The sequence below is a fragment of the Pseudomonas sp. S5D5 genome, from assembly GCF_003013355.1.
Lineage (GTDB): Bacteria > Pseudomonadota > Gammaproteobacteria > Pseudomonadales > Pseudomonadaceae > Aquipseudomonas > Aquipseudomonas aylmerensis.
On sequence record NZ_PTEO01000001.1, the window covers coordinates 6,381,955 to 6,497,297 of the forward strand.

Annotated in this window: 95 protein-coding genes and 3 pseudogenes (2 of these 98 only partly in view); 46 read left to right on the forward strand and 52 right to left on the reverse strand. The window is 62.1% G+C overall.

The window, feature by feature from the left end:
• The 11 genes in view from C9990_RS29165 to C9990_RS29215 are tightly spaced (at most 33 nt apart) and all read left to right on the forward strand, a layout consistent with a single transcriptional unit that may run on beyond the window.
• Positions 1-353: the 3' portion of a thioesterase family protein gene (locus C9990_RS29165; protein ID WP_065899971.1), read on the forward strand. It extends 76 nt beyond the left edge of the window; only the last 353 of its 429 coding nucleotides appear in the window; its start codon lies beyond the left edge, outside the window; its stop codon occupies positions 351-353.
• The gene (locus tag C9990_RS29170) at positions 347-1,030 is read left to right on the forward strand and encodes an outer membrane lipoprotein carrier protein LolA (protein WP_065899970.1); all 684 of its coding nucleotides are present in this window, start codon (positions 347-349) and stop codon (positions 1,028-1,030) included. Before C9990_RS29165 ends, C9990_RS29170 begins: the two co-directional genes overlap by 7 nt.
• Complete coding sequence (locus tag C9990_RS29175) at positions 1,020-3,335, forward strand: MMPL family transporter (protein WP_106805726.1); 2,316 nt, start codon at positions 1,020-1,022, stop codon at positions 3,333-3,335. Before C9990_RS29170 ends, C9990_RS29175 begins: the two co-directional genes overlap by 11 nt.
• Before the next feature lie 33 nt (positions 3,336-3,368).
• Positions 3,369-4,616: an NAD(P)/FAD-dependent oxidoreductase gene (locus tag C9990_RS29180; protein ID WP_065899968.1), complete on the forward strand. Its 1,248-nt coding sequence runs from the start codon at positions 3,369-3,371 to the stop codon at positions 4,614-4,616.
• On the forward strand, positions 4,613-5,347 hold the full coding sequence (locus C9990_RS29185) for a class I SAM-dependent methyltransferase (RefSeq protein WP_065899966.1): 735 nt from the start codon (positions 4,613-4,615) through the stop codon (positions 5,345-5,347). Before C9990_RS29180 ends, C9990_RS29185 begins: the two co-directional genes overlap by 4 nt.
• A complete protein-coding gene (locus C9990_RS29190) occupies positions 5,344-5,826 on the forward strand; it encodes a hypothetical protein (RefSeq protein ID WP_106805363.1) in 483 nt (160 codons plus the stop codon). Before C9990_RS29185 ends, C9990_RS29190 begins: the two co-directional genes overlap by 4 nt.
• On the forward strand, positions 5,823-6,989 hold the full coding sequence (locus C9990_RS29195) for a beta-ketoacyl-[acyl-carrier-protein] synthase family protein (protein WP_106805364.1): 1,167 nt from the start codon (positions 5,823-5,825) through the stop codon (positions 6,987-6,989). The genes C9990_RS29190 and C9990_RS29195 overlap by 4 nt, the downstream gene beginning before the upstream one ends.
• Complete coding sequence (locus C9990_RS29200; protein ID WP_106805365.1) at positions 6,986-7,447, forward strand: hotdog family protein; 462 nt, start codon at positions 6,986-6,988, stop codon at positions 7,445-7,447. The genes C9990_RS29195 and C9990_RS29200 overlap by 4 nt, the downstream gene beginning before the upstream one ends.
• Positions 7,444-8,172 carry a 3-oxoacyl-ACP reductase FabG gene (gene fabG, locus C9990_RS29205; RefSeq protein WP_065899959.1) on the forward strand — a complete coding sequence of 243 codons (729 nt, stop codon included), beginning with the start codon at positions 7,444-7,446 and terminating at the stop codon, positions 8,170-8,172. The genes C9990_RS29200 and fabG overlap by 4 nt, the downstream gene beginning before the upstream one ends.
• Positions 8,172-9,398 carry a beta-ketoacyl-ACP synthase gene (locus C9990_RS29210; protein ID WP_065899958.1) on the forward strand — a complete coding sequence of 409 codons (1,227 nt, stop codon included), beginning with the start codon at positions 8,172-8,174 and terminating at the stop codon, positions 9,396-9,398. The genes fabG and C9990_RS29210 overlap by 1 nt, the downstream gene beginning before the upstream one ends.
• Positions 9,399-9,424: 26 nt before the next feature.
• A complete protein-coding gene (locus C9990_RS29215) occupies positions 9,425-9,841 on the forward strand; it encodes a hypothetical protein (protein WP_065899956.1) in 417 nt (138 codons plus the stop codon).
• A gap of 80 nt (positions 9,842-9,921) precedes the next feature.
• Here the strand turns inward: C9990_RS29215 and C9990_RS32385 are convergent, their stop codons facing one another.
• Together C9990_RS32385 and C9990_RS29230 are read right to left on the reverse strand one after the other, a co-directional pair.
• Positions 9,922-10,332, reverse strand: coding sequence for a hypothetical protein (locus tag C9990_RS32385; protein ID WP_157955106.1), 411 nt, complete (start codon positions 10,330-10,332; stop codon positions 9,922-9,924).
• A gap of 1,410 nt (positions 10,333-11,742) precedes the next feature.
• Complete coding sequence (locus C9990_RS29230; RefSeq protein WP_106805368.1) at positions 11,743-12,636, reverse strand: LysR family transcriptional regulator; 894 nt, start codon at positions 12,634-12,636, stop codon at positions 11,743-11,745.
• A 172-nt stretch (positions 12,637-12,808) separates the two neighbouring features.
• On the opposite strand from C9990_RS29230, the gene C9990_RS29235 reads away from it, so the two are divergent.
• Positions 12,809-14,035 (forward strand): MFS transporter, encoded by a 1,227-nt coding sequence (locus C9990_RS29235; protein WP_371920714.1) that lies wholly within the window; start codon positions 12,809-12,811, stop codon positions 14,033-14,035.
• A 119-nt stretch (positions 14,036-14,154) separates the two neighbouring features.
• On the opposite strand, the gene hemE is transcribed toward C9990_RS29235, so the two are convergent.
• From hemE to pilM, 10 genes are all read right to left on the reverse strand, one after another.
• Positions 14,155-15,222 (reverse strand): uroporphyrinogen decarboxylase, encoded by a 1,068-nt coding sequence (gene hemE, locus C9990_RS29240; RefSeq protein ID WP_106805370.1) that lies wholly within the window; start codon positions 15,220-15,222, stop codon positions 14,155-14,157.
• A 187-nt stretch (positions 15,223-15,409) separates the two neighbouring features.
• Positions 15,410-16,828, reverse strand: coding sequence for an FAD-dependent oxidoreductase (locus C9990_RS29245; protein ID WP_065899949.1), 1,419 nt, complete (start codon positions 16,826-16,828; stop codon positions 15,410-15,412).
• A gap of 123 nt (positions 16,829-16,951) precedes the next feature.
• Complete coding sequence (gene gltB / locus C9990_RS29250) at positions 16,952-21,397, reverse strand: glutamate synthase large subunit (protein WP_106805371.1); 4,446 nt, start codon at positions 21,395-21,397, stop codon at positions 16,952-16,954.
• 350 nt (positions 21,398-21,747) lie between these two features.
• On the reverse strand, positions 21,748-23,307 hold the full coding sequence (locus tag C9990_RS29260) for an SPOR domain-containing protein (RefSeq protein WP_065899945.1): 1,560 nt from the start codon (positions 23,305-23,307) through the stop codon (positions 21,748-21,750).
• A gap of 10 nt (positions 23,308-23,317) precedes the next feature.
• Positions 23,318-24,418, reverse strand: a complete 1,101-nt coding sequence (aroB, locus tag C9990_RS29265; protein ID WP_106805372.1) for a 3-dehydroquinate synthase — start codon at positions 24,416-24,418, stop codon at positions 23,318-23,320.
• Between the two features lie 125 nt (positions 24,419-24,543).
• Entirely contained in the window at positions 24,544-25,062 is a 519-nt protein-coding gene (aroK, locus tag C9990_RS29270) for a shikimate kinase AroK (RefSeq protein WP_065899941.1), read from the reverse strand.
• A gap of 4 nt (positions 25,063-25,066) precedes the next feature.
• Positions 25,067-26,392 (reverse strand): type IV pilus secretin PilQ, encoded by a 1,326-nt coding sequence (locus tag C9990_RS29275; protein WP_106805373.1) that lies wholly within the window; start codon positions 26,390-26,392, stop codon positions 25,067-25,069.
• Between the two features lie 69 nt (positions 26,393-26,461).
• A complete protein-coding gene (locus tag C9990_RS29280; protein WP_106805374.1) occupies positions 26,462-27,424 on the reverse strand; it encodes a pilus assembly protein PilP in 963 nt (320 codons plus the stop codon).
• Positions 27,421-27,972, reverse strand: a complete 552-nt coding sequence (locus tag C9990_RS29285; RefSeq protein WP_106805375.1) for a PilN domain-containing protein — start codon at positions 27,970-27,972, stop codon at positions 27,421-27,423. Before C9990_RS29285 ends, C9990_RS29280 begins: the two co-directional genes overlap by 4 nt.
• On the reverse strand, positions 27,972-28,625 hold the full coding sequence (pilM, locus tag C9990_RS29290) for a type IV pilus biogenesis protein PilM (RefSeq protein WP_106805376.1): 654 nt from the start codon (positions 28,623-28,625) through the stop codon (positions 27,972-27,974). Before pilM ends, C9990_RS29285 begins: the two co-directional genes overlap by 1 nt.
• A 221-nt stretch (positions 28,626-28,846) precedes the next feature.
• Between pilM and C9990_RS29295 the strand changes: the two genes are divergently transcribed.
• Positions 28,847-31,309 carry a penicillin-binding protein 1A gene (locus C9990_RS29295; RefSeq protein WP_371920715.1) on the forward strand — a complete coding sequence of 821 codons (2,463 nt, stop codon included), beginning with the start codon at positions 28,847-28,849 and terminating at the stop codon, positions 31,307-31,309.
• Between the two features lie 208 nt (positions 31,310-31,517).
• Here C9990_RS29295 and C9990_RS29300 read toward each other — a convergent pair whose 3' ends face one another.
• From C9990_RS29300 to rpmE, 3 genes are all read right to left on the reverse strand, one after another.
• Positions 31,518-32,786 carry a malic enzyme-like NAD(P)-binding protein gene (locus tag C9990_RS29300; RefSeq protein ID WP_065899913.1) on the reverse strand — a complete coding sequence of 423 codons (1,269 nt, stop codon included), beginning with the start codon at positions 32,784-32,786 and terminating at the stop codon, positions 31,518-31,520.
• Between the two features lie 181 nt (positions 32,787-32,967).
• Positions 32,968-33,774 carry a thermonuclease family protein gene (locus tag C9990_RS29305; protein WP_106805377.1) on the reverse strand — a complete coding sequence of 269 codons (807 nt, stop codon included), beginning with the start codon at positions 33,772-33,774 and terminating at the stop codon, positions 32,968-32,970.
• 14 nt (positions 33,775-33,788) lie between these two features.
• Entirely contained in the window at positions 33,789-34,022 is a 234-nt protein-coding gene (gene rpmE / locus C9990_RS29310) for a 50S ribosomal protein L31 (protein WP_005784030.1), read from the reverse strand.
• A gap of 302 nt (positions 34,023-34,324) precedes the next feature.
• On the opposite strand from rpmE, the gene C9990_RS29315 reads away from it, so the two are divergent.
• The 10 genes from C9990_RS29315 (at position 34,325) to C9990_RS29360 (ending at position 47,282) form a co-directional block, all read left to right on the forward strand.
• Positions 34,325-36,544 carry a primosomal protein N' gene (locus C9990_RS29315; RefSeq protein ID WP_065899909.1) on the forward strand — a complete coding sequence of 740 codons (2,220 nt, stop codon included), beginning with the start codon at positions 34,325-34,327 and terminating at the stop codon, positions 36,542-36,544.
• Between the two features lie 204 nt (positions 36,545-36,748).
• Positions 36,749-38,485 carry an arginine--tRNA ligase gene (argS, locus tag C9990_RS29320; RefSeq protein ID WP_065899907.1) on the forward strand — a complete coding sequence of 579 codons (1,737 nt, stop codon included), beginning with the start codon at positions 36,749-36,751 and terminating at the stop codon, positions 38,483-38,485.
• Position 38,486: 1 nt separating this feature from the next.
• Complete coding sequence (locus tag C9990_RS29325; RefSeq protein ID WP_065899905.1) at positions 38,487-39,188, forward strand: SPOR domain-containing protein; 702 nt, start codon at positions 38,487-38,489, stop codon at positions 39,186-39,188.
• A 258-nt stretch (positions 39,189-39,446) separates the two neighbouring features.
• Positions 39,447-39,977: an ATP-dependent protease subunit HslV gene (hslV, locus tag C9990_RS29330; RefSeq protein ID WP_010563201.1), complete on the forward strand. Its 531-nt coding sequence runs from the start codon at positions 39,447-39,449 to the stop codon at positions 39,975-39,977.
• A 37-nt stretch (positions 39,978-40,014) separates the two neighbouring features.
• The gene (gene hslU, locus C9990_RS29335; RefSeq protein ID WP_106805378.1) at positions 40,015-41,352 is read left to right on the forward strand and encodes an ATP-dependent protease ATPase subunit HslU; all 1,338 of its coding nucleotides are present in this window, start codon (positions 40,015-40,017) and stop codon (positions 41,350-41,352) included.
• A gap of 184 nt (positions 41,353-41,536) precedes the next feature.
• Positions 41,537-41,914 carry a gamma-butyrobetaine hydroxylase-like domain-containing protein gene (locus C9990_RS29340; protein WP_106805379.1) on the forward strand — a complete coding sequence of 126 codons (378 nt, stop codon included), beginning with the start codon at positions 41,537-41,539 and terminating at the stop codon, positions 41,912-41,914.
• A gap of 249 nt (positions 41,915-42,163) precedes the next feature.
• A complete protein-coding gene (phaC, locus tag C9990_RS29345) occupies positions 42,164-43,843 on the forward strand; it encodes a class II poly(R)-hydroxyalkanoic acid synthase (RefSeq protein WP_106805380.1) in 1,680 nt (559 codons plus the stop codon).
• Between the two features lie 174 nt (positions 43,844-44,017).
• Positions 44,018-44,863 carry a poly(3-hydroxyalkanoate) depolymerase gene (gene phaZ, locus C9990_RS29350; protein WP_065899897.1) on the forward strand — a complete coding sequence of 282 codons (846 nt, stop codon included), beginning with the start codon at positions 44,018-44,020 and terminating at the stop codon, positions 44,861-44,863.
• Positions 44,864-44,951: 88 nt separating this feature from the next.
• Complete coding sequence (gene phaC / locus C9990_RS29355) at positions 44,952-46,634, forward strand: class II poly(R)-hydroxyalkanoic acid synthase (RefSeq protein ID WP_065899895.1); 1,683 nt, start codon at positions 44,952-44,954, stop codon at positions 46,632-46,634.
• Between the two features lie 27 nt (positions 46,635-46,661).
• Positions 46,662-47,282: a TetR/AcrR family transcriptional regulator gene (locus C9990_RS29360; RefSeq protein ID WP_065899893.1), complete on the forward strand. Its 621-nt coding sequence runs from the start codon at positions 46,662-46,664 to the stop codon at positions 47,280-47,282.
• A 57-nt stretch (positions 47,283-47,339) separates the two neighbouring features.
• Here C9990_RS29360 and C9990_RS29365 read toward each other — a convergent pair whose 3' ends face one another.
• The 3 genes from C9990_RS29365 to C9990_RS29375 form a co-directional block, all read right to left on the reverse strand.
• Positions 47,340-48,365 carry a phasin family protein gene (locus C9990_RS29365; protein WP_106805381.1) on the reverse strand — a complete coding sequence of 342 codons (1,026 nt, stop codon included), beginning with the start codon at positions 48,363-48,365 and terminating at the stop codon, positions 47,340-47,342.
• A gap of 12 nt (positions 48,366-48,377) precedes the next feature.
• Positions 48,378-48,800: a phasin family protein gene (locus C9990_RS29370; protein ID WP_106805382.1), complete on the reverse strand. Its 423-nt coding sequence runs from the start codon at positions 48,798-48,800 to the stop codon at positions 48,378-48,380.
• 105 nt (positions 48,801-48,905) lie between these two features.
• A complete protein-coding gene (locus C9990_RS29375) occupies positions 48,906-49,181 on the reverse strand; it encodes a polyhydroxyalkanoic acid system family protein (protein ID WP_065899890.1) in 276 nt (91 codons plus the stop codon).
• Positions 49,182-49,325: 144 nt separating this feature from the next.
• Between C9990_RS29375 and ubiE the strand changes: the two genes are divergently transcribed.
• From ubiE to C9990_RS29430, 12 genes and pseudogenes are all read left to right on the forward strand, one after another.
• Complete coding sequence (ubiE, locus tag C9990_RS29380; RefSeq protein ID WP_003171186.1) at positions 49,326-50,096, forward strand: bifunctional demethylmenaquinone methyltransferase/2-methoxy-6-polyprenyl-1,4-benzoquinol methylase UbiE; 771 nt, start codon at positions 49,326-49,328, stop codon at positions 50,094-50,096.
• A complete protein-coding gene (locus tag C9990_RS29385) occupies positions 50,096-50,719 on the forward strand; it encodes an SCP2 domain-containing protein (RefSeq protein ID WP_065899889.1) in 624 nt (207 codons plus the stop codon). The genes ubiE and C9990_RS29385 overlap by 1 nt, the downstream gene beginning before the upstream one ends.
• Positions 50,716-52,320 (forward strand): ubiquinone biosynthesis regulatory protein kinase UbiB, encoded by a 1,605-nt coding sequence (gene ubiB / locus C9990_RS29390; RefSeq protein WP_065899888.1) that lies wholly within the window; start codon positions 50,716-50,718, stop codon positions 52,318-52,320. Before C9990_RS29385 ends, ubiB begins: the two co-directional genes overlap by 4 nt.
• Positions 52,321-52,361: 41 nt before the next feature.
• Positions 52,362-52,754, forward strand: coding sequence for a phosphoribosyl-AMP cyclohydrolase (gene hisI / locus C9990_RS29395; RefSeq protein ID WP_065899886.1), 393 nt, complete (start codon positions 52,362-52,364; stop codon positions 52,752-52,754).
• A 2-nt stretch (positions 52,755-52,756) separates the two neighbouring features.
• A complete protein-coding gene (locus tag C9990_RS29400; protein WP_065899885.1) occupies positions 52,757-53,089 on the forward strand; it encodes a phosphoribosyl-ATP diphosphatase in 333 nt (110 codons plus the stop codon).
• 25 nt (positions 53,090-53,114) lie between these two features.
• The gene (locus C9990_RS29405) at positions 53,115-53,393 is read left to right on the forward strand and encodes a twin-arginine translocase TatA/TatE family subunit (RefSeq protein ID WP_012721795.1); all 279 of its coding nucleotides are present in this window, start codon (positions 53,115-53,117) and stop codon (positions 53,391-53,393) included.
• Between the two features lie 10 nt (positions 53,394-53,403).
• Complete coding sequence (gene tatB / locus C9990_RS29410) at positions 53,404-53,835, forward strand: Sec-independent protein translocase protein TatB (protein ID WP_106805383.1); 432 nt, start codon at positions 53,404-53,406, stop codon at positions 53,833-53,835.
• Positions 53,832-54,623 (forward strand): twin-arginine translocase subunit TatC, encoded by a 792-nt coding sequence (gene tatC / locus C9990_RS29415; protein ID WP_065899881.1) that lies wholly within the window; start codon positions 53,832-53,834, stop codon positions 54,621-54,623. Before tatB ends, tatC begins: the two co-directional genes overlap by 4 nt.
• Positions 54,620-55,327, forward strand: a complete 708-nt coding sequence (locus C9990_RS29420; protein WP_106805384.1) for a 16S rRNA (uracil(1498)-N(3))-methyltransferase — start codon at positions 54,620-54,622, stop codon at positions 55,325-55,327. Before tatC ends, C9990_RS29420 begins: the two co-directional genes overlap by 4 nt.
• A 294-nt stretch (positions 55,328-55,621) precedes the next feature.
• Positions 55,622-56,632, forward strand: a pseudogene (locus C9990_RS33215) (methyl-accepting chemotaxis protein); the annotation flags it as partial.
• A 201-nt stretch (positions 56,633-56,833) separates the two neighbouring features.
• Complete coding sequence (locus tag C9990_RS33220) at positions 56,834-57,538, forward strand: methyl-accepting chemotaxis protein (RefSeq protein ID WP_371920716.1); 705 nt, start codon at positions 56,834-56,836, stop codon at positions 57,536-57,538.
• A 165-nt stretch (positions 57,539-57,703) separates the two neighbouring features.
• The gene (locus C9990_RS29430; RefSeq protein WP_177410360.1) at positions 57,704-59,611 is read left to right on the forward strand and encodes a methyl-accepting chemotaxis protein; all 1,908 of its coding nucleotides are present in this window, start codon (positions 57,704-57,706) and stop codon (positions 59,609-59,611) included.
• A gap of 13 nt (positions 59,612-59,624) precedes the next feature.
• Here the strand turns inward: C9990_RS29430 and C9990_RS29435 are convergent, their stop codons facing one another.
• The 22 genes and pseudogenes from C9990_RS29435 to hutC all read right to left on the reverse strand — a co-directional run bounded on the left by C9990_RS29435 (position 59,625) and on the right by hutC (position 86,354).
• Positions 59,625-60,359, reverse strand: a complete 735-nt coding sequence (locus C9990_RS29435; protein WP_058423697.1) for an amino acid ABC transporter ATP-binding protein — start codon at positions 60,357-60,359, stop codon at positions 59,625-59,627.
• A complete protein-coding gene (locus tag C9990_RS29440; protein WP_065899870.1) occupies positions 60,352-61,311 on the reverse strand; it encodes an amino acid ABC transporter permease in 960 nt (319 codons plus the stop codon). The genes C9990_RS29435 and C9990_RS29440 overlap by 8 nt, the downstream gene beginning before the upstream one ends.
• A gap of 147 nt (positions 61,312-61,458) precedes the next feature.
• Positions 61,459-62,256, reverse strand: a complete 798-nt coding sequence (locus C9990_RS29445) for a transporter substrate-binding domain-containing protein (protein ID WP_065899930.1) — start codon at positions 62,254-62,256, stop codon at positions 61,459-61,461.
• Positions 62,257-62,475: 219 nt separating this feature from the next.
• Positions 62,476-63,276: pseudogene (locus C9990_RS29450) on the reverse strand (transporter substrate-binding domain-containing protein).
• 183 nt (positions 63,277-63,459) lie between these two features.
• Positions 63,460-66,032: pseudogene (gene mdoH / locus C9990_RS29455) on the reverse strand (glucans biosynthesis glucosyltransferase MdoH); the annotation flags it as partial.
• Entirely contained in the window at positions 66,025-67,704 is a 1,680-nt protein-coding gene (locus tag C9990_RS29460; RefSeq protein WP_207200698.1) for a glucan biosynthesis protein G, read from the reverse strand. The gene C9990_RS29460 and the pseudogene mdoH, both read right to left, overlap by 8 nt.
• Positions 67,705-68,027: 323 nt before the next feature.
• Positions 68,028-68,465, reverse strand: coding sequence for a D-aminoacyl-tRNA deacylase (gene dtd, locus C9990_RS29465; protein WP_106805386.1), 438 nt, complete (start codon positions 68,463-68,465; stop codon positions 68,028-68,030).
• The gene (pip, locus tag C9990_RS29470) at positions 68,462-69,433 is read right to left on the reverse strand and encodes a prolyl aminopeptidase (RefSeq protein ID WP_065899862.1); all 972 of its coding nucleotides are present in this window, start codon (positions 69,431-69,433) and stop codon (positions 68,462-68,464) included. The genes dtd and pip overlap by 4 nt, the downstream gene beginning before the upstream one ends.
• 103 nt (positions 69,434-69,536) lie before the next feature.
• Positions 69,537-70,466, reverse strand: a complete 930-nt coding sequence (locus C9990_RS29475; protein WP_106805387.1) for an alpha/beta hydrolase — start codon at positions 70,464-70,466, stop codon at positions 69,537-69,539.
• Positions 70,467-70,621: 155 nt separating this feature from the next.
• Positions 70,622-71,569, reverse strand: a complete 948-nt coding sequence (choX, locus tag C9990_RS29480) for a choline ABC transporter substrate-binding protein (RefSeq protein WP_065899857.1) — start codon at positions 71,567-71,569, stop codon at positions 70,622-70,624.
• Positions 71,570-71,811: 242 nt separating this feature from the next.
• The gene (gene hutG, locus C9990_RS29485; RefSeq protein WP_065899855.1) at positions 71,812-72,612 is read right to left on the reverse strand and encodes an N-formylglutamate deformylase; all 801 of its coding nucleotides are present in this window, start codon (positions 72,610-72,612) and stop codon (positions 71,812-71,814) included.
• A gap of 11 nt (positions 72,613-72,623) precedes the next feature.
• On the reverse strand, positions 72,624-73,829 hold the full coding sequence (gene hutI / locus C9990_RS29490) for an imidazolonepropionase (RefSeq protein WP_106805388.1): 1,206 nt from the start codon (positions 73,827-73,829) through the stop codon (positions 72,624-72,626).
• A gap of 15 nt (positions 73,830-73,844) precedes the next feature.
• A complete protein-coding gene (locus C9990_RS29495) occupies positions 73,845-75,254 on the reverse strand; it encodes an amino acid permease (RefSeq protein ID WP_065899851.1) in 1,410 nt (469 codons plus the stop codon).
• A gap of 146 nt (positions 75,255-75,400) precedes the next feature.
• The gene (gene hutH, locus C9990_RS29500; RefSeq protein WP_106805389.1) at positions 75,401-76,939 is read right to left on the reverse strand and encodes a histidine ammonia-lyase; all 1,539 of its coding nucleotides are present in this window, start codon (positions 76,937-76,939) and stop codon (positions 75,401-75,403) included.
• A gap of 18 nt (positions 76,940-76,957) precedes the next feature.
• Positions 76,958-78,481, reverse strand: coding sequence for a histidine ammonia-lyase (gene hutH, locus C9990_RS29505; RefSeq protein ID WP_106805390.1), 1,524 nt, complete (start codon positions 78,479-78,481; stop codon positions 76,958-76,960).
• Positions 78,482-78,613: 132 nt separating this feature from the next.
• Positions 78,614-79,438, reverse strand: coding sequence for a glycine betaine/L-proline ABC transporter ATP-binding protein (locus C9990_RS29510; protein WP_065899844.1), 825 nt, complete (start codon positions 79,436-79,438; stop codon positions 78,614-78,616).
• A complete protein-coding gene (locus C9990_RS29515; protein WP_012721776.1) occupies positions 79,435-80,286 on the reverse strand; it encodes a proline/glycine betaine ABC transporter permease in 852 nt (283 codons plus the stop codon). The genes C9990_RS29510 and C9990_RS29515 overlap by 4 nt, the downstream gene beginning before the upstream one ends.
• A gap of 71 nt (positions 80,287-80,357) precedes the next feature.
• Entirely contained in the window at positions 80,358-81,323 is a 966-nt protein-coding gene (locus C9990_RS29520) for an ABC transporter substrate-binding protein (protein ID WP_065899842.1), read from the reverse strand.
• A gap of 69 nt (positions 81,324-81,392) precedes the next feature.
• Entirely contained in the window at positions 81,393-82,853 is a 1,461-nt protein-coding gene (locus C9990_RS29525; protein ID WP_106805391.1) for a cytosine permease, read from the reverse strand.
• 144 nt (positions 82,854-82,997) lie between these two features.
• Entirely contained in the window at positions 82,998-84,683 is a 1,686-nt protein-coding gene (gene hutU / locus C9990_RS29530) for a urocanate hydratase (RefSeq protein WP_226940009.1), read from the reverse strand.
• Positions 84,684-85,086: 403 nt separating this feature from the next.
• Positions 85,087-85,647 (reverse strand): HutD family protein, encoded by a 561-nt coding sequence (locus C9990_RS29535; protein ID WP_106805392.1) that lies wholly within the window; start codon positions 85,645-85,647, stop codon positions 85,087-85,089.
• Complete coding sequence (hutC, locus tag C9990_RS29540) at positions 85,644-86,354, reverse strand: histidine utilization repressor (RefSeq protein WP_017738808.1); 711 nt, start codon at positions 86,352-86,354, stop codon at positions 85,644-85,646. The genes C9990_RS29535 and hutC overlap by 4 nt, the downstream gene beginning before the upstream one ends.
• A 147-nt stretch (positions 86,355-86,501) precedes the next feature.
• On the opposite strand from hutC, the gene C9990_RS29545 reads away from it, so the two are divergent.
• A complete protein-coding gene (locus C9990_RS29545; protein WP_106805727.1) occupies positions 86,502-87,866 on the forward strand; it encodes a formimidoylglutamate deiminase in 1,365 nt (454 codons plus the stop codon).
• A 67-nt stretch (positions 87,867-87,933) separates the two neighbouring features.
• Here C9990_RS29545 and C9990_RS29550 read toward each other — a convergent pair whose 3' ends face one another.
• The 6 genes from C9990_RS29550 to C9990_RS29580 all read right to left on the reverse strand — a co-directional run bounded on the left by C9990_RS29550 (position 87,934) and on the right by C9990_RS29580 (position 97,612).
• On the reverse strand, positions 87,934-88,503 hold the full coding sequence (locus C9990_RS29550; RefSeq protein ID WP_106805393.1) for a lipocalin family protein: 570 nt from the start codon (positions 88,501-88,503) through the stop codon (positions 87,934-87,936).
• A gap of 30 nt (positions 88,504-88,533) precedes the next feature.
• The gene (locus C9990_RS29555) at positions 88,534-88,788 is read right to left on the reverse strand and encodes a hypothetical protein (RefSeq protein WP_017849914.1); all 255 of its coding nucleotides are present in this window, start codon (positions 88,786-88,788) and stop codon (positions 88,534-88,536) included.
• Positions 88,789-88,964: 176 nt separating this feature from the next.
• Complete coding sequence (locus C9990_RS29560; protein WP_065899834.1) at positions 88,965-89,975, reverse strand: class 1 fructose-bisphosphatase; 1,011 nt, start codon at positions 89,973-89,975, stop codon at positions 88,965-88,967.
• A gap of 109 nt (positions 89,976-90,084) precedes the next feature.
• Positions 90,085-91,437, reverse strand: coding sequence for a DUF3999 domain-containing protein (locus tag C9990_RS29565; RefSeq protein ID WP_106805728.1), 1,353 nt, complete (start codon positions 91,435-91,437; stop codon positions 90,085-90,087).
• Positions 91,437-94,961, reverse strand: a complete 3,525-nt coding sequence (locus tag C9990_RS29570; RefSeq protein WP_106805394.1) for a DUF2339 domain-containing protein — start codon at positions 94,959-94,961, stop codon at positions 91,437-91,439. Before C9990_RS29570 ends, C9990_RS29565 begins: the two co-directional genes overlap by 1 nt.
• 200 nt (positions 94,962-95,161) lie before the next feature.
• A complete protein-coding gene (locus tag C9990_RS29580; protein WP_106805396.1) occupies positions 95,162-97,612 on the reverse strand; it encodes a glycogen/starch/alpha-glucan phosphorylase in 2,451 nt (816 codons plus the stop codon).
• Between the two features lie 237 nt (positions 97,613-97,849).
• Between C9990_RS29580 and C9990_RS29585 the strand changes: the two genes are divergently transcribed.
• A complete protein-coding gene (locus tag C9990_RS29585; protein WP_017529542.1) occupies positions 97,850-98,284 on the forward strand; it encodes a YkgJ family cysteine cluster protein in 435 nt (144 codons plus the stop codon).
• 325 nt (positions 98,285-98,609) lie between these two features.
• Here C9990_RS29585 and typA read toward each other — a convergent pair whose 3' ends face one another.
• Together typA and thiI are read right to left on the reverse strand one after the other, a co-directional pair.
• A complete protein-coding gene (gene typA / locus C9990_RS29590) occupies positions 98,610-100,430 on the reverse strand; it encodes a translational GTPase TypA (RefSeq protein WP_058423717.1) in 1,821 nt (606 codons plus the stop codon).
• 139 nt (positions 100,431-100,569) lie between these two features.
• The gene (gene thiI / locus C9990_RS29595) at positions 100,570-102,024 is read right to left on the reverse strand and encodes a tRNA uracil 4-sulfurtransferase ThiI (RefSeq protein WP_106805397.1); all 1,455 of its coding nucleotides are present in this window, start codon (positions 102,022-102,024) and stop codon (positions 100,570-100,572) included.
• Between the two features lie 334 nt (positions 102,025-102,358).
• Here thiI and glnA point away from each other — a divergent pair, with 334 nt between their 5' ends.
• The 4 genes from glnA (at position 102,359) to ntrC (ending at position 107,338) form a co-directional block, all read left to right on the forward strand.
• Positions 102,359-103,765 carry a type I glutamate--ammonia ligase gene (gene glnA / locus C9990_RS29605; RefSeq protein ID WP_065899824.1) on the forward strand — a complete coding sequence of 469 codons (1,407 nt, stop codon included), beginning with the start codon at positions 102,359-102,361 and terminating at the stop codon, positions 103,763-103,765.
• A gap of 179 nt (positions 103,766-103,944) precedes the next feature.
• A complete protein-coding gene (locus C9990_RS29610; protein WP_106805398.1) occupies positions 103,945-104,481 on the forward strand; it encodes a chorismate mutase in 537 nt (178 codons plus the stop codon).
• Between the two features lie 338 nt (positions 104,482-104,819).
• A complete protein-coding gene (gene glnL, locus C9990_RS29615; protein WP_016979130.1) occupies positions 104,820-105,905 on the forward strand; it encodes a nitrogen regulation protein NR(II) in 1,086 nt (361 codons plus the stop codon).
• Positions 105,902-107,338 (forward strand): nitrogen regulation protein NR(I), encoded by a 1,437-nt coding sequence (gene ntrC / locus C9990_RS29620; RefSeq protein ID WP_008435682.1) that lies wholly within the window; start codon positions 105,902-105,904, stop codon positions 107,336-107,338. Before glnL ends, ntrC begins: the two co-directional genes overlap by 4 nt.
• A 625-nt stretch (positions 107,339-107,963) precedes the next feature.
• Here ntrC and C9990_RS29630 read toward each other — a convergent pair.
• A complete protein-coding gene (locus C9990_RS29630) occupies positions 107,964-108,404 on the reverse strand; it encodes a hypothetical protein (protein WP_065899819.1) in 441 nt (146 codons plus the stop codon).
• On the opposite strand from C9990_RS29630, the gene C9990_RS29635 reads away from it, so the two are divergent.
• Entirely contained in the window at positions 108,403-108,858 is a 456-nt protein-coding gene (locus C9990_RS29635; RefSeq protein ID WP_058413147.1) for a tRNA (cytidine(34)-2'-O)-methyltransferase, read from the forward strand. The genes C9990_RS29630 and C9990_RS29635 overlap by 2 nt on opposite strands.
• A 132-nt stretch (positions 108,859-108,990) precedes the next feature.
• Here the strand turns inward: C9990_RS29635 and secB are convergent, their stop codons facing one another.
• The 3 genes from secB to C9990_RS29655 are packed head-to-tail and all read right to left on the reverse strand — an operon-like array spanning position 108,991 to position 110,179.
• Positions 108,991-109,470, reverse strand: a complete 480-nt coding sequence (gene secB, locus C9990_RS29645; protein WP_065899817.1) for a protein-export chaperone SecB — start codon at positions 109,468-109,470, stop codon at positions 108,991-108,993.
• A gap of 39 nt (positions 109,471-109,509) precedes the next feature.
• Positions 109,510-109,764 (reverse strand): glutaredoxin 3, encoded by a 255-nt coding sequence (gene grxC, locus C9990_RS29650; protein WP_065899814.1) that lies wholly within the window; start codon positions 109,762-109,764, stop codon positions 109,510-109,512.
• A 1-nt stretch (position 109,765) separates the two neighbouring features.
• Complete coding sequence (locus C9990_RS29655; RefSeq protein ID WP_065899812.1) at positions 109,766-110,179, reverse strand: rhodanese-like domain-containing protein; 414 nt, start codon at positions 110,177-110,179, stop codon at positions 109,766-109,768.
• Between the two features lie 151 nt (positions 110,180-110,330).
• Here C9990_RS29655 and gpmI point away from each other — a divergent pair, with 151 nt between their 5' ends.
• The 4 genes from gpmI to C9990_RS29680 all read left to right on the forward strand — a co-directional run.
• Positions 110,331-111,857: a 2,3-bisphosphoglycerate-independent phosphoglycerate mutase gene (gene gpmI / locus C9990_RS29660; protein WP_106805400.1), complete on the forward strand. Its 1,527-nt coding sequence runs from the start codon at positions 110,331-110,333 to the stop codon at positions 111,855-111,857.
• A 259-nt stretch (positions 111,858-112,116) separates the two neighbouring features.
• Positions 112,117-113,412: a murein hydrolase activator EnvC gene (locus C9990_RS29670; protein WP_065899809.1), complete on the forward strand. Its 1,296-nt coding sequence runs from the start codon at positions 112,117-112,119 to the stop codon at positions 113,410-113,412.
• Positions 113,413-113,443: 31 nt separating this feature from the next.
• A complete protein-coding gene (locus C9990_RS29675) occupies positions 113,444-114,760 on the forward strand; it encodes a S41 family peptidase (RefSeq protein WP_106805402.1) in 1,317 nt (438 codons plus the stop codon).
• 1 nt (position 114,761) lies between these two features.
• Positions 114,762-115,343, forward strand: the 5' portion of a protein-coding gene (locus C9990_RS29680; protein WP_106805403.1) for a divergent polysaccharide deacetylase family protein. The gene runs 192 nt beyond the window's last position; 582 of the gene's 774 nt are visible here — the first part of the coding sequence; the start codon lies at positions 114,762-114,764; its stop codon lies off the right edge, out of view.

A 115,343-nucleotide genomic window follows, 5' to 3' on the forward strand; every position in this document is an offset into this window, starting at 1 on the left:
TGTGGCACGGGCACTACGTCAAGTACCTGGAAGTGGCGCGTTGCGCGCTGCTGGACAAGATCGGCCATAACTACACGGCGATGCTCGAATCCGGCTACGCCTGGCCGGTGATCGATATGCAGCTGCGCTACGTGCGCGGCGCGACCTTTGGGCAGACCATCAATGTGCGCGCGAGCCTGGTGGAATGGGAGAACCGCTTGAAGGTCAATTACCTGATCACCGACCTTGCCAGCGGCGAGCGCCTGACCCGCGCCAGCACGGTGCAAGTCGCCGTTGAAATCGCCAGCCGCGAGATGCAATTGGCCTCACCCAGAATATTCACCGATGCCGTCGAAAGGGCCCTCAAATGCTGACCCCTGTGGGAGCGGGCTTGCCCGCGAAGGACGTTAACGATAATGCGATCCGCCTGACACTGCGCAGTGCCCTCAGGTTTTTCGCGAGCAAGCTTGCTCCTACAGGGCTCGGGTTGTTGCTGAGCCTGAGTGCCCATGCTTTCGACTTGCAACAACTCAGCGCTCAACTGGCAAAGCCCTCGGTGATCCACGGCAGCTTCATCCAGGAAAAACACCTGCGCGCCCTGCCGCAGCCGCTGGTGAGCAAAGGCACCTTCGTGCTCGCCAAGGACCACGGCCTGCTGTGGCTGCTGAAAACCCCGCTGCAACAGGACTACCGCATCAGCGCCCAGGGCATCGCCCGGCGTGATGCCAACGGCTGGCAACTGCTGCCGAACAAGAGCGCCGGCGCCGAGCAGAATCGCCTGTTCCTCGCCGTGCTGCAGGGTGACAGCAGCGGCTTGCAACGCGACTTCGAGCTGCAGCTGCAAGGCGAAGCCCGGCAATGGAAGCTGACGCTGATTCCACGCTCGCTGCTGTTAAAACAAGTATTCACCCAGATCAATATCGACGGCGGCGAGCTGGTGCAAACCATCGAGCTGCTGGAAACCCAGGGCGACAGCACCGTGCTGCGCATGCAGGACAGCACCGCCAGCCAGCCGTTGAGCGATGCGGAGCAACACGACTTTGCCCAGTGAACGCTTGCTGCCCCGCCTGTTCCTGATCCTGCTGGTGGCCGTGCTGGCCCTGGCCGGCTGGCAGTGGCGCCACGGCGCCCCGCTGTCGGCCAACCTGATGGAACTGGTGCCGGGCAACACGCCGGATGCCCTGGAACTGCAGGCCGAACAGCGCATGCAGGAGCCGCTGAACCGCGAGATGCTGGTGCTGGTGGGCCATGCTGATCGGCAGACAGCCGTTGCGGTCGCGCAGCAATTGGGCGAGCACTGGCAGGCCAGCGGCCTGTTCGAGAAAGTGCAATGGAACCTGCAAGCCGACTTGCCCGCGCTGCGCGAGCAACTGCTGCGCGGTCGGCTGGCGATGCTCTCGGCCAAAGACCGCGCGCAACTTATCGAACAGCCCGGCGCGTTTATCCAGCAGCGTGTGCAGGCGCTGTTCGACCCCTTCACCGGCTTCAGCCTGGTGCCGAGCCAGGACGACTGGCTGGGCCTGACCGGGCGTATCCAGAGCAGCCAGCCGCAACACGGTTCGGTGCAACTGGATATCGGCAGCGGCGCGTTGATCGCCGATGCCGACGGCAAAAGCTGGGTGCTGCTGCGTGCGCGCACCACCGGCAATGCCTTTGACATGAAACTGCCGCTGCAAGTGGCAGCGCTGCTCCAGGCCAGTCGCGAACAGGCCAGCGGGCAAGGCGCGCAATTGCTCGCGGCCAGCGGCCTGCTCTACGCGGCCAACGGTCAGCAGCAGGCCACACGGGAAATCACCTGGGTCGGCGGCGGCGCGACCGTCGGTATTCTGTTGCTGCTGTTGCTGGCGTTCCGTCGTTGGCGCGTGCTGCTGGCCTTTGTGCCGGTGCTGGTGGGCATGCTGTTTGGCGCGGTGGCCTGTGTGGCGCTGTTCGGCCATATGCATGTGATGACCCTGGTACTGGGCTCCAGCTTGATCGGCGTGGCGGTGGATTACCCGCTGCATTACCTGTCCAAGAGCTGGAGCATGAACCCCTGGCGCAGTTGGCCGGCGTTGCGGCTCACCCTGCCGGGGCTGAGCCTGAGCCTCGCCACCAGTTGCATCGGCTACCTGGCGCTGGCCTGGACGCCGTTCCCGGCACTGACCCAGATCGCCGTGTTCTCCGCCGCCGGGCTGATCGGCGCTTACCTGTCGGCCGTGTGCCTGTTGCCCGCGCTGCTCAAGGGTGTGGAATTGCGCCCGGCGCAATGGCCGCTGCGCATCGCCGAATGCCTGTGGCTGGTGCGGGCTTCCTTGCTCAAGCGCGTGCCGAGCCCGGTGTTGCTGGTACTGGTGCTGCTGTTCTGCGCAGGTGGCCTGTGGCACCTGAACAGCAAGAACGATATCCGCCAATGGATTGGTGCGCCGCCGCAATTGCTGCAAGAGGCGCAGGCCGTCGCGCGGATTACCGGGTTCCAGCCCACCAGCCAGTTTTTCCTGGTACGCGCGGACGACCAGCAGCAGTTGCTGGAACGCCAGGCCGCCCTGAGCCAGCGCCTGGATCAACTGGTGAACATGGACAAGCTCCAGGGGTACCTGGCGCTCAACCAATTGGTCAACCTGCCGGCCGAGCAGCAACAACTGCGCGAGGCCTTGAACCAACTCCCGCAACATTGGCAGCCACTGCTGGACCTCGGTGTGCCCGCCACTGCCCTGCAAGCCGAAGTTGCGCAGTTGCAAGCGTTGCCCACCGAAGACATCGACGCCGCACTCGTCGGCCCCCTGGCCGAGCCTTGGCGCACGTTGTGGCTTGGCCAGGTCGACGGCGGCGGCGTGGCGGCGATGGTCAGCCTGCAAGGCTTGAACAACCCGGCGCTGCTGCGGGTGCAAGCGCTGGATCTGCCGGGTGTGCAACTGGTGGATCGCCTGGGCGACTTGAACCGCGTGTTTGCCGATACGCAGATCAGCGCGGCCGAATTGAAGTTGATGTCCTGCGTGCTGATCGTGCTGCTGCTGATCCTGCCATTCGGCTTTGCCGGCGCCTTGCGTATCGTCGCCCTGCCCTTGCTGGCGGCGCTGTGCAGCCTGGCCAGCCTGGGTTGGCTGGGCCAGCCGCTGACCCTGTTCAGCCTGTTCGGCCTGCTGCTGGTCACGGCCATCAGCGTCGACTACGCGATTTTGATGCGCGAACAGATCGGCGGCCCGGCCGTCAGCCTTTTAGGCACGCTGCTGGCAGCGCTGACGACCTGGTTGTCGTTCGGCCTGCTGGCGGTGTCGAGTACCCCGGCGGTGAGTAATTTCGGCCTGTCGGTCAGCCTGGGCCTGGCGTTCAGCTTTATGCTGGCGCCCTGGGCGGGCCACCAGAAGCACGCCTCATGAATGTGATTATCGCCAATGCGGCAAGGAGCCCTCGTGCCCACAGTTGAAATGGAACGTCGCCAGGTGGTGGTGATCGGTGCCGGTCCATCCGGTGCCATCGCCGCCGCGCTGTTAAAGCGCAAGGGGCATGATGTATTGATCATCGAGCGCCAGCACTTCCCACGGTTCTCGATCGGCGAAAGCCTGCTGTCGCACTGCATCGACTTCATCGAAGAAGCCGGCATGCTCGACGCCGTGCAGGCCGCGGGCTTCCAGGTGAAAACCGGCGCTGCGTTCGCCTGGGGCGAGCGCTACAGCGCATTCGATTTCGGCGACACCTTCAGCAACGGCAAACCGACCACCTTCCAGGTGCAACGCGGCGAGTTCGACAAGTTGCTGGCCGACCAGGCGGCGCTGCAGGGCGTCGATATTCGCTACGGCGAAACCATCGTTGGCGTGGATTTCAAAGGCGAATCGCGCTACCTGCACGTGCGCCGCGAGAACGGCAGCGAATACCATCTCAAGGCCAGGTTCGTGCTCGACGCCAGCGGCTACGGCCGTGTCTTGCCGCGCTTGCTCGACCTTGAGGCACCGTCGAATTTCCCGCTGCGCCAGGCGGTGTTCACCCACGTCGAAGACCGCATCGAACACCCTGGGTTTGATCGCACCAAGATCCTGGTGACCACCCATCCGACACAGCGCGATATCTGGTTCTGGACCATCCCGTTCAGCAATGGCCGCTGCTCGGTCGGCGTGGTCGCGGCGAAGGAACATTTCGACGGCCGCGACGCGGACCTCGACGCCTGCCTGCGCGGTTTTATCGACGAAACCCCAAGCCTGTCCGGCGTACTGCACAACGCCGTGTGGGATACCCCCGCGCGCACCATCGGCGGCTACTCGGCCAACGTCAAAACCTTGCACGGCCCGGGCTTCGCGCTGCTGGGCAACGCCGCAGAATTCCTCGACCCGGTATTTTCGTCCGGCGTGACCATCGCCATGCGCTCGGCGAGCATGGCCGCCGGCCTGTTGCACCGTCAGCTGAGCGGCGAAACGGTGGACTGGCAAAGCGAATTCGCCGAACCGCTCAAGCGGGGTGTCGACACCTTCCGCTGCTACGTCGAAGGTTGGTATGCGGGCACGTTCCAGGATGTGATTTTCCATCCCGGCAGCTCGCCGGAGATTCGCCGGATGATCAGCTCGATCCTCGCCGGCTATGCCTGGGATGAGCGCAACCCGTTTGTCAGCGAGCCCAAGCGGCGGTTGCGGATGTTATCGGAGATTTGTGCAGGGGATGCCGCGTGAGCAGTCAGTACCTGAGTAAGAATTACGTCGAGGAAACCAGGTTCGGTTTCTGGTTCTTGCGCAGCCACACCTGGCAGCACCATGTGCTGCGCGTGGCGATCAACGACCTGCGCGGCCTGTTCAGCGAGGCATTGCCCCAGGCGCCGGTCTTGCTCGACGCCGGTTGCGGCCAGGGCAAATCCTTCAAGCTGCTGCAGCAAGTGTTTGCCCCCTCGCGCCTGATCGGCCTGGATGCCGACCCTCACAGCCTCCAACTGAGCCGCGAGGAAGCCACGCGCCAGGGCCTCGCCGTGGAGCTGATCGGCAGCGACTGCGCCACCCTCGAAGTGCCGGACGCCAGCGTCGATATCCTGTTCTGCCACCAGACTTTCCACCATCTGGTGGAACAACATCGCGCGCTGAAAGAGTTCTACCGCGTGCTCAAGCCGGGTGGCTACCTGCTGTTTGCCGAATCCACCGAAGCGTATATCGACACCTGGGTGATCCGCTGGCTGTTCCGCCACCCGATGCACGTGCAGAAGAGCGCCGAAGAGTACCTGCAGATGCTGCGCGAGCAGGGCTTTGAGTTCGGCGCGCAGAACGTCTCGTACCCCTACCTCTGGTGGAGCCGTTCCAGCGATTTCGGCCTGCTGGAACGCTGGGGCCTGCGCAAGGCGCCGCCGGTGGGCCAGCGCGAAGAAACCCTGGTCAATTGCGTCGCGCGCAAACCCCTGGCGGGTGCAACCGCATGATGCGCCTGCTGCTGATCGGCTGCCTGTTGCTGCTGAGCGCCTGCGCCAGCCAGGCGCCGCTGCCCGAAAAAATGCCCACCCTGACCCTGCCGATGCAATTGCATGTGCAGCGCCAGGAAGGTGCCCAGCGCCAGGATTGGCTGCTGGTGATCCAGCGCGAGGACGGCGGCATTCGCTGGTCGATGATGGATCCCCTGGGCATCCCCCAGGCCCGGCAGATACTGATCAATGGGCAGTGGCAGGCCGATGGCTTGTTGCCGCCCAACCCCCAGGCGCGCGAGCTGTTCGCCGCCCTGCTGTTTGCCCTGGCTTCGGCGGACGACCTGCGCGCGCTGTACCCCGACGCGCAGGCGATGGACCTGACGCGCACCCTGCCGGGCCATTGGCAAATCGTGTATCAGTCGTCCGAGGTATTTCGCGTGAACATCAGCGGGCAGCCGTTGAGCTATCGCATTACGCCGCTGGGAGTCGCGCGATGACCGCCTATCTCAATGCACTCGGTGTGATCTGCGCGCTGGGCCGCGGCCAGGCCGAGGTCAGCCGCAGCCTGTTCGCCGGTGACTGTTCGGGCATGCGCGCCGAAAGCGGCTGGGTCCCGGACCGAGTGCTGCCGGTGGCCGGTGTGCACGGCGAGCTGGCGACCATCCCACCCGAGCTGGGCCAGCAGAGCAGCCGCAACAACCAGCTGCTGCTGGAGGCGGCGCTGCAGATCGAGGGCGAGATTCGCCAGGCGATCCAGCGCTACGGCGCGGCACGTGTCGCCATTGTGCTGGGCACCAGCACCTCGGGGATCGATGAGGCCAGTCGCGGCATTGCCCATTACCTGCGCGATAACCAGTTCCCCGGCGACTATGACTACCAGCAACAGGAGCTCAGCGCGCCGGCAAACTTCCTTGCCGACTGGCTGCAAACGAGCGGCCCGGCCTATGTGATTTCCACTGCGTGCACCTCCAGCGCCCGCGCGCTGATGAGCGCCCAGCGCCTGCTGGACCTGGGCGTGTGCGATGCAGTGATCTGCGGCGGCGTCGACAGCTTGTGCAAGCTCACTCTCAATGGGTTCAGCTCGCTCGAGGCGGTGTCGGACCAGCGCTGCAATCCGTTTTCGCGCAACCGCAACGGCATCAACATCGGCGAGGCGGCGGTGTTGTTTCTGATGAGCAGGCAGCCGTCGCCGATTGCCTTGCTGGGCAGCGGCGCGAGTTGCGACGCGCACCATATCTCGGCGCCGGAGCCCGGCGGCAAAGGCGCTTTGCAAGCGATGCGCAAGGCTTTGGCCAGCGCGAAACTGGCCCCCGAGCAGATCGGCTACTTGAACCTGCACGGCACGGCCACCCAGCATAATGACGCGATGGAAAGCCTGGCCGTCGCCAGCCTGTTCCCCGCCGGCGTGGCGTGCTCGTCGACCAAACCCATGAGCGGCCACACCCTGGGGGCTGCGGGCGCGCTGGAAGCGGCGTTCTGCTGGCTGAGCTTGACCCACAACCAACTGCCACCGCACGTGTGGGACGGCCAGGCCGACCCGGCGCTGCCCGCGTTGCACTGGGTACAGCCCGGTGCCCGCTTGGAAAAACGCTGCCTGATGAGCAACTCGTTTGCCTTCGGCGGCAATAATGTCAGCCTGATTATCGCAGAGGCACCATGATCGATTGGCCACTCGCCGAACTGCTGCCCCACGCGGGCGACATGATCCTGATCGACCAGGTGCTGTCGTTCGATGAAGAGCAGGTTCACACCCGCACGACCGTCAAGCCCGGCGGCCTGTTCAATCGCCCGGACGGCAGCCTGCCGGCCTGGGTCGGCATCGAGCTGATGGCGCAAAGCGTCGCCGCCTATGCCGGTTGCCGCGCGCGCCAGAAAGGCGCCGCCGTGGAGCTGGGCTTTTTGCTTGGCACGCGCAAGTTCGAGTGCAACGTGGAACACTTCCCGGCAGGCGCCGAGCTGACGATCCACGGCCTTCGCTCGCTGGAAGACGACAACGGCATGGGTGTGTTCGAATGCCACCTGACCGGTGACGGTATCCAGGCCAGCGCCCGCCTGAACGTATTTCGACCGCCACAGGCGGCCAACTATTTAGAAGAATCGAAGGACGAAACGCCATGACTGAATCCGTACTGGTCACCGGCTCCAGCCGTGGCATTGGCCGCGCCATCGCGCTGCGCCTGGCCCAGGCCGGGCACGACATCGTGCTGCATTGCCGCAGTGGCCGTGCCGAAGCCGATGCCGTGAAGGCCGAGGTGGAGGCGCTGGGCCGCAACGCACGGGTGCTGCAGTTCGACGTGGCGGACCGCGCGCGCTGCAAGGCAATCCTCGAAGCGGACGTGGAACAACATGGCGCCTATTACGGTGTGGTGCTGAATGCCGGCCTGACCCGCGATGGCGCCTTTCCGGCCCTGTCGGAAGACGATTGGGACGTGGTGATGCGCACCAACCTCGACGGTTTCTATAACGTGCTGCACCCAGTGATGATGCCGATGATTCGGCGCCGTGCGGCCGGGCGCATCGTGTGCATTACTTCGGTGTCCGGGCTGATCGGCAACCGTGGCCAGGTCAACTACAGTGCCTCCAAGGCCGGCCTGATCGGCGCAGCGAAGGCGCTGGCCATCGAGCTGGGCAAGCGCAAGATCACCGTCAACTGCGTCGCCCCCGGCCTGATCGACACGGCCATGCTGGATGAAAACGTACCGGTGGAAGAACTGATGAAGATGATCCCGGCGCAACGCATGGGCACCCCGGAAGAAGTCGCCGGCGCGGTGAATTTCCTCATGTCGGCCGAAGCCGGCTATATCACGCGCCAGGTGTTGGCCGTGAACGGAGGCCTGTGCTGATGAAACGCGTTGTCGTCACCGGCATGGCCGGCATGACCTCCCTGGGCAGCGATTGGGAAACCATCGCGGCCAACTTTCGCGCCAACCGCAGCGGCATCCGGCGCATGGACGAGTGGGACCGCTTTACCGAACTGAACACGCGCCTGGCCGGGCCGATCGACAACTTCGTCGTGCCCAGCCACTGGACGCGCAAGCAACTGCGCAGCATGGGCCGCGTCTCGCGCCTGGCGGTGTGGGCGGCGGAGCAGGCGTTGCAGGATGCCGGCCTGCTCGGCGACGAGTCGATCAAGGACGGGCGCATGGGCGTGGCCTGCGGCTCGTCCACCGGCAGCACCGACGAGATCAAGGCGTTCGGCAATATGCTGCTGAACTCGGTGGCCGAGGGGCTGAATGCCAACTCCTACGTGCGCATGATGCCGCACACCACGGCGGCGAATATCAGCATCTTCTTTGGCCTGACGGGGCGGCTGATCCCTACGTCCAGCGCCTGCACCAGCGGCAGCCAGGGCATCGGCTATGCCTACGAGGCGATCAAGTTCGGGCGCTTGCCGCTGATGCTCGCCGGCGGCGCCGAGGAGTTGTGCCCGACCGAAGCCATGGTGTTTGACGCGCTCTACGCCACCAGCCTGAAAAACGATGCGCCGCAGACCAGCCCGCGCCCTTACGACACTGGCCGCGATGGCCTGGTGATCGGCGAGGGCGGCGGCATGCTGGTACTCGAAGAACTCGAACATGCGTTGGCGCGAGGGGCGCATATCCACGCCGAGATCGTCGGCTTCGGCAGCAACGCCGACGGCCAGCACACCACCCGCCCGGAACAGAAAACCATGCGCCGCGCCATGGAGCTGGCCCTGGAAGATGCCGGGCTCGAGCCTGGCGCTATCGGCTACGTCAACGGTCACGGCACCGCCACCGATCAAGGCGACATCGCCGAGACGCTGGCGACCAGCAGCCTGTTCGGCAGCCGCATGCCCATCAGTTCGCAGAAGAGCTTCCTGGGCCACACGCTGGGCGCCTGTGGTGCGCTGGAATCGTGGTTCAGCATTGAGATGATGAACCGCGACCAGTACGTGCACACCTTCAACCTGGACGCCATCGACCCGCAATGCGGCGAGCTGGATTACCTGCAGGGTGAGTTTCGCGAGATGCATCACGACTACGTGATGAACAACAACTTTGCCTTTGGCGGCGTCAATACATCGCTGATTTTCCGCCGCTGGTCCTGACTTTTTAATCGATTGGAGAAAACGGAATGTCTTCCTTGCTACGCGCTACCCTGATCACCCTGGCCCTGTTGACCACCGCCGGCTGCACCAGCAAGCCGATCCTCAACACCCAGCACGAGCTGCCGGTTGCCAACCAGGTCAGCGAAGAAAAAATGAAAACGGTGATCATCAACGCCCTGCAAAAGCGCGAGTGGACGGTGCAACGCCTGAGCCCGCAACTGGTACAGGCCGAGATCAACGTGCGCAACCAGTACTACGCAGCGATCGACATCCGCTACACCCGCAACAGCTACACCATCACCTACCGCGACAGCCGCGACCTGGGCTACAAGGACGGCAAGATCCATCGCAACTACAACCGCTGGGTGAGCATGCTTGATCGCGACATCATGGCGGCATTGCGCGCCAATGGCATGACCGTGGCAGAACCGGCGACGCCATGAGTGACGTAACCCGCAGAGCGGGTTAATGAGCAGCAAGGCCCTGCCGCCCCCCGGCAGGGTCATTGATAAAGACAGGTCCCTTAATAACTGATATTACCGCCGCCTTCCTGGCTGATCTGAATACTGTTGCCGCTATTGCCGTTGTGCCCGCTATTGACGTAGCGGCTATAAGCGCCGGCATTACCATTATTGCCATAGTTACCGTAATTGCCGTGATCACCGACGGAGTTAATATTTTTATTATTACCGTTATGACCTTGGTTGACATAGGTACTATGATTGCCGCTATTGGCATTATTCCCATAGTTCCCGTAGTTACCACTCCCGCCAATTATCCCACGATTATCATTATTGCCATTGTTGCCGTGATTCTCATACCGTGAGTTCACCCCGATGTTTTCGTTATTCCCATAATTACCATGGTTACCCGACCCCGAAGAGGGACCGTACACCGCATAGGCCGCCTGGGCTGCCCGACCTGTAGAAACCATCTAACACCTCACGCTTGGTAGAAAAATTTATGATGAGCCGGCACGCCGACCCAACCCTTAATCGCAATGAGAAAATAACAGTTCCACAACGCTGAAAAAAAACAAACTATCGGCACACTACGAACACGGCGCACACAGTGACCGACGTGCCTTCGCCATTTAGGCACCTCGTCAGACCCCACACATAACCTGCAACTGAAACAGAACCTTCAAACGGCTATACGACGACCGCTATCACTGCCTGGCAGGAGCGCAGCCAGGCGATTGCCGTTATTGCCGTTGTCGCCCTGATTGTCATAGTGACTATTGCTGCCACTGTTGCCATTGCTCCCATAGTTACCAAAATTACTGCCATTCATACTGTTGCTGCCGGTATTGGTATTGATGCTTAACTGACCAATATTTATATTAACGTTATAGTTAATCGTGACGGCCTGAGGTGTGTTGCCTTGGCCAGCATCCGCCGCGTTCGGGCGAAGGCCTGCACCGGTATTCCCCGCAGGGTTGCCTGGTTGATTCGGGCCTGTCGTAGTTGGCCCCTGACAATGCCGCTGCGCCCCGACGCCATTTTGGACCGGGCCAGTTCCCTGGCGAGCAGGGGCCTGGTTCGGCTGGTTGCCGGGACCCGGATTTCCCCGAACATTGCTCCGCTGCCCTTGGCCTGGCGTATTTTGCGCCTGACGTTGCTGCCCCGCACCGCCACCTTGGCCTGGCACTGCCGCGTTCGGGCGAACGCCTGCACCTGTATTCCCCCGACCGCTTCCTCGTTGCGTCTGGCCTGCCGTATTGGGCCCCTGACAATGCGGCTGCCCCCCAACAGCACCATGGCCTGGGCCGGTTCCTTGGTGTGCGGCCGACGGGTTCGGGCGAACGTCTGCACCCGTATTCCCCCGAGCATTGCCCCGGTGCGCCTGGCCTCCCGTATTGGGCCCCTGGTGCTGCGGCTGCCCCCTAACACCACTTCGGCCTGGGCCGGTTCCTTGGCGTGGAGCCGCCTCGTACGGATGAATGCCTGCGGCCGTGTGCCCCGGTGGCCCATAGCCTATAGGGCGTTGCCCCTCACCATGCGCGTTACCGCCAACGCGCTGCGGGGCCCCGCCACCGCCTTGACCTGAACGGGTTACTGGATTCCCACTCGGCGGACCCGTAATGGTGTCAACGGTTGCACCCGGCATTCCAAGCCGCCACAACAACCAGCCAAGCTCAGCGCTTCGATTCCCAGCGATCATACGAACCTCCCACATCGAACATTTCAATACGAAGCCTTCGGCAGGATCAGTGGCCATTCGCACAAAAACGGTTCCAGCTTTCCCATACGAGAACGACGAATCGCCCCTCTGGAAAAAGCGACTCTGAAACCCTCTTCAAGTCAGGGGTCTGACCCACCAAGCGCCACATTTCAATGCATGCCTAGATCGCCGCCTTACGCGTCAACAACTCCACGAACGCCTTCGCCATCGGCGTCTGTACGCCCTTGCGCTGCACCAGCCACACCGCCGTTACCGCCTCCTGGTCCAGCAGCGTGCGATACACCACCCCATCAATGCGGATGCGCTGGTACGACGCCGGCAACACCGACACGCCCAACCCCGCCGCTACCAGGCCGATGATGGTCATCGCCTCGCCTGCCTCCTGGGCGAAGTGCGGGCTGAAGCCGGCATCACGCGCCAGATTGAGCAGTTGCGCATACAGGCCACTGCCGTAAGTGCGCGGGAAAAACACGAACGGCTCCTGCGCCAGTTGCGCCAGGTGCAATCCTCGTTCGCTGCCCTGCACCAACGGGTGCCCGGCGTTCAATACGGCCACCAGCGGCTCGCGCATCAGCTCGACCACACTCAGTGAATCCGGCAACGGCAGCGGACGCATCAGCCCGACCTGGATCGACTCATCCACCAGCGACTCGGCCACCTCGGTGCTGCTCATTTCCTGCAGGTTCAAGTGCACGGCCGGGAACGCCTGGCGAAAGGCGAAGATCGCCTGGGGAATGCTGGAGTTGAAGGGCGCCGACGAGGTGAAGCCGATCTTCAGTTCCCCCAGCTCACCCAATTGAGCCCGACGCGCGACGTCCGCCGCCTTGTCGACCTGCGCCAGCACCAGGCGCGCCTCCTGCAGGAACAGTCGACCAGCCTCACTCAGCTCGACCCGACGATTGGTACGTTCAAACAAACGCGCGCCCACCTCTTGCTCCAGCGCCTGGATCTGCTGGCTCAAGGGCGGTTGCGAGATGCCCAGCACCTGCGCAGCGCGGCCAAAATGCAGTTCTTCGGCAACGGCGATGAAATACCGCAAGTGACGCAATTCCATGCAAGCCTCATTAGGTCGTTAAAGCTATCAAACAGGTCGAACAATATATTGGAAAGAATCATTAGCCAGCTATATTCTTTTCAGCATTGCCAGTCCTGGCACGCTCTTCCTCCCCGAGGTCCCCGTGAAATCTGCTGTTGCTCCCTTCGCGCAAGAAGTCCCACCCACCGCCTTGGATGAGGTGGTGGCGCAGCTCAACGACGAGTACATCGAAAAAGGCACGCCGATGTTCATGCGCACGGTGCTGGCGCTGTTTTCCGGCGGGTTTGCCACCTTTGCCCTGTTGTATTGCGTGCAGCCGATGATGCCGGCGTTGTCCCACGAGTTTTCCATCAATGCCGCGCAAAGCAGCCTGATCCTCTCGGTGGCGACGGCGATGCTGGCGTGCGGCTTGCTGATCACCGGGCCGATTTCCGACCGGCTGGGACGCAAGCCGGTGATGGTGTCCGCGCTGTTCTGTGCGGCGCTGGCGACCATCGCCAGTGGCCTGATGCCAACCTGGGAGGGCATCCTGCTGATGCGCGCGCTGGTAGGCCTGTCGCTGAGCGGCCTGGCCGCCGTGGCAATGACCTACCTGAGCGAAGAGATCCATCCGCAGCACATCGGCCTGGCAATGGGCCTGTACATCGGTGGCAACGCGATTGGCGGCATGAGCGGGCGCCTGATCATTGGCGTATTGATCGACTTCGTCAGCTGGCACACCGCGATGCTGATCATCGGCGCACTGGCGTTGATCGCCGCCACCGTGTTCTGGAAGATCCTTCCCGAATCGCGCAACTTCCGCGCCAGCAGCCTCAAGCCGCGCAACCTGGTGGATGGTTTTGTCATGCACTTCAAGGACGCGGGCCTGCCGTGGTTGTTCCTTGAGGCGTTCCTGCTGATGGGCGCGTTCGTGACGATGTTCAACTACATCGGCTATCGCTTGCTGGCCTCGCCCTACGAACTGAGCCAGGCCGTGGTCGGCCTGCTGTCGCTGGTGTACCTCTCGGGCATCTACAGCTCGGCGAAAATCGGCTCCCTGGCCGACCGACTCGGCCGCCGTCGCGTGCTGTGGGGCACGATCGTACTGATGCTCACCGGCATGGCGCTGACCCTGTTCACCCCGTTGTGGCTCGTGGTGCCGGGCATGCTGATCTTTACCTTCGGCTTTTTCGGCGCCCACTCGGTGGCCAGCAGCTGGATCGGCCGCCGCGCCGTCAAGGCCAAGGGGCAAGCGTCGTCGCTGTACTTGTTCTGCTATTACGTGGGGTCGAGTATTGCCGGTACGGCGGGCGGGTTCTTCTGGCACTTTGCCGGGTGGAACGGGATTGGGGCGTTTATCGTCGCGCTGTTGATTGGGGCGTTACTGGTGGCGTTGAAGCTGGCGAAGTTGCCACCGCTGGGGAATGTGAAGGCCTGATACGGTCCTGCTTTAAATGTGGGAGCGGGCTTGCTCGCGAATGCGCAGTGTCAGTTGATACATTCATGACTGATACACCGCATTCGCGAGCAAGCCCGCTCCCACAGTTGTTTTGCGTGTTAGTTGTGGTATTGCGCAGACAGTTCGTGCACCGCCTGCAGGAACGCACCAGCGTGCTCCGGGTTCACTTCCGGGGTGATGCCATGACCGAGGTTGAACACGTGACCGGTGCCCTTGCCATAGCTGGCCAGGATGCGCCCGACTTCGGTGCGGATCGCTTCCGGCTTGGCGTACAGCACGGTCGGGTCCATGTTGCCTTGCAGGGCCACCTGGTTGCCGACCCGACGACGGGCATCGCCCAGGTCGCAGGTCCAGTCCAGGCCCAATGCATCGGCACCGGCATCGGCGATGCTTTCGAGCCACAGGCCGCCGCCCTTGGTGAACATGATGACCGGCACTTTACGGCCTTCGTGTTCGCGGATCAGGCCGCTGACGATTTTGCGCATATAGGCCAGGGAAAAATCCTGATACGCCGCGGCCGACAGGTTGCCGCCCCAGGTATCGAAGATCTGCACTGCCTGGGCACCGGCCATGATCTGGCCGTTGAGGTAGGAGGTGACCGACTGCGCCAGCTTGTCCAGCAGCAGGTGCATGGCCTGCGGGTTGTCGTAGAGCATGGCCTTGGTCTTGCGGAAGTCTTTCGACGAGCCGCCTTCGACCATGTAGGTGGCCAGGGTCCATGGGCTGCCGGAGAAGCCGATCAGCGGCACGCGGCCATTCAGCTCGCGGCGGATGGTGCTGACGGCGTCCATCACATAGCCAAGGTCTTTGTGCGGATCAGGGATCGGCAGGGCTTCGATATCGGCCAGGGTGCTGACGACTTTCTTGAAACGCGGGCCTTCGCCGGTTTCAAAATACAGACCTTGGCCCATGGCGTCGGGGATGGTGAGGATGTCGGAAAAGAGGATGGCCGCGTCCAGTTGTGGGTAGCGGTCCAGCGGCTGCATGGTGACTTCGCAGGCGAACGCAGGATTCATGCACAGGCTCATGAAATCGCCGGCGTTGGCGCGACTGGCGCGGTATTCCGGCAAGTAGCGACCGGCCTGGCGCATCATCCACACAGGGGTGACGTCCACGGGTTGCTTGAGCAGGGCACGAAGGAAACGGTCGTTCTTGAGGGCAGTCATGTCGGCATCCGCAAAAAAAGTGCGGGCATTTTCTCAGAGCGCGACGCAAAAGGCACGGAATGCGCCGTGCCTTTTGTCTATCGGGTCAATTTGTCGCATAAAAGCAGCGCCAAGTTTCAAGCTGCAAGCCCCAAGTATCGGGGCTTCCAGCTTGCAGCTCATTGCTTGAAGCTGGCTGCTGGCGTCGTCAGACGCCCAGGTAATCCAGGATCCCTTCAGCGGCATTGCGCCCTTCGAAGATCGCCGTCACGACCAGGTCAGAACCGCGCACCATATCGCCACCGGCGAAGATTTTCGGGTTGCTGGTCTGGTGCTTGTACTGGCCTTGTTCCGGGGCGACGACGCGGCCCTGGCTGTCGGTCTGGATCTGGAACTGTTCGAACCACGGCGCCGGGCTTGGGCGGAAACCGAAAGCGATGACCACGGCATCGGCCGGGATGATCTCTTCGGAACCCGGGATCGGCTCGGGGCTGCGACGGCCACGGGCATCCGGTTCGCCGAGACGGGTCTCGACCACCTTCACGCCCTCGACGCGGTCTTCACCGACGATAGCGATCGGCTGGCGGTTGTAGAGGAATTTCACCCCTTCTTCCTTGGCGTTCTTCACTTCTTTGCGCGAGCCGGGCATGTTCGCTTCGTCACGACGGTACGCACAGGTCACCGACTTGGCGCCCTGGCGGATCGAGGTACGGTTGCAGTCCATCGCAGTGTCGCCACCGCCGAGTACCACGACCTTCTTGCCTTTCATGTCGACGAAATCTTCCGGCGACTTTTCAAAGCCCAGGTTGCGATTGACGTTGGCGATCAGGAAGTCGAGCGCGTCATACACCCCCGGCAGGTCCTCACCGGCAAAGCCGCCTTTCATGTAGGTGTAGGTGCCCATGCCCATGAACACCGCATCGTATTCCTCGAGCAGTTGCTCCATGGTGATGTCTTTGCCGATTTCGGTATTGAGACGGAACTCGATACCCATGCCGGTGAAGACTTCACGGCGATTGCTCAGGACGGTTTTTTCCAGCTTGAACTCGGGGATGCCGAAGGTCAGCAGGCCACCGATTTCCGGGTTCTTGTCGAACACCACCGGGGTCACGCCGCCACGCACCAGCACGTCGGCACAGCCCAGGCCCGCCGGGCCCGCGCCGATGATCGCAACGCGCTTGCCGGTCGGCTTGACCTTGGACATGTCCGGACGCCAGCCCATGGCGAACGCGGTGTCGGTGATGTACTTCTCCACCGAACCGATCGTCACCGCGCCGAAGCCGTCGTTGAGGGTGCACGCACCTTCGCACAGACGATCCTGCGGGCACACCCGGCCACACACTTCCGGCAAGGTGTTGGTCTGGTGCGACAGCTCGGCGGCGGCAAGGATGTTGCCCTCGGCCACCAACTTGAGCCAGTTGGGAATGAAGTTGTGCACCGGGCACTTCCATTCGCAATACGGGTTACCGCAACCCAGGCAGCGGTGGGCCTGGTCGGCCGAGTGCTGGGGCTTGAAGGGTTCGTAGATTTCCACGAACTCCTTCTTGCGTTGACGCAACAGTTTCTTCTTCGGATCTTTGCGCCCGACATCGATGAATTGGAAGTCGTTATTGAGACGTTCGCCCATCTTCAAAACCTCTTACACGACAGCTCCAAGCGGCAAGCTTGAAGCTGCAAGAAAATCACATTAACCGGCATACCGCGCACTGCATTTCACTTGCGGCTTGAAGCTTGCCGCTGGCGACTGCACTTATTGCGGGTTGGCACGGATGCTGGAAAGCAACGACTTCAAGTTGGCAGCCTTGGGCTTGACCAGCCAGAAACGACGCAGGTAATCATCGAGGTTTTCGGCGAGGTTACGACCCCATTCGCTGCCGGTCTCCTCGACGTACTCGTCCAGCACGTGCTGCAAGTGGTTCCGGTAGGATTCCATGGCTTCGCCGCTGATCCGCTGGATCTCGACCAACTCGTGGTTGACCTTGTCGACGAAGGTGTTGTCCTGGTCGAGCACGTAGGCGAAACCGCCGGTCATGCCCGAACCGAAGTTGTAACCAGTCTTGCCCAGTACCGCGACAAAGCCACCGGTCATGTACTCGCAGCAGTGATCGCCGGTACCTTCCACCACGGTGTGGGCACCGGAGTTACGCACGGCGAAACGCTCACCGGCCGTACCGGCGGCGAACAGCTTGCCACCGGTGGCGCCGTACAAGCAGGTGTTGCCGATGATGGCACTGTCCTGGGTCTTGTACACGCTGCCTGCAGGCGGAACGATCACCAGCTTACCGCCGGTCATGCCCTTGCCCACGTAGTCGTTGGCATCGCCTTCCAGGTACATGTGCAGGCCGCCGGCGTTCCACACGCCGAAACTCTGGCCAGCGGTGCCCTTGAAGCGGAAGGTGATCGGTGCTTTCGCCATCCCCTGGTTGCCGTGCTTGCGCGCGATTTCGCCGGAGATCCGTGCGCCGATGGAACGGTCGCAGTTGCAGATATCCAGGGCGAACTCGCCACCGCTGGCATCGTTGATCGACGAAGCAGCCATCTCGACCATCTTCTCGGCCAACAGGCCTTTGTCGAACGGCGGGTTGCGATCCACCTGGCAGAATTGCGGCTTGTCGGCCGGGATGTGATCACTGCCCAACAGCGGTGTCAGGTCGAGGTGGTTCTGCTTGGCGGTCTGGCCTTCGAGGATATCCAGCAGGTCGGTACGCCCGATCAGCTCTTCGAGGGAACGCACACCCAGCTTGGCCAGCCACTCACGGGTCTCTTCGGCGACGTAGGTGAAGAAGTTCACCACCATGTCGACGGTGCCGATGTAGTGATCCTTGCGCAGCTTCTCGTTCTGGGTCGCGACGCCGGTGGCGCAGTTGTTCAGGTGGCAGATGCGCAGGTATTTGCAGCCCAGGGCGATCATTGGCGCAGTACCGAAGCCGAAGCTCTCGGCGCCGAGGATCGCAGCCTTGATCACGTCGAGGCCGGTTTTCAGGCCGCCGTCGGTCTGCACCCGGACCTTGCCGCGCAGGTCGTTGCCGCGCAGGGTCTGGTGGGTTTCGGCCAGGCCGAGTTCCCACGGCGCGCCGGCGTACTTGATCGAGGTCAGCGGCGATGCGCCGGTGCCGCCGTCGTAGCCGGAGATGGTGATCAGGTCGGCATAGGCCTTGGCCACGCCAGCGGCGATGGTGCCCACGCCGGCTTCCGCCACCAGCTTCACCGAGACCAGGGCCTGCGGGTTGACTTGTTTCAAGTCAAAAATCAGCTGCGACAAGTCTTCGATCGAATAGATGTCGTGGTGCGGCGGTGGCGAAATCAGGGTCACGCCGGGTACTGCGTAACGCAGCTTGGCGATCAGGCCGTTGACCTTGCCGCCTGGCAGCTGGCCGCCCTCACCGGGCTTGGCGCCCTGGGCAACCTTGATCTGCAGCACTTCGGCGTTGACCAGGTATTCCGGGGTCACACCAAAACGGCCGGTGGCCACCTGCTTGATTTTCGAACTCTTGATGGTGCCGTAGCGCGCCGGGTCTTCACCGCCTTCACCGGAGTTGGAACGCGCACCCAGGCGGTTCATGGCTTCGGCCAGGGCTTCGTGAGCCTCGGGCGACAAGGCGCCCAGGGAAATACCGGCGGAGTCGAAGCGCTTGAGGATCGATTCCAGCGGCTCGACTTCGTTGATGTCCATCGCGGTGTCCAGGGTCTTCACCTTGAACAGGTCGCGGATCATCGACACCGGGCGGTTATCCACCAGGCTCGTGTATTCCTTGAACTTGGCGTAGTCGCCCTGCTGCACGGCAGCTTGCAGGGTGTTGACCACGTCCGGGTTGTACGCATGATATTCGCCGCCGTGGACGAACTTCAGCAGGCCGCCTTGCTGGATCGGCTTGCGCGCGCTCCAGGCTTCGGCTGCCAGGGCTTTCTGCTCGGCTTCGATATCGACGAAACGCGCGCCCTTGATACGGCTCGGCACACCACGGAAGCTCAGCTCGCAGACTTCTTCGGACAGGCCGATGGCTTCGAACAGTTGCGCGCCACGGTACGAGGTGACGGTGGAGATGCCCATCTTCGACAGGATCTTCAGCAGGCCCTTGGTGATGCCTTTACGGTAGTTCTTGAACACCTCGTAGAGGTCGCCGAGGACTTCGCCGGTACGGATCAGGTCGCCGAGGACTTCGTACGCCAGGAACGGGTACACCGCCGAGGCGCCGAAGCCGATCAGCACCGCAAAGTGATGCGGGTCACGGGCGGTAGCGGTTTCGACGAGGATGTTGGAATCGCAGCGCAGGCCTTTTTCGGTCAGGCGGTGGTGTACCGCGCCGGTGGCCAGGGACGCGTGGATCGGCAGCTTGCCCGGCGCGATGTGGCGGTCGGTCAGCACGATCTGGGTACGACCGGCGCGCACGGCTTCTTCGGCCTGGTCGGCGACATTGCGCACAGCGGCTTCAAGGCCGAGGCTCTCGTCGTAGTTGAGGTCGATGATCTGGCGGTCGAAGCCCGGGCGATCCAGGGTCATCAGCGAGCGCCACTTGGCCGGCGAAATCACTGGCGAGCTGAGGATCACGCGAGAAGCGTGCTCAGGCGATTCCTGGAAGATGTTGCGCTCGGCACCGAGGCAGACTTCCAGGGACATCACGATGGCTTCACGCAGCGGATCGATCGGCGGGTTGGTCACCTGGGCGAACTGCTGGCGGAAATAGTCGTACGGCGTGCGCACGCGCTGGGACAGCACGGCCATCGGCGTGTCGTCGCCCATGGAGCCGACCGCCTCGTAGCCTTGCTCGCCAAGCGGACGCAGCACCTGATCGCGTTCCTCGAAGGTGACCTGGTACATCTTCATGTACTGCTTGAGCTGGTCGACGTCGTAGAAAGCCGAACCGTGGTCGTTGTCTTCCATGGTCGCCTGGATGCGCAGAGCGTTCTTGCGCAGCCATTGCTTGTACGGGTGACGCGACTTCAAGCGGTTGTCGATCGCGTCGGTGTCGAGGATCTGCCCGGTCTCGGTGTCCACGGCCAGGATCTGGCCAGGGCCTACACGGCCCTTCGCGATCACGTCTTCCGGCTGGTAGTTCCACACGCCGATTTCCGACGCCAGGGTGATGAAGCCGTTGGTGGTGGTCACCCAACGCGCCGGGCGCAGGCCGTTACGGTCGAGCAGGCACACGGCGTAGCGACCGTCGGTCATGACCACGCCGGCCGGGCCGTCCCACGGCTCCATGTGCATCGAGTTGTACTCGTAGAATGCACGCAGATCCGGGTCCATGGTTTCGACGTTCTGCCACGCTGGCGGAATGATCATGCGCACGCCACGGAACAGGTCGATGCCGCCGGTGACCATCAGCTCGAGCATGTTGTCCATGCTGGAGGAGTCGGAACCGACGCGGTTGACCAGCGGGCCGAGCTCTTCCAGGTCCATCAAATCGTTGGCGAACTTGGTGCGACGGGCCACGGCCCAGTTGCGGTTGCCGGTGATGGTGTTGATCTCGCCGTTGTGGGCGAGGAAGCGGAATGGCTGGGCCAGCGGCCATTTCGGCAGGGTGTTGGTGGAGAAGCGCTGGTGGAACACGCAGATCGCGGTTTGCAGGCGCTCATCGCTCAGGTCTGGATAGAAGGCGGTCAAGTCCGCCGGCATCATCAGGCCTTTATAAATGATGGTCTTGTGGGAAAAGCTGCAGATGTAGTGGTCGGTGTCGGCGGCGTTGGCCACGGACGAACGACGACGCGAGGTGAACAGCTTGATCGCCATGTCCTGGTCGCTCAGGCCATCACCGGCAATGAACACTTGCTCGATCTGCGGCAGGCGCTCAAGGGCCAGGCGGCCGAGCACGCTGGTGTCGATCGGCACTTTGCGCCAGCCGACGAGTTGCAGGCCGGCAGCCAGGATCTCGCGGTTCATGTTCTCGCGAGCGGCTTCGGCTTTGACCGGGTCCTGATTGAAGAACACCATGCCCACGGCGTACTGCTTGGGCAAATCGGTGCCGAAATGCTCCTTGGCGACAGCACGCAGGAACTGGTCGGGCTTTTGAATCAGCAAGCCACAACCGTCACCGGTCTTGCCGTCGGCGTTGATCCCACCGCGGTGGGTCATGCAGGTCAGGGCCTCGATGGCCGTTTGCAGAAGGGTATGACTGGGCTCGCCCTGCATATGGGCTATCAGGCCGAAACCGCAGTTATCCTTGAATTCATCGGGTTGGTACAGACCTGCTTTCATAGACACTTTCTCACCAGGCTGCCTCTTATATCGAGGCAAATTTCTTTTCAATTCAACCGGTTACCTTCCACGCCGAACGTACGCCGGCTTAGCGGGGGCAAAAGGGAGGTCATTGTACACACCGACACGAACGCTCACAAATTTAGCGACGAAATGTCGCAAATCTATGTCGCATTTATGAAAGGTTTAAAACGATATGCTGTGCTAGTCAAAACTTTTTTAATTCTGACCGCTACGACTCAAAAGCTACTGTGACGCAGACACCACAAAGCGCGCGGCCTTCAGGGCTGCACGCTGTTGTAGTTTTTTTGAGGTGCCGGGAGGGCGGCCTGGGTAAGGCCGCCGGATCTTCAGCGAGTTGTTGCGAGTTCTTGTTGAACGCTGGCAACAGTGCGTGGCCAAGGTTTACCAGCCTGGACCTTCGCTGGCAAGGTTTTGATCGCAGAATCAGCAGCGGCACGGCTGGAGAAACTGCCGTAGGTGATCACGTAGAGAGGCTTGCCGTTGAGCACTTTCTTGAAATAACGGTACTCGCCACCCTGCTCTTTCACGAACGCCTGGGCGTTGGCTTCGGAGCTGGTGCCGAGGATCTGCACCACGAAGTTACCGGTCGGCTGGCTGGTGTACCAGCTGCTGCCGGCGGCGCCAGCCTTGGCAACGGTGGCGGCGGGTTTTTCTGCAGGCTTGGCAGCCGGTGCCGGAGCGGGCTTGGCGGCTGGTGCAGGGGCGACCGGCTTGGTCACTGGCGCAGGCTTGGCCGTGGCGACGGTAGGTGCCGGCGTCGGCTTGGCAGCCGGCTGGCCCGCTGGCACACCCGCAGGTGGTGCAGTGGTGGTGACCGTCGGCGGTGTGGCGCTGGAGCCTTCCACCGGCACGCCGTCGTCGCCTTCGGAGATGCCGCCGGCTTCTTCGGCGAGCGGGCCGCGCATCACCGGCTGGCCGACCATCGGCAGGTTGGTCGGTTGGCCGGAGTTGGCGAACTCGACATTTGGCGTGGGCTTGCCCAGTGGCAACTGCGCCTGTTCGGTTGGCGCGCCGGCAGTCGTCGGTGCCTTGCTGCGACCCGGGATCAGCCAGGCAGCGGCAACGGCGACCACGACAACGGCGGAAATCGCCAATACGTGCTTCTTAGGCATAGTGAACCCCATCTTTGGACGCTTGACCGCAGAGCGGCTGGCAATCATGGCTTCGATCATGGCATCGCGGGCGACCTGGTTGATGGTGCCAGGCCAGCCGTCGGAGCTTTCGTGAATATCAGAGATCTGCGCAGCGGAGAAAAGTTCGATGCCCTGCCCTGCGCCTTCAAGGCGTTGAGCCAGGTATTCGCGGGTTTCTTCCTCTTCGTACGGCTGCAATTCGATGACGTGGAACAGTTCCTGATCGCCACTGATCTGCTCCAGATCGGCGATCAACGACGACTCACCGAACAGGAACACATGGGGGCGACCCTCGGGCGTACCCGCCGCCAGCGCCAGCAGTGCTTCCAGGGCGGATTCGTCGAGTTGTTCGGCGTCATCCACCAGCAGGTAGACTTCCTGGCCGGTCAGGCCCAACTGCACCACCTGCTTGAGGATCGCATTCGGCTCGGCAGTGGACACGTCCAACGCCTGGGCCACTTGGCGCAATACGCCCGCTGCATCACCGGCGCCGCGAGCCGAGACCACCACGCTCTGTACCGACTGCTTGTTGGTGCTGGCCACCAGGGCCTGGCGCAGCAGGGTCTTGCCGCTGCCCAACGGGCCGGTCACCACCAGCAACAGTTGGCTGTAGCGCGCCAGATGGTGCAACTGCCCAAGCACCGGCTTGCGCTGGGCCGGGAAAAATTTGAAGCCAGGCACCCGTGGAGCAAAGGGGTCGTGGCTGAGCTGGTAATGGCCGAGGAACGCCTCGTCGGCATGCAAACTAGTCATCGGGATCTTATTAACCTTTAAGCTGGGCCAGGGCGCGGTAATCCGCTCCCAGCGTGGCCTGTAAAATCTCTTTCGGATAATCGTCGGTCACCACTGCTTCGCCCATGTGGCGCAGCAGCACCAGTCGCAGTCGACCGTCGATCACTTTCTTGTCTATCGCCATATGTTCGAGGAAGTCCGCCTCGGCCATCTCCTCAGGCGGGATGACCGGCAAACCGGCGCGCTGGAACAGGCGGATACCACGATCACGCTCCTGGGCACTGATCCAGCCCAGGCGGTGCGACATATCCAATGCCATCACAGTGCCAGCCGCAACGGCCTCCCCATGCAACCACACACCATAGCCCATGTGGGTTTCGATCGCATGGCCGAAGGTGTGACCCAGGTTCAAGGTGGCCCGTACACCGGACTCCCGTTCGTCGGCATTCACCACCAGCGCCTTGGCGGCGCAGGAGCGGGAAATCGCTTCAGTGAGTGCCGCCTGGTCCAGGTTGCGCAGGGCGTCTACGTGTTCTTCCAGCCAGGTGAGGAACGGCTCGTCACAGATCAGCCCGTACTTGATGACTTCCGCCAACCCGGCCGACAGCTCGCGCGGCGGCAAGGTGTTGAGCGTCGCGGTGTCGATCAGCACGGCTTGGGGCTGGTAGAACGCACCAACCATGTTCTTGCCCAGCGGGTGGTTGATACCGGTCTTGCCACCCACCGAGGAATCGACCTGGGACAGCAAGGTGGTCGGCACCTGGATAAAGTCCACGCCACGCTGATAGCAGGCGGCCGCAAAGCCGGCCATGTCGCCGATCACACCGCCGCCCAGGGCGACCACGGTGGTACGGCGGTCATGACGTGCGGTCAGCAGGCCGTCAAAGATCAGTTGCAGGGTTTCCCAGTTCTTGTGGGCTTCGCCGTCGGGCAAGATCACCGAGATCACGGAATACGCCGACAGGCTGCGGCTCAGACGCTCAAGATACAGCGGCGCGACCGTTTCGTTGGAGATGATCGCCACTTGCCGCCCGGCAATATGCGGTGCGAGCAACTCGGGCTGGTCCAGCAGACCTTCGCCAATATGGATCGGGTAGCTGCGCTCGCCTAGATCGACCTTAAGTGTCTGCATGTGTCCCCGCGTTGAAGATGTATTGACGACCGGTAACGTCCAGATCAGACGTTGCCTGATGGCTCTACGCCACACCCGCAAGGGTGATAGCGCGCCGCCGAGAATAGCGCATTTCGAGCCTGGCTTTAACGGGGTGGCAGCCGTTGCAGGCGCTCAAGAATGTCGAGCACCACCATCCGCGGTGGCCGCTCATCGGTTTCCACCACCAGATCGGCGATCTCCCGATACAGCGGGTCGCGCAGCGTCAGCAGATCCCGCAGGGTCTTGGCCGGGTCGGCGGTGCGCAACAACGGGCGATTGCGATCGCGGGCGGTACGGCCCACTTGCTGTTCCACCGACGCATGCAGATAGACCACGCGACCGCCGGCATGCAGCGCCCGGCGGTTTTCCTCGCGCATCACCGCGCCACCGCCGGTCGCCAATACCACGCCATCGCAGCCGCACAGCTCGGCAATCATCGCCTGCTCGCGGTCGCGAAAGCCCAGTTCGCCTTCCTTATCGAAGATCCATGGGATATTGGCACCCGTGCGCAATTCAATTTCCTTGTCGGAATCTTTGAATGGCAGGCGCAGCTCTTTGGCCAGCAAACGGCCGATGGTGCTTTTTCCAGCCCCCATCGGTCCTACAAGAATCAAATTTCGCACAGAATCAACGACTCACAGCAATCGCCTGGTTATTCATAATACGCGGAGTCAGGAATACCAGCAGCTCGGATTTTTTCTCCGCCAGCACATCGCGCCGGAAAAGGCGGCCAAGATACGGCACATCGCCCAAAAATGGCACTTTATCTACCACTTTGCTTTGGGTATTGGAGAAAACCCCGCCAATCACGATGGTCTCCCCATCCTTGACCAGCACCTTGGCGTTGACCTCGTTTTTCTTGATCGGCGGCACGTCATTGAGCTTGTTCAGGTAGTCGGGCTCATCCTTCGTGACCTTGACCTCCATGATCACCCAGCCGTCCGGGGTGATTTGCGGGGTGACTTCCAGCGACAGCGAAGCCTCCTTGAACGACACCGACGTGGCACCGCTGGAGCTGGATTCCTGGTAGGGAATCTCGGTGCCCTTGAGGATGCGTGCGGTTTCCTTGTCAGAGGTGACCACTTTGGGTTGCGAGACAATTTCCCCGTTACCGGTTTTCTCCATGGCGGTCAGCTCAAGGTCCAGCAGCAAATTATCGGTGATGAAGGCGATGCCCAGGCCGGAGGTACCGGCCAGCGAGCCCATATCGACAAACGGTGCGCTGGCCGGGTTTTCCACAGGCTCCATGCCGTCGGGCAAAGGTTTCTGAATGCCGCCAGCACCCCAACCACCGCGACTGAGTCCACCTCCCCAACGCACGCCCAGGCTTTTGTCGTAATCGACATTGGCCTCGACAATCCTCGCCTCGATCATCACCTGGCGCACCGGGATATCCAGCTGCGCCACGATTCGCCGCAGCTCGTCCAAACGCTCGCGGGTCTGGTAGGCGATGATGTTATTGGTGCGGTCGTCCACCGCCACCGAGCCGCGCTCATCGGTGCTGCCTTCAAGGCCAGCCACCGACTGGAACAGCTTGGCCAAGTCTGCGGCCTTGGCGTAATTGACCTGCAGCAGCTCGCGGCGCAAGGGCGCCAGCTCGGCCATCTGTTTGCGCGACTCCAGCGTCAACAGTTCGCGGGCAGCCAGCTCCTCGGCAGGCGCCACCAGCAATACACCGGCCTTCAGCCGCTTATCCAGGCCCTTGGCCTGCAGCACCAAGTCGAGCGCCTGATCCCACGGCACATCCTTGAGGCGCAGGGTGATCGAACCCTGCACGTCGTCGCTGGCCACCAGGTTGAGGCCCGCGACATCGGCGATTTGCTGCAGCACGGCGCGCAGCTCGATGTTCTGGAAGTTGAGGTTCAGCTTGTCGCCGGTATAGGTGTTCGATGCAGCGCTGCCGGGGGGCGGCAGCTGGATCAGATCCACACGATTGGGCACAGCAGCAGCCATCGGTGCCGTGAACGCTATCCATAGCGCCACACCGAAGGACGAGAAAGTCCTTTTCATTGGTTTATTCCGTTATGAGTTGACGTTTAACGCGAGGGTTCGCGGACGCTCCAGCCATGCGCCCTGTTCATCGGGGAACAATTCCACCAGTTCTATATGCCCCTCATGGATGGCCGTCACCCGGCCGTGGTCCGGCCCCAGGTAATCCCCGACCGCGAGGCGATGCACCTTGGAGGCGGCACGCAGCAAGGCATAGGTCTGCAGCCCGCGAGACAAGGTGCCGACCATTTCGAGCTGATCCACCGCCAGGCTTTCGAGGATGCCTCGCGCCCGGCTGAGGTCCGGCGCATGGGCCGCGCGGCCACGCACATGATCGACCTGGACGGCAAGCGGCTGGAACGGGTCGCGCAGGCCAAAGGCATCGTAGACAAACGGCTGGGCCTGAACGGCTATGCCACGCCCCTGCTGCGCATGCCAATAGGTCCTGGCCAGCAGGTCCAGGCGCAGCAGCTTGCCATCACGGCGCAGGGCGACATCGTGCACCGTGGTGAGTCGTGCCAGGCCGCCCAAGGCACTCACGAACGTGGCCAGGTCGTGGTAAGCGCCCGTCACGCCGATCTGCACCGGCTGCTCGCCGTGCAAAGACCGTGGCTGCTCATCCAGCGGGGCGATGCTTTCGATCAGCAAACCATTGGCCAGCGCCAACCGAGCGGTGTCTTCCAGCAAGGCGGGCATCTGCGATTCGGCGGGCAGCGCCTGCAACAGCTCGTCGAACTTCGCCTGCCTGAGTGCAAGCTCATGGACCCGTGCCTCGAGGCTGGCCGACAAGGTGCTTTTTTGCGCAAGCTGCTGCTGCAAAGCGACGTCCTCGCGCTCCAGCTGCTGCAACCGCTCCCGCGACGGGCCGAGGTACATCCACTCACCCATCACCAGCACCACGCCCACCAGCGCACAGCCCAGCAGGGCCTTGCCAGGTAGGGGCCATTTTGCAGCGTTGTGAGTGAGTGCAGAAATATCGAGCCTGGGCAGGCTCATGGTTGAGCCTCGGTGGACTCTCCCTGGCGCACCATCAGCTGGAATTCATTGTTGCCGCGCATGCCTTCGGTGCGCACATGCTGCAGCCGCGTGGCGTGGGCGCCTTCAGACGCCTCCAGGCGGCGCATCAACTGGGCGATGTCCTGGCTCGATTCAGCACTGCCGCTGATGCTCAGCGTGTCGCCCTTCGCCACGACTTCATGCAGGTGTACCCCTTCAGGCACTGCGCGGGCCAACTGGTCCAGCAGTTGGGCGCCGGATGAGCGGGAGTCGTGCAGGTCCTGTACGACCTTCATGCGCTCCGCCAGTTGCTGGCTTTGCTCCTGCAGGTCATCGATGGTCCTGATGCGCGAATCGAGCACGCCGACTTCCTTGCCGAGGTGGTCATTGCGCGTCACTTGCCGGTCAATCGCCTGGTCGATCACCTGGTCCGCCAGCCACACGGCTGCGAGCGCCACACAGGCGAACGCCAGCAAACACGCGAGGAAGTACTTGCGTCGCCGCTCTGCCAGCGCCTGGCGCCAAGGCAAAAGATTGATTCGTGTCATCAAGCGAAACTCCTCAGGGCCAACCCGCAAGCAATTCCCATCCCTTGGGCATCCAAGGCCCATTGTGCACCATCGACTCGATGGCCCGGCGTGAAGCTGGCGAAATCCTGACTGCAAGCGCGCGCCAATGCAAACGCTTCGACGTCCACCACCTTCGGCACCAGCCCGGCCAGCGCCAAAACCGCCTCGCGCGCCTCCACCTGCGCCTTCAGGCACGCAGCCAGCAGCACCTGCACCCGCGCCGGGTCCTGGGACAATTGCCCTTGCACCTGAAAGTCGATGCTCACGTCATCCAATGGGTAGGGGATGTACTGGTCCGCCTCCATCTGGATCATCCATGTCATCTCGTCGTCGCTGAGGCCTGCTTCCATTTCGATCACCCGCGTGATCACCGAAGGCCCGGACACCGCCACGGCAGCCCCGCGCGCCGAGGTTTGCAGCCGTGCCAATGCAGCCTGCAGGGCACGCCCGATCCCCTCGAGATCCAGCAAGGTACCATCCACCACCGCATGGGCCGGCAGCGCCTGGGTGGCGTAGCCTTGAATGGTGTAACCGGCGGTTGAATGACTCAATTCGACCAGGCTGATGGCCGTGTCATTGATATCGACGCCCAGGAGGGTGTCGGTTTTTCGCCTGAAAAATCCCTTTCGCATAAAACTCCCTAAAGCTTTGCCTGTCATACCGCCTGATTGCCGTCGGGCGCCATGCATTCGGTCGATTTGTTGAACCTGTGCGAATGACGTCCGAAGCCGAAAAATGCTTTAATGCCCAGCGTTTTTTCCCGCTTTTTATCTGCAGCTCGGGTTGATCCATCGTTTGCCATGCATGCCCCGACGCCTAACTCATTCTTTTCTCTGGAAATCCAAAAGCCTTGATTCGTCTGCTGAAGTTTTTCGGGTACTCCATTGTCGCGATCGTCTGCGGGCTGCTGCTCGTGCTCAGCGGGGCCTATCTCTACCTTAGTCCGGGTTTGCCCTCCGTAGAGGCCCTGAGAAGTATCCAGTTGCAGATTCCTTTGCGGGTCTACAGCAGCGATGAAAAACTGATCGCGGAGTTCGGCGAAATGCGCCGCACACCGATCCGTTTTGCCGACATTCCACCCAATTTCATCAGCGCGTTGTTGTCGGCCGAAGACGATAATTTTGCCAACCACTATGGCGTCGACCCCAGCAGCCTGGTGCGCGCAGCCACACAATTGGTAAAAAGCGGACACATTCAATCCGGCGGCAGCACCATCACCATGCAGGTGGCGAAGAACTTCTTCCTCACCAGCGAGCGCAGCTTTTCGCGTAAAGCCACCGAGATCCTCCTGGCGCTGCAGATCGAACGCCAGCTGACCAAGGATGAAATCCTCGAGCTGTACGTCAACAAAATCTATCTGGGCAACCGTGCCTACGGGATCGAGGCGGCTTCGCAGGTGTACTACGGCAAGTCGATCCGTGACGCCAGCCTGGCGCAGATGGCGATGATCGCCGGCCTGCCCAAGGCCCCGTCGCGCTTCAACCCGCTGGCCAACCCGGCGCGCAGCAAGGAGCGTCGCGACTGGATCCTGGGGCGCATGTACAAGCTGGGCAAGATCGACCAGGCCGCTTACGAAAGCGCCGTGGCCGAGCCGCTGAACGCCAGTTATCACGTGCCGACGCCAGAAGTGAACGCGCCGTATATCGCCGAAATGGCGCGCGCCGAGATGGTCGGCCGCTACGGCAGCGAGGCCTACACCGAAGGTTTCCGCGTGACCACTACCGTGCCGAGCGACCTGCAGGAAATCGCCAACACGTCGGTGCATTCCGGCCTGGTCACCTACGACCAGCGCCACGGCTACCGTGGCCCGGAATCGCGCCTGCCGGGCAAGACCCTGAGCGCCTGGACCACCGAGCTGGGCAAGCAACGCCCGATCAGTGGCCTGGAGCCCGCCATCGTCACCCAGGTGAAGAAAGATGGCTTGCAGGTCCTGACCCGCACCGGCGAAGCGCATGTGGCGTGGGACAGCATGAAATGGGCACGCCCGTTCCTGAACACCAACAGCATGGGCCCGATGCCCAAGCAGCCGTCGGACGTCGCGCAAGTCGGTGACCTGATCCGCGTGCAGCGCCAGAAGGACGACAGCCTCAAATTCAGCCAGGTGCCATTGGCCCAGGGCGCGCTGGTTTCGCTGGACCCACAGAACGGTGCGATCCGCGCGCTGGTCGGTGGCTTCGCTTTCGAGCAGAGCAACTACAACCGCGCCACCCAGGCCAAGCGTCAACCAGGGTCGAGCTTCAAGCCGTTCATCTACAGTGCCGCACTGGATAATGGTTATACCGCCGCCAGCCTGGTCAACGATGCACCGATCGTGTTTGTCGACGAGTACCTGGACAAGGTCTGGCGCCCGAAAAACGACACCAACACCTTCCTCGGCCCGATCCGCATCCGCGAGGCGCTGTACAAGTCGCGCAACCTGGTGTCGATCCGACTGCTGCAAGCGATGGGCGTGGGCAAGACCATCGACTACATCACCCGCTTTGGCTTCAACAAGTCGGACCTGCCGCCGAACCTGTCGCTGGCCCTGGGCACCGCGACCCTCACGCCGATGGAGATCGCCACCGGCTGGAGCACCTTTGCCAACGGCGGCTACAAGATCACGCCATACCTGATCGACAAGATCGAAAGCCGCAATGGCGACACCCTGTTCACCGCCAACCCGCCACGCGTGCCGGGTGACGTGGTCAACGGCGTGGCGGCCACCGATGGCGTGGCGGCCCCGGGCAACGGCGGTATCACCATCGAGCCGACCCCAGGTACACAGCCTGCGGCAAATGCCACGGCCCCGACCGAGCCGCAGGCACCTGCCGTGGCCGAGCGCGTGGTGGATGGCCGTACCACCTATATCCTCAACAGCATCCTGGAAGACGTGATCAAGAAAGGCACCGGCCGTCGCGCCCTGGCCCTGGGCCGGGCGGATATCGCGGGCAAGACCGGTACCACCAACGATTCCAAGGACGCCTGGTTCTCCGGCTACAACGCCGACTACGTGACCACCGTGTGGACCGGCTACGACCAGCCGGAAAGCCTCGGCCGTCGCGAGTTCGGCGGCACCGTCGCGCTGCCGATCTGGATGAGCTACATGGGCGCCGCCCTGAAGGACAAGCCGCTGCATACCCAACCCGAGCCGGAAGGCATCCTCAGCCTGCGGATCGATCCGGTCAGTGGCCGCGCGGCCTCGCCAAGCACGCCGAATGCGTACTTCGAACTGTTCAAGAGCGAAGACACCCCGCCGTCGGTCAACGAGCTGGGCAATGGCGTTGCACCGGGCAGCCCGCTGCCGGCGGATGAGGCGGCGCCGATCGACTTGTTCTAATCGGATCTGTGGCTGAGCACAGATCCAATGTGGGAGCGGGCTTGCTCGCGAAGGCGGAGTATCAGGCTCAGATGGGCCGACTGACACACCGCCTTCGCGAGTAAGCCCGCTCCCACCTTTAGCTCACCGCAAGGCTCAAGCTAATTGCCAGCCAACAAAAAGCCCCGACTCTCGCGAGCCGGGGCTTTTTGTTGTGCGCTACAACGGCTTAGCCGTTGAACACATCATCCACGCTTTGCAGCGGGTAGTGCTTCGGATACGGCAGGGTAGCCACACCGGTCTCGATCGCGGCCTTGGCCACGGCATCGGAGATCAGGGTGATCAGGCGCTTATCCATTGGTTTCGGAATGATGTACTCACGGCCGAATTCCAGCTTGATGCCACCGTAGGCGTCGCACACTTCCTGAGGAACCGGCAGCTTGGCCAGTTCGCGCAGGGCGTTGGCGGCAGCGACTTTCATTTCTTCGTTGATGCGCTTGGCGCGAACGTCCAGGGCACCACGGAAGATGAACGGGAAGCCCAGTACGTTGTTGACCTGGTTCGGGTAGTCCGAACGGCCGGTCGCCATGATCACGTCGCTACGGGTGGCGTGCGCCAGTTCCGGAGAGATTTCTGGATCAGGGTTGGAGCAGGCGAACACGATCGGGTTGGCCGCCATGGACTTCAGGCCTTCGGCGCTCAGCAGGTTCGGACCGGACAGGCCGACGAACACGTCGGCACCGTCGAGGGCGTCAGCCAGGGTGCGCTTCTCGGTGGCGTGGGCAAACATCGCCTTGTACTGGTTCAGGTCGGTACGCTCGGACTGGACCACGCCCTTGCTGTCGACCATGAAGATGTTTTCCAGCTTGGCGCCCATGCTCACCAGCAACTTCATGCAGGAGATGGCCGCAGCGCCAGCGCCCAGGCAGACGATCTTGGCGTCAGCCAGGGTTTTGCCAGCGATTTCCAGGGCGTTGATCATGCCGGCCGCGGTAACGATCGCGGTGCCGTGCTGGTCATCGTGGAATACCGGAATGTCGCACTGCTCGATCAGGGCCTTTTCGATCTCGAAGCACTCAGGTGCCTTGATGTCTTCCAGGTTGATGCCACCGAAGGTGATGGAAATGCGCTTGACGGTGTCGATGAAGGCCTGCGGGCTTTCGGAGTCGACTTCGATGTCGAAAACGTCGATGCCGGCGAAGCGCTTGAACAGCACGCCTTTACCTTCCATGACTGGCTTGGAAGCCAATGGGCCGAGGTTACCCAGGCCCAGGATCGCGGTGCCATCGGAAATCACTGCAACCAGGTTGCCTTTGCCGGTGTACTTGTACGCCAGTTCAGGGTCGCGGGCGATTTCACGTACGGGCTCGGCAACGCCAGGGCTGTAGGCCAGCGACAGGTCGCGGGCGGTGGCAGTGGCTTTGGTGAGCTCTACACTCAGCTTTCCTGGACGAGGATGGGCATGATATTCGAGAGCGGCAGTTTTCAAATCAGACATATCGGCATTCCGCTTTTACTGTTGGTCGACGGACCGCCGAGGATACGCGTGTCGCAAAGTCCCTACAAGACTGGGCAGTCACAGGTGTCAAGGGCCCTGCACTAAGACTTTCGGCCAAGAGCCACGGGATACAAGGGCTCAACTGTTCACAATCGACTTAAAAAATGTCTACAATTTTTTCTTAAAGCGTCGATTTAAGCATCCCGGGATCGGTCAGTGGCAGCAGCCAACGCGCCTGGCCGTTTTTCAGGCCGCCGCGTCGCGAACGATCCTGCACCCAACCACGCGCCTCAACAGTGCGCCCTTGCAGACCATTGAGCAGGACACTGTCGAATTGGCTGACCAGAGCCGGGGCGATGCGTAATACCAGTGAACCCTGCAGCTCAATCCAGACGCCGCCCCGATTACGCTCGACCTTGTTGACCCGGCCACTGACCACGGCAAACCCGGAACGCTTGAGTTGCGTGACGGCCTGCACCGGCGATTGCCGCCAAAGACCGAGCCGCGCCTTGCGGGCAGTGTTTTCAGCGGCCTGCTGACAGCTGACGAGGTCAACATTCGGCGCCACCCCCACTTGGAAGCCCAGCCCTTCGGTCAACAGTTGGGCTTCAAGGTTCTTGCCGTCGGCACCATAGAGATGGGCCAGGGTGCGTCCGTAATGATCTTTAGGCTCGCGCCCCACCACCAGGCCGACACGGCCATTGCTGGCCTGGACCAGCGCCTGTAGGCGCTGACGGGCGGCGACGGCGTAGGGTTCGTCCGCACGGCCCTTCTTGCCGGTCTCCGGCGCATTGATACCGATCAGCCGCACGCTGCGGCCATCCTTGAGGCGTACCGTGTCGCCATCCACCACGCGCTGCACTTCCACACGGGCCAGGGACGTCGGTGCCGGGCAGAACGCCTCGGCCTGCGCAGCCGAGAGCCAAATCCCAGGCACAAAAAAGGCGCCCACAAGGGACGCCTTTTTCAACAGCTGGCAAAAGCCCATAAGGCTTTTGAGCCTTACTCTGCTGGAGTAGCAGCAGGCTTCTTGCCGAAAGCACCAAAGCGATCTGCGAAGCGCTGTACACGGCCGCCGGTGTCCAGAGTTTTCTGCTTACCGGTGTAGAACGGGTGGCACTCGTTGCATACGTCAGTACCCAGTGGCTTGCACAGGTTCGAACGAGTTTCGAACTTGTTGCCGCAGCTGCAGGTGACTTCGATGGTTTCGTACGCTGGATGGATATCGGCTTTCATGGTGACTTCCTCGGGCTAGCGTGCCGCCACTCGACACTATTGTCGAATACCGCACGTAATTAGGCCGCGGATTCTACCAGACCTTTTTAATCACGCAAGCAGCGGCGGCGGTCGTTTACACACATAAAAGCCCCTTTCATCAGAAAACTTGCGGCACACCAGAGGGCAAGCCTGCCCACCACAACCCGCCCGGCGCCCACAGAAGTGCTGCCTCCTGTACCAGAGACGGGACACCTCTACCGCAGGTCTGCTAGGCTCCCGCCCCTGCGCCACTGCCTGCCTTTATAGATGAGACCCCTCGCGTGCCCGACGCCATTTTGCGCCTAGCCCTGCCCTCGCCCCTGCGCCGCCTGTTCGACTACCGGGCCCCGGCCGGCGTGCTGCGGGCGCAGTTGCAGCCGGGCATGCGTGTGCGCGTGCCATTCGGGCGGCGGGAGATGATCGGCATCCTGGTGGAAGTCGCCGACCACAGCGAAGTGCCGGCCGAAAAGCTCAAGCCGGCGCTGGCGATCCTTGATGCCACGCCACCGCTGCCGCCGGAGCTGTTCAAGCTGTGTCTGTGGACCGCCCAGTATTACCAGCACAGCCTCGGCGATACCTTGAGCTGGGCACTGCCGGTGCTGTTGCGCCAGGGCGAGTTGGCCGAAGCGCGCCAGGAACGCTTCTGGTCGATGGTGCCCGGTGCGCGCCTCGACGACCCGCGCATCGCCCGCGCGCCGCGCCAGCGTGAAGCCCTGGCCACCCTGGCGCAACATCCTCACGGCGTCGCGCATCAGTTGCTGAGCAAGCTGATGCTGAGCAAGGACAGCCTCGACCTGCTGTTGGCCAAGGGCCTGGTGCAGGTGGAAATCCGCAAGCACGCCCCGGACCCGCGCCACGAACACTGGCTGGCCCAGCCCGAACTACCGCTGAACACCGAACAACGCGCCGCGTACGAAGCCATTCGCGCAGGCTTCGACAGTTTCCACGCGTTCCTGCTGGCGGGTGTCACCGGCAGCGGCAAGACCGAAGTCTATCTGCAACTGATCCGTGAAACCCTGCAGGCCGGCAAACAGGCGCTGGTGTTGATCCCGGAGATCAACCTGGGCCCGCAAACCCTGGCGCGCTTCGAGCAGCGCTTCAATGCGCGCATTGCCCTGGTGCACTCGGCGGTCAACGACCGGGAGCGCCTGGAGTCGTGGCTGGCGGCGCGCGATGGCGAGGCCGACATTATTATCGGCACGCGTTCGGCGCTGTTCACGCCGATGAAGAACCCCGGGCTGATCATCATCGACGAGGAGCACGACGGCTCCTATAAACAGCAGGAAGGCCTGCGTTATCACGCCCGCGACCTGGCGCTGGTGCGCGCGCGCCAGGAAGACATCCCGATTGTGCTGGGCTCGGCCACACCGTCCCTGGAAAGCCTGCATAACGCCTACACCGGCCGGTATGGACTCCTACGCTTGAATGAGCGCGCGGGGGGCGCCAAACAGCCACGTTTCCTGCGCCTGGACGTCAAGAGTCGTCCACTCGACAGCGGCATCTCCGGGCCTATGCAGCAAGCCATCGGCCAGACCCTCGCCGCCGGCCAGCAGGTATTGGTGTTTCTCAATCGCCGCGGCTTTGCGCCGACCCTGCTGTGCCATGACTGCGGCTGGATGTCGGAGTGCGAGCGCTGCGATGCGCGCATGACCGTGCACCAGCGCTACGGCGAATTGCGCTGCCATCACTGCGGCCATGTGGAACGCGTGCCTCGCCACTGCCCGCAGTGCGGCAAGGTCGACCTGCGGCCGGTGGGCGCAGGCACCGAGCGCGCCGAGGAACGCCTGGGCATTCTGTTCCCCGACTACCCGGTGCTGCGGGTCGACCGCGACAGCACCTCGCGCAAAGATGCGATGAATCAGCTGTTTGCCACCATTCAGAAAGGCCAGCCATGCATTCTGGTGGGCACGCAGATGCTCGCCAAAGGGCATCATTTTCCACGGGTGACCCTGGTGTCGATCCTGGATGCCGATGGTGGCCTGTTCTCCGGCGACTTCCGCGCCAGCGAGCGCATGGCGCAGTTGATTGTGCAGGTCGCGGGCCGCGCCGGACGCGCCGAAGAGCCGGGCAAAGTGATTATCCAGACGCATTTGGCTGACCATCCACTGCTGATCCAACTGACAGAACAAGGCTACTTTGCCTTCGCCGAGCAGGCGCTGAGCGAGCGCCGCTCCGCCGGACTGCCACCCTTTGCCCATTTGGCGCTGCTGCGCGCCGAAGCGCATAAACCCGGGCAAGCCGAAGGTTTCCTGGATGAAGCCTGCAGCGCCGCCGAACGTTTGCTCGTCGAACTGGGTCTGACCGGCATCGAATTGCTCGGCCCGGTGCCCGCGCCCATGGAGCGCCGCGCCGGACGCTATCGTGCTCAGCTACTCTTGCAGGCAACCTCCCGTGCACCGCTGCATCGGCTATTAAGTAGCTGGTTGCTTGCCCTGGAGCAAATGCCCAGTGGCAGGCAAGTGCGATGGTCGTTGGACGTAGACCCGGTAGATTTGTACTGATTTCAAAATCGCTATCCCAGGCAAGCCGGCTCCCACGTTTTGAAATGTGAATACCCTTAAATGTGGCAGCGGGCTTACCCGCGATGAGGCCCGCAGGTCTGCCGAAGAACCTGAACGGTTGGCAAGCCCGCCCTCGCCACGGATAATGCCCAGTTTTTCCACCTGCGCATCGCGCGCCGCCGCTTGCGGTCGAAAGAGAACACCATGAAAGACACCATTCGCCAGCTGATCCAACAAGCCCTCACCCAACTCGTCAACGAAGGTGTGTTGCCTGAAGGCCTGACGCCGGCGATCCAGGTGGAAAACACCCGCGACAAGACCCACGGCGACTTCGCCAGCAACATCGCGATGATGCTCGCCAAGCCTGCGGGCATGAAACCGCGCGACCTGGCGGAAAAAATCATCGCCGCCCTGCCCGCCGACCCGCAGGTCACCAAGGCCGAAATCGCCGGCCCGGGCTTTATCAACTTCTTCCAGAACACCCAGGCCCTGGCGTCCCGCCTGGACGCAGCCCTGGCTGACGAAAAAATCGGCGTGCGCAAGGCCGGCCCGCTGGAGCGCGTGGCGATTGACCTGTCGGCGCCCAACCTGGCCAAGGAAATGCACGTCGGCCACCTGCGTTCGACCATCATCGGCGACGGCGTGGCACGCGTGCTGGAGTTCCTCGGCGACACCGTGATCCGCCAGAACCACGTGGGCGACTGGGGCACCCAGTTCGGCATGTTGATGGCGTATCTGCAGGAAAACCCGATCACCAGCAACGAGCTGGCAGACCTGGAGAACTTCTACCGCGCCGCCAAGAAGCGTTTCGACGAATCCGAAGAGTTCGCCGACCGCGCCCGTGGCCTGGTGGTCAAGCTGCAGGCCGGTGACAAGGAATGCCTGGAGCTGTGGGGCCGCTTCCGGGAGATCTCGCTGTCGCACTGCCAGGAAATCTACGAGCTGCTCAACGTCAAGTTGACCCCGGCCGACGTGATGGGCGAAAGCGCCTACAACGATGACCTGATCAACGTGGTCAACGACCTCAAGGCCAAGGGCCTGCTGGTCGAAAGCAACGGTGCCCAGTGCGTGTTCCTCGAAGAATTCAAGACTGCCGACGGCGAGCCGCTGCCGGTAATCATCGTCAAGGCCGACGGCGGCTACCTCTACGCCACCACTGACCTGGCGGCCGTGCGCTACCGCAGCGGCGTGCTGAAAGCCGACCGTGCGCTGTATTTCGTCGACCAGCGCCAGGCCCTGCACTTCCAGCAGGTGTTCGAAGTGGCGCGGCGCGCAGGGTTTGTCACCCACCCGATGCACATGGAACACATGGGTTTCGGCACCATGAACGGCGCCGATGGCCGCCCGTTCAAGACCCGCGACGGCGGCACCGTGAAGCTGATCGACCTGCTGACCGAAGCCCAGGAGCGTGCCTACAACCTGGTGAAGGAAAAGAACCCGGAGCTGGCCGAGGCCGACCTGCGCAACATCGCCCGCGTGGTGGGGATTGGCGCGGTGAAATACGCCGACCTGTCCAAGCACCGCACCAGCGACTACAGCTTCAACTTCGAACTGATGCTCAACTTCGAAGGCAACACCGCGCCGTACCTGCTGTACGCCTACACCCGCGTAGCCGGGGTGTTCCGCAAGCTGGGCAAGGACTTCAGCGCAGTCGAAGGCCAGATCGTGCTCCAGGCCCCGCATGAGCAGGAACTGGCCGCGAAACTGGCGCAATTCGGCGAAGTGCTGAACAGCGTTGGCGAGAAAGGCACGCCGCATATCCTCTGCACCTACTTGTACGAAGTCGCCGGTCTGTTCTCCAGCTTCTACGAGAATTGCCCGATCCTCACCGCCGACGACGAAGCCCAGAAGCAAAGTCGCCTGCGCCTCGCCGCACTGGCTGGACGGACCCTCAAGCAAGGCCTGGAACTGTTAGGCCTGGAAACCCTGGAGCGTATGTAAGTTGGCTGCCAAGAAAAAACCTGCACCCAAGCGCGGCGCGAGCCGCTACCAGGCACCGGCGAAGAAGCCTATTCCAGGCTGGTTGTGGATGGCCATCGGCCTGGCGGTCGGCGCGTTTGTGGTGATTCTGATGAAGCTGGAGCCGGGCAAGGGCGATGACGTCAAACGCGTCAAGCAGGAGCAGCAGAAGGCCACCAAAATCGCCGAAGCCAACAAGACTGCGCCGAGCCCGACTGCACCGGTGAAGCCGAAGTACGACTTCTACACGCTGCTGCCGGAATCGGAAGTGATCGTGCCGCCCGACGCCGTGCCGGAGAAAACCCTGCCGACGCCGCAAGTGCCGACCACCCCGGTAACGCCTGCGGAAGCGGCGAAAATCGACACCGCACGGGCCCAGGCGGCGCTGGCCGGGATCACCCCGCCACCAGCACCGCCGGTTGCAGAGACCAAGGCAGCACCGGTGACCAAGTTCTTCCTGCAGGCGGGCTCGTTCCCGAAACAGGCGGATGCGGATCGTGTGCGTGCGCAGATCATCCTGCTCGGCCAGACGGTGACGGTGGAGTCCGGCACGGTCAAGGACGCGACCTGGTATCGCGTCCTGGTAGGGCCGTTCAGCAACCGCGAACAGCTGACCGTCGCACAGAAACAACTGGCCGGCGCCGGGTTTAGCAACCTGTTGTTACAACAACGCCAGAGCCGCTGAATCTGACAACACAGCAGGGCCCATGTGGGAGCTGGCGTGCCGGCGATGGCGGTATCACAGTCAATATTTCAGTGACTGGCACACCACCATCGCAGGCAAGCCCGCTCCCACATTTGGTTTTGGGGTGAGCTTAAAAAATGTGTCGGACCGATAAACACCACTCGTCCGCCTTAAACCCTTACGGTTGAAATCCCCCCCGCCACCCCCATATGAGTTTCCATCAGGGCATTTTCGCCCCGCTGCGTGGAGACTCTCCCCTTGACCACCATCGTTTCAGTACGTCGCCACGGCAAAGTCGTCATGGGCGGCGACGGCCAGGTTTCCCTTGGCAACACCGTGATGAAAGGCAACGCGAAAAAAGTCCGTCGCCTGTACCACGGCCAGGTTCTCGCGGGCTTTGCCGGCGCTACCGCCGACGCCTTCACCCTCTTTGAACGTTTCGAAGGCCAGCTTGAAAAGCATCAGGGCCACCTCGTGCGCGCCGCTGTCGAGCTTGCCAAAGAATGGCGCACCGACCGCTCCCTCAGCCGCCTGGAAGCCATGCTGGCAGTCGCCAACAAAGACGCGTCCCTGATCATCACCGGTAACGGCGATGTGGTTGAGCCCGAACACGGCCTGATCGCCATGGGCTCCGGCGGTGGCTACGCACAAGCGGCTGCCAGCGCACTGTTGAAGAAAACCGACCTGTCGGCCCGCGAAATCGTCGAGACTGCCCTGGGCATCGCCGGCGACATCTGCGTGTTCACCAACCACAACTTCACCATTGAGGAGCAGGACCTCGCCGAGTAAGCCGTAGGCTTATTCCTGCTTGAGGCCGCCAAACACTATGTCCATGACTCCCCGCGAAATCGTCCATGAACTCAATCGCCATATCATCGGCCAGGACGATGCCAAGCGCGCCGTTGCCATTGCGCTGCGTAATCGCTGGCGCCGGATGCAACTGCCCGAAGAACTGCGCGTTGAAGTAACCCCCAAGAACATCCTGATGATCGGCCCGACCGGCGTGGGCAAGACCGAGATCGCCCGGCGCCTGGCCAAGCTGGCCAACGCGCCATTCATCAAGGTCGAAGCCACCAAGTTCACCGAAGTGGGCTATGTGGGCCGCGACGTCGAATCGATCATTCGTGACCTGGCCGACGCCGCGCTGAAGCTGCTGCGCGAACAGGAAATGACCAAGGTCAGCCACCGCGCCGAAGACGCCGCCGAAGAACGCATCCTCGACGCCCTGCTGCCACCGGCGCGCATGGGCTTCAACGAAGACGCCGCACCGGCCTCGGATTCCAACACCCGCCAGCTGTTCCGCAAGCGCCTGCGTGAAGGCCAGCTGGACGACAAGGAAATCGAGATCGAAGTTGCCGAAGTTTCCGGCGTCGACATCTCCGCACCGCCTGGCATGGAAGAAATGACCAGCCAGTTGCAGAACCTGTTCGCCAACATGGGCAAGGGCAAGAAGAAAAGCCGCAAGCTCAAGGTGAAGGAAGCACTGAAGCTGGTGCGCGACGAAGAAGCCGGGCGCCTGGTGAACGAGGAAGAGCTCAAGGCCAAGGCCCTGGAAGCGGTCGAGCAGCACGGCATCGTGTTTATCGATGAAATCGACAAGGTGGCCAAGCGCGGCAACGCCGGCGGCGTCGATGTGTCCCGTGAAGGCGTGCAGCGCGATCTGCTGCCGCTGATCGAAGGTTGCACCGTGAACACCAAGCTGGGCATGGTCAAGACCGACCACATCCTGTTTATCGCCTCCGGTGCGTTCCACCTGAGCAAGCCCAGCGACCTGGTACCCGAGCTGCAAGGCCGGCTGCCGATTCGCGTCGAGCTCAAGGCGCTGACCCCGGGCGACTTCGAGCGCATCCTCAGCGAGCCGCACGCGTCGCTGACCGAGCAGTACCGTGAGCTGCTGAAAACCGAAGGCCTGGGCATCGAGTTCCTGCCGGACGGCATCAAGCGCCTGGCGGAGATTGCCTGGCAGGTCAACGAGAAGACCGAGAACATCGGTGCCCGTCGCCTGCACACCCTGCTGGAGCGCCTGCTTGAGGAAGTGTCCTTCAGCGCGGGTGACATGGCGGGCGCGCAGAATGGCGAATCGATCAAGATCGACGCGGACTACGTCAACAGCCACTTGGGCGAATTGGCGCAGAACGAAGACCTGTCTCGTTATATCCTGTAAGCCTTACATCGGACCAGCTTGTGTGAGCGCTGGCTTTTGTGGGAGCCGGGCTTGCCCGCGATGGGGTCGCCGCGTAGTGCCAGAAGCACCGCGGTGATGCTATCGCAGGCAAGCCAGCTCCCACACAAGCCCAGCTACCACATTGATCCGGTTCCTTCAGGATCATCTCTGAGCGGTTCCCCAAATGACCAAACTGCCTACCGCCATCAACCTGCACAAAACCTCCAACACCCTCGGCCTCACCTACGGGCCAGACGAGGTCTACCAGTTGCCCGCCGAACTGCTGCGGGTGCACTCGCCGTCTGCCGAGGTCCAGGGCCACGGCAAACCCATCCTGCAATTCGGCAAACTCAATGTCCGCTTGACCAAGATCGAACCCGCCGGCCAATACGCACTGAAATTGACCTTCGACGACGGGCATGACAGCGGTTTGTTCACCTGGGACTACCTCTACCAACTGGCCGTGCGTCAGGACGCGCTGTGGGCCGATTATCTCGCCGAGCTCAAGGCTGCCGGCAAAACCCGCGATCCGAGTGAATCGGTCGTGCGCCTGATGCTCTAGCCCAGGCTTCTTGCTCTTTAGAGGGCATTTTCTAATTTCATCTGCTTGAATGCCCTGTCGCGTGGCCAATGATTGGCCCGCTTGCGAAAAAAATTAAACTCGGGTAACCAATGGAACTGGCAAGTTCCCTGCATTTGACGATGCGGTATCAACGGTCACCCGAGTCGCAGTACCTGGCTTGTGTTGTGTATCGAAACCTGGTGCGCAGCGGTACCCGGTACTCGTCTTTCGGACAATGGAGCGTCGTAGATGAGTAACAAGAATAACGATGACTTGAAACGCCAGGCCTCGGAAAACACCTTGGGGCTCAACCCGATCATCGCGTTACGAAAAAAGGATTTACTCGCCTCGGCGAAGATGGTGCTGACCCAAGCCATCAAGCAACCGTTGCACAGCGTCAAGCATGTGGCCCACTTCGGCGTCGAATTGAAGAACGTGATGTTCGGCAAATCGCAGCTGCAGCCCGAGAGCGACGACCGTCGCTTCAATGATCCGGCCTGGACCCAGAACCCGCTCTATAAACGCTACCTGCAGACCTACCTGGCGTGGCGCAAGGAATTGCACGAGTGGATCGGCGACAGCAACCTGTCGGAACAGGACATCAGCCGCGGCCACTTCGTGATCAACCTGATGACCGAAGCCATGGCCCCCACCAACAGCGCGGCCAACCCGGCGGCGGTCAAGCGCTTCTTTGAAACCGGCGGCAAGAGCCTGCTCGATGGCCTGTCCCACCTGGCCAAGGACATGGTGCACAACGGCGGCATGCCGAGCCAGGTCAACATGGGTGCCTTCGAAGTCGGCAAGACCCTGGGCACCACCGAAGGCGCCGTGGTGTTTCGCAACGACGTGCTGGAGCTGATCCAGTACAAGCCGACCACCGAGCAGGTGCACGAGCGCCCATTGCTGGTGGTACCGCCGCAGATCAACAAATTCTATGTGTTCGACCTGAGCCCGGATAAAAGCCTGGCGCGCTTCTGCCTGCGCAATGGTCAGCAGACGTTCATCGTCAGCTGGCGCAACCCGACCAAGGCGCAGCGCGAGTGGGGTCTGTCGACCTATATCGAAGCACTGAAAGAAGCCGTCGATGTGGTCACCGCGATCACCGGCAGCAAAGACATCAACATGCTCGGCGCCTGTTCCGGCGGCATCACCTGCACCGCGCTGCTGGGCCACTACGCGGCGCTGGGCGAGAAGAAGGTCAACGCCCTGACCCTGCTGGTGAGTGTGCTGGACACCACGCTGGACACCCAGGTGGCGCTATTCGTCGACGAGCAGACCCTTGAAGCCGCCAAGCGTCACTCCTACCAGGCCGGCGTGCTGGAAGGCCGCGACATGGCCAAGGTATTCGCCTGGATGCGCCCCAACGACCTGATCTGGAATTACTGGGTGAACAACTACCTGCTCGGCAACGAGCCGCCGGTGTTCGACATCCTGTTCTGGAACAACGACACCACGCGCTTGCCGGCGGCCTTCCACGGCGACCTGATCGAACTGTTCAAGAACAACCCACTGGTGCGCGCCAATGCACTGGAAGTGTGCGGCACGCCGATCGACCTCAAGCAGGTCACCGCCGATATCTATTCACTGGCCGGTACCAACGACCACATCACGCCCTGGCAGTCCTGCTACAAGTCGGCGCAGCTGTTTGGCGGCAAGGTCGAGTTTGTGTTGTCCAGCAGCGGGCACATCCAGAGCATCCTCAACCCGCCAGGCAACCCCAAGGCGCGCTACCAGACCAGCGATGGCTTGGCAGGCAAGGCGCTGGAATGGCAGGAAAATGCCACCAAGCACACCGATTCCTGGTGGCTGCATTGGCAGGCCTGGCAGGCGGAGCGGGCGGGGAAACTGAAGAAGGCACCGACAACTTTGGGTAATAAAACTTACGCCGCAGCTGAGGCTGCGCCGGGGACATACGTTCACGAACGCTAAACGAACCACCGTTTTGTAGCTGGAATGCGCTCAAATGTGGGAGCGGGCTTGCTCGCGAATGCGCTAGATCAGTCACTATTTACTCGACTGATACACCGCTTTCGCGAGCAAGCCCGCTCCCACACTGACCGAATTCCGACAGGGAAATAGTGCGCCACTTCGCAGGGTAAGCCCATGCCGCAACCGTTCATCTTCCGCACCATCGACCTGGATGGCCAGACCATCCGCACGGCGGTGCGCCCGGGCAAGCCGCACTTGACGCCGTTGCTGATCTTCAACGGCATCGGCGCCAACCTTGAGTTGGTGTTTCCGTTCGTCCAGGCCCTGGACCCGGACTTGGAAGTGATCGCCTTCGACGTGCCCGGCGTGGGCGGTTCCTCGACGCCCAGCCGGCCGTACCGGTTTCCTGGTTTGGCCAAGCTCACGGCGCGCATGCTCGATTACCTGGATTACGGCCAGGTCAACGCGGTGGGCGTGTCCTGGGGCGGCGCGCTGGCGCAGCAATTTGCCTATGACTACCCGGAGCGCTGCAAGAAGCTGATCCTGGCCGCCACCGCCGCCGGCGCCTTTATGGTGCCGGGCAAACCCAAGGTGCTGTGGCTGATGGCGAGCCCACGGCGCTATATCCAGCCCTCTCATGTGGTGCGCATTGCGCCGATGATCTATGGCGGCTCGTTCCGCCGCGACTCGAAACTGGCCGCCGAACACGCCAGCAAAGTGCGCTCGGCCGGCAAGCTCGGCTACTACTGGCAGCTGTTCGCGGGGCTTGGCTGGACCAGCATTCATTGGCTGCACAAGATCCGTCAGCCGACCCTGGTGCTGGCCGGGGACGACGACCCGCTGATCCCGCTGGTCAACATGCGCATGCTGGCCTGGCGCATTCCCAACGCGCAGTTGCACATCATCGATGACGGCCATCTGTTCCTGATCACCCGCGCGGAAGCCGTGGCTCCGATCATCATGAAGTTTCTCGAGGAGGAGCGTCTGCGGGCGGTGATTCACCCGCGACCGGCGGTGTAAGGACTGCGCCGCCGCGCAACTTGCCGAGAACCGGCTATGGTTCTGAATTGGCGTGCCTGTTGATGGCTTGACGAAGGAGTGTTGGCTCATGCGAGAAAGACCCGTGACGAACCCGGCGCCCACCCCCGCTGCGTTCATCAACGCGCAAAATGCGATCACCGGCCTGCGCGGCCGGGATTTGCTGTCGACTCTGCGCAGCGTCGCCGCCCATGGCTTGCGCAACCCGGTGCATACCGCCCGTCACGCGCTCGCGCTGGGCGGTCAACTGGGCCGCGTACTGCTGGGGGAAACGGTGCACGAGCCCAATCCCCGCGACAGCCGCTTTGTCGACCCGACCTGGGCCCTCAACCCCTTCTACCGGCGCAGCCTGCAAGCCTATCTGAGCTGGCAGAAACAGACCCGCCACTGGATCGATGACAGCACCTTGAGCGCCGATGACCGCGCCCGTGCGCATTTCGCCTTCGCCCTGATCAACGACGCCGTCTCGCCGTCCAACACCTTGCTCAACCCGCTGGCCATCAAGGAGCTGCTCAACTCCGGCGGCAACAGCGTGGTGCGCGGCGTGAGCAACCTGTTCGACGACCTGCTGCACAACCACGGCCTGCCACGCCAGGTGAGCAAGCAAGCCTTCGAGGTCGGCAAGACCGTGGCCACCACGCCGGGCTCGGTAGTGTTTCGCAACGAGCTGCTGGAGCTGATCCAGTACAAGCCCATGAGCGAAAAGCAGTACGCCAAGCCGCTGCTGATCGTGCCGCCGCAAATCAACAAGTACTACATTTTCGACCTGAGCCCGGCCAACAGCTTTGTGCAGTACGCGCTGAAGAACGGCCTGCAGACGTTCATCGTCAGTTGGCGCAACCCGGACGTACGCCATCGCGAATGGGGCCTGTCCACCTATGTGGCCGCGCTGGAAGAAGCGCTCAACGTGTGCCGGGCGATCACCGGTGCCCGTGAAGTCAACCTGATGGGCGCCTGCGCCGGCGGCCTGACCATCGCGGCCCTGCAAGGCCATCTGCAAGCCAAGCGCCAGCTGCGGCGCATCTCCAGTGCCAGTTACCTGGTGAGCCTGCTGGACAGCCAGATCGACAGCCCCGCCACGCTGTTTGTCGACGAGCAAACCCTGGAGGCGGCCAAGCGCCGTTCCTACCAGCAAGGCGTGCTCGACGGCCGCGACATGGCGCGCGTGTTCGCCTGGATGCGCCCCAATGACCTGATCTGGAATTACTGGATCAACAATTACCTGCTGGGCAAGGAGCCACCGGCGTTCGACATCCTGTACTGGAACAATGACAACACGCGCCTGCCCGCCGCACTGCATGGCGACCTGCTGGACTTCTTCAAGCACAACCCGTTGAGCCATCCGGGCGGCCTGGAAGTGTGTGGCACGCCCATCGACTTACAGAAGGTCACGGTGGACAGCTTCAGCGTCGCCGGGATCAACGACCACATCACGCCGTGGGACGCGGTGTACCGCTCCACCCAACTGCTGGGCGGCGAGCGGCGCTTCGTGCTGTCCAACAGCGGGCATATCCAGAGCATCCTCAACCCGCCGGGCAACCCCAAGGCCAACTACGTCGAAAACCCCAAGCTGAGCAGCGACCCGCGCGCCTGGTACTACGACGCCGATCACGTCGAAGGCAGTTGGTGGCCACAGTGGCTGACCTGGATCCAGCAACGCTCCGGCGTACAGCGCGAAACCCTCACCGCCCTGGGCAACCAGAACTATCCACCGATGGAAGCGGCGCCAGGCACTTACGTGCGGGTGCGCTGAGCTCAACGATCACATTAAGAAGACTGGATGAAGACCCGCGACCGTATCCTTGAATGTGCCCTGCAGTTGTTCAACCAGAAGGGCGAACCGAACGTGTCGACCATGGAGGTGGCCAATGAAATGGGGATCAGCCCCGGCAACCTCTACTACCACTTCCATGGCAAGGAGCCGCTGGTGCTCGGGCTGTTCGAGCGCTTCCAGAACGAGCTGGCGCCGCTGCTCGACCCACCGGCAGATGCGCAACTGGAGGCGCAGGATTACTGGCTGTTCCTGCACCTGATCGTCGAGCGCATGGCGCACTACCGTTTTTTGTTCCAGGACCTGTCGAACCTGGCCGGCCGCCTGCCGAAGCTGGCCAAGGGGATTCGTGGCCTGTTGACTGCACTCAAGCGCACCCTGGCGTCATTGCTGGCGCGGTTGAAGACGGCGGGGCAACTGGTCAGCGATACCCAGGCACTGGGGCAACTGGTGGAGCAGATCACCCTGACCCTGCTGTTCTCCCTGGACTACCAGCGCATTCTCGACCGCGACGGCGAAGTGCGGGTGGTGGTGTACCAGATCATGATGCTGGTGGCGCCGCACTTGATGTTGCCGGCACGCCAGGCGACCGAGCGATTGGCCCTCAAATACCTGGATCACACCGATTAAAAATGAAAAAAAACGCCCGACCTCTGTAGGCCGAGCGTTTTTTGTGTCCTGTAGAAATCAGGACTGACTGGATGGCGTCGGGGTTACCGGCGTTGCAGTCGGGGTGACAGCAGCGGGCGTCGGTGCGGAAACCGAGTTGGCTGAGGACGCGGTTGGCGTTGGCGCGGTGGCAGGCTTGGCCGCTACGGCGGGTTTGGCCGCTGCGGGTTTTTTCGCTGCAGCGGGCTTCTTCGCGGCGGCGGGTTTTGCCGCAGGCTTGGCGGCGGCCGGTTTGGCAGCAGCGGGCTTGGCAGCCGGTTTCGCGGCAGCAGGCTTGGCAGCTGGCTTGGCGGCAGGTTTGGCTGCTGCGGTTTTCGCGGCCGGCTTGGCGGCCGGTTTTGCTGCTGCTTTGGCGGCAGGCTTGGCAGCCGGTTTGGCCGCTGGCTTGGCTGCAGCTTTAGCCGCTACAGGTTTAGCCGCAGGCTTGGCGGCCGGTTTGGCCGCGGCGGTCTTGGCTGCAGGCTTGGCGGCGGGTTTCGCCGCGGCTTTTGCAGGGGCCTTGGCCGCAGGTTTGGCAGCGGGCTTGGCGGCAGCTTTCACCAGAGGCTTGGCAGCGGTTTTGGCGGCCGGTTTGGCAGCAGCGGTTTTGGCCGCGGGCTTGGCAGCCGGTTTCGCCGCAGCGGTTTTAACCGGAGCCACTTTGGCGCCCGTGAGTTTTTCGATTTGCTTGGTCAGGGTATCGACCTTGGTGTGCAAGGCCTTCACTTCAGTACGGCTAGGCACGCCCAGTCGCGAGATGGCTTTGTTGAGGCGAGTATCCAGTGCCCCTTCAAGCTCGCTCCAAGTACCCAGTACCTGTTTCTTCGCATCACTGATGCGCGAACCGGCAGTCGCCTTGGCGGCATTAACTTGTTTACCGACTGTGCTCTTGGTCAACTTCTCGGCCTTTTCGCCGTCCTTGACCAAAGTCTCGAAGAGTTTACTGCCGTCACTGTCGATCTTCGAGTAAACGCCTAAACCAGCCAGCCAGATCTTGCGGGAATATTCTTCAACTTTCCCGACCCACGAGCTGCCTTCTTTCTGAGTAGTCTTTTTAACAGCCATCCCGATGTCTCCTTAGTGTTTACGCGCGACACGTTCGAGCAATGCCGTCAGCTCTTCGAGCTTAGCAGAGAGTGTCTCCACGTCATGTTTAGACGCAATGCCGATTCGATTCAAGGCACTGGCGACACGAGTATCAAAAGCTTTTTCAACTTTATCCAGCTGAACTTCTACCAGACCTTTGACCACGGAGACATTACTCTTTACTTGATCAATCTGACTGTTGGCAGCATCAAGTTGTTCAACTGCAACTTTTTTGCCTTTACTTTCAACATGTTGACCAGTCTTAACCAGCTCTTTGAAGTAGTCGCTGCCCTCGCTTCCGACCTTGGCGTAGGCACCAAGACCCGCCAGCCAAATCTTGCGGGCATAGGTTTTAACGTCACTCAGGGCAGTGGTCTGGGCGTCGATTTTTTTCTTCAGAATAACTTTGGCCATGGTGCACCTCACGCGAAAAAGGGGGGAGGAACGGCCCACAGGAGTTGAGGGCTTGGGCACAAAGTAGGCTGGAAAATTAGAATCGGCACCCTAAGTACACGCGGATCAGGCCAAGGCTTTATCCAAGGCTTTCTCGATTTCGGATTTGATCGTGCCACTCATGGCCGACATCAACAGCCCCAGTTCCACATCAATACGCAGTGAATCATCAGCGACGACTACCGTGCCTTTAACCCCCGAACGCTTGAGGTTCAAGGTATCGCCGGACCACGACGGCTCCAGGCCATATTGCTCCTGGAGTTTGTGCGCCAACTTGTCGGCCTTTGCCCGTGCGCCTTCTTTACCCAGGGAATGTGCACGTTCAACGGTTATACGGGCCATTGCAATGACTCCTCTTTATAGGGATTTGAATACCTTCGATGCGGCAAAAGGTCTCGGTGACCGCCCATCTTACCTGCAGCCTTGCCAAGACAAAGCAGGCCTTGGGGATTATCATGTCCCGCATTCTCTTTTGGTGACAGCGATATGACTGATCAGCGCAAAGGCAGCGATGCCGAACCCACCACTCACTTCGGCTTCAAGAACGTCCCGGAAAGCCAGAAAGCGGAAAAAGTCGCTGAGGTGTTTCACTCCGTAGCGGCCAAGTACGACCTGATGAACGACGTGCTCTCCGGCGGCATGCACCGCCTGTGGAAACGCTTCACCATCGAGCTGTCGGGTGTTCGCACCGGCAACCGCGTGCTGGATATCGCCGGCGGCACGGGCGACCTGGCAGCCAAGTTCTCCAAGCTGGTTGGCCCGACCGGCCAGGTGGTCCTGGCGGACATCAACGGTTCGATGCTCAAGGTCGGCCGTGACCGCCTGCTCGACAAGGGCGTGGCCGGCAATATCGAATTCGTCCAGGCCGACGCGGAAAAACTGCCGTTCCCCGACAACCATTTCGACTGCGTGACCATCGCCTTCGGCCTGCGCAACGTGACCCACAAGGAAGACGCAATCCGCTCGATGCTGCGCGTCCTCAAGCCGGGCGGCCGCCTGCTGGTCCTGGAGTTCTCCAAGCCGACCAATGCGCTGATGTCCAAGGTCTACGACACCTACTCGTTCGCCTTCATGCCGCTGATGGGCAAGCTGATCACCAATGACGCCGAGAGCTACCGCTACCTGGCCGAATCGATCCGCATGCACCCCGACCAGGAAACCCTGAAGTCGATGATGGTAGAGGCCGGTTTCGACCGCGTGACCTACCACAACATGACCTCGGGCATCGTCGCCCTGCACCGCGGCATCAAGCCCTGATGTTGTTCGCGGGCCTCCTCGCCAGCGTAGAGCACGGCCTCAACCGTGTGCTGCGCCTGGACAGCACCGCCCTGGCGCGGCTGGCGCACTTGAACGGCAAGGTGATTGCCGTCGACTGCCGCAGCCCCGCCTTGCAGCTGTTTATCCTGCCCAGCGATGAAGGCCTGCTGCTCGCGACCCAATGGGCCGCCGAGGCCGACTGCACCCTGCGTGCGCCGGCCTCGAGCCTGTTGCACCTGGCGCTCAGTCGCAACAAGACCGCCATCCTGCACAGCCCCGAAGTGGAGCTGGAAGGCGACAGCGCGGTGCTGATGGACCTGGCCGCCGTGCTGCAGGACCTGGAGCTGGATTGGGAATACGAGCTGTCCCGCTGGATCGGCCCCGTGGCCACCCAACTGATCAGCGGACACCTGCGCAGCCGCTCGCGCTGGTACCAGCAGGGGTTCGCCAGCCTCAATCAGAACCTCGCCGAATACCTGAGCGAAGAATCGCGCACCCTGGTCGGAGAACGGGAAGCGCAAGCGCGCTTTCGTGAACTCGACAAGGCCAAAATCGACCTGGAACGCCTCGAGGCCCGCTTCGAGCGCCTGAGCCGTTCCCTTGATCCAAGCGATAACGCATGAAGCTGCTCGCCGTCCGCCGTTTGTTTCGTATCCAGCGCGTCGTAATCCGCTACCGCCTCGATGACCTGCTGTTCGCCCTGCCCCTGCCCTGGTTCCTGCTCGCGGTGCGCTATGTGCTGCCGTGGCGCTGGTTCCCGCGCAAACAGCTGGAGCTGAGCCGTGGCGCGCGCCTGCGCCTGGCGCTGCAGGACCTGGGGCCGATCTTCATCAAGTTCGGGCAGATTCTGTCGACCCGCCGCGACCTGCTGCCGGAAGACATCGCCGACGAACTGATGCTGTTGCAGGACCGCGTACCGCCGTTTGATTCCCAGCAGTCGATGAAGCTCATCGAAGACCAGCTGGGCAAGAAGATCAGCGAGGTGTTCAGCCGCTTCGACGTCGAGCCCCTGGCTTCGGCCTCGGTGGCGCAGGTGCACGCGGCGCAGCTCAAGACCGGCGAAGAAGTGGTGGTGAAGGTGATTCGTCCGGGCCTTAAGCCGATCATCGGCCAGGACCTGGCGTGGCTGTTCATCCTCGCCCGCGCCGCCGAGCGTTTCTCGGCGGATGCACGCCTGCTGCACCCGGTGGACGTGGTCGCCGACTACGAAAAAACCATCTACGACGAGCTAGACCTGTTGCGCGAGGCGGCCAACGCCAGCCAGCTCAAGCGCAACTTCGAAGGCTCGCCGTTGCTCTATGTGCCACAAGTGTATTGGGACTGGTGCCGCCCGAAAGTGCTGGTGATGGAGCGCATCTACGGCGTGCAGGTCACTGACCTCGCCACCCTCGCCGACCAGCGTACCGACATGAAGATGCTCGCCGAGCGCGGCGTGGAGATCTTCTTCACCCAGGTGTTCCGCGACAGCTTCTTCCACGCCGACATGCACCCGGGCAACATCTTCGTCAGCACCGTCAACCCGTGGAGCCCGCAATACATTGCGATCGACTGCGGCATCGTCGGCAGCCTGACCCCGGAAGACCAGGACTACCTGGCGCGCAACCTGTTCGCATTCTTCAAGCGTGACTACCGCCGTGTGGCGCAGTTGCACATCGACTCAGGCTGGGTGCCGGCAGAAACCAAGCTGAATGAATTCGAAGCAGCGATCCGCACCGTGTGCGAGCCGATCTTCGAAAAACCATTAAAAGATATTTCCTTCGGCCAGGTGCTGATGCGCCTGTTCCAGACCGCGCGCCGCTTCAATATGGAAGTGCAGCCGCAACTGGTGCTGCTGCAGAAGACCTTGCTGAACATCGAAGGCCTGGGCCGCCAGCTCTACCCTGACCTCGACTTGTGGAACACCGCGCAGCCGTTCCTCGAACGCTGGATGCGCGAGCGCGTCAGCCCGAAAACCTTGCTGGGCAACCTGCACAGCCAGATGGAACAGCTGCCGCACCTGGCCAACATGACCCGCGACCTGCTGGAGCGCATGTCCCAGCCCCATGCCAAGGACCCGGCGCCACCATGGCAGAAGCGCAAGGACGACTGGTTCCTGCGCCTGCTCGGCGCGGCGCACCTGGTGGGTGGCGTGATGCTGGCCATCGGCGGGCCGCTGAACCAATTGGGCCACTGGCCGGCCGGCATCATGGTCGCCGTGGGTGTTTATCTGATCGTGCGTCGATAGCCAATCCGGTTATACACTGTCGCAAATTGCCGGAGCCGAACATGAAAGACTGGCTGGACGAGATCAAGTGGGACAGTGACGGCCTGGTGCCGGCCATTGCCCAGGACTACAAGACCGGGCGCGTCCTGATGATGGCCTGGATGAACCGCGAGGCGCTGAGCCTGACTGCCGCTGAGCAGCGTGCCATCTACTGGTCACGCTCACGTGGCAAACTGTGGCGCAAGGGCGAAGAGTCCGGGCATGTGCAGACCCTGCACGAGATGCGCATCGACTGCGACGCCGACGTGGTGATCCTGATGGTCGAGCAGATCGGCGACATCGCCTGCCACACCGGCCGTCACAGCTGCTTCTATCGCGTGTTCGAGAACGGCGAATGGAAGGTTGTCGAGCCGGTGCTCAAAGACCCGCACGCCATCTACTCCGCAGGACACTGAACATGAGCGATACCCTGAACCGTGTGGCCCAGGTGCTGGAAGACCGCAAAGGCGCGGATGCCGACAGCTCCTATGTCGCCAGCCTGTACCACAAGGGCTTGAACAAGATTCTGGAGAAACTCGGCGAAGAATCCATCGAGACCATCATCGCCGCCAAGGACGCCCAGGTCAGCGGCGACTGCAGCGATGTGATCTACGAAACCGCCGACTTGTGGTTCCACAGCCTGGTCATGCTCGCCCAACTGGGGCAGCATCCACAGGCAGTGCTGGATGAACTGGACCGTCGCTTCGGCTTGTCCGGGCATGCCGAAAAGGCCTCGCGCCCGTCCGCCTGAATAACTTTTACAGAGGAATTGCAGCATGGGCATTTTTGACTGGAAACACTGGATCGTCATTCTGGTGGTGGTGGTACTGGTGTTCGGCACCAAGAAACTGAAAAACCTCGGCACCGACGTGGGCGAGTCGATCAAGGGCTTTCGCAAAGCCATGAACGACGATGAGAAGCCGGCCGACCCGGTCGTCAACCCGGTGCCTCCGGCCCAGCCTGTGCACCCACAGGCCACCCAGCCGATCACCGAGCGTCGTACCTTCGACGTGCAGGCTGAAAAAGTCGAAGAGCCGACCCGCAAAGACTCGTGAGCACTGACTAATGTTTGGTATCAGCTTCTCTGAACTGCTCCTCGTCGGCCTGGTTGCCTTGCTGGTACTCGGGCCGGAACGCCTGCCCGGTGCCGCACGCACGGCCGGCCTATGGATCGGGCGCCTGAAACGCAGTTTCAACGCCATCAAACAGGAAGTTGAACGGGAAATCGGCGCTGACGAGATCCGGCGCCAGCTGCACAACGAACATATCCTGTCGTTGGAGCAGGAAGCGCGCAAAATCCTGTCTCCGGTGCAGGAACCCGCCAAACCGGCGGAGCCTGTGGTGGAACACAGTATCGCGCCGCCCGCCGCGGCCGAGCCTGCACCCGTGGTGGAACCGACCCCGGCACCGAGCGTTCCCGCCCCGACAGAGCCAGCGCCGACGCCCGTTGCGTCGCCCGCTCCCCATGACCCTACATTGCCGCCGCGAGCCCCATGAGCGCTGATAAACCGGAAAACGACCAGCACATGCCGCTGGTCTCGCACCTCACCGAGTTGCGTACCCGCCTGCTGCGTTGCGTAGCGGCCATCTTCATCATCTTTGCCGGGCTGTTCGCCTTCACCCAGCAGATCTACACCTTCGTCTCCACGCCCTTGCGCCAGTACCTGCCGGCCGGCGCGACGATGATCGCCACCGACGTATCGTCGCCGTTCCTCACGCCGCTGAAGCTGACCATGATGGTCTCGCTGTTCCTGGCAATCCCGGTGATCCTGCACCAGATCTGGGGCTTTATCGCGCCGGGGCTGTACAAGCATGAGAAACGCATCGCCGTGCCGCTGCTGGTGTCGAGCATCCTGCTGTTCTACACCGGCATGGCGTTCGCCTACTTCCTGGTGTTCCCGCTGATCTTCAAGTTCTTCGCTGCCGCCACCCCGGCCGGGGTGGAGATGATGACCGACATCACCAGCTACCTCGACTTCGTGATGACGCTGTTCTTCGCCTTCGGCGTGGCCTTCGAAATCCCGGTGGCGGTGGTGCTGCTGGTGTGGATCGGCGTGGTCGACGTGAAGTACCTGAAGAAAATCCGCCCGTACGTGATCATCGGCTGCTTCGTGGTCGGCATGATCCTCACGCCGCCGGACATTTTCTCCCAGACCCTGCTCGCCGTGCCGATGTGGATGCTGTTCGAGATCGGCATCCTGTTCAGCGCCTTGATCAGCAAGCGCGGCGAACATCCGGATGACCAACCCGCCGACGACGACCAGCCGCCAGCGACCCAGCCGTGAACCTGCTGCTGCTCGAAGAGGCCGACTTCATCGCGGCCGACCGCGTCATCTTGCGTGATCGGCGCCTGGTGCACATGCAGGACGTCCACCGCGCGGCGGTCGGCGACAACTTGCGTGTCGGCCGCATTGGCGGGCTGATGGGCAATGCGCAACTGCAACGCCTTGAAGCACACGAAGCCGAGCTGCAAGTGAGCTTCGACCTGCCGCCCCCGCCCAAACTGCCGCTTACCCTGCTGCTGGCCCTGCCGCGCCCGAAGATGCTGCGTCGGGTGCTGCAGACCGTAGCGGCCATGGGCGTGCCCAAGGTGGTGCTGGTCAACAGCTATCGGGTCGAAAAGAGTTTCTGGCAAACCCCGTTCCTGGAATCCGAGGCGATCCGCGAGCAACTGATCCTCGGCCTTGAACAGGCGCGCGATACAGTGTTGCCGGAGATCATCATCGAGAAGCGCTTCAAACCCTTCGTCGAAGACCGCCTGCCGGCCATGACCGAGGGCACCCTGGGCCTGATCGGCCATCCGGGCGATTACCCGGCGTGCCCGCGCGGGCTGGATACGCCGGTGACCCTGGCCATTGGCCCGGAAGGTGGCTGGATCCCCTATGAAGTGGACCTGCTGAGCAAGGCCGGAATGCAGCCAGTCCAGCTGGGCGCGCGCATCCTGCGGGTCGAAACCGCCGTCACCGCCCTGCTCGCCCGCTTGTTCTGATCCCCCACTTGTTGCGGATGAAGGTGTTTCAGGGGGCGAGCCGACTAAGGCAGTAAGATTTTGTGGCTAATCTGCTTTTTTGTGGCGAGCGGGCTTGCCCCGCGTTGGGCTGCGAAGCGGCCCCAAACCCACCACTCATGAACACCTGACCCACCGCATTCTGCTGGATTGGGCCTGCTGCACAGTCCAACGCGGGACAAGCCCGCTCGCCACCCCCCTTCCTCCTACAGAATCTTCCCGCTCTGCCGATAACCCCTGGATAAGTCCAAGCCTTGTTCCAGGGGAGATCGCAGCATGTATCGTTGGTTAGCCGAAAAGCTGGGGAATGTGAGCGTCAACCGCAAGCTGGGCATAGGTTTTGGCCTGGTGTTGATCCTGACCCTGTTGATCACGTTCACCGGCTGGACCGGGCTGGGCGAGGTGATCAGCCGTGGTGACAAGCTGGGCTTCATCTCCAGCCTCACCGGGCTGACCAAAGACCTGCGCCTGGCGCGCCTGGACTTCGAAACCCGCCGTGGCGAACAGGGCACCGGCGCGGTCAATGACCTGATCACACAGCTGGAAAACGGCCTGAAAACTGCCGAGTCCCTGATCGAGCAACCCGACGACAAGGCCCTGGTCGAGCAACAACTGGACGCCTTGAACCAATACAAAAAAGCCTTCGGCGCGATGGTCCAGGCCGGTCTAAAGCGTGAAGGCGCTCGCAGCAAACTCGGCGACACCGCCGACAACGCCGTCGCCAAGATCAACGAAGTCGAAAAAACCCTGCTGCAAGGGGACAGCGTCACCCAGTTCAATCGTGTGGTCGACCTGAGCAAGCTGATCCAGCAATCACGCTTCCAGGTGCGCGGCTACACCTACAGCGGAAAAGTCGAGGCCGAACAGCCGGCGCTGGATGCCATCGACAACGCCCTGAAGAAAATCACCGAACTCGAAGGCCAACTGCCGGCCGAGTTCCAGGCCAACCTGCAAGAGGCCAGCGTTTCGCTGCAAGCCTACCGCGCGGCCGTCAGCCAGTACCGCGACTCCCAGGTCGCCAGTGCTGCGGCCCTGGCAATCATGAACACCCAGGGCGATGTGCTGCTGGGTCATAGCGAAAAACTCACGGCTTCCCAGACAGTGGTGCGCGATACCGACGCAGCGCAAGCCAAACAGTTGTTGCTGCTGGCCACCGCACTGGCGCTGATCTTCGGCGTCGTCGCGGCCTGGGCCATCACGCGCCAGATCGTCATTCCGCTGAACCAGACCCTCAAAGTCGCCGAGCGCGTAGCCTCCGGCGACCTGAGCCACAACCTCACTTCCCTGCGCAAGGACGAGCTGGGCCAGCTGCAACGCGCCATGCAAAGCATGAGCGTAGGCCTGCGCGAACTGATCGGCGGCATCAGCGACGGCGTCACCCAGATCGCCAGCGCCGCCGAGCAGTTGTCGGCCGTGACGGAACAGACCAGCGCCGGCGTCAACAGCCAGAAAGTCGAGACCGACCAAGTGGCCACCGCCATGAATGAAATGGCTGCCACGGTGCAGGAAGTGGCGCGCAACGCCGAGGAAGCTTCTGAGGCCGCTGTAGCCGCCGACCAGCAAGCCCGTGAAGGCGACAAGGTCGTCGGCGAAGCCATCGCCCAGATCGAACGCCTGGCCACCGAGGTCGGTAACTCCACCGAGGCCATGGGCCATCTGCAGCGTGAAAGCGACAAGATCGGCAGCGTGCTTGATGTGATCAAGTCCGTGGCCCAGCAAACCAACCTGCTGGCCCTCAACGCGGCGATCGAGGCCGCGCGGGCTGGTGAAGCCGGCCGCGGCTTTGCGGTAGTGGCCGATGAAGTGCGCAGCCTGGCCCAGCGCACCCAGAAGTCCACCGAGGAGATCGAGGAGCTGATTGTCGGCCTGCAAAGCGGCACCCAGCAGGTAGCGAACATCATGGACAACAGCCGTGGCCTCACCGACAGCAGTGTCGAGCTGACCCGCCGTGCCGGCAGCGCCCTGGGCAGCATCACCCGCACGGTGTCGACCATCCAGGCGATGAACTCGCAGATCGCCACCGCCGCCGAGCAGCAAAGCGCCGTGGCCGAAGAGATCAACCGCAGCGTGCTCAATGTGCGCGACATCTCGGAACAGACCGCTGCGGCCAGCGAAGAAACCGCTGCGTCGAGCACCGAACTGGCGCGCCTGGGCACGCACCTGCAAGCGCTGGTCAGCCGCTTCCGCGTCTGACGCCCACCCCACGTGGCGACCTGTCCTGGGTCGCCGCGCATACCCTGTGAAATTTCCTACGCACTTATCAGCCCCGCCTTCGCCCCCCGAGAACTAGCGTTCAGTCAGTTCAATGTGCTTGCGCACCTCAAGAACGCCCGTTGTTCTCTTGTCGGAGGGGTCATCATGTTTGCTCGAATGACGCACCTGTTGGGTGACGCCAGCGTCACCCTCAAGCTGGTCCTGGGATTCTCGCTGGTCCTGGCCCTGAGCCTGGTGATTGCCGTCACCGGCTGGCAGGCCCTGGCCGCCTCGCTCTATCGATCACAAACGCTGACGATACTTGCGCAACTGGCGGTGACTGGCGAGGAACTGCGCGCCGACAGAATTGTTTATCGCACCCTCGACGATACCAACAGCCTGAATAAATTGAGTGTCAGCATGGGCAAAGTCGACGATCTGCTGGTGGAGCTTTCCGGCCGACTGAAAATACCCAAACCTATCGAACACCTGCAGGAAATGACGCGCATTTCAGCGTCGTTCAAAACCACACTCAAGGACGTGCCCCTGCTGGTTGAAAAGCGCGAGGGCGCCCGTGAACAGCTGAAACAAAGCTCGTCGCGAACCGGCGACGTCCTGGCACAACTGGCCAGCGACCTGCCTGACCAGGAGGACGCAAAAGCCCTGGATGCCATCGAAGACCTGCGCCAGGCCATCGAGCAGGCCGAAGATCGCGCGCAAAGCCCCGCGTGGGCCGCCAGTTCGCTGGAGGCCTACGCGCAGGCGATCGCTGACGCAGAGCGCAGCCTGGAAACCGCCCAGGCGGCCGTGGCGAAACTGCCGGTGGACGGCAACCTGCTGAAAAATACCGTGCTCGGCACCCGCACTTACCTCACGCGTCTCAAGGACACCCAACTGACCACGGAAAATACGCAAACCCAACTGGAGCAACAGCTGGATCAACTGCTCGCGCAGAGCGACCTATTGAGCCAGGACCAGACCCACAGGCGCGACAGTGAGGCCGAGCAAGCCCGCACCCAGATGCTGGGGGTTACCGCTGCGGCGTTGCTCCTCGGTGTCCTGGCCGCCTGGGTGATTGCCGGGCAAATCGTCAAGCCGCTGCGCAAGGCACTGGACGTCGCCCATCGCATTGCCGAGGGCGACCTGTGCCACGACATACAGACCAGGCGCCGGGACGAACTGGGCCAGTTGCAACGCAGCATGGCGCAAATGACCCTGAACCTGCGCGGGCTGATTGGCAATATCAGCGATAACGCCCGGCAAATCGCCAGTGCAGCCGAGGAGCTGGCGGCCATCACCGTGCAAACCCGTGCCGGGGTCAGTCATCAGCGCGATGAAACCGAGCAGGTCGCGACAGCCATGAACCAGATGCTGGCCACTGCCCAGGAGGTGGCGCGCCACGCCGAGCAGGCTTCCATCGCCGCAGCCGAAGCCAATCAACAAGCGGAATTGGGCGATCAGGTGGTGACGGATGCCGTCGCGCAGATTGAACACCTGGCCCATGAGATGGCGCGCTCGAGCCAGGCCATGCTGGCGCTGCAACACGAGAGTCAGAAGATCGGCAGCGTGCTGGAGGTGATCAAGTCCGTGTCACAGCAGACCAACCTGCTGGCGCTCAACGCCGCGATAGAAGCCGCACGCGCTGGCGAAGCTGGCCGCGGCTTTGCGGTGGTTGCCGATGAGGTCCGCAGCCTGGCGCAACGGACCCAACAGTCTGCCGAGGAAATCGAGGGGCTGATCGGGGGCTTGCACAGCGGCACGCAACAAGTGGCCGACATCATGGACTACAGCCGCACCCTGACCGACAACAGCGTCACCCTGACGCGCAACGCCGGGGATGCCCTGACCGAGATCGCCCGCACCGTGGCGGTCATTCAGGAGATGAACCCGCAGATCGCCGCAGCCGCCGAAGAGCAAAGTGCAGTCGCCGAGGAGATCAATCGCAGCGTCTTGAAAGTCCGCGACGCCTCGGAACAGACCGCCACCGCCAGTGAGCAGACGGCGGCGGCGAGTCTCGAGCTGGCGCGGCTGGGAACGGATCTGCAACAGTGTGTGGGGCGGTTCAAAGTCTGAGCGCCCCCGCGCGTTACAGGACCTGACGCAAGAATGCCTGGGCCCGTGGGTCTTTCGGCGCGTCGAAGAACTCGGCCGGGGCCGCGTCTTCGAGCAATTTACCGTGATCGAAGAACAGCACCCGGTCCGCCACTTCGCGGGCAAAGCCCATTTCGTGGGTCACGCAGACCATGGTCATGCCTTCCAGGGCCAGGGTCTTCATGACGTCCAGCACTTCGCCGACCATTTCCGGGTCAAGCGCCGAGGTCGGTTCGTCGAACAGCATCACCTTGGGTTCCATCGCCAGCGCCCGGGCAATCGCCACGCGCTGTTGCTGGCCGCCGGAGAGTCGCGACGGGAACTCGTTGGCTTTCTGCGCAATACCGACCTTTTCCAGCAGCGCCAGGGCCTTGGCCTCACGCTCCTGCTTGCCGCGCTTGCGCACGACTTTTTGCGCCAGGCACAGGTTTTCCAGCACGGTCATGTGCGGGAACAGGTTGAAATGCTGGAACACCATGCCGACTTCACGGCGATAGGCGTTCACGTCGGTCTTCGGGTCAGCCAGTTGCAGGCCGTCGATGCTCACCGAACCCGAATCGAATTCCTCCAGGCCGTTGAGGCAGCGCAGGAACGTCGACTTGCCGGAGCCCGACGGGCCAATGACCACCAGCACTTCGCCCTTGGCGACTTGAGTGGTGACGTTATCCACCGCGCGCACCACATGGCCACGGGTGTCGAAGACTTTTACCAGATCGCGGACTTCAATCACTTTGCGCGAGCCTCCGCTCAAGCCGGCTGGCCATTTTCGACAGCGGCAGGTTGATCAGCAGGTACAGGCCTGCCACGCAGAACAGGATTTCAAACGGCGAGAACGAGGTGGTGATCACCTCGCGGCCACTCTTGAGCAGCTCGGTAATCGCGATCACCGACACCAGCGAAGTGTCTTTCACCAGGCTGATAAATTGCCCGGCCAGCGGCGGCAGCACGCGCTTGAATGCCTGCGGCAGCACCACGTGGCGCATCGACTGGCTGGCACTCAGGCCCAGGGAGCGCGCGGCTTCGTTCTGGCCACGGGTGATGGACTGCACGCCGGCGCGCACAATCTCGGCCACATAGGCACCGGTGAACAGCGACAGTGCGGCGATCCCGGCAAACTCGCGGGACAGGTTGAGTACCGTGCCGATAAAGAAATAGAAAATGAAGATCTGCACCAACAGCGGCGTACCGCGCACCAGTTCGACGTAGATCGTCGATAGATCGCGCAAGGTCGGATTAGTGGACAGACGGCACAACCCGGTCGCCAAACCAATCGCCAAACCGAGAATGCCGGACACCACCGACAGCCACAACGTGGTCCACAAGCCCCACATCAGCGGCCCCAACGCCCAATGCCGGGTCACACCGACCACATCGCCCTCGGCCACATCGTCACCGCGCGCCACTTGCAGGCTGTTGTCGGCCACGCTGAGCTTCTGCTCCACGCCGGCATCGTTGCGCAGGGTCACTTCGGCTACATCGCCTTTGCGCACCAACTCGACCACGGTGGAGATATCGGCGGCACGCTGCGACGTTTCGGCCTGATAGGCGAAGTACTGCGGTACGCGGTTCCAGCGCCATTCGTAGGACATCAACGACGTCGCGTAGTACAAGGCGCCGGCCAGGCCGACCAGCACGACCACGGTCAGCAGGTGCCAGGGCCATTGGGCTTTTTTCTGTTTCATTTCAGGTTCCGGGATTGATGTCGCCTGTCAGGCCGCTTTCGCGAGCAAGCCCGCTCCCACACTTGACCGAGTTCCAACTTGAGAATGCGGTCAAAAATGTGGGAGCGGGCTTGCTCGCGAAGGACGCGACTCGGTATTCAGCCGAACTTATTCCATGTCCTTGAGCCACTCGGAGCTCTTGAACCACTTGTCATGGATACGATCGTAGGTGCCGTCGTTGCGGATCTGGTGCAGGAAGTTGTTGATGTAGTTGATGCTGTCGTAGTCACCCTTTTTCAGGCCAAACGCCAACGGCTCGAAGGTGAAGGGTTCTTCCAGGAACACCAGCTTGCCGTTACCGACTTTTTTCTCGGCAACCACGTTGTAGGGGGCGTCATACACAAAGGCGTCGGCCTTGCCGTTGACCACGTCCAGCACACCTTCCTGCTCGTTGTCATAGCCGTGGTACTTGGCCTTGGAGATCAGCTTCTTGGCGACCATCTCACCGGTGGTGCCGAGCTTGGAGGTCAGGCGGTATTTCTCGTCGTTCAAATCCTTGTAGGACTTGATGGTGCCTTCCAGGTCCTTGCGAATCAGCAGGGTCTGGCCGACGACGATGAAGGGTTCGCTGAAGTTCAGGCGCAGGTTGCGCTCCTGGGTCAGGGTCATGCCGCTGCCGATCATGTCGAACTTGCCGGTCAGGAACGCCGGGATGATGCCGTCATAACCGGTGGAGACCAGCTCCAGCTTGACGCCCATGGACTTGGCCAGGGCCTTGAGGATGTCGACTTCGAAGCCGATGATCTCGCCACGCTTGTCGGTCATTTCGAACGGCATGTAGGTCGGGTCCATGCCGACTTTCAGCGTGCCGCGCTTGACCGCATCGTCGATGGCGCCGGCCTGGGCCGCAGTGGCGGCAACCAGCGCCGTGACGCCGAGCAGCAGCATCGAAAGATACTTTTTCATCATCAAGTCCCCTGAACGTTTCTTATGAGGTCGGCGCGCAAACGGGCTGCACCATTTCGGGGTGCGATCCTAACCCACTCGATGCCCGTCACAAAGGTTTCACGGGTAATTGTTATCGGCGTATGTCGCAAAGGCCCCACAACGGTGCAGCCAAGCGCAGGACTAGACGCATGCACACGGCAAAGCGCCAACGGATTGATGTGTAAGAAGTTATGACTTTCAGTGGATTTCCTTCAACCAGGCTGTGTCTTTAAACCACTTGTCGTGCAAGCGATCATAGGTGCCGTCCTGGGCGATCTGATTGAGGAAATGGTTGATCCAGTTGAGGCTGTCGAAATCGCCCTTTTTTACTCCAAACGCCAGTGGCTCGAAGGTGAAGGGCTGCTCCAGGGCCAGCAGCGCGCTGTTTTCCGGACGCCCCAGGGCAATCAGGTTGTAGGGCGCATCATGGATAAAGGCATCGGCCGCACCGGTCACCACCTGATGCACGCCCTCCTCCGGCGTGGCAAAACTGCTTAATCGCGCCGCGCCGAGAAAGCGTTGCGCCGCCGCCTCGCCCGTGGTGCCTTCGGTGGTGGCGATGCGGTAGCTGGCGTCGTCGAGGTCTTCAACGCTGCCGACCTTGCCGAGCAGGCTGGGGTGCAGCAGCACGGACTGGCCGACCACGATGAAAGAGTCGCTGAAATTCAGCTTCAGGTTGCGCTCCTGGGTGACCGTCATGCCGCTGCCGATCAGGTCGAACTTCTTCGCCAGCAACCCCGGCATCAGCTCCGTATAGGGCACGCTGACCAGCTCCAGCTCCACCCCCAGGGCCTGGCTCATCACCCTGAGCAGGTCGATTTCAAAGCCGACGATATGCCCCTATTTGTCGGTCATTTCAAACGGAACGTAAGTGGGCGTGGTACCCACCTTGAGCACGCCGCGCCGAACGGCGTCATCAATCGCCCCGGCCTGGACCAGGCCGATGTGCAGCCACGCGACAGCGACTATCAGCAGTGCCGAACAATACCGTTTATTCATGAATCCCCCTGTGACTACGTCAAATTCGGGGCGATGCTAACCCAGCCGTGCGCACGGCAATACGCCTCGGGCGAGGGTCTTTTGTTTCGAAATAACAAGGAGTTAGAGAGATACGGAAGAGGGTCGAAACGCTGTAGGACACGCGTCTCGAACACCCCCGAGGAGACCCCTCGGGGGCGTCTGAATCAGGCCGGTTGGGCCTGGGACGACAGCGGTTGCAGCGGCAGCAACGGCGCGTGCGGATCGGCCTTGATCGAGTCACGCCAGGCGGCGAGCCACTCGGGATGCCCTTCGCTCCAGACCTGCTCGTGCAGGCGGGCCAGGGCTACCGGATCACTGAGCAAGGCCAGGCGCTCGGCATTGTTGAGGCCGGCAGGGCCGACTTTCAACGCATGACGCACACGCTCGACACGCACATACTCGATCGGCTCCGCTTCACGGTGCCGCGAGGTCGCCAGGGCGCAGGCCAGGGCGTTCTGCTGCGGGTCGACCACCGAACGCACGAAGCCGTCGTTGAGTGCGTGCCAACGGTTTTCGTGGGTGTACTTCTCGGTCGACAGCAGGGCTTGCGGCGGATTGTATTCCTCAGGGATCAGGAACAGGCTCTCGTCACGCGACTTGAGGCCCAGCTTGACCCGGCTGGAAATCACCGACACCGGGATCGACAGCATCAGCGAACCGACGATCGGGATCAGCCACCACAGGAAGCTTGGGTTCAACCACACCACCAGCAGCGCCCACAGGAAGCCGAGCACGGTTTGCGGGCCGTGGCGCTTGACCGCTTCGCTCCAGGGGGTGGAGTCGTCGTCACGCTGCGGCGAATTCCAGGTCGCGGCCCAGCCGAGGAACGCGGCAAGTACGAAACGCGTGTGGAAAATCATCCGCACCGGGGCCAGCAGCATGGAGAACAACATCTCCAGCAGCATCGACAAGGTCACCTTGAACTTGCCGCCGAACTCTTTCGCGCCCTTGGCCCAGATCAGGATGATGCTCAGCAACTTGGGCAGGAACAGCAGCACGATGGTGGTGGAGAACAGCGCCACCGCCTTGTCCGGGTGCCATTGCGGCCACAGTGGGTACAACTGGCGTGGCGCCATGAAGTACTGCGGCTCCATCAGGGTGTTTACCGCCAGCAACGCGGTGGACAACACCAGGAAGAAGAACCACAACGGCGCCGACAGATAAGACATCACACCGGTCAGGAACACCGCGCGGTGCACCGGGTGCATGCCTTTGACGAGGAACAGGCGGAAGTTCATCAGGTTGCCGTGGCACCAGCGACGGTCACGCTTGAGTTCGTCGAGCAGGTTCGGCGGCAACTCTTCGTAGCTGCCCGGCAGGTCGTAGGCAATCCACACGCCCCAGCCGGCACGGCGCATCAGCGCAGCTTCGACGAAGTCGTGGGAGAGAATCGCCCCGGCAAACGCACCCTTGCCCGGCAACGGCGCAAGGGCGCAGTGCTCGATAAACGGCTTCATGCGGATGATTGCGTTGTGACCCCAGTAGTGGGATTCACCCAGCTGCCAGAAGTGCAGGCCGGCAGTGAAAAGCGGGCCGTAGACGCGGGTGGCAAACTGCTGCATGCGTGCATACAGGGTGTCCATGCCCGACGCACGCGGCGCGGTCTGGATAATCCCGGCATCCGGCGTGGCTTCCATCAGGCGGACCAGGCTGGTCAGGCATTCGCCGCTCATCACACTGTCGGCGTCGAGGACCACCATGTACTTGTAGTCACCGCCCCAACGACGGCAGAAGTCGTCGAGGTTACCGCTCTTGCGTTTGACGCGACGGCGACGGCGACGATAGAAGATCTTGCCGAAGCCGCCGGCTTCGCGGCACACGTCGAGCCAGGCTTGCTGCTCGGCGATGCAGATGTCGGCGTCATTACTGTCGCTGAGCACGAAGAAGTCGAAGCGATCCAGGTCACCGGTGGCGGCCACCGACTCGAACGTCGCGCGCAGCCCCGCAAACACACGCGGCACGTCTTCGTTGCAGATCGGCATCACCAGCGCGGTGCGCGCATCTTTCGGGATCGGCTCGTCGCCGGCACTTTTACCGGAGATCCGGTATTTGTCGTGGCCGGTGAGCAACTCCAGGAAGCCCATCAGCGCGGTCCAGAAACCGGCCGAAACCCAGCAGAACAAGATCCCGAACATGATCAGGATGCTGGTTTGCAGGGCGTAAGGCAGTACCTGGGTGGCGGTTTGCAGCAGGGTCTGGTTGCGGATCTCGTCGAAGTCGACCAGCGACCAGCCCTGGTACGGCATGATGCCTTTCATGTACCAGCCGGCGACGATGGTCTGGCCGAGCATCAGCACCAGCAGGATGTAGCGGCGGATCGAACCGACGGTGCGCCAGCGCGCAGCCGGCAACACACGCTCGTCTTTCGGCGGCTTCGGCGGGTTGGTGCGACCGGTCAGGCGCCGCCAGCCACGTACCAGGATATTGGTGCGCCATGGCTCAGGCACGACCTTGGTACGGCGAATCGGCGGCGTGGCCTTGAGGCACACGCGACCGTTGGCGTCGAGCGCGAGCATTTCGGCGTCTTGCAGCTCTTCGGCCGTGTTCAGGGTCAGCCGGCGGCCGACCGACGCCTGGGCGGCATCGACCGGCGCATCGAACGTCGACGACGACAAGCGCTCGTGCAGTTCGGTGAAGGATGTGCAGCCCGCCAGTTCGGCGCGCTGCTCAGCGGTCATCGGGAGATGCGCCAGATACTCGGAGAGAGTCTCTGGCTGGACTTGAGAATTACTCATCGGCAGGCAACTGATAGCTCCAGGTTTCGGTCAGGACTTGCTCGGTCTTGATCGGCTCCGGCGTGGCTGGGGCAGCTTCTGGCTGCTTGGCTTCCTTGTCTTTCGCGTCTTTCTTGGCCTGTTTCTCGTGCTGCTTGGCCAGGACCTTGTCCGCCTTGAGCACTTGCGTCGAAACCTGCTCCGGCTCCGGCTGCACGATGTCTTGCACCAGTGCGGCGCGCATTTCGGTCGGCTTGCCTGCGTCCTTGATCTTCATGCGCAGGGTCAGGCGCCAGCCTTTGGTGTGCTCGTTGTAACGCACGCTGTTTTCCACGATTTCAGCGTTGTCACCCACGCTCACCTGGCTGCGCACCGGGGCATCCGGCAGCAGTTTTTTCAGGGACGGACCTTCGAAGTCGACCAGGTAGGCAACGCTGCCATCCGGCTGACGGATCAGGTTCGATTGCTTCACATCACCGGTTGAACGCAGGGTCTGCTTGACCCAGGCGCTGTCCGGCGAATGGAACGCGGCGTCGTCCAGCGTCCAGTGCAGGCGATAGGCAACATCCAGCGGCTTGCCGACTTCCGGCAATTCGGCCGGGCTCCAGAACGCGACGATGTTGTCGTTGGTCTCGTCGGCGGTCGGGATCTCTACCAGGTCGACGGAACCCTTGCCCCAGTCGCCTTCAGGCTCGATCCAGGCGCTTGGGCGCTTGTCGTAGTTGTCGTCCAGGTCTTCGTAGTGGCTGAAGTTGCGGCCACGCTGCAGCAGGCCGAACCCACGCGGGTTCTCGACGGTGAAGTTGCTGACCGACAGGTGTTTAGGGTTGTTCAGTGGGCGCCAGATCCACTCGCCGTTACCGGCATGGATCGACAGGCCGCTGGAGTCGTGCAGCTCGCGACGGTAGTTGAGGACCTTGGACGGCTGGTTGGCGCCGAACAGGAACATCGAGGTCAACGGGGCAACGCCCAGCTTGCTGACCTTGTCGCGCAGGAACATCTGGGATTTGACGTCGACCACGGTGTCGGTGCCCGGACGCAGGATCAAGCGGTACGCGCCGGTGGCACGTGGCGAGTCCAGCAGGGCGAAGATCACCAGGTGCTTGTCACCCGGCTTCGGGCGCTCGATCCAGAACTCGGTGAAACGCGGGAATTCTTCACCGGACGGCAGCGCGGTATCAATCGCCATGCCACGGGCGGACAGGCCGTAGACCTGGTCCTTGCCCACGACGCGGAAGTAGCTGGCGCCGAGCATGGTCATGATTTCGTCTTGCTTGTCGCCCTTGTTGATCGGGTACAGCACGCGGAAACCGGCATAACCCAGCTGTTCGGTGGCCTTGGGATCAAACTTGACGTCGCCGAAATCGAAGCGCGTCGGGTCGTATTTGATTTCCTGGACGCTGTCGGCAGTGACTTCGTTGATTTTCACCGGTGTATCGAAATGCATACCCTGGTGATAGAAGGACAGCTTGAACGGGGTATTCTGATCGGCCCACTCGGCTTTTTCGTTGCGGAAACGAATCTTTTGGTAGTCAGCGAATTTCATTTCGCGGAATTCGTTCGGCAGATTGCTGCGCGGAGCTTCGTATTTCTGCCCGGCCAGCTCTTTTGCCTTGGCCGACACATCATCCAGACTGAATGCCCACAGTTGACCCGCGCCGAACAGGCAAAACAGGGCAGAGCCCGTCACCAGTGCGTTTCGTAACCGTTTGGCAGACAATTTTGGTGCATTACAGGGACTAACAATCACGAGCAACCCTCGCCGAAAACAGATCAAAAAACCAACGGCCAGCTATCTATATGCCAGGTTGGCGAGCATTGTTCCGACTCCCCTGGGTCAAAATGATTCCCCAATGGCGATCGGACAAGTCTCTACCTAAGTCAAAAATGGACCAAACAACGCTGATCCCCGTAGCGCGCGATTATCTAGTAGCCCGCGAGACAACGCATCAGGGACAACGAAGTATTTGTAGCGAAACCCTGCGTTTTTAGGCATTAAAGTCGTTTTTAATACATTCATGTCTGTAAGAGGAAGGTCACAGGGCCATCATTGACCAAATGCACCTGCATATCGGCACCAAAACGCCCCGACGCCACCTTGCCATGCAATTGTTGCGCTTGTAACAGCAAGTGATCAAATAGCGCCGCTCCCAGGGCGGGCGGTGCCGCCGTGGAGAAGCTTGGCCGCAGCCCGCTTTTGGTGTCCGCCGCCAGCGTGAACTGCGACACCAGCAGCAAACCACCGCCGATGTCCTTCAACGACAGGTTCATCTTGCCCTCGTCGTCGCTGAACACACGGTAGTTAAGCAGCTTGTGCAGCAGCTTATCGGCACTTTCGGGCGTATCCGACGGTTCGACGGCCACCAGCACCAGCAAACCCTGGTCAATCGCCCCGACGATTTCGCCGTCTACTTCGACGCGGGCGCCACGCACCCGTTGCAACAGGCCCTTCATGCTTCTTCTGGCGGCAGATCAAGCAGGCGGCGTGCCATTTCGGCGGTCGCACGCACCAGCGCATCGGTAATACCCGGCTCGGACGCGGCATGGCCCGCCTCGCGGATCACCTGCAGTTCGCTGTTGGGCCAGGCCTGGTGCAGCTCCCAGGCGTTATCCAGCGGGCAGATCATATCGTAGCGCCCATGAATGATTACGCCAGGCAGATGGGCGATCTTGTGCATGTCGCGAATCAGCTGGTTGGGTTCCAGGAAGGAGTTATTGGTGAAGTAGTGGCACTCGATGCGCGCGATCGACAGCGCACGTTGCGGCTCGGAAAAACGCTCCACATGCTGCGGGCTCGGGCACAGGCCGAGCATGCGCCCTTCCCAGCCGGACCAGGCCTTGGCCGCGTGCATCTGGGCGATCTGGTCGTTGCCGGTCAGGCGCTTGTGGTAGGCCGTGATCATGTCATGACGCTCATCGGCCGGGATCGGCGCGATGTAGTCCTGCCAGTAGTCCGGGAACAGGCGGCTCGCGCCCTCCTGGTAGAACCAGTGGATATCCTGCGGGCGGGCCAGGAAGATGCCGCGCACGATCAGGCCATGCACACGCTCGGGGTGGGTTTGCGCGTAGGCCAGCGCCAGGGTCGACCCCCAGGAACCGCCGAACAGCACCCATTTGTCGATGCCCAGGTGTTCGCGGATGCGCTCGAGGTCGGCGACCAGGTCCCAGGTGGTGTTGTTTTCCAGGCTGGCGCGTGGCGTGGAGCGCCCGCAGCCGCGCTGGTCGAAGGTGACGATGCGGTACAGGTTCGGGTCAAAATAGCAGCGGCTCTGGGCGTCGCAACCGGCGCCGGGACCGCCATGAATGAAGACAACGGGCAAGCCCTCGGGGGAGCCACTTTCATCGACGTACAGCGTGTGGGTGTCATCGACGGCCAGATCGTGCCGGGCGTAGGGTTTGATCTGCGGGTACCAAGTCTGCATTGCGCGCTCCGTAGGGGGTCGGGTTCATCCCTGGGGGGACGTCTTTTATTTTGCCGTCTGGCACTATAAACCCGAATTGTGCAATGAGCATGTCCTTGAGCACTTAGACCTGTGTCAGCCCTTCGCTCCTGAGGTAGTCCAACAGATAGCCGTACAGCCGGTCGACTTCCGGCACCTGGCCACGCGCGCGCAAACAGCCATGGACCAGGCCTTTGCCGGGGTACAGCACGGCGGCCACGCCTGACTGTTGCAGGCGTTCGGCGTAAAGCATGCCGTCGTCACGCAGCGGGTCGAACTGGGCCACGGCGACCAGTGCCTTGGGCAAGCCGCTGAAATCCCTGGCCAGCAGCGGCATCGCATAGGCCGACGGCTTGCCCGCGCCGCGCAGGTAAAGTGCCAGGTAGCAATCGGTGTCGGCGGTGCTGAGCAGCGGCGCGTCCATGCAATCGCGGCGCGAGGGCAAATCGGCCGGGCCGCCCAGGCCGGGATAGATCAACACCTGGGCCCGGGGCAACGGCTGCCCGTCGTCGCGCAAACCCAGGCACAGCGCCGCCGCCAGGTTGCCGCCGGCACTGTCGCCGATCACCGCCAGGCGTTGGTAGTCGATGGCATACGGTGCCGCCCCCGCCTGGAGCGCCTGCCACACCGCGCGGCAATCCTCATAGGCCGCCGGAAACGGGTGTTCCGGCGCCAGGCGGTAGTCGATGGCGATCACCAGCACCTGCAACGCGCTGGCCAGCTCGAAACAGATGAAGTCATGGGAATCCAGCCCGCCAACCACCCAGCCGCCGCCGTGCATATATAGAAGACAGGGCCAGCCCTGCGCCGGCGTGGGCGTCGTCGGCACGTAGCTGCGTACACCGACGCCGCCGAGGGAGAAGTCCTTGACCGTCAACCCTTCAGGCACGGGTGGGGTGAACGCCTGGCACATGCGGTCGTAGTTTTGGCGCAGCCCAGCCAGGGAGGAATCGTCGCTGGTGAAGGACTCAGTCCTGGCGACGAAGGCTGCCATCTGCGGAGAAATCGGGTACATGCGCAAATATCCCTGACAATGGAGATCCACCTGTGGGAGCGGGCTTGCTCGCGCATGCGGTGTATCAGTCGCCTGATGAGTTGACTGGCCTATCGCATTCGCGAGCAAGCCCGCTCCCACATTTGCTGTGTATTGTTTGATCTACCGAGCCCGGCTCAGGGTTTCAGCGTGGCTTGTACGGACGCCACGCCATCGCTGCCATCAAATGCAGTCACCCCGGCCAGCCAGCGCTGCAAGTCCTCCGGATGGTCGCGCAACCACTGCTTGGCCACGTCCTGCGGCGACTGGCGCGCCATGATCGGCACCATCAACTGGCTTTCCTGGGCGGCGGTGAAGGTCAGGTTTTCCAGCAGGTGGTTGGCGTTGGGGCAGTGCTCGGCGAAATCCGGGGCGGTGACGGTGGACACCGTGGCACGGCCCTCATTGGCGCCGAACACGTCTTCGCTGCCGGTGAGGTAGGCCATTTTCATGTTGATGTTCATCGGGTGCGGCGTCCAGCCGACAAACACCACGAACTCTTTGCGATTCACCGCCCGCTGCACGGCGGCGAGCATGCCAGCTTCACCGGAAGCCACCAGCTTGAAGTCGCCCAGGCCGAAGTGGTTGGTGTCGATCATTTTCTGGATATCGGTATTGGCGCCGCTGCCGGGCTCGATGCCATAGATCTTGCCGCCGAGCTGGTCCTTGAAGCGGGCAATATCGGCGAAGGTTTTCAAGCCGGCATCGGCCACGTATTGCGGCACGGCCAAGGTAGCCTGGGCGTCGGCCAGGCTGGGGGTGTCGAAGACCTTGACCTGCTTGGCGGCCAGGAACGGCGCGATGTTGTTGTCCATCGCCGGCTTCCAGTAGCCGAGGAAGATATCCAGGCGTTTGTCGCGGATGCCGGCAAAGATGATCTGCTGCACGGCGCTGGTCTGTTTGCTGTCGTAGCCCAGGCCATTGAGCAGCACATCGGCCATGCCCGAGGTGGCGACCACGTCGGTCCAGCTGACCACGCCCATGCGCACGGTTTTGCACGAGGCGGGTTCAGCCGCCATGGCGTGCGCACTGAGCAGCGCGGCGCCGGTAAGCGTCAACAGGTAACGGGTGAACAGTCTTTTCATGAAAGAGGTCTCACTCGGCAGCTTTATTGTGGGGAGTGGCGTCTGGTGCGCCGTACCCACAACCTTACCCAGCGAGAACACTGTCCACACGAACTGGGGCGACCGGCAGTTGCACTGGGGCGACTGTGAAGACCCCTTCGCGAGCAAGCCCGCTCCTACATTCAGACCGCACGCTCATGTTGGAACTCGGTCAAGTATGGGAGCGGGCTTGCTCGCGAAAGCTGTTACAGCAGCAGCGAAAACTACCGGTAGTGCTGCTGCCCCCAGGCCAACAACCCTTCCAGCAACTGCTTCAACACCACCCGCGTCGGCTCGGCCAGGTCAGGCCGATAACGGAACGGCTCAAACTCTTCCATATAGGCGCTCTGGCACAACTCCAGCTGCACGGCGTGGATATCCTGCGCCGGGTCGCCGTAGTGCCGAGTGATATGCCCGCCTTTGAAGCGCCCGTTGAGCACGTGGGTGTACTGCGGATGCGCGGCGCAGATGGCTTCCAACCGGCTCGCCAGCTCAGGGTCGCAGGCCGCGCCGTTGAAGGTGCCGAGGTTGAAGTCCGGCAGCTTGCCGTCGAACAGGTGCGGGATCACCGAACGGATCGAGTGCGCATCGAACAGTAATGCGTAGCCAAACTCGGCCTTGAGCCGCGCCAGTTCTTCTTGCAGGGCGCGGTGATACGGGCCCCAGATCTTCTGCAGGTAGCTGGCACGCTCGGCCTCGCTTGGCTCCAGGCCTTCGCGGAACAACGGCACGCCATCGAACAGGGTCGCCGGGTACAGACCGGTAGTGGCGCCGGCGTACAAGGGTTTGTCGTCTGAAGGCCGGTTCAAGTCGATGACAAATCGCGAGTACTCGGCCGACAAGGTGCTGGCGCCCAGTTCCTCGGCAAAGTCATACAGCGTAGGGATATGCCAGTCGGTGTCCGGCAGGCTTTGCGCCTCGGGGATCAGGCCCGCTTCCACTGCAGGCGTCAGGCGCAGGCCGGCGTGGGGCATGCTGATCAGCAGCGGCACACGGCCTTGTTTGAAATTGAGAACCTTATCCACAGCAGCACTCCTCATACGGTGACGTCGACGCCATGGCGCACGACGCGTTTATCCAACTCGCCGCCCAGCCAATAGGCCAGGTCAGCGGGACGATCGATCTGCCAGGCGACGAAATCGGCGACTTTGCCCACCTCCAGCGAGCCATGGGTGGCGCCCATCCCGAGGGCGGTGGCCGCATGTTGGGTGGCGCCGGCCAGGGCTTCTTCCGGGGTCATGCGGAACAGCGTGCAGGCCATGTTCAGCATCAGGCGCACCGACAACGCCGGCGAGGTGCCAGGGTTGAGGTCGCTGGCGATGGCGATTTTCACACCGTGCTTGCGCAGCGCCTCCATCGGCGGCAACTGGGTTTCACGCAGGAAGTAGAACGCCCCTGGCAGCAACACGGCGACGGTGCCGGCGGCGGCCATGGCGATGGCGTCTTCCTCGGTCATGAATTCCAGGTGATCGGCCGACAACGCGTGGTAACGCGCCGCCAGGCTGGAGCCATGCAAGGAGGACAGTTGCTCGGCGTGCAGCTTCACCGGCAGCCCGAGTTGCTGGGCGACCTTGAACACGCGCTCCACCTGCGCCGGGGAAAACGCCAGGTATTCGCAGAACGCGTCGACCGCATCCACCAGCCCCTGCGCCGCCAGCGCCGGCAGCATCTCGCTGCAGATATGTTCGATGTAGTCGTCGGCGCGGTCCTTATACTCCGGCGGCAACGCATGAGCCGCCAGGCACGTGGCCCGCACGCTGACCGGCAGCGCTTCACCGAGGCGCCGCGCCACGCGCAGCATCTTGCGTTCGTTGACCAGGTCGAGCCCGTAGCCGGACTTGATCTCTACCGTGGTGACGCCATCGCGCAACAGACTGCGCAGGCGCTTTTCGGCGCTGGCAAACAGCTCGTCCTCGCTGGCAGCACGCGTGGCACGCACGGTGCTGGCAATCCCGCCGCCCTGGGCCGCGATCTCGGCGTAGCTCACGCCTTGGAGGCGCTGCTCGAACTCGCCGCTGCGATTGCCACCAAACACGGTATGGGTGTGGCAGTCGATCAGCCCGGGGGTGACCCACGCGCCTTGCAGGTCATGCACTTGCGCGTAATCCGCGCTCGGCACCTGGCTGCGGGGGCCGATCCACTCGATGAGCGAATCGGCGGTCACCATGGCGGCATCCTCGATGATCGAGTATTTGCCGCCGGCCATGGTTGCGACGTGGCAGTGTTGCCAAAGCGTTTTCATCAACGCCTCCCTAAGTTATCGATGAGACAAAGCCGGGTCGTAATGGACCTTGGCCGCCTGCCCCGCAGCGGGCTTGACCCACAGCAGGTAGGCAACGACCAGCAACACGATCCACACCGCCCCGACCAGCAAGGCTGCCTGGGTGTCCGGGAAATAACCCAGCACGCCAAACACGAACAGCATGAACACGATGGCCGCGGCCGGCGCGTAGGGCCAGAACGGTACCGGGAATTTCAAGTCGGCCACCTGCTCCTGGGTCATGGAGCGGCGCATGGCGACTTGGGTAAACAGGATCATCAGCCACACCCACACGGTGGCAAAGGTGGCAATCGAGGCGATCAGCAGGAACACGTTTTCGGGAATCAGGTAGTTGAGCACCACGCCGCCGAGCAACGCCGCCCCCATCACCACCACGGTCATCCATGGCACACCGTGCCTGGACAATTGCGCAAAGCCCTTGGGCGCCTGCCCTTGCTGGGCCAGGCCGTACATCATGCGCCCGGCGCCGAAGATGTCGCTGTTGATCGCCGACACCGCCGCCGAGATCACCACGATATTGAGAATAGTCGCCGCCGAACCGATGCCCAGGTTGCTGAAAATCTGCACGAACGGGCTGCCCTGGCTGCCGATCTGCGGCCACGGGTAAATCGCCATCAGCACAAACAGGGTCAGCACATAGAACAACAGGATGCGCAGCGGCACGGCATTGATTGCCTTGGGGATCACGCGCTGCGGGTCCTTGGCTTCACCGGCAGTGATACCGATGATTTCGATGCCGCCAAACGCGAACATCACCACCGCGAACGAGGCGATCAGGCCGCCGATGCCGTTGGGCATGAAACCGCCGTGGGCCCACAGGTTGCTGATCCCGCTGGCGTGCGTTTCGCCCGCCGAATGGATGCCGAACAGCATGATGCCGAAGCCGCCGAGGATCATCGCCACGATGGCGCCGACCTTGAGCAACGACAGCCAGAACTCCATCTCGCCAAACACTTTGACGTTGCACAGGTTCAGGCCGCCGATCAGAAACACGATGCCGAGCACCCAGACCCAGCGCGCAACCTCGGGAAACCAGAAGCCCATGTAGATGCCGAAGGCGGTGACGTCGGCGAGGCAGACGATGATCATTTCAAAGGCGTAGGTCCAGCCGAGGATAAAACCGGCCATGGGGCCCAGGTAGGTGCTGGCGTACTGGCCGAAGGAGCCGGCCACGGGGTTGTGCACGGCCATTTCACCGAGGGCGCGCATGACCATGAACACCGCGGCGCCGCCGATCAGGTAGGCCAGCAGCACGGCGGGGCCCGCCATCTGGATGGCAGAGGCGGAGCCGTAGAACAGCCCGGTGCCGATCGCCGACCCCAGTGCCATGAAGCGAATATGTCGGGCTGATAGCCCACGTTTCAAACCTTTTTCTTGCTGGTGCATTTCTCGTCCCTAATTATTCTTATGAAGAGAAGATCGTTCCCACGCCCTGCGTGGGAACGCATCCTATGACGCTCCGCGTCACGGCTCTAAAAGCAGACGCAGAGCGTCCAGGGCGGCATTCCCACGCAGCGCGTGGGAACGAGCAGTTACAGACTTGGCAACAGCTTGGCTGGCACCAGTTCATTCAAGCAGCGGCTGGCGAGCAGGTCGGTGGCGGCGATGATGTCCGGGGCGAAGAAGCGGTCCTTGTCATAGAACGCCACTTTGTCGCGCAGGATGCCACGCGCTTTTTCCAGCTTCGGCGAGGTTTTCAAGCCTTCACGCAGGTCCAGGCCTTGGGCGGCTGCCAGCCATTCCACGGCAAGGATGCCACGGGTGTTTTCGGCCATTTCCCACAGGCGCTTGCCGGCTGCGGGGGCCATCGACACGTGGTCTTCCTGGTTGGCGGACGTCGGCAGGCTATCCACGCTGTGCGGATGCGCCAGCGCCTTGTTCTCGCTGGCGAGTGCGGCGGCAGTCACCTGGGCGATCATGAAGCCGGAGTTGACCCCGCCGTTGCCCACCAGGAACGGCGGCAGTTGCGACATGTGCTTGTCCATCATCAGCGAGATACGGCGCTCGCTCAGCGAGCCGATTTCAGCGATGGCCAGCGCCATGTTGTCAGCGGCCATGGCCACTGGTTCAGCGTGGAAGTTACCGCCGGAAATCACATCGCCTTCAGCGGCAAATACCAAGGGGTTGTCCGACACGGCGTTGGCTTCGATCACCAGCACTTCGGCGGCCTGGCGGAACTGGGTCAGGCACGCGCCCATGACTTGTGGCTGGCAACGCAGGGAGTACGGGTCTTGCACCTTGTCGCAGTTCTGGTGCGACTGGGAGACCTGGCTGCTTTCACCCAGCAGGTCGCGATAAGCCGCTGCCGAGTCGATCTGCCCACGCTGGCCACGAGCGGCATGAATGCGCGCGTCGAACGGCGAGCGCGAACCCAGCACGGCTTCCACGGTGAGCGCACCGCACGCCAGCGCGCCGGCGAACAGGTCTTCGCCCTCGAACAGGCCACGCAGGGCATACGCGGTGGACACCTGGGTGCCGTTGAGCAGCGCCAGGCCTTCCTTGGCGGCCAGGGTCAACGGGGTCAGGCCGGCGACTTTCAGCGCGGCGGTCGCCTCCAGCCATTCACCCTTGTAGCGCGCCTTGCCTTCGCCGAGCAGCACCAGCGACATATGCGCCAATGGCGCCAGATCGCCGGAAGCACCGACCGAACCCTTGAGTGGGATATGCGGGTACACCTCGGCGTTGATCAGCGCGATCAGCGCGTCGATCACTTGCCGACGAATCCCGGAGAACCCGCGGCTCAGGCTGTTGACCTTGAGCACCATGACCAGCCGCACCAGCGCATCGCTGATCGGCTCACCAACGCCGGCGGCGTGGGACAGCACCAGCGAACGCTGGAGGTTTTCCAGGTCTTCGCTGGCGATGCGGGTCGAGGCCAGCAGGCCGAAACCGGTGTTGATGCCATAGGCGGTGCGGTTCTCGGCGAGAATCTGCTCCACGCAGGCGACACTGGCTTCGATCTGGGCCGAGGCGCTGTCATCCAGACTGAGGGTTACCGGCTGCTGGTAGATGGCCCGCAGTTGGGCGAGGCTCAGTTGGCCTGGAATCAGGTTTAGCGCAGTCACATTCATGCTCCTTTTGAATTATTTTCAGTGCAAATGGGGAATTGTCTGGTGCAGCAGGGCCGTGTCCTGAAGCAATGCAGCGGCGGCCGCAATGTCCGGTGCCAGCCAGCGGTCCTGCTCATAGGCCGGCACCACTTCACGCAGCAGGCGCCAGGCGCTGTCGGTGCCCGCGCCGAAGCGCTGCTCCTTGAGGAATTCGAAGGCCTGGGCCGCCAGCAGGTACTCGATCGCGAGGATCTGCGTAACGTTGGCCAGCACCTGGTGCAGCTTCAGCGCGGCGTTGGTGCCCATGCTCAAGTGGTCTTCCTGCAGGCCCGAGGTGACGAAGTTGTCGAGCACCGCCGGTTGCGCCAGCTGGCGGTTCTGCCCGCACAGCGAGGCGGCGACGTACTGCACGATCATCATCCCGGAGTTGACCCCGGGGTTGCTGACCAGGAATGCCGGCAGGCCGCTGACGTGCGGGTTGATCAGGCGGTCCAGGCGGCGCTCGGCCACCGAGCCGATTTCGGCCATGGCGATCGCCAGCATGTCGGCGGCCAGTGCCACGGACTGCCCGTGCGGGTTGGCCTGGGACACTACGCGGTAATTGTCCGGGGTACCGAGCACCAGCGGGTTGTCGGTGGCGCTGTTGAGTTCGGTTTCGATCTGGCGGGTCGCGTGCTCCACCTGGTCGCGCGCCGCGCCGTGGATCTGCGGGATCGAGCGGATGCTCAGCGCGTCCTGGGTGCGGATGCCTTTGCTGCTGGCAATCACTTCACTGCCGTCGAGCAGCGCACGCAGGTTGATGCCGACATGCTGCATGCCCGGGTGCCGCTTGAGCGCGATGATTTCTGCATCGAAGGCATCGATCTGGCCGCGCTGGGCTTCAAAACTCATGGCACCGATCACGTCGGCCCACTGCAGCAAGTGATGCGCATCGGCCAGGGCCAGGCAGCTCAGCCCGGTCATGCACGGTGTGCCGTTGACCAGGCACAGGCCGTCCTTGGCGCCAAGCACCACCGGCTGCAAACCTTCTTCGCTGAGGGCCTGTTGCGCCGCGACGATCCGGCCCCGGTAGCTCACAGTGCCGACACCGAGCAAGGCCACGCCGACATGGGCCATATGGGTCAGGTAACCCACCGAACCCTGGGACGGCACTTGCGGCGTGATGCCGTGGTTGAGCAGCGCCAGCAGCGAATGCACCACCTGCGGATGCAGGCCGGATTTGCCGTGGCTGTAGTTGATGACGGCCGCGCAGATAATCGCGCGGGTCTGCTCGTCGCTCAGCACCGGGCCGACGCCACAGGCGTGGCTCAGCAGGGTATTGCGCGACAGCTGGCTGAGTTGCTCGCCCTTGAGGGACACGTTGCACAGCGCGCCCAAGCCGGTGTTCACGCCATAGGCGCGCTCGCCGCTGGTGACGATGCGCTGCACGATGGCCTGGGCATTGTCGATCCGCGCCCAGGCCTGGCCCGAGAGTTCGAGGACCGCGCCATGGCGAGCGACGGCGACGACGTCCTGCCAGCGCAAGGGGGCGTCGGCGATGATGATTTTTGCAGCCTGGGACATCGTTGACCTCTTCATGTTTATCGTTCCCACGCTCTGCGTGGGAATGCCACCTGGGACGCTCTGCGTCCCGCTGTTAGAGGTGACGCAGAGCGTCACGGGATGCATTCCCACGCAGAGCGTGGGAATGATCAGCTACACCACCGCCGCCCGCCGCTGGACAAACCGGTCCACGTACTCATCCGCCGGCGAATGCAGGATCTCGCGCGGGGTGCCGACCTGGATCAGCTTGCCGTCCTTGAGGATCGCAATGCGGTTGCCGATGCGCACGGCCTCATCGAGATCGTGGGTGATGAACACGATGGTCTTGTGCAGGGTCTTTTGCAGCTCGAGCAACTGGTCCTGCATTTCGGCGCGGATCAGCGGGTCGAGGGCGCTGAAGGCTTCGTCCATCAGGATGATGTCGGTGTCGGCCGCCAGCGCACGGGCCAGGCCGACGCGCTGGCGCATGCCGCCGGAGAGCTGGTGCGGGTATTTGTTTTCGTAGCCCTTGAGGCCCACGGTTTCGATCCAGTGCAGCGCACGTTCGGCGCAGACCTGCTTGGTTTCGCCACGCACCTTGAGGCCGTAGGCGACGTTGTCCAGCACACTCTTGTGGGGCAGCAGGCCGAAGCTCTGGAACACCATGCTGATCTTGTGCCGACGGAATTGACGCAGCGCTTCCATGTCCAGTTGCAGGATGTCTTCGCCGTCGACCAGGATCGCGCCGCTGGTGGGGTCGATCAGGCGATTGAAGTGGCGCACCAACGTGGACTTGCCGGAACCCGACAGGCCCATGATCACGAAGATCTCACCGGTGCCGATGCTCAGGGACAAGTCGTTCACGCCGACCACGCAACCGGTTTCGGCCAGGACCTGGTCTTTGCTCTTGCCTTGGCCGATCAGCGACAGCGCATCCTTGGAACGGGCGCCGAAGATCTTGAAGACGTTTTTGACTTCGATTTTGCTGACAGTAGTCATTTGCTCGCCTCATGCCGTGGACGACCATAGGCCTGGGTAATGCGGTCGATGACCACTGCGAGAATCACGATCGCCAGCCCGGCTTCGAGGCCCCGGCCGACGTTGAGGGTCTGGATGCCGACGAGGACGTCCTCACCCAGCCCACGGGCGCCGATCATCGAGGCGATCACCACCATCGACAACGCCATCATGGTGGTCTGGTTGATCCCGGCCATGATGCTCGGCAGGGCCAGCGGCAGTTGCACGCCGAACAGTTGTTGCCAACGGTTGGCACCGAAGGCGTTGATCGCTTCCATGACTTCGCCGTCGACCTGGCGAATGCCCAGGTCGGTGAGGCGGATCAACGGCGGTGCGGCGTAGATCACCGTGGCGAAGATCGCCGGGACCTTGCCCAGGCCGAACAGCATCAGCACCGGGATCAGGTACACGAAGCTGGGCATGGTTTGCATGATGTCGAGCAACGGCATCAGTACCGAGCGCAGGCGATTGCTGCGCGCCGACAGGATGCCCAGCGGGATGCCGATCAGCACCGAGATCACCGTGGCGACCATCATCAGCGCCAGCGTCTGCATCAGCTTGTCCCACAGGCCGACCGCACCCACCAGGAACAGCAGGCCGACGATCACCGCCGTGGTCACCACCTTGCGGGTGGCGTGCCAGGCAACTGCGCCGACGATGGCCAGCATCAGCCACCAGGGCGCCGCACGCAGCAACCCTTCCAGGTTGACGATGGCCCATAGCAGGGTGTCGGAGATGTGCCGGAACACATCACCGTAGTTGGTGACCAGTGAATCCACCCAACCGTTGACCCAGTCGGCAATGGAAAACGTAAAACTCTCAGGAAACATATCGTGCTCTCGATCCAGTGGGTTGTGGCCAGGCGCCCAGCCACCCCTGAGGGTAGCCGGGCACACTTGACCTACAAGGCCGCGTCGATTTTCTTGGCTGCGTCGTCGCTCACCCAGGCGTGCCAGACTTCAGGATGTTCCTTGAGGAAAATTTTCGCCAGTTTTGGCGACTCAATTCGCTCCTTGGCCATGCGACCCAGGTTCTGGTTCAGCAGGTCGATCGGCAGGTTGACCTTTTCCAGCACGGCCACCAGTTCCGGCGCCTGCTCGTGGAAGGTCTTGGACAAGCCGACCTTGATGCTCACGCTTTTATCGACGCCGGGTTTTTCTTCAAGCTTGACCAGGTCGACCTGGCCCATCAGCGGCGTTGGCGACCAGTAGTAGAACAGGATCGGCTCGCCACGCTTGTAGCTCGACAGCACGGCCGCATCCAGCGCCGGGCCGGTGCCTGGACGGAAGTTGGTGTAGGTGCTTTCCAGGCCGTAGCTCTTGAGCATTTCGCTGTTGTCCAGCTCGCAGGTCCAGCCGGCCGGGCAGTTGTAGAAACGGCCCTTGGACGGCTCTTCCTGGTCCTTGAACACCGAGGCGTACTTGGCCAGGTCAGCGATGTTTTTCAGGTCCGGCGCCTTGGGTTCGAGCTTGCGCTTGGCGTCGCCTTCGATCACGTAGCGCGGCACGTACCAGCCCTCGACAGCGCCCACCACAGGGGCGCCGACGCCGACGACTTTGCCGGCCTTCTCGGCCTTGTTCCACACTTCACTGCGGCCTACCCATTCTTCGGCGAAGACCTGGATGTCGTTGCTGCTCAGGGCGTTTTCCATGGTGATGGAGTTGCCCGGCAGGCTGTCGGTTTTGCAGTCGTAGCCTTTTTCCAGCACGGTCTGCAGGATGTCGGTAAGCAACATGCCGCTTTCCCAGTTCAGGCCGGCGAATTTCACCGGTTTGCCGGACTCGCACCAACCGGCCGCCTGGGCGCCGGCAGTGGCCAGCAAGCCTGCAGAGAACAGAGTGGCCAACAGGGTTTTATGCATTTTCATTGTTGTGACGCTCCCAATCTTGAAATGGATTACGGCAGTCAGTAGGCATCCTGCCCTGTCCACGTCCCATCAGGCTTGTGCGGCCAGCCCGTTTGTCGTCGTCGGTGCAGCGCCCTGCTCTATCGGCAGGATCAGGTGTTCAGGAATCGCGCTGTGCCACTTTTTCGCAGCCCAGTAATACAGCGCAGCAGGCACCGCCAGGCCGATGATCCAGGAGATATCGGTGTCGCCAAGGCTGGCGACCAGTGGGCCGGTATAGAAATGCGTGGAGATGAACGGCATCTGGATCAGCACGCCGAACACGTAGATGCCGATGCCCATCAGGTTCCAGCGGCCATAACGACCATTGGGGTTGGACAGCGCCGGAATGTCGTAGCGTTCCTTGGTGATGCAGTAGAAATCCACCAGGTTGATCGCGCTCCACGGCGTGAAGAATGCGAGCAGGAACAGGATGAACGCGGAGAAGTCCTTGAGGAACGAGTCCTTGCCCAGCAACGCCAGCACGGCGGCAATCGATACCATCAGGAAGATGTACAGCAGGCGCACCGCACTCGAGATGTGCCGGCTGCCACGAAAGCCGCTGATGATCGTCGCGATGGACATGAAGCTGCCGTAGGCATTGAGGGTGGTCACCGTGACCTTGCCGAAGGCGATGCTGAAATACAGCAGCGCCGCGACAATCCCGGTGCCGCCCAGGCCGACGATAAATGACACCTCATGATGGGCGAATTGCGAGCCGGCCAGGGCCGCCGCGAACACACCGAACACCATCGACGCCTGCGCCCCGATCACTGAACCCAGGCCCACGGCCCAGAAGGTTTTCGATGCCGACGTGCTACGCGGCAAGTAGCGCGAGTAGTCCGCCACATACGGGCCAAAAGCGATCTGCCAGGAGGCCGACAGCGAAATTGCCAAGAGGAAACTGCTGAGGGAAAAATGTTTGTTGCCCAGCAGGGCACCCACGTCGTTGCCCGCCAGCAGCTTGTAGAACAGGTAGATGAAGGCCACCACCCCCAACACACTGGCCACGCGACCGATGCCGTGGATGACGCGGTAGCCGAAGACGGTGAACACCATGATCAACCCGGCAAACAGCACGATGCCGACCCAGTCTTCGACGTGCAGCAACTGCGCTACCGCCTGCCCCGCCAGCAATGAACCGCTGGCCGAAAAGCCGACATACATCAGGCACACCAGCACCAACGGGATCACGGCGCCATACACGCCGAACTGCACGCGGCTGGAGATCATTTGCGGCAAGCCCAGTTGCGGGCCTTGCGCAGCATGCAACGCCATGACGCCGCCGCCCAGCAGTTGCCCGATCAACAAACCGATCAACGACCAGAACACATCACCGCCGAGCACCACGGCCAGGGCCCCGGTGACGATGGCAGTGATCTGCAGGTTGGCACCCAGCCACAGGGTGAACTGACTCAATAGACGACCGTGTCTTTCCGCTTCCGGGATGTAGTCGATCGAACGCCTTTCGATCAACGGGGTGGTGCTTGCACGTACGTCATTTGCAGCCATGTGTGTTCAACCTCTGATGGATTGTTCATAAAGCCTGGGTAAAACCGCTTTTCTGTGGGAGCTGGCTTGCCTGCGATGGCATCCCCTCGGTTCTACTGATAGACCGAGTCGCCCGCATCGCAGGCAAGCCAGCTCCCACATGGGTTACTTGATCATCGGGAGGTTGAGCCCCTGCTCCTTGGCGCAGTCGATCGCGATCTGGTAGCCGGCATCCGCGTGACGCATCACACCGGTGGCCGGGTCGTTGTGCAGCACGCGCGCGATGCGCTCGGCCGCTTCGTCGGTACCGTCGCAGACGATCACCATGCCGGAGTGCTGCGAGAAGCCCATGCCCACGCCGCCGCCGTGGTGCAACGAGACCCAGGTCGCGCCGCTCGCGGTGTTGAGCAGGGCGTTGAGCAGCGGCCAGTCGGACACGGCGTCGGAACCGTCCTGCATGGCTTCGGTTTCGCGGTTGGGGCTTGCGACCGAGCCGGAGTCGAGGTGGTCGCGGCCGATCACGATAGGTGCCGACAGCTCACCGCTGCGTACCATTTCGTTGAACGCCAGGCCGAGCTTGGCGCGCTGGCCCAGGCCAACCCAGCAGATACGCGCCGGCAGACCCTGGAAGCTGATGCGCTCGCGCGCCATGTCCAGCCAGTTGTGCAGGTGCGCGTCGTCCGGGATCAGCTCTTTGACTTTGGCGTCGGTCTTGTAGATGTCTTGCGGGTCGCCGGACAGTGCTGCCCAACGGAACGGGCCGATGCCACGGCAGAACAGTGGGCGGATGTACGCCGGTACGAAACCTGGGAAGTCGAACGCGTTCTCGACGCCTTCTTCCTGGGCCATCTGGCGGATGTTGTTGCCGTAGTCGAAGGTCGGGATGCCTTGCTTCTGGAATTCCAGCATCGCCTTGACGTGCACGGCCATCGACTGTTTGGCGGCCTTGATCACGGCGGCTGGCTCAGTCTTGGCGCGGGCGCGGTATTCGTCCCAGCTCCAGCCGGCCGGCAGGTAGCCATTGAGCGGGTCGTGGGCGCTGGTCTGGTCGGTGACCATGTCCGGGCGTACGCCGCGCTTGACCAGTTCCGGCAGGATTTCCGCCGCGTTACCCAGCAGGGCGATGGAGATGGCCTTGCCTTCCTTGGTGTACTTGGCGATACGCGCCAAGGCGTCGTCGAGGTCGGTAGCTTGTTCGTCGACATAACGGCTGTTCAGGCGGAAGTCGATGCTGACCTGCTGGCACTCGATGTTCAGCGAGCATGCACCCGCCAGGGTCGCGGCCAACGGCTGGGCGCCGCCCATGCCACCGAGGCCGGCGGTGAGGACCCAGCGGCCCTTGAGGTTGGAATCGTAGTGCTGGCGGCCGGCTTCAACGAAGGTTTCGTAGGTGCCCTGCACGATGCCTTGGCTACCGATGTAGATCCAGCTGCCGGCGGTCATCTGGCCGTACATGGCCAGGCCCTTGGCATCCAGTTCGTTGAAGTGTTCCCAGCTGGCCCAGTGCGGCACCAGGTTGGAGTTGGCGATCAGCACGCGCGGAGCGTTGCTGTGGGTCTTGAACACGCCGACCGGCTTGCCGGATTGCACCAGCAGGGTTTCGTCGTCGTTCAGGTGAGTGAGGCTCTCGACGATCTGGTCGTAGCACTCCCAATTGCGCGCCGCACGGCCAATACCGCCGTACACCACCAGCTCCTTCGGGTTCTCGGCCACTTGCGGGTCGAGGTTGTTCATCAACATGCGCAGCGGCGCTTCAGTCAGCCAGCTTTTGGCGGTGAGCTTGTTACCGCGGGCCGCGCGGATTTCGACGTCACGGTATTTTGTAGGCCTGGCTTTAGAAAAATCGGTCACGGCTGGACTCCTCGGCATGATGCGCGAACATGGATGGTGCGAAGGAGAGTCTTACGCACACATCTTTACTTGTACATACAAGCATATGCAATCAAGCGGCCAACTTTTTGCGCGAGTCGTTTGGATTTTTTTCCAAAGCGTGTGCGAGCCTTGGAAAATAAGGCTTCGAGGCTTGATGAAATTTCTTACGAAGGAGTTTCGCTACGGGAGGGGTTCGTCACCAATGCGTGGTTTTGCGCCACGCTGGGGCATTCGGTAACAAATTGGTGCGCAGGCTGGAAACAGTTTTCTGCTCACCACAAAACAACTGTGGGAGCAGGCTTGCCCGCGATAGCAGTGTGTCGATCAGCACACCCCATGCTGATACACCGCTATCGCAGGCAAGCCTGCTCCCACCGTTTTTTTAATCGTGTTGAGTCAGTTCGATGATGCAACTGCGGCCGCTGACCGAGATATCCAGCAGGCCAGTGTTACCGTCCACTTGCAGGCAGTCGTGATGGCCGAGCACGTGGTCCAGCACCTTCACTTCATCCGCCACGCTGAACACCAGCACCGTGTGCGCCGTGCTGAAAAAGCGCTGCACGCCGTCAATCCACTGCAAGCGTGCGTGGTAGCGCTGGGGCGAGTAGATCAGGTTGAAATCGCGGATCGGCCCCGTGATCAAGCGGCATGACACGTGGCTGTCGCCCTTGAACGCAAAGGGTTGCAGCGGCAACAGGCCCAGCTGTTCCTCGCCATCCACGGTAAGCACCATGCCGGCGCCCTTGATCACGGTGATTACGCGCTGATAACCGGCAAAGGTGGAAAACCCACCCGACTCGGCGATATCGGCAATCGACAGGCGCCAGCCAAAGCCATCCAGGCCGGTACCGGCGTCACGGGTGATTTCTTCGGTGCTGCCACCGCCGTTTTTCCACGGCATGCGCACGTAATCGGCGGCGCGCCAGACTTTCACTGCACTCATTTACTGAAACGTCCTTCCAGGCTATGACGGGAACCGGGGTGGATCAAACGCGCGGCGGTCACCGGCTGGCGACCCGACCAGGTGCGTCGGCGAATCAACAGGCAGGGCTCGCTCGGCTCGATCTGCAGCAACTTGCACTCGGCGGCGTCGGCGAGAATCGCCTCGACCACGTGCTCGCCTTCGGTCAACGGTGCGACCTGGTTCAGATAGGCGTAGGGAGTTTGCTGGGTGAAGTCCTGCTGCAGGTACTCCGGCGCGACCAGGGCGTTGACGAAACGGTCTTCGATTTGCACCGGAATGTCGTTTTCAAAGTGCACGATCAGCGAATGGAACACCCGTCCGCCTTCGCGCATTTCCAGCGCTACGGCGCGTTCGGAGCCGGCCGCTTCTTCACCAAGGTGAATGACCTGGCAAGTATGCCGATGCCCACGGGAGGCGATTTCATCGGCGATGTTGTGCACCTCGAACAGCGCCGACTGGCTCTTGGGTTCGGCGACGAACGTGCCGACACCTTGCATGCGCACCAACAAACCTTCGGCGGTCAGCTCGCGCAGGGCGCGGTTGATGGTCATGCGGCTGAAGCCCAGCTGGCTGACCAGCTCGCTCTCCGACGGCACGCGGTAATGGGGCGGCCAGTTGCCGTTGAGGATCTGCTGGCTGATCATCTGTTTGACGCGAGCGTACAAGGGCGCCGGACTTTCGTCCATGTGGGCAGCCAGTGAAGACTTGGCGGGCGGAGTCGGCACAGGGAATCCTTGCAAGAGGAAAAGATGCATAGATTGCCGGAGTTTACCGAGCAGGCAAACGTCTGTATATGTATATACAAATAAACACACGACCGGGGTGACATGATCATGTCCGCTTTCTTTGCCGAACGCGCACTGCTGCCTAATGGATGGGCCAACGATGTACGCTTTGAAGTCAGCGCCGATGGCCTGCTGACCCACGTTGAGCCCAACGCCAGTGCAGACGGCGCCGAACGGCTCAGGGGCCCGGTAGTGGCGGGCATGCCGAACCTGCACTCCCACGCGTTCCAGCGCGCCATGGCGGGGCTGGCGGAAGTCACCGGCAACCCGAATGACAGCTTCTGGACCTGGCGCGACCTGATGTACCGCATGGTTGGCAAGATCAACCCGGAGCAATTGCAGGTCATCGCCCGACAGCTGTACATCGAGATGCTCAAGGCCGGCTACACCTCGGTGGCTGAGTTCCACTACGTGCACCATGACGTCAGTGGCCAGCCCTATGCTGACCGCACGGAGCTGTCGCGGCAGATCAGCCAGGCGGCCGCCAGCAGCGGCATCGGGCTGACATTGGTGCCGGTGCTCTACACCCACTCGGGATTTGGCGGCCAGGCACCCAATGACGGCCAGCGCCGGTTTATCAACAGCACGGAAAACTACCTGGACCTGCAAGCGCGCCTGAAACCGATCCTCGCCGCGCAACCGGCGCAGCAGCTGGGGTTGTGCTTTCACTCCCTGCGCGCGGTGACCCCGCAACAAATCAATGACGTGCTGGCCGCCAGCGACAAAGCTTGCCCGGTGCATATCCACATTGCCGAGCAGCAAAAGGAAGTCGACGATTGCCTGGCCTGGAGCGGCAAACGGCCGCTGCAATGGCTGTATGACAATGTCGAGGTGGATGAGCGCTGGTGCCTGGTGCACGCCACTCACGCGGACGCCGACGAAGTGGCCCGCATGGCCAAGAGCCGCGCGATTGCCGGTTTGTGCCTGACCACCGAAGCCAACCTGGGCGACGGGATCTTTCCGGCCGTGGACTTTCTGGCGCAGGGCGGCCGCATTGGGATCGGCTCCGACAGCCACGTCTCACTGAGCGTGGTCGAAGAATTGCGCTGGCTGGAATACGGCCAGCGCCTGCGCGACCAACGGCGCAATCGCTTGTATCGCAGCGATCAGCCGATGGTCGGCCGCACACTGTTCGATGCCGCGCTGGACGGTGGCGCACAGGCGTTGGGGCAGCCGATTGGTCGACTGGAAGTGGGTAAGCGCGCGGACTGGATCGTGCTGGACGGCAATGATCCGTACCTGGCCACGGCGAGTGAAGACGGGATCCTGAATCGCTGGCTGTTCGCCGGTGGTGATCGGCAAGTGCGCGATGTGCTGGTCAACGGTAAGTGGGTAGTACGGGATGGGCGCCATGCTGGCGAGGAAGAAAGCAGCCGGGCATTCACGCAAGTCTTGAGGGATTTGCTCGGCTGACGGGCGACACAAAAAAAATAGGGGAGCTGGCAAGCCAGCTCCCCTATTGGATTGAGGGTTCCCTCAGTTACTGCGAGGTCTTGGCCATCTGCTTGTCCGACGTACGCCAGATCAACCGTGTGGTGTCATACCCCTGTTGCCGCGCCCTGCTGAGCAGATCTTCGCGAGTGTCGGCATTCACCGTCGGCGTGCGCGACAGGATCCACATGTAGCGCCGGCTCGGGCTGCCTACGATGGCGGTCTTGTAGTCATCGCTGACGTACAGCACCCAGTAGTCGCCCTTGGCGACGCCGGGCAGCAGCGCGGTAAACCAGTTATTGAATTCAACCCAGAGCTTGTCGGTCTTGCCCGGCACTTGCGGCGTGGCCGTGCCTTTGGCTTCTTCCCACTTCCACTCGCTGGTCAGGCAGCGGTTGAACACCGACATATCGCCATCGGGCAGCAGTGTGTAGCGGGCTTCGGACTGCGCGCAGTTGCGCTGGAAGTACATCGGCAATCGGGCCAACTCATACCAGGTGCCCTGGTAACGCTTGAGATTGACGTTGCTCGCGGTCTTGGGTTGCAGATCATCGCCAGAATGACTGGCGCAGCCCGCCAAAAACAGGCTGGCACAAAGGCACAAAACAAAACGCATCATTCTTCTTCTCCCGCAGGCTCTCGCCCCGGTTTACTTCAGGCCTTGCCCGGAAAACATCAGAACTTTGTCACCGGCATATTGAACGCTGATAAAGCTGTTTTTATCGCCCCACGTGCAGCTGGACATGCCCAGTGCGCCAGAACAATCGGTCGGCTTACCCAGCAGCGACTCCACCTCGGCCTTGGCCATGCCAGCCGACAACTTTGCGTAATTTTCCTGGTTGACCTTGCTGCAAGCGGCCAACAGCACGCAAAAAGCCAGCAAAGCGAGACGGCGTAACGACATGGAAAAACTCCTGGAGGGACGAAGCAGCTTGGGTATCTGCCAGAAGCTTAGAAGGGAAAAGAGGTGTCTGGTTCCCGACGAACGAAAACAAAAAAGCCCCGAAAACGCTGAAACGTTTCGGGGCTTCTTTAACGGTGAACCGGCTCACAACACGGCCGATAAACTATCGCCGTGGGTTATGCCTTGTGATAGGCCGTCACACGCTCAACTTCTTCCTTGGAACCCAGGAACACCGCCACACGCTGGTGCAGGCCTTCAGGCTGGATGTCGAGGATGCGCTGGTGGCCGTCGGTGGACGCACCGCCCGCCTGCTCTACCAGGAACGACATCGGGTTGGCTTCGTACATCAGGCGCAGCTTGCCTGGCTTGGATGGCTCGCGGCTGTCGCGTGGGTACATAAACAGGCCACCGCGGGTCAGGATACGGTGTACGTCAGCGACCATCGCAGCCACCCAGCGCATGTTGAAGTTCTTCTTCAACGGGCCTTCCTCGCCCTCCATCAGTTCGTTGACGTAGCGCTGTACCGGGGCTTCCCAGTGACGCTGGTTGGACATGTTGATCGCGAATTCCTGGGTCGAGGCAGGGATCGAGATGTCTTCGTGGGTCAGTACGAAGCTGCCCATTTCACGGTCCAGGGTGAAGCCCTTGACGCCGTCGCCCAGGGTCAGCACCAGCATGGTCTGCGGGCCGTAGATCGCGTAGCCGGCAGCGACCTGCTCGGTGCCTGGCTGCAGGAAGGCCTTTTCGTTCAGGGCTTCGTTCTGGCTCAGGTATTCGTTCGGGCAACGCAGTACCGAGAAGATGGTGCCGACCGGCGCGTTGATGTCGATGTTCGACGAACCGTCCAGCGGGTCGAATACCAACAGGTAGGCGCCTTTCGGGTATTTGCCCGGAATCTGGTAGGCATTGTCCATTTCTTCGGACGCCATGCCGGCCAGGTGACCGCCCCATTCGTTGGCTTCGAGCAGGATCTCGTTGGAAAGTACGTCGAGCTTCTTCTGTACTTCGCCCTGCACGTTTTCAGTGCCCATGCTGCCCAGGACACCACCCAGTGCGCCTTTGGAGACGGCGTGGCTGATTTCCTTGCAAGCACGCGCCACCACTTCGATAAGGAAGCGCAGATCGGCAGGCGTGTTGTTGCTGCGGGTCTGCTCAATCAAATAGCGACTCAAGGTAACGCGGGACATGGAAGGCTCCGGAGAATGGGGGGGCTAAAAACCCGCGCAGTTTAACGCGAGTCGGGGCGTATTTCCTCCTATCAGAGGATTTAAACCCAATAGAGTTCATGGACTTTATTTAACGTGCCACCGGCGGCTTGCGCAGCAAACTGTAGGCCATGCCTCCCAGCGCCGCCACACCCAGCAGGAGTACGGCCCACAGGCCGAGCTTCTTCCAGTCGGTGCCGGCCTCGGTCGGCGCCACCACGGCCGGCGATTTGACCACCACCTCCGTCGACAACGTGGCCTGCCCCAGCGCCTTGACGCGCGCGGCGCTGTAATCGGGAATCAGCGTCGACAGCGGCAGGCTCGCCGCTTTCACCGAGGCATTGCCCAACGCCAGCGTGAACGGCGGCTCACCCCGCGCCAGGAAAACCAACTGCGTGGCGCGCACGGCAAAACGCAGGGCAGGTGCTTCAACGCCCAGGCCACCGCCGCGCTCGTCCACCTGCAATTTCAACTGGTTGACCACCTGGCCAGGCAAACGCAGCTCATCCTGCACCACGTCCTGGCCGTTCTGGGTCAGGCGGTACAGCAAGCCATTGCTCAACGGTTGCCAGGCCTGCTGGCTGTCCCGCCGCCCTGCCAAGGTCACCGGCGCCAAGGTGTTGGGCTGCTTCAATTCAACCCGCAAGCGCTCGACATTCAGCCCCACCGGCAACTGCCAGCTGTACTCCCCCGCCTTGAGCCGCGACCCCGCCAACGGCTGCGACCACACCAACGGCAGCGGCAGACTGCTGCTCGATGCACTCACCAGCTTGGCCGAGGTCAGGCGCGGCGCCGCCTGGCCTTGCCACATCAGGCGCAGGTAGCGTGCCGACTGCCCTGGCAAGCTGACGTCATGCTGCTCGACTCGCTCATCGGCAAACGACAAGCGTGCCACCTGCCCATCGCCCCAGGATTCCCAGTGCTGCAAGTCATCGCTGGCTTCGATGCTGAAGCGCTGGAAGCCCTCGTGCTCGCGGCTCCAGTCGAGGCTCAACTGCTGCAATGGCGCCTTGATCGCGCTGGCATCCAGCACCCAGCCGCGCAATACCTGCTTTCCGGGCTTCGCGCCGCTCGAGGGTTTGATTTCCACCAGCGTGCCCGCCGTAGTGGCTTTCATCGTCACGCCAGGCGAAGCGTCACGGGTATCGGAGGCGTACAGCGGGAACCACTTCACGTCAGTGATGTTGCGGCTTTCGGTGCGCTCGGAGGCCTGGCGCGACAGCGCATAGGCTTGCGGCTCGCCGGCGGCGTTGAACACGCGCACATCGCTCAGGTCAGCCTGGCGCGCGGCCAACTGCACGGCGAGCGGCAACTCCAGGCGATACCAAGGGCCGTTGCCACTCACCGCCAGCGGTACCTGGGTGGTGAAATCGGCCGGGGTTTCCTGCGCCCACACGGCCAACGTCGTACACAAGCCCACCGCAATCATGCTCAACTTACCGATCAAGAGGCTGCTCCTTCAGTTTCCAATACAGGTTCGGCACGCTTGGGCGGCAGCGGCGCAAAGTAGCCCACCACCAGCAACAGCCCGCCCACGCCGATGAACGACACAATCCGCGCCAGGCCGCCGCGGTTGCTCAGTTCGACAAAGAACAGTTTGGCGACCACTACCGCAATCAACACCGCCCCGATCAACCACACTTCACGACGATGGCGCAGGTGGCCACCGATCATCAACCCGAGGGCGATGAGGGTCCAGACGATCGACAGGCCGGCCTGTACCAGCATCGACGCCAGCAACGCATCCAGATGGAACGGCACGCCGCCCCAATGGTGGGCCGTGCGCATCACCAACGCGGTGAAGAAAGTAAACAGCGAAACGCCCGCGACACCTTGGGCGATCAACTCGGCACGCGGCCCACGTTGCGGCGCCACGCTGCGCGACCACAGGTACACACCCAGCAGCGCAAACAGCAGGCCCAGGTCCAACGGGTTGAGCAAAGGCACATAGGGCAAAGGGTTGGCCGTGCCGTCACTAAAGCTGTTCGCCAGCCAGAACCAGCCGAGCATCAGCACTGCCAGCGGCAAGGCGGCCAGCACGCGGTACTCACGCGGGTACGCCGCCACTGGCCATGGCCAGGTGCGCGGCGCGGCGGCCAGCACCAGATACAGGCTGGGCAGCATCGCCCAGCCCAGCCAGCGCCAGGCGTTGTATTCACTCGAGAGCCGCAACAGGCCGTAACGCAGCTCCAGCGCCAGCACGCCGATCAGCATCCAGCAGCCCAGCACATGGGCCACGCTCAGCACCCTGGCCGGCACACTCGCCGCCAGACGCCGCAACGCGATGAAGTGCACCACGAACACCGCCAGCCAAGCCAGCCAGCCGTAGTGCGCCGCCGGGTGATAGTAGTTGTGCGCCGAGACCAGCAGCACCACGCCCGCCGCCGGCATCAGCAAGGCGCATAGCACACCGAGCGACGCCCAGTGCAGCCGCGCCGCCAGCAGCGCCCAGATCGCCACGCTCAGCGCCGCGATGCCGAGCAAGGCCGGGCCCTGCAGCTCGTCAGGAAGAAACCGCAGCACTTCACCGACCAACGCCAGCGTCCACCAGGCCGCGCCCCACACCAACAGCAGGTCGGACAGACGCTGCAGCTTCAGCACAGCAAACACCGGCGCATGCGGCTCACGTTGCAAACGCCATGCGCCGACCAGGGCAGCCAGGCCCAGCACCATCGGTGTCCAGAACCCGCTGTGGGCCAGCGGCCGCAAGCCCTCGCTGGTCAACGGCCCCAGCAGTTGCGGCACCGCCAGCAGGAACGCGCTGCCTCCGATTACCTGCAACAGCAGGCCAAAGACGAAACTGACGCGCTGCTGCAAGTGCAGGCTCAGCCAGATGATCAACACGCCACTGGCCGCCCACACCGCGCTGGCGCTTTCCCACGGCAACACGAACAGCACCGCGAGGTTGATCAGCACCAAGCCGGCCAGCAGCACCACCGACAGCCCGCGCAGCAAGCGCACGTCGCCGCGCACGCTGTCATCGCGGGCCGCCAGCAGCATGCCGCCGATCAAGGCCAGGCCGATCAGCGAGGCGGTCAGCAAACCACTCCAGCCCGCATTGAAGGCCGCCGCGCCGTCACCGCCTTGCAAGCGCAGCAGGAACACAGCACCGCCGAGCAACTGCACCGCGAATGCCGTGAACAGAAAGGTGCGCGAGCCGATGCGCAGGCCGACGAACAGCGTCACCAGACCGGCGATTGCCCAACTGATCGCGGTGCCTTGGGTCAGCAAAAAGAACGGTGCAAGCAGGTACAAAAAGCCCAGGCCCAGGCTAGCCAGCACGGGCAGCCCTTTGCGCTCCCACGCTGAGGCCTGCTGCGCCGAGGCCTTGCGCAACTGGTCGAAGCTGAACAGCAACGCCGCGCCGAGCAGCAGCGCCCCCAGCGGGGCGCCGTCGAGCAAGGTGTGCTCGCCGATGCGCAGCTCACTGAGGAATGCCAACGCCGAACCCACTTGCAGCAACAAGCCGAAGGCACGCGCCAATGGCCGCTCCTGACGCAAGCCGAGCCAGAAGATCCCGGCGCCTTCGACCGCCCAGGCGGCGGCGGTCCAACGCGCGTCGAGACCCAACGGAATGGCCAGGCTGGCAAAGATCACCCCCAGTGCCAGGCAGGTTTCCGCCAGCAGCAACGCGCGCCCGCCACCCAACAGGCGAGCCAGGCCCATGTAGATGATCCCCAGGCCCAACGCGCTGAACGCAGCGGCAAACTCCAGGTGCTGCACCAGTGCGAACTGCAGGCCGAACCCCACCAGCGGCGGGCCAAACAGCATACTGCCGTCGACATAGTGCCCCTTGGCCAGCGACCAACGCAGCAGTGCGGCCCGGCTGTCATCGTCGGGCGCGTCACGCATTTCCAGCAATGTGCGCCGGGCGAACAACAGGCCGATGGCCAGGTACATCAGGAAAAACAGGATCAGGAACGGCTCGGTGCTCCACAGCAATTCGGGCGTGTAGGAGCGCATGCCCCAGGCGAAGCCGATGCCAAAGGTGCCGACAAAACCGATCAGGTTGAGCAGGCGCCAGGCCTTGAACCACGCGATGGCGAGGATGCCGGCGTTGAGCAGGGCGAAATAACTGAACAGCGCCACATGGTTGCCGGCACCGGTTGAGGTGAGGATTGGCGCCGCAAAGCCGCCCAGCGCCGCCGCACAGGCCAGCCCCAGTGCATCCTGGGTAATCGCCAGGATCGCCGAGAACACCGTAACCGCCACCAACAGCCCCAGCGCCGCGCTCGGGTCGATCAAGGGGTGCAGGCGCATCGCGGCAAACACCGTCAGGTACAGCACCGCAATGCCGGTACCCTGCAGCATCAGTCCGTAGTTGCTGTTGCGCAGCCGCAGCCACCAACCCAGGCCCAGCAGGCCCAATGCGGCAGCGGCAACGCCGGCGTAACGCAGTTCGATCGGCACGACCATGCCTTCGGTGGCGTAGCGCAGCAGGAACGCCAGGCCGAGAAACAACAGCACTACGCCGACACGCAGCACGGTATTGCCGCCAAACAGCCAATTGCGTGCGCCGCTGATCGCGCGTTCGATCAGGTTGGGCCCGCGAGGGATTGCAGGTTCCTGGGCGCGCGGCGTGGGCGCGGGGGTCCACACGTCATCCGGCAGCGGCTGGCTGGCTTCGACAGCCGCAGCGGCGGGGGCTATTTCTGCTTCTGCCGGCAACTCCCACACAAGCTCAGGAGCCTGGGTGACAGGCGTCGGCTCGGGGATAAGCGGTTCGACACTCACAGGGCTGGCCGGCGTGGGCACTTCCAATTGCCGCAGGCGCTCACCCAGCGCGATCAGCGCTTTCTGCGTGGTTTCCAACTGACGTGCCTGCTGATCCGCCTGGGCCGAGAGCTTCGCCAGGCGAATCGCCTGTCCCACGCCCAACCCCAACAGCGCACCGAAACCGGCGTCGGTGAACGACTCATCGAGCGTCCAGCCGAGCACCAGGCCAATCAGCATGAAAATCCATTGCATGGTCGATATCCCTAAGCAGCCCGAGGCGGGCGAACTGGCGCCTAGTATATCGACGCAGACCCCATGTGGAAGCACGCTTATGTGGGCGCCGGGCTTGCCCGCGATGCAGACACCTCGGCGTATCAGTCACACCGAGGTGATGCTATCGCAGTCAAGTCAGCGCCCACATAAACCCGCACACATGTTCAGGTCAGCGATGTTTAGTCGAGTGCTTTCCAGATCTCGGTCGCGTACTCCCTGATGGTCCGGTCCGAGCTGAACCAACCCATCCGCGCCGTATTCAGAACTGCCGAACGCCACCATGCCTTGGAGTCGTGCCAATGCGCTTCGACCCGCGCCTGGGCGTCCCAGTAGGAATCGAAGTCGGCACACACCAGGAAGCGGTCGTAGTCCACCAGCCCGTCGATCAGGCCGACATAACGGCCCGGGTCATCCGGCGAGAACACCCCACCGCGAATCGCCTGCAGTACATCGTTGAGCCGATGCGATGCGGCAATCTCCGGCCCGGCGTTGAACTCACCCGCGTGCTTGCGGGCTTCCACCTGCTGCGCACTGAGGCCGAAGATAAACATGTGCTCGGCGCCCACGCGCTCGTGCATTTCCACGTTGGCGCCGTCCATGGTGCCGATGGTCAGCGCGCCGTTGAGGCCAAACTTCATGTTACTGGTGCCCGAGGCTTCAAAGCCGGCGGTGGAAATCTGCTCCGACAAGTCCGCCGCCGGGATGATGCTTTCCGCCAGGCTGACGTTGTAGTTGGGCAGGAACACCACCTTGAGCAGACCGCGCACGGTCGGGTCATTGTTGACGGTGCGCGCAATGTCGTTGGTCAGCTTGATGATCAACTTGGCCTGGTGATAACTGGCCGCCGCCTTGCCCGCGAAGATCTTCACGCGCGGCACCCAGTCGGTGCCAGGTTCGGCACGGATCGCCTGGTACAGCGCCACGGTGTGCAACAGGTTCAGCAGTTGGCGCTTGTACTCGTGGATGCGCTTGACCTGCACGTCGAACATCGCCGCCGGATTGATGGCGATTCCCAACCGCTCATGAATGATGTCGGCCAATGCCCGCTTGCTGTGCAGCCGTTGCTCGGCAAACGCCTTGCGAAAGGTCTGCTTATCGGCAAAGGGCTCAAGCTCCACCAGGCGCTCTTCGGGCTTGTCGAGAATGTCCGGGCCCAGCGCCTCCACCAGCATCGAGGTGAGCTTGGGGTTGGCCTGGTACAGCCAGCGGCGGAAGGTGATGCCGTTGGTTTTGTTGTTGATGCGCTCCGGGTAGAGCTTGTGCAATTCGGAAAACACCGTGCTGCGCATCAACTGGGTGTGCAAACCGGACACGCCGTTGACACTGTGGGAGCCGAGGAACGCGAGGTTACCCATGCGCACGCGGCGGCCGTTGTCTTCTTCGATCAGCGACACCGCGCGCAGCACGTCGAAATCGTGGATGCCTTTGGCGCGCAGCGAGTCGATGTGCTGGGCGTTGATCAGGTAGATGATCTGCATGTGCCGCGGCAGCATGCGTTCCATCAGGCCGACCGGCCAGGTTTCCAGCGCCTCGGGCAGCAGCGTGTGGTTGGTGTACGACAAGGTTTCGACGGTGACATCCCAGGCGGCTTCCCATGGAATGTCGTGCAGGTCGACCAACTGGCGCATCAACTCGGCGACGGCGATGGACGGGTGGGTGTCGTTGAGCTGGATCGCCGCGTGCTCGCCCAGGCTCAGCACCGAGCCGTGCATGTTCTTGTGGCGGCGCAGCAGGTCCTGCAGCGAGGCCGAGACGAAGAAATATTCCTGGCGCAGGCGCAATTCCTGCCCCGCTTCGGTGCTGTCGGCCGGGTAAAGCACGCGCGAGATGCTTTCGGCGCGGGCCACTTCGGCCACCGCGCCCAGGTGGTCACCGGCGTTGAAGCGCTCCAGGTGCAGGTCTTCCACCGCCCGCGCACGCCACAACCGCAGGGTATTCACACTGGCGCCGCGCCAGCCGACCACCGGGGTGTCGTAGGCAACGGCGCGCACGGTTTCGTTGGGCGACCACACCTGGATCATCTTGCCGGAAGCGTCCGCCAGGGTTTCGACGCTGCCGCCAAAGCCGATCGGGTAAATCACTTCGGCGCGTTCGAATTCCCACGGGTTGCCGAAATCCAGCCAGCGTTCGGTTTGCTCCTGCTGCCAGCCATCGACAATCGCCTGGCGGAACAGGCCGTGTTCATAGCGGATGCCATAGCCATGGCCGGCAATGCCCAGGGTCGACATGCTCTCCATGAAGCAGGCCGCGAGACGGCCCAGACCGCCGTTGCCGAGCGCCGCGTCGGGCTCCAGCAGGCGGATGCGCTCCAGGTCCACGCCCAGCTCGGACAGGGCTTCGCGCGCAATTTCCAGCACGCCAAGGTTGCTCAGGCTGTCGTAGAGCAAGCGGCCGATAAGGAATTCCAGCGAGAGGTAATACACCCGCTTCTGGCCCTTGCGGTAGATCCGCCGCGTGTGGTCCATCCAGTGGTCGACCATCTGGTCGCGGGCGGCCAGGGCAATGGCTTCGAACCAGTCATGGTCGAAGGCGTGATCCGGGTCCTTGCCCACCGCGTAGGTGAGTTTGGTCAAGACGGCATCGCGAAATGCGGCTACCTCTGCTTCTCGTGCAAGTGGTTCCTGAGACATCAAATGCGACCTCGGGCGAGATAGAAGGAGTTGCTAGAGCCTAGACGGTCTGACAGACGGTAGACGCTCTGGTTCGGCAGTTTTTTAACTCATTCACCTTTGCGGGAATTAGATGCAGGGGCCGTGCCTGCTTTCCTCTGGCGCACCGTTGGAGATGAAATCTGCAAAATATTGTTCAAAAAATCACCAATCCCGGTATGATCGCGCGCCCGGATATCGCCCCACCTTGGAACCCTGATGAAGCCTCAACTGATCGCCGCCGCGGAACTCGACCGTCTCGAGACCTGGCAGAAATATTCCGCCCACATGTGCGGTGGCTGCGTGTCCAGCTGCTGCACGCTGCCGGTCGAGGTGAAGATCAAGGACCTGATCCGCATTGGCATCGTCGATGAGTTCGAGCGCGGCGACCCGCCGAAGAACATCGCCAAGCGTTTGCAGAAGGAAGGCATCGTCGAGCGCTTCAATTCCAAGTCGGAAATATTCACCCTGCAGCGCATGAGCAATAACGATTGCCTGTACCTGGATCGTAAGACGCGTTTCTGCACTATTTATGACAAGCGCCCGGACACCTGCCGCAACCACCCCAAGATCGGCCCGCGCCCAGGGTATTGCGCGTACAAGCCGAAGGAAGTGGTGCGCGAAACCAAGTTCAAGACCCTCGACAAGTTCTGATCCCAAACCCACCCCTTTGGCAAGCGGGCCTGCTCTGATGAACGAGCTCGCTGTGATGAACGAGCCTCTTGTGATGGGCGGGCTTGTTGTGGCGAGCGGGCTTGCCCCGCGTTGGGCTGCGCAGCGGCCCCTCCTGGGATAGGTACGTTGTTTCAGGCAAACCGAGGTGTTTGGGTTTGGGGCCGCTTCGCAGCCCAACGCGGGGCAAGCCCGCTCGCCACAACAAGCCCGCTCGCCACAAAAGCCGACACCCCCCAATAAGCAGGCATAAAAAAACGCCCCCGGCCTTTCGACCGGGGGCGTTTTTCATTCAGCCTGAGTTAACTCAGTTCTTGGCTTTCTTGGCAGCGCGGGTACGCTCGCCTTCGTCCAGGATCTTCTTACGCAGGCGGATCGACTTCGGCGTCACTTCGCACAGCTCGTCGTCCTGGATGAATTCCAGGGCCTGTTCCAGGGTGAAGCGAACAGGTGGAACCAGGGCGATGGTTTCGTCTTTACCCGAAGCACGCATGTTGTCGAGCTTCTTGCCTTTGGTTGGGTTGACGCCCATGTCGTTGTCACGGCTGTTCAGACCAACGATCTGGCCGTTGTAGATCTCTTGACCGTGTTCAACGAACAGCTTGCCACGCGCCTGCAGGGTTTCCAGGGAGTAGGTCAGTGCCTTGCCGGTTTCAACCGATACCAGAACACCGTTCTGACGGCCGGACATGTCGCCGGACTTCATGGTGTCGTAGCGATCGAAGATCGAGGTCAGGATGCCAGCACCGTTGGTCAGGGTCAGGAACTGGTTACGGAAACCGATCAGACCACGAGCAGGGATGTTGTATTCCAGACGTACACGGCCTTTGCCATCCGGCACCATGTTGGTCAGGTCGCCCTTACGCAGGCCCATCTCTTCCATGACCTTGCCCTGGGATTCTTCAGGGGTGTCGATGGTCACGTTTTCGAACGGTTCCTGCTTCACGCCGTCAACCTGACGGATGATCACTTCAGGACGACCAACGCCCATTTCGAAGCCTTCGCGACGCATGGTTTCGATCAGTACCGAGAGGTGCAGCTCACCACGGCCGGAAACCTTGAACTTGTCAGCCGAGTCGCCTTCTTCAACGCGCAGAGCAACGTTGTACAGCAGCTCTTTGTCCAGACGCTCCTTGATGTTACGGGAGGTCACGAACTTGCCTTCTTTACCGCAGAATGGCGAGTCGTTTACCTGGAAGGTCATGGAAACGGTTGGCTCGTCAACGGTCAGGGGCTTCATCGCCTCGACAGCGTCCGGGTGGCACAGGGTGTCGGAGATGAACAGCGAGTCCATACCGCTGATGCACACGATGTCGCCAGCAGCCGCTTCTTCAACGTCGATGCGGTGCAGACCGTGGTGACCCATCAGCTTCAGGATACGACCGTTGCGCTTCTTGCCGTCGGCGCCGATAGCGACAACCGGGGTGTTCGGCTTGACGCGGCCACGAGCGATACGGCCAACGCCGATAACACCCAGGAAGCTGTTGTAGTCCAGTGCGGAGATTTGCATCTGGAACGGACCGTCACGGTCAACAGCCGGCGCAGGTACGTTGTCGACGATCGACTGGTACAGCGGGGTCATGTCTTCAGCCATGTCGGTGTGGTCCAGACCGGCAATACCGTTCAGGGCCGAGGCGTAGACGACTTTGAAGTCCAGCTGTTCTTCGGTAGCACCCAGGTTGTCGAACAGGTCGAAGATCTGGTCCAGAACCCAGTCCGGACGCGCGCCTGGACGGTCAACCTTGTTGATGCACACGATCGGACGCAGGCCGGCTTCGAACGCCTTCTTGGTCACGAAACGGGTTTGCGGCATAGGGCCGTCTTGAGCGTCAACCAGCAGCAGAACGGAGTCAACCATCGACATTACGCGTTCTACTTCGCCGCCGAAGTCGGCGTGGCCCGGGGTATCCACGATGTTGATGTGGTAGCCGTTCCAGTTGATAGCGGTGTTTTTTGCCAGGATGGTAATACCGCGCTCTTTTTCCTGGTCGTTGGAGTCCATCACGCGCTCGTCGTTGAGCTCGTTGCGCTCCAGGGTGCCGGATTGACGCAGGAGTTTGTCTACCAGGGTGGTTTTACCATGGTCAACGTGAGCAATGATGGCGATGTTACGTAGATTTTCGATCACTTGTGTATCTCGATCAGAGGATTCGGTGTGCTGACAGGTCGTGGCAGCGATTAACAGTAGAGTCAGGCCTTGCCGTTACAGCTTGACGGCAGAGTCGGGGGGCCGGTGACGCAGGCCACAGGCAAACAGCCCCGGGCTCTTAGCTCGGTCGATAAACGCGCACATTGGCATACCCCTCACTGAGCAAATGGTGAGCATGCAGGCGACTCATCACGCCTTTGTCGCAATACAGCAGGTACTGACGGCTGTTATCCAGTTCCTTGAAACGCGCGTTCAATGCATAGAACGGCAGCGTTTGTACGTCGATGCCGGCGATCTCCAGCGGCTCATCTTCAGCGGCATCCGGGTGACGGATGTCGACGACGATCTGGCCGGCCAGGGCTTCGCTGACTTCTTCGATCTGCACATCCTGGCCCAGTTCATCGATGACACGATCGATCGGGACCAGCTTGGCGTTCTCGAGCGCACGCTCCAGAATCGCCATGTCGAATTCTTTTTCTTCATGCTCCACGCGATGACGCTTGGCGTGGGTCTTGGGGTTCACCGAGATGACCCCGCAGTACTCGGGCATGTGCTTGGCAAAGTCGGCGGTGCCGATCTGCTCTGCCAGGTCGATGATGTCCTGCTTGTGGCTGGCGATCAGCGGACGCAAGACCAGCTTCTCGGTGACGCAATCGATGATCGACAGGTTCGGCAGCGTCTGGCTGGACACCTGGGAGATCGCTTCACCGGTCACCAGCGCGTCGATCTGCAATTGATCGGCGATTCGGGACGCAGCGCGCAACATCATACGCTTCAATACTACGCCCATATGACTGTTATCGACTTTGCCGAGAATTTCGCCCAGCACTTCCTCGAACGGCACGCTCACAAATAGCACGCGCTGGGAGCTGCCGTACTTCTTCCAGATAAAGTGCGCGACTTCCATCACGCCCAATTCGTGTGCACGCCCGCCCAGGTTAAAGAAGCAGAAGTGGCTCATCAGGCCGCGGCGCATGATCTGGTAGGCCGCCACCGTGGAATCGAAACCGCCGGACATCAGCACCAGGGTCTGTTCCAGGGCGCCCAGCGGGTAGCCGCCGATGCTGTCGTGCTGGCTGTGGATCACAAACAACCGTTGGTCGCGAATTTCCATGCGCACTTCAATTTGCGGCGCCTTGAGGGAAATTCCGGCGGCGCCGCACTCGCGACGCAGCTTGCTGCCGACGTATTTTTCGACATCCATGGAGCTGAACGGGTGCTTGCCGGCACGCTTGCAGCGCACCGAAAAGATCTTGCCTTCCAGCGCGCTGCCGTAGTGCTGCTTGCACTTTTCGGTGATGTCGTCGAAGTCGCCCAGTGGGTACTCGTCGACCTGCAGGAAATGCGCGATGCCCGGCATGCAGCTCAGGCGCTCAGTCATATCCTTCAAGGCTTTGGCGTCGGTTACGCGGGTTTCCAGCTCGAGGTTGTCCCACACGCCGTTCACCACCACAGCCGGGTCCAGATCGCGGAGCACGGCACGGATGTTCTTGGCCAACTGACGGATGAAACGCGTCCGTACCGGTCGGCTCTTGATGGTGATCTCGGGGAAGACTTTAACGATTAATTTCATGGAAACAGCGCGCGCAGGGCCTGCCGAAAAAGGGGGGCGCGGATTATAGCGGAAATCGCTCAAGGTTTAACCAGTTAATATGCATCAGCCGCTTCACGCACCAAAACGGGTCATTTATAGAAATTAACGCTACATTGCAGTGCGTTATTTATTCCGTTTCAGCGGATTGCACCTTTATAGGGGCCATTTTGAAGCAAAAAGGCCATGTTGGCGCACTGGCATGCAATTTGCTCTCTTGTGAGGCAGGTTGCCATGGCGGAGTATCCGCGCCGGCATCACCCACATTCTAAGGGCTAACTCCACTACCCCAGCCCGAAGCCACCCGGAGGACACCATGTCGAAGTCGGTTCAACTCATCAAAGATCATGACGTTAAATGGATTGATCTGCGCTTCACGGACACAAAAGGCACTCAGCACCACGTGACCATGCCGGCTCGCGACGCGCTGGATGATGCTTTCTTCGAAGAAGGCAAAATGTTCGACGGCTCCTCCATCGCCGGCTGGAAAGGCATTGAAGCTTCCGACATGATCCTGATGCCGGACGACAGCACTGCCGTACTGGACCCGTTCACCGAAGAAGCCACCCTGATCCTGGTGTGCGACGTGATCGAGCCTTCGACCATGCAGGGCTACGACCGCGACCCACGTGCGATCGCCAAGCGTGCCGAGGAATACCTGAAGTCCACCGGTATCGGTGACACCGTATTCGTAGGCCCAGAGCCAGAATTCTTCATCTTCGACCAAGTCAAGTTCAAGTCCGACATCTCCGGCTCGATGTTCAAGATCTACTCCGAACAAGGTTCGTGGATGTCCGACCAGGACGTGGAAGGCGGCAACCATGGCCACCGTCCAGGTATCAAAGGCGGCTACTTCCCGGTTCCACCGTTCGACCACGACCACGAAATCCGTACCTCCATGTGCAACGCCATGGAAGACATGGGCCTGGTCATCGAAGTGCACCACCACGAAGTGGCCACTGCCGGCCAGAACGAAATCGGTGTGAAGTTCAACACCCTGGTTGCCAAGGCTGACGAAGTTCAGACCCTGAAGTACTGCGTACACAACACTGCCGTAGCCTACGGCCGTACCGCTACCTTCATGCCTAAGCCACTGTACGGCGATAACGGTTCGGGTATGCACGTTCACCTGTCCATCGCCAAAGAAGGCAAGAACACCTTCGCTGGCGAAGGTTATGCCGGCCTGTCCGACACCGCCCTGTACTTCATCGGCGGTATCATCAAGCACGGTAAGGCCCTGAACGGCTTCACCAACCCGTCGACCAACTCCTACAAGCGTCTGGTCCCAGGCTTCGAAGCACCAGTGATGCTGGCCTACTCGGCTCGCAACCGTTCTGCCTCGATCCGTATTCCTTACGTGTCCAGCCCTCGCGCTCGCCGTATCGAAGCACGCTTCCCGGATCCAGCAGCCAACCCGTACCTGGCCTTCGCTGCCCTGGTAATGGCCGGCCTGGACGGTATCCAGAACAAGATCCACCCTGGCGACGCCGCCGACAAAAACTTGTACGACCTGCCGCCTGAAGAGGCCAAAGAGATCCCACAAGTGTGCGGCAGCCTGAAAGAAGCCCTGGAAGAGCTGGACAAGGGCCGTGCGTTCCTGACCAAAGGCGGCGTATTCAGCGACGACTTCATCGATGCCTACATCGAGCTGAAAAGCGCAGAAGAAATCAAAGTACGCACCTTCGTACACCCACTGGAATACGAGCTGTACTACAGCTGCTGATCCGGTAGCGCTGCGTAACGCGGCGTGATGAAAAAGACCTCCTTCGGGAGGTCTTTTTTTTGCCTGCACATCATGAAAAATGCAGCCTCGGGCTCTCGCGTGATTGCGCCGCATCCAGTACCTGTTGTATTGACTGACACTGCCATCGCGGGCAAGCCCGCTCCCACAGGAGATCGCCTTTGAAGCTTCGACTTGCCTCTGTCCTATTATTTATCAGCGCCAATGCACTCGCCGCCCCACCGACCCTGGAGCCTTTGCTCAACAGCATCGCCGAACGCCTGGAGATTGCCGATCAGGTCGCGCTGAGCAAGTGGGACAGCAAAAAGCCCGTGGAAGACAAGAAGCGCGAGCAAGAAGTGATCGCCAGCGTCATCACCCAGGCGCCAACCTACAAGCTGGCGCCCGCCGCCGCCGAGCAGTTTTTCTCGGCGCAGATCGAAGCGAACAAACTGGTGCAATACACCCATCTGTCCGACTGGCAGTTCCAGGGCAAGGCGCCGGACGATCCGCGACCGGACCTGGTCAAGCAGATCCGCCCGAAACTGGATGAACTGCAAAAACGCCTGCTGCAGCAACTCGCCGACTTCACCCCGCAGCGCACCGACGCGCAGTGCCCGCAATGGCTCGCCTCAGCCGTGCATGAGCCACTCAATGATCCGCTGCGCCAACTGGCAATGATCCGCGCCACCGCCGAGCTGTGCATCAACAAAGGCTAAAAGCTGCAACCCCATCAAAACTGTGAGAGCTGGCTTGCCTGCGATAGCGCAGGCAAGCCAGCGCCTCCATGCGCGCAACCTTTCAAGTCATCCCCTCACTTCCTGAACAACCTTCACAAAACCGCACTATATTGGTGCGATAGGCTGCACCCTTCCCACCTGCCCAGCCCATTTTGGTTCGATTCTTCCCGATCAAGCTGGCAGAACGCCACAGTTTCGCGCCTAAAACCCCTATTTCAGGGCTTTAACGCTTCTTTTCGGAGCCTTGGTTTGGTTTTTGCATTTTCCTTGTATCAGCGTGTGCCTCAAGCCCGCGCCATGCTCCAAAAGAGGTCCTGATGACCATCAGCGATGCACTGCACCGTTTGCTACTCGACAACCTGACCACCGCGACCATTCTGCTCAATGACGATCTGCGCCTTGAGTACATGAACCCGGCGGCGGAGATGCTCCTGGCCATCAGCGGCCAGCGCAGCCATGGGCAGTTCATCAGCGAGCTGTTCACCGAATCGGCCGAAGCCTTGAGTTCGTTGCGCCAGGCGGTGGAGCAGGCACACCCGTTTACCAAGCGCGAGGCAATGCTCACGGCCCTGACCGGCCAGACGCTGACCGTCGACTACGCCGTGACCCCGATCCTGAGCAACGGCGCCACCCTGCTGCTGCTCGAAGTCCACCCCCGCGATCGCCTGCTGCGCATTACCAAGGAGGAAGCGCAGTTGTCCAAGCAGGAAACCAGCAAGATGCTGGTGCGCGGCCTGGCCCACGAGATCAAGAACCCCCTCGGCGGGATTCGCGGCGCGGCGCAGCTGTTGGCCCGTGAGCTGCCGGACGAGAACCTTAAGGACTACACCAACGTCATCATCGAGGAAGCCGACCGCCTGCGGAACCTGGTGGACCGCATGCTCGGCTCCAACAAGCTGCCGTCGCTGGCGATGACCAACGTGCACGAGGTGCTGGAACGTGTCTGCCAACTGGTCGAAGCCGAAAGCCAGGGCTGCATCACCTTGGTGCGCGACTACGACCCGAGCATTCCCGACGTCTTGATCGACCGCGAGCAGATGATCCAGGCGGTGCTCAATATCGTGCGCAACGCCATGCAGGCCATCAGCAGCCAGAACGAACTGCGCCTGGGCCGCATCAGCCTGCGCACCCGTGCCCTGCGCCAATTCACCATTGGCCACGTGCGCCATCGCCTGGTGACCAAGGTCGAGATCATCGACAACGGCCCGGGCATTCCTGCGGAACTGCAGGAAACCATTTTCTTTCCCATGGTCAGCGGCCGTCCGGACGGTACCGGGCTGGGCCTGGCCATCACCCAGAACATCATCAGCCAGCACCAGGGTCTGATCGAATGTGAAAGCCATCCTGGCCACACCACGTTCTCGATCTTTCTGCCTCTGGAACAAGGAGCCCCATCGACATGAGCCGTAGTGAAACTGTCTGGATCGTCGATGACGACCGTTCTATCCGCTGGGTCCTCGAGAAAGCCTTGCAACAGGAAGGCATGACCACCCAGAGCTTCGACAGCGCCGACGGGGTGATGAGTCGCCTGGCTCGCCAGCAGCCGGATGTGATCATCTCCGACATCCGCATGCCCGGCGCCAGTGGCCTGGACCTGCTGGCACGGATCCGCGAGCAGCACCCGCGCCTGCCAGTGATCATCATGACTGCGCACTCGGACCTGGACAGCGCTGTCGCGTCCTATCAGGGCGGTGCTTTTGAATACCTGCCCAAGCCGTTCGATGTGGACGAGGCGGTGGCGCTGGTCAAGCGCGCCAACCAGCACGCCCAGGAACAGCAGAACCAGGAAGCGCCACCCGCCCTGACCCGCACCCCGGAAATCATCGGCGAAGCGCCGGCGATGCAGGAAGTGTTTCGCGCCATCGGGCGTTTGAGCCACTCCAACATCACCGTGCTGATCAACGGCGAGTCGGGTACCGGTAAAGAGTTGGTGGCCCATGCCCTGCACCGTCACAGCCCACGGGCCGCGTCGCCGTTCATTGCCTTGAACATGGCGGCGATCCCCAAGGACCTGATGGAGTCCGAGCTGTTCGGCCATGAAAAAGGTGCCTTCACCGGCGCAGCCAACCTGCGTCGCGGACGCTTTGAACAGGCCGACGGCGGCACGTTGTTCCTCGACGAAATCGGCGACATGCCGGCCGACACCCAGACGCGCCTGCTGCGTGTATTGGCAGACGGTGAGTTCTACCGCGTCGGCGGGCACACGCCGGTCAAGGTCGACGTGCGTATCATCGCCGCGACGCACCAGAACCTGGAAACGCTGGTGCACGCGGGCAAATTCCGTGAGGACTTGTTCCACCGCCTCAACGTGATCCGCATCCATATTCCGCGGATGTCGGACCGTCGTGAAGACATCCCGACCCTCGCCCGCCACTTCCTCAGCCGCGCCGCCCAGGAGCTGGCCGTCGAGCCGAAGCTGCTCAAGAGCGAGACCGAGGAATACCTGAAGAACCTGCCGTGGCCAGGCAACGTGCGCCAGCTGGAGAACACCTGCCGCTGGATCACGGTGATGGCTTCCGGGCGCGAAGTGCACATCAGCGACCTGCCGCCGGAGCTGTTGAGCCTGCCACAGGACTCGGCGCCGGTGACCAACTGGGAACAGGCGCTGCGCCAATGGGCCGACCAGGCCCTGGCTCGCGGCCAGTCGAACCTGCTGGACAGTGCCGTGCCGGCCTTCGAACGGATCATGATCGAAACCGCCCTGAAACACACCGCCGGCCGCCGCCGCGATGCCGCCGTGCTGCTGGGCTGGGGCCGCAACACCCTGACGCGCAAGATCAAGGAGTTGGGGATGAAGGTCGATGGCGGGGATGATGACGAAGGTGATGAGGCCTGATCACTCATCCCTGATCCACTGAAGATCTAATGTGGGAGCCGGGCTTGCCCGCGATGGCGCTGTGTCAGTCACTGGATATATCGACTGACACAGCGCCATCGCAGGCAAGGCAGCTCCCACATTTGTTTTGTACCAGACTAACGACCGTGCACCGCTTCAATGCACCATGAACCGGCATCGGGCACGTATCCCAAGCGCAAAACAGCCACCTGATTAAGAAAAAACCAAATCGCAAAAACACCAAAGCCCCGTATTCCGGGGCTTTGCGCTTTCTGGCAATTTTTTTTGGCACACATTGCAAACTCTGGCACGCGCCCTGCAATAACCCTTGTACTACCCAGTTTCGGGGACCTTGGTACAGGCAGGCCGAGAATCCCCTCTTTACACCCGGGGTGCTTGATGCGAATCGCGTCGCGCTCCACACCGCTTTGGGGAACCTCGGTACAGGCAGGCCGGGGATTCCCTCTTTAACACCGAAGCCGTAATGGCTTCACCCCGTTTTGGGAGCCCTGGTACAGGCAGGCCGGGAACTCCCTTCTTTACACCCGGGGCTTATGTGGCACAGCGCCCATAGCCCCAGCCCGTTTTGGGGACCTTGGTACAGGCAGGCCGGGGATTCCCTCTTTTATTGCTCTTGGAGATGGATCTCCAGCCGCCAGCGGCCATCGGCCTTCTCCCCTTTCCACTCCCCGCGCAATGGCCGAGCCGCCACCAGGTTCAGCAGCAAGCCGCCATCGGTCTTGCGCACGCGCCAGTTCACATCCTTATCGTTGACCTTGAGTTGCCCACCGGCCGCCTTGCCTTGCGCATCAAACAGCAGCGCCACGGTGCCATCAACCAACTCGCCGTGCAGCTTGGGTTCGCTGTTGAACCACACCACCACGCCGTCGGCCACTGTCTCGACCTGCTGCAATTGGACCGGGTCAGGGGTGGTCAGGCGGCCGATCATCAGGCCGATCATCAGGCCAACAATCGCCAACGAGCCCATGACCTTCGGGAATAGCTTCGGCCTGGGGTCTTCTTCAGGGGTAGAATGCAGCGCATCTTTGCCTTCGGAGCCGTGCATGTTTCACGTCATCCTTTTTCAACCAGAAATTCCGCCGAATACCGGCAACGTTATCAGGCTGTGCGCCAACAGTGGCTGCCACCTGCATTTGATCGAGCCGCTGGGCTTCGACATGGACGACAAGCGCCTGCGCCGCGCCGGCCTGGACTACCACGAGTATGCCACCCTGCAGCGTCACGCCGACCTGGCCAGCTGCCTGGAAAGCCTGGGCCAGCCACGCCTGTTCGCGTTCACCACCAAGGGTTCGCGGCCGTTCCATGACGCCAGCTTTGCCGAAGGCGACGCCTTCCTGTTCGGCCCGGAAAGCCGGGGCCTGCCGGCCGAGGTGCTCGACGCCCTGCCCGACGGCCATCGCCTGCGTTTGCCGATGCGCGAGGGCTGCCGCAGCCTGAACCTGTCCAACACCGTGGCCGTCGCGGTTTACGAAGGCTGGCGGCAATTGGGGTTCAAGTAACACTGCATAACGAATGTGGGAGCGGGCTTGCTCGCGAAAGCGGAGTGCCAGTCAACAAGGATATCGACTGAAGTACCGCATTCGCGAGCAAGCCCGCTCCCACATTGGATCGGCGTCGTTGCTCAGAACAGCTTACTGAACCGTTGGCGAGCCTTCCTGTTGCATGCGCTGCAGCTCTTGGGCGTACAGGGCATCGAAGTTCACCGGCGCCAGCATCAGTGCCGGGAACGAGCCACGGGTGACCAGGCTGTCCAGGGTCTCACGGGCATACGGGAACAGGATGTTCGGGCAGAACGCGCCCAGGGTGTGGCTCATGGACGCTTCGTCCAGGCCCTGGATCAGGAAGATGCCAGCCTGTTGCACTTCAGCGATGAAGGCCACTTCTTCGCCGTTCTTGACGGTCACCGACAGGGTCAGCACGACTTCGTGGAAGTCGCCTTCCAGTGCCTTTTGGCGAGTGTTCAGGTCCAGCGCAACGCTTGGGGTCCATTCCTGGCGGAAGATCGCCGGGCTTTTCGGCGCTTCGAACGACAGGTCGCGCACATAGATACGCTGCAACGAGAATTGTGGGCCTTGAGCTTCTGCGGCTTCGGTGTTCTGTTGGTCAGTCATCTCAGATCCTTGATCTTGGGGTCTTTTAGGGGTTGGGAGTCAGACGAGCAGCAGCGCATCGAGTTTACCCGCGCGCTCCAGGGCGAACAGGTCATCGCATCCACCGACATGTTTGGCGCCGATCCAGATCTGCGGCACGGACGTGCGCCCCGCCTTCTGGGCCATTTCGGCGCGCACCTGGGGCTTGCCGTCGACCTTGATCTCTTCGAAGGCAACACCCTTTTTCTCCAGCAAGGCCTTGGCCCGCATGCAGTAAGGGCACCAATCGCTGGAATACACGACAACCTGGCTCATATCACTTCACCAGCGGCAGGTTATCGGCCTTCCAGCTGCCGATACCGCCGGACAGTTTGGCGGCGGTAAAACCGCTCTTGAGCATCTCGCGGGCGTGGGTGCCGGCGTGCTGGCCTTGGGCGTCGACCAGGATGATGGTCTTGGCCTTGTATTTTTCCAGCTCGGCCAGGCGCGCGATCAGCTTGTCCTGCGGAATGTTCAGGGCGCCAACGATATGACCGGCGGCAAATTCCTTGGCCGCACGGATATCCACGACAACGGCCTCATCCTTGTTGACCAGCGCGGTCAGCTCCGACGTGCTCAGGCTGCGGCCACCGCGGCTCAATTCATGAGCGATCAGCAGCGCCAGCAGGATGACGAAGGCACCCGCGAGCAGGTAGTGGGCAGTGGCAAATGCAATCAGGTGATCAACCATCAAGGAGGTTCCAGGGCGTTAAAATGGCGGTAAGTATACACAGCCGCCAAGGGGGGCCAACCCCCGTAAAGCGGTGACGTGGTCGGAACTTCGCTTTAAACTGCCACTCCCTTTTCAATTGTCTTCCTTTATTAACGCCGCGAGAGGATCTATGACTACTACGCCTAAACCTTTGGTCCTGATAATTCTCGATGGCTTTGGACACAGTGAAAGCCACCACGACAACGCCGTATACGCGGCCAGGAAGCCCGTGCTCGACCGCCTGGTCGCCACCGTTCCCAACGGCCTGATCTCCGGTTCCGGCATGGACGTGGGCCTGCCGGATGGCCAGATGGGCAACTCGGAAGTCGGCCACATGAATCTCGGCGCCGGACGAGTGGTCTACCAGGACTTCACCCGCGTGACCAAATCGATCCGCGATGGCGACTTCTTCGAGAACCCGACCATCTGCGCAGCAGTCGATAAAGCCGTCGCGGCCGGCAAGGCCGTGCACTTCATGGGCCTGCTCTCGGACGGCGGCGTCCACAGCCACCAGGACCACCTGATCGCGATGGCCGAGCTGGCCTTCAAGCGCGGCGCCGACAAAATCTACCTGCACGCCTTCCTGGACGGCCGTGACACTCCGCCGAAAAGCGCGCAATCCTCCATCGAGCTGCTCGACGCCACCTTCGCCGCCCTGGGCAAGGGCCGCATCGCCAGCCTGGTCGGCCGTTACTTCGCCATGGACCGCGACAACCGCTGGGACCGCGTGGCACAGGCCTACAACCTGATCGTCGACGGCCAGGCCGAATTCAACGCCGCCACCGCCCAGGAAGGCCTGGAAGCCGCCTACGCGCGTGGCGAGAGCGATGAATTCGTCAAGGCCACCACCATCGGCGAGCCGGTGAAAGTCGAAGACGGCGACGCTGTGGTGTTCATGAACTTTCGCGCCGACCGTGCCCGCGAGCTGAGCCACGTCTTCGTCGACGCCGGTTTCAAGGACTTCGAACGCGCGCGCCAGCCGAAAGTCGAGTTCGTGATGCTCACCCAATACGCCGCCAACATCCCGGCCCCGTCGGCTTTCGCCCCGGGCAGCCTGGAAAACGTGCTGGGCGACTACCTGGCGAAAAACGGCAAGACCCAGCTGCGGATCGCCGAAACCGAGAAGTATGCCCACGTGACCTTCTTCTTCTCCGGCGGGCGCGAAGAGCCGTTCCCGGGCGAAGAGCGCATCCTGATCCCGTCGCCAAAGGTCGCCACCTACGACTTGCAGCCGGAAATGAGCGCGCCGGAAGTCACCGACAAGATCGTCGACGCCATCGACAACCAGCGTTATGACGTGATCGTGGTCAACTACGCCAACGGTGACATGGTCGGCCACAGCGGCAACCTCGAAGCCGCCACCAAGGCGGTGGAATGCCTGGACCTGTGCGTCGGCCGCATCGTTGACGCGCTGGAGAAAGTCGGCGGCGAAGCGCTGATCACTGCCGACCACGGCAACTGCGAGCAGATGTCCGATGAATCCACAGGGCAAGCCCACACTGCCCACACCACCGAGCCAGTGCCGTTCATCTACGTCGGCAAGCGCGACCTGAAAGTGCGCGAAGGCGGCGTGCTGGCGGACGTGGCGCCGACCATGCTGAAGCTGATGGGGCTGGAGAAACCGAAAGAGATGACCGGCACTTCGATCCTGGTCTAAGTTTCGGATACACCCCAAAACAGTGTGGGAGCGGGCTTGCCCGCGATAGCGGTAGATCAGCAGATATTCATATGGCTGACCCACCGCCATCGCGGGCAAGCCCGCTCCCACATTGGTTTTGCAGAGTTTTCAAAGATGTCGTTTTGCCATACCGGCGCCACTCGGCACCTATCTTGCCTTCCAGCCCGAATTGGGCGTTTTTTTTGCGGCGCTTGGCGGGCATACTAGGCCGTCCCTTTCCCTGGTGTCGCCCGCCTCTATGCTTCGCGCCTTGATTACCCTTGCTCTTGTCTGCCTGCTCCAACCGGCATTTGCCGATGAGCGCGCACAAACCCAACAACAGTTGGACGCTACGCGTCAGGACATTACCGAGCTGAAAAAGCTGCTCGGCAAGCTCCAGGAAGAAAAATCCGGGGTACAGAAAGACCTGCGCGGCACGGAAACCGAGATGGGCAAGCTGGAGAAGCAGGTCCAGGAGCTGCAAAAAGAACTAAAGAAGAGCGAGTCGGAACTGGAGCGACTCGACGCTGAGAAAAAAAAACTCCAGAGCGCACGCGTTGAACAGCAACGCCTGATCGCGATCCAGGCCCGCGCCGCCTATCAGAGCGGCCGCCAGGAATACCTCAAGCTGCTGCTCAACCAGCAGAACCCGGAAAAATTCGCGCGCACCCTGACCTACTACGACTACCTGAGCAAGGCCCGCCTGGAGCAGTTGAAAAGCTTCAACGAGACCCTGCGCCAATTGGTCAATGTTGAACAGGAGATCGCCAACCAGCAGTCGCAGTTGCAGGACCAGAAAAGCGCCCTCGACACCCAGCGCGACGAACTCGACAAGGTCCGCAAGGAACGCCAACTGGCCCTGGCCAAGCTCAATGACGACGTGAAGGCCCGTGACGCCAAGCTGCAGGCCCGCGAGCAAGACCAGGCCGACCTGGCCAAAGTCCTCAAGACCATCGAGGAAACCCTGGCGCGCCAGGCACGCGAGGCCGAAGAAGCGCGGCAAAAGGCGTTGATCGCCCAGCAGGAAGCCGAAAAAAAGCGTCAGCGTGAGGCCGAACTGGCTGCCACCTCGGACGCTCCCGCGCCGCGTAAACCGGCACATGCAGCGCCCGGACCGCTGGTTTCCAGCGCCGGCGAGTCGTTCGGTGGCCCTTTTGCTTCAGCTCGCGGCAAACTTCCATGGCCAGTTGATGGTCGATTACTGGCACGCTTCGGTGAAACCCGTGGCGATGACACCCGCGCCAAGTGGGATGGGGTGATGATCAGCGCCTCCGCCGGCAGCCAGGTGCATGCCGTTCACGGTGGGCGCGTGGTGTTCGCCGATTGGCTGCGGGGCGCCGGTTTGCTGGTGATTCTTGACCACGGTAATGGCTATTTGAGCCTTTACGGCCACAATCAGACTTTACTCAAGTCGGCAGGTGATGTTGTAAAAGCCGGTGAATCCATCTCCACTGTGGGTAACAGTGGTGGCCAGGACACCCCGGCGCTGTACTTCGCTATTCGTCAGCAGGGCCGCCCGAGCGACCCTGCACAATGGTGCAGAACCCAAGGATAAGGGTCGCATCTACATTAGGAGTTCGTTCGACATGCTGCATTTGTCCCGCCTCACTTCGCTGGCCCTGACGATCGCCCTGGTGATCGGCGCGCCCCTGGCTTTCGCCGACCAGGCTGCCCCGGCTGCACCCGCCGCCTCGGCCGCGACCACCAAGGCACCGTTGCCGCTGGACGAATTGCGCACCTTTGCCGAGGTCATGGACCGGATCAAGGCCGCTTATGTCGAACCCGTAGACGACAAGACCCTGCTGGAAAATGCCATCAAGGGCATGCTCAGCAACCTCGACCCGCACTCCGCTTACCTGGGCCCGGAAGATTTCGCCGAGCTGCAGGAAAGCACCAGCGGTGAATTCGGCGGCCTGGGCATTGAAGTCGGCTCCGAAGACGGCAATATCAAGGTCGTCTCGCCGATCGATGACACCCCGGCCTCCAAGGCCGGCATCCAGGCCGGCGACTTTATCGTCAAGATCAACGGCCAGCCGACCCGCGGCCAGACCATGACCGAAGCCGTCGACAAGATGCGCGGCAAGATCGGCCAGAAAATCACCCTGACCCTGGTGCGCGACGGCGGCAACCCGTTCGACGTGACCCTGACCCGCGCCACCATCGTGGTCAAGAGCGTGAAGAGCCAGTTGCTGGAGTCGGGCTACGGCTACATCCGTATCACCCAGTTCCAGGTCAAGACCGGCGACGAAGTGGCCAAGGCCCTGGCCAAGCTGCGCAAGGACAACGGCAAGAAACTCAGCGGTATCGTGCTCGACTTGCGCAACAACCCCGGCGGCGTGCTGCAGTCTGCGGTGGAAGTGGTCGACCATTTCATCACCAAAGGCCTGATCGTCTACACCAAGGGCCGTATCGCCAACTCCGAGTTGCGCTTCTCGGCGACCGGCAACGACCTCAGCGAAAACGTCCCACTGGCCGTACTGATCAACGGCGGCAGCGCCTCGGCATCGGAAATCGTCGCCGGCGCCCTGCAGGACCAGAAGCGTGGCGTGCTGATGGGCACCACCAGCTTCGGCAAAGGCTCGGTGCAAACCGTGCTGCCGCTGAACAATGACCGCGCGCTGAAAATCACCACCGCGCTGTACTACACGCCGAATGGTCGTTCGATCCAGGCCCAGGGCATCGTGCCCGACATCGAAGTGCGCAAGGCCAAGATCACCAACGAGATCGACAGCGAGTACTACAAAGAGGCTGACCTGCAAGGTCACCTGGGCAATGGCAACGGCGGCGCCGACCAGCCAACCGGCAGCGGCGCCAAAGCCAAGCCGATGCCGCAGGACGACGATTACCAGTTGGCCCAGGCGCTGAGCCTGCTCAAGGGCCTGAGCATCACACGCAGCCGTTGATATGCGTTTTGCCCTGATCCTCGCTGTGCTGTGCAGCCTGGCGGGAGTCGCTCACGCGGCCCCCGCCAGCGAGCCCCACAAAGCCTACCTGACCCTCATCATCGACGACCTCGGGCAAAACCTGACCCGGGATCGTCGCGTGCTGGCCCTGCCTGGGCCGGTCACCACCGCGGTCATGCCCGACACGCCCCACGCTGCCGAATTCGCCCGCGAAGCGCACAAGGCTGGCAAGATCGTGATCCTGCACATGCCCATGGACCCGGCCACCGGCCCGTTCGCCTGGCACCCCGAGCTGCCCATCGAAGAACTCGGCAAGCGCCTGGACGCCGCCTTCAAGGCCGTGCCCTACACCGCCGGTATCAACAACCACATGGGCAGTCGCATGACCGCCCAGCCGGCCGCCATGGCCTGGTTGATGGCCGAGCTGCAGCGGCGCAACAAATTCTTCGTCGACAGCCGCACCAGCGCACAAACCGTCGCCGCTGCCGAGGCGCAGAAGATCGGCCTGGCGCATGTCTCGCGAGACGTATTCCTCGACGATGAACGCACCGAAGCAGCAATCACCACGCAACTGCAAACCGCG

Bases quoted from the DNA above. Each gene is read 5' to 3' on its own strand.
- thiI (WP_106805397.1), bottom strand. From the start codon at position 102,024: ATGAAATTAATCGTTAAAGTCTTCCCCGAGATCACCATCAAGAGCCGA.
- hutI (WP_106805388.1), bottom strand. From the start codon at position 73,829: ATGAAAACGCTTTGGCAACACTGCCACGTCGCAACCATGGCCGGCGGC.
- gpmI (WP_106805400.1), top strand. From the start codon at position 110,331: ATGACTACTACGCCTAAACCTTTGGTCCTGATAATTCTCGATGGCTTT.
- ubiE (WP_003171186.1), top strand. From the start codon at position 49,326: ATGACTGATCAGCGCAAAGGCAGCGATGCCGAACCCACCACTCACTTC.
- phaZ (WP_065899897.1), top strand. From the start codon at position 44,018: ATGCCGCAACCGTTCATCTTCCGCACCATCGACCTGGATGGCCAGACC.
- C9990_RS29365 (WP_106805381.1), bottom strand. From the start codon at position 48,365: ATGGCTGTTAAAAAGACTACTCAGAAAGAAGGCAGCTCGTGGGTCGGG.
- phaC (WP_106805380.1), top strand. From the start codon at position 42,164: ATGAGTAACAAGAATAACGATGACTTGAAACGCCAGGCCTCGGAAAAC.
- glnA (WP_065899824.1), top strand. From the start codon at position 102,359: ATGTCGAAGTCGGTTCAACTCATCAAAGATCATGACGTTAAATGGATT.
- C9990_RS29275 (WP_106805373.1), bottom strand. From the start codon at position 26,392: ATGGCTGCTGCTGTGCCCAATCGTGTGGATCTGATCCAGCTGCCGCCC.
- C9990_RS29555 (WP_017849914.1), bottom strand. From the start codon at position 88,788: ATGTCGTTACGCCGTCTCGCTTTGCTGGCTTTTTGCGTGCTGTTGGCC.
- C9990_RS29630 (WP_065899819.1), bottom strand. From the start codon at position 108,404: ATGCACGGCTCCGAAGGCAAAGATGCGCTGCATTCTACCCCTGAAGAA.
- C9990_RS29510 (WP_065899844.1), bottom strand. From the start codon at position 79,438: ATGACTACTGTCAGCAAAATCGAAGTCAAAAACGTCTTCAAGATCTTC.
- C9990_RS29655 (WP_065899812.1), bottom strand. From the start codon at position 110,179: ATGGTTGATCACCTGATTGCATTTGCCACTGCCCACTACCTGCTCGCG.
- fabG (WP_065899959.1), top strand. From the start codon at position 7,444: ATGACTGAATCCGTACTGGTCACCGGCTCCAGCCGTGGCATTGGCCGC.
- C9990_RS29520 (WP_065899842.1), bottom strand. From the start codon at position 81,323: ATGAAAATGCATAAAACCCTGTTGGCCACTCTGTTCTCTGCAGGCTTG.
- C9990_RS29560 (WP_065899834.1), bottom strand. From the start codon at position 89,975: ATGTCCCGCGTTACCTTGAGTCGCTATTTGATTGAGCAGACCCGCAGC.
- hisI (WP_065899886.1), top strand. From the start codon at position 52,362: ATGAAAGACTGGCTGGACGAGATCAAGTGGGACAGTGACGGCCTGGTG.
- hutH (WP_106805390.1), bottom strand. From the start codon at position 78,481: ATGTCCCAGGCTGCAAAAATCATCATCGCCGACGCCCCCTTGCGCTGG.
- C9990_RS29475 (WP_106805387.1), bottom strand. From the start codon at position 70,466: ATGTACCCGATTTCTCCGCAGATGGCAGCCTTCGTCGCCAGGACTGAG.
- C9990_RS29300 (WP_065899913.1), bottom strand. From the start codon at position 32,786: ATGTCTGATTTGAAAACTGCCGCTCTCGAATATCATGCCCATCCTCGT.
- glnL (WP_016979130.1), top strand. From the start codon at position 104,820: ATGACCATCAGCGATGCACTGCACCGTTTGCTACTCGACAACCTGACC.
- hutC (WP_017738808.1), bottom strand. From the start codon at position 86,354: ATGGACGAAAGTCCGGCGCCCTTGTACGCTCGCGTCAAACAGATGATC.
- argS (WP_065899907.1), top strand. From the start codon at position 36,749: ATGAAAGACACCATTCGCCAGCTGATCCAACAAGCCCTCACCCAACTC.
- C9990_RS32385 (WP_157955106.1), bottom strand. From the start codon at position 10,332: ATGGTTTCTACAGGTCGGGCAGCCCAGGCGGCCTATGCGGTGTACGGT.
- C9990_RS29585 (WP_017529542.1), top strand. From the start codon at position 97,850: ATGAAGCCTCAACTGATCGCCGCCGCGGAACTCGACCGTCTCGAGACC.
- C9990_RS29385 (WP_065899889.1), top strand. From the start codon at position 50,096: ATGTTGTTCGCGGGCCTCCTCGCCAGCGTAGAGCACGGCCTCAACCGT.
- C9990_RS29550 (WP_106805393.1), bottom strand. From the start codon at position 88,503: ATGATGCGTTTTGTTTTGTGCCTTTGTGCCAGCCTGTTTTTGGCGGGC.
- gltB (WP_106805371.1), bottom strand. From the start codon at position 21,397: ATGAAAGCAGGTCTGTACCAACCCGATGAATTCAAGGATAACTGCGGT.
- C9990_RS29400 (WP_065899885.1), top strand. From the start codon at position 52,757: ATGAGCGATACCCTGAACCGTGTGGCCCAGGTGCTGGAAGACCGCAAA.
- C9990_RS29245 (WP_065899949.1), bottom strand. From the start codon at position 16,828: ATGGGCGAACGTCTCAATAACGACTTCCAATTCATCGATGTCGGGCGC.
- choX (WP_065899857.1), bottom strand. From the start codon at position 71,569: ATGAAAAGACTGTTCACCCGTTACCTGTTGACGCTTACCGGCGCCGCG.
- rpmE (WP_005784030.1), bottom strand. From the start codon at position 34,022: ATGAAAGCCGATATCCATCCAGCGTACGAAACCATCGAAGTCACCTGC.
- phaC (WP_065899895.1), top strand. From the start codon at position 44,952: ATGCGAGAAAGACCCGTGACGAACCCGGCGCCCACCCCCGCTGCGTTC.
- C9990_RS29535 (WP_106805392.1), bottom strand. From the start codon at position 85,647: ATGAGTGCAGTGAAAGTCTGGCGCGCCGCCGATTACGTGCGCATGCCG.
- secB (WP_065899817.1), bottom strand. From the start codon at position 109,470: ATGACTGACCAACAGAACACCGAAGCCGCAGAAGCTCAAGGCCCACAA.
- hutH (WP_106805389.1), bottom strand. From the start codon at position 76,939: ATGAATGTGACTGCGCTAAACCTGATTCCAGGCCAACTGAGCCTCGCC.
- C9990_RS29215 (WP_065899956.1), top strand. From the start codon at position 9,425: ATGTCTTCCTTGCTACGCGCTACCCTGATCACCCTGGCCCTGTTGACC.
- tatB (WP_106805383.1), top strand. From the start codon at position 53,404: ATGTTTGGTATCAGCTTCTCTGAACTGCTCCTCGTCGGCCTGGTTGCC.
- aroB (WP_106805372.1), bottom strand. From the start codon at position 24,418: ATGCAGACACTTAAGGTCGATCTAGGCGAGCGCAGCTACCCGATCCAT.
- C9990_RS29635 (WP_058413147.1), top strand. From the start codon at position 108,403: ATGTTTCACGTCATCCTTTTTCAACCAGAAATTCCGCCGAATACCGGC.
- hslU (WP_106805378.1), top strand. From the start codon at position 40,015: ATGTCCATGACTCCCCGCGAAATCGTCCATGAACTCAATCGCCATATC.
- C9990_RS29260 (WP_065899945.1), bottom strand. From the start codon at position 23,307: ATGACTAGTTTGCATGCCGACGAGGCGTTCCTCGGCCATTACCAGCTC.
- ubiB (WP_065899888.1), top strand. From the start codon at position 50,716: ATGAAGCTGCTCGCCGTCCGCCGTTTGTTTCGTATCCAGCGCGTCGTA.
- C9990_RS29430 (WP_177410360.1), top strand. From the start codon at position 57,704: ATGTTTGCTCGAATGACGCACCTGTTGGGTGACGCCAGCGTCACCCTC.
- C9990_RS29525 (WP_106805391.1), bottom strand. From the start codon at position 82,853: ATGGCTGCAAATGACGTACGTGCAAGCACCACCCCGTTGATCGAAAGG.
- C9990_RS29285 (WP_106805375.1), bottom strand. From the start codon at position 27,972: ATGACACGAATCAATCTTTTGCCTTGGCGCCAGGCGCTGGCAGAGCGG.
- C9990_RS29230 (WP_106805368.1), bottom strand. From the start codon at position 12,636: ATGGAATTGCGTCACTTGCGGTATTTCATCGCCGTTGCCGAAGAACTG.
- C9990_RS29195 (WP_106805364.1), top strand. From the start codon at position 5,823: ATGACCGCCTATCTCAATGCACTCGGTGTGATCTGCGCGCTGGGCCGC.
- hemE (WP_106805370.1), bottom strand. From the start codon at position 15,222: ATGACTGCCCTCAAGAACGACCGTTTCCTTCGTGCCCTGCTCAAGCAA.
- dtd (WP_106805386.1), bottom strand. From the start codon at position 68,465: ATGAAGGGCCTGTTGCAACGGGTGCGTGGCGCCCGCGTCGAAGTAGAC.
- C9990_RS29405 (WP_012721795.1), top strand. From the start codon at position 53,115: ATGGGCATTTTTGACTGGAAACACTGGATCGTCATTCTGGTGGTGGTG.
- C9990_RS29190 (WP_106805363.1), top strand. From the start codon at position 5,344: ATGATGCGCCTGCTGCTGATCGGCTGCCTGTTGCTGCTGAGCGCCTGC.
- C9990_RS29570 (WP_106805394.1), bottom strand. From the start codon at position 94,961: ATGCAATGGATTTTCATGCTGATTGGCCTGGTGCTCGGCTGGACGCTC.
- C9990_RS29675 (WP_106805402.1), top strand. From the start codon at position 113,444: ATGCTGCATTTGTCCCGCCTCACTTCGCTGGCCCTGACGATCGCCCTG.
- C9990_RS29515 (WP_012721776.1), bottom strand. From the start codon at position 80,286: ATGTTTCCTGAGAGTTTTACGTTTTCCATTGCCGACTGGGTCAACGGT.
- C9990_RS29370 (WP_106805382.1), bottom strand. From the start codon at position 48,800: ATGGCCAAAGTTATTCTGAAGAAAAAAATCGACGCCCAGACCACTGCC.
- C9990_RS29210 (WP_065899958.1), top strand. From the start codon at position 8,172: ATGAAACGCGTTGTCGTCACCGGCATGGCCGGCATGACCTCCCTGGGC.
- tatC (WP_065899881.1), top strand. From the start codon at position 53,832: ATGAGCGCTGATAAACCGGAAAACGACCAGCACATGCCGCTGGTCTCG.
- C9990_RS29580 (WP_106805396.1), bottom strand. From the start codon at position 97,612: ATGTCTCAGGAACCACTTGCACGAGAAGCAGAGGTAGCCGCATTTCGC.
- C9990_RS29340 (WP_106805379.1), top strand. From the start codon at position 41,537: ATGACCAAACTGCCTACCGCCATCAACCTGCACAAAACCTCCAACACC.
- C9990_RS29495 (WP_065899851.1), bottom strand. From the start codon at position 75,254: ATGCACCAGCAAGAAAAAGGTTTGAAACGTGGGCTATCAGCCCGACAT.
- C9990_RS29375 (WP_065899890.1), bottom strand. From the start codon at position 49,181: ATGGCCCGTATAACCGTTGAACGTGCACATTCCCTGGGTAAAGAAGGC.
- C9990_RS29305 (WP_106805377.1), bottom strand. From the start codon at position 33,774: ATGGGCTTTTGCCAGCTGTTGAAAAAGGCGTCCCTTGTGGGCGCCTTT.
- pip (WP_065899862.1), bottom strand. From the start codon at position 69,433: ATGCAGACTTGGTACCCGCAGATCAAACCCTACGCCCGGCACGATCTG.
- grxC (WP_065899814.1), bottom strand. From the start codon at position 109,764: ATGAGCCAGGTTGTCGTGTATTCCAGCGATTGGTGCCCTTACTGCATG.
- C9990_RS29545 (WP_106805727.1), top strand. From the start codon at position 86,502: ATGTCCGCTTTCTTTGCCGAACGCGCACTGCTGCCTAATGGATGGGCC.
- C9990_RS33220 (WP_371920716.1), top strand. From the start codon at position 56,834: ATGGCTGCCACGGTGCAGGAAGTGGCGCGCAACGCCGAGGAAGCTTCT.
- C9990_RS29200 (WP_106805365.1), top strand. From the start codon at position 6,986: ATGATCGATTGGCCACTCGCCGAACTGCTGCCCCACGCGGGCGACATG.
- C9990_RS29440 (WP_065899870.1), bottom strand. From the start codon at position 61,311: ATGAAACAGAAAAAAGCCCAATGGCCCTGGCACCTGCTGACCGTGGTC.
- C9990_RS29670 (WP_065899809.1), top strand. From the start codon at position 112,117: ATGCTTCGCGCCTTGATTACCCTTGCTCTTGTCTGCCTGCTCCAACCG.
- C9990_RS29445 (WP_065899930.1), bottom strand. From the start codon at position 62,256: ATGAAAAAGTATCTTTCGATGCTGCTGCTCGGCGTCACGGCGCTGGTT.
- pilM (WP_106805376.1), bottom strand. From the start codon at position 28,625: ATGCGAAAGGGATTTTTCAGGCGAAAAACCGACACCCTCCTGGGCGTC.
- C9990_RS29360 (WP_065899893.1), top strand. From the start codon at position 46,662: ATGAAGACCCGCGACCGTATCCTTGAATGTGCCCTGCAGTTGTTCAAC.
- C9990_RS29280 (WP_106805374.1), bottom strand. From the start codon at position 27,424: ATGAGCCTGCCCAGGCTCGATATTTCTGCACTCACTCACAACGCTGCA.
- C9990_RS29170 (WP_065899970.1), top strand. From the start codon at position 347: ATGCTGACCCCTGTGGGAGCGGGCTTGCCCGCGAAGGACGTTAACGAT.
- ntrC (WP_008435682.1), top strand. From the start codon at position 105,902: ATGAGCCGTAGTGAAACTGTCTGGATCGTCGATGACGACCGTTCTATC.